Here is a 112,522-nt window from a genome sequence, read left to right on the forward strand (position 1 = left end):
GGCGAAATCCAGCCACAGCGCGCAGGTTAACTGGTTCCACGCCGCTGAAAACGGGGATGTGCACGCCTTTGCTGATGAGGTGAAAACGCTGGGTGCTATCCTGCCGCGTTTCACCGCGCACACCTGGTATCGTCTGCCAACGGATGCCGATCGTACAGCGGCCCGCTTTGACAGCGAAGGGTTGATGGATTTACGCCAGCATGAAGGTGCGTTCAGCGCGCCGGAGATGCAGTTCTACGTCTGCGGTCCGGTGGCGTTTATGCAGTATGCCGCGAAGCAGCTGGTTGAGCTGGGCGTCAATAAAGACAACATCCATTACGAATGTTTTGGTCCACATAAAGTGCTGTAATACAAAAAGCCCCTCGAACGAGGGGCTTTTTTTGCCGGATGGCGGCTGCGCCTGACCCGGTCTGCAAAACCGCTGGCAATGTTAAATCGCGGCGTCGTCTTCTTCGCCGGTACGGATACGGATGACGCGCGCCACGTCAAAGACGAAGATTTTACCGTCGCCAATTTTACCCGTTTGCGCCGTACGGATAATGGTATCCACACAGGTATCGACAATATCGTCGCTTACCACGATTTCAATTTTCACTTTCGGCAGAAAGTCCACCATGTACTCTGCACCACGGTAAAGCTCGGTGTGGCCCTTCTGACGACCAAAACCTTTCACTTCGGTCACGGTCATACCGGTGATGCCCACTTCCGCCAGTGCTTCACGTACATCATCCAGTTTGAAAGGTTTAATAATCGCATCAATCTTTTTCATGGTGGGTCCTTAAACTCTTGCCTGTAAGCTGCGTCGTAATCGATTGCTCACAGTATCATATTCATTCGAAGTTTGCGGTACTACTCTTTAAAATCGTTGGCTTCCAGCTCATGGCGTGACAGCAGCTTATAGAACTCGGTGCGGTTGCGTCCGGCCATGCGTGCCGCGTGGGTCACGTTACCTTTGGTGATCTGCAACAGCTTACGCAGATAGTTTAGCTCGAACTGGTTACGCGCTTCGGCAAACGTCGGCAGTGCCGTGTTCTCGCCTTCCAGCGCCTGCTCCACCAGCGCGTCACTGATGACAGGTGACGACGTCAGCGCCACGCACTGCTCTATCACGTTGACCAGCTGACGCACGTTTCCCGGCCAGCTTGCGGCCATCAGCCGCTTCATCGCATCGGTGGAAAACGCCCGCACAAACGGTTTGTGGCGATCCGCAGACTGGCGCAGCAGGTGATTCGCCAGCAAAGGGATATCTTCCGCACGTTCGGCCAGCGCCGGAATTTTCAGGTTCACGACGTTCAGGCGGTAGTAAAGATCTTCACGAAACTCATTGCGCGCCATTACCTTTGGTAAATCACGGTGCGTGGCGGAGATGATGCGCACGTTAATGTCGATATCGCGGTTGCTGCCCAACGGGCGCACTTTTCGCTCCTGCAGCACGCGCAGTAATTTGACCTGCAGCGGCGCAGGCATGTCGCCAATCTCGTCCAGGAAAAGCGTACCGCCTTCTGCCGCCTGGAATAAGCCTTCCCGGCTGCTGACTGCACCGGTGAACGCACCGCGGGCGTGGCCGAAGAGTTCAGATTCGAGCAGTTGTTCCGGCAGTGCGCCGCAGTTAATGGCAATAAAGGCGTTTTTGCTGCGCGGGCTGGCATTATGGATGGCCTGCGCCAGGATCTCTTTCCCGGTGCCGCTCTGCCCGTTAATCAGGACGCTGACGTCAGACTGCGCCACCATCCGGGCCTGTTCCAGCAGACGCAGCATGATGGGGCTACGCGTGACAATCGGCTCCCGCCACGCCTCATCGCTCGACGGGGCAGCATGTTCCAGCGCACTGTCGATGGCCTTATACAGCGCGTCTTTGTCCACCGGCTTGGTCAGGAAGCTGAAAACCCCCTGCTGTGTCGCCGCGACAGCATCCGGGATCGAGCCGTGCGCCGTCAGGATAATCACCGGCATGCCCGGCTGCTGCTTCTGGATCTCTGCGAACAACTGCAGGCCATCCATTTCATCCATCCGCAGGTCGCTTATCACCAGGTCAATTTTCTCCCGGGCGAGAATTTTGAGCCCCTCCAGCCCGCTTTCAGCCGTCACGACGCTGTAGCCTTCACTGACCAGACGCATTCCCAACAACTTGAGCAAACCGGGATCGTCATCCACCAGCAGGAGATGGGCAGGTTTACGGCTCGTCATGCTTCACATCCTCTTGTTTCGGTGTATCGCTGTCCGGTGCAGCAGATGAACTCCCAGGCTGGTATTTACGCGACGAGAGCTGTCTTTCGATATCGGTCAGGTTCTCCAGCTTACGGGTCGTGGTATCCAGTTGCGTACGCAAATGTTGTTGCTGTTGACGCAGGGTATCCAGCTCGCTGTCGGTTGACTGTTGCAGCTTGCTGTAACGGGAGCGCTCTTCAGACAGCTGAAGTTGTAATGTCTGCCCATCGCGCCAGAGCTGGTAAATCGGGCGTACCTGAGCGGGAAGCGTTGCGACAAAGGTGTCGAGCCGCGTGACGTTCGTGCGTCGTTCGACAGGGGTAATTTTGGCATCCCCAAGCAATATTCCGCGCTTGAAGGCGTCCTGCCAGGTATCGTCGTCCAGCATCGCCGCTTTTGAGCGGGCTTCAACCGGAGCCAGACGCTGCGCGCAGTCTATTCCGCGTAGCCAGAACAGAGGATTGGTTTCGACGTCATGCCCCGACAGGTTCCAGATGTCGTCGCAGCGGGTTGAGAGAAAATCTGCCAGCTGATTCTCTGGCCATTTATCTTCCTGTTTATCGCTAATGGCACTTTTTGGCACATGGGAAACACACCCCGCCAGCAATAAACAAGGCAGGCTCAGGCGCAACGTTTTACGGGAAAACACCGCGCGTATGGCGCGGAAAAAGACGTGTGACATACTCACCAGACATAGCTTCATTTTATTGGTTTTTCCGGCTCAGGGGCAGTTCGATACGGAAGCAAACATCGGAACGTTCATCCGTGACAATGTTTAGCTCCCCCTGCATGCGTCGTATACAGTCCCGGGCGATACTTAACCCCAGACCGCTTCCTTTAACCGCACCTTTTCGCTGATGACTTCCCTGGAAGAAGGGTTCAAATATCATCTCTCTTTCGTCATCGGGGATCGGGGTGCCGGTGTTGGCGACATCAATAAAGACCCGTGAACCATTCGTATAGCTTCGGATATAAATGTTACCGGATTCAGTACCATAGTGCACCGCATTGGAATAAAGATTATCCAGAACGCTCATCAATAACATCGGTTCAGCCAGGCAGGTTGGCTCATTCAGCGTCACCCCGGTATGCATCATTTTAGCTCTTGCAGGCAAGCTGTGGGCAGAGATCACCATATCCACCAGCGGCTCAATCTCGACATTTTCGAGGACGACCGCCCCATCCGCCAGCTTGCGGTTGTAATCGAGCAGTTGCTCAATTAATTTCTGCAGATTGCGGCTGCTGGCGTCGAGGATCTCAACAATCTCTTTCTGCTCCACCGTCAGCGGCCCCGCCACTTCGTCTGCCAGCAATTCCGTGCCTTCGCGCATGCTGGCCAGCGGCGTTTTAAGCTCGTGGGAAATATGACGTAAAAACTGATGACGCTGGGATTCCAGCCACGACAGGCGCTCCGAAAGCCAGATAATCCGCTGCCCCACGGAACGCAACTCGCGCGGGCCTTTAAAGACCACCGTATCGCCCAGTGATTTCCCCTCTCCCAGACGATTGATCATCCGCTGGATGCCCTTCACCGGGCCGATGATCATTCGGGTAAAAAGTAACACCAGCGCGAGGCTGACCAGGAACAGCACCAGCGCCTGCCAGCCAAAGAACTGACCGCGTTCGGCAATCTCCTGCTGTAGCTGCTGGCCGCGAGAGAAAATCACCGCACGGGTAGACTGCACCATCTCAGCATTGGCATTGGCAAAGGCTTCAAGGCGCGCGGCTGCGGCGGCATCAGGGCCACTGTTCTTACACTGCAGCTGGGCCAGATCGTTCAAATCCTGACGTAATGCCTGGTAGAGCTTATCGTCCGGCAACACGCCGGCATGCGCATCCAGCATCTCGCTATAGCGTTTACGCTGATTCTGGTAGACCTTTTCCAGCGTGCGATCGTCAAGCACGCAATACTGACGATAGCTACGCTCCATCTCCAGCGCGGCGTTGGTCATCGCTTCACTGCGTCTGGCGTCAATGAGCGTCGTGCGGTTAGTCAGTGCCGCCTGGGCACTGAGCGCGTTCAGGCTTTGCCACGCCTGCCAGGCCAGAATCAGTAAAGGCAGCAGGATCAGCAAAAAGGCCATCATTACGAGTTGACGCAGGGAACGGGGGAAAACGGGCCAGCGTTTCAACGCATTACTCTCTTTGAATGGGTTTGAGGAGAGCGTAACTGAGTCTGCCCTTCAGATACAACAAAGCCGGGTAAAAACCCGGCTTTGTCATGGAATGAGGCGGTGCCTAACTCGACGTTTCGCCCTGTCCTGATAAAGCAACGCTATGATCAGTAGTTGGACGGCAGGCACCTTTTTGTGCGTCATTCGAAGTTTATGTAGCACGTCCCGAAGGGGCTGACATAAGAAGGTGAATGAGCCACTGATTAATATTATGCAATAGATGTGCCAGAATGCAAATAAATATATTATCACATTGATATTTATATAATTTATGGGTTTCCACCGTTAATTGCTCGCTGAATGATTTCCAGGCTAAGTGTCGCTAATCAGCAACACCTTAACGGGAACCGCCCCTGCAATATATAAATCAATGAGTTAAATGTCTCCTTTTGGAGACAGTGGCATGACGGGTCTGTCGCGAAATTGCGACACACATAAAAAAGCCCGGTAGCGCTTTCGCGTACCGGGCTTTAAAGGGCAATACCGATTAACCCAGCTGTTTACGTGCGTTGCGGAAGATACGCATCCACGGGCTGTCCTCGCCCCAGTTTTCCGGGTGCCAGGAGTTGCTCACGGTGCGGAACACGCGCTCAGGGTGTGGCATCATGATGGTCGCACGGCCGCTTTCGCTGGTGACCGCCGTGATCCCGTTCACCGAGCCGTTCGGGTTAGCCGGATAGGTTTCCGTCACCTTGCCGAAGTTATCGACAAAGCGCAGCGCCACCAGTCCTTTGCTCTCAAGCTGAGCCAGATGGGCAGCATCACGCACTTCTACCTGACCTTCTCCGTGAGAAACGGCGATTGGCATCTGCGACCCTACCATTCCCTGCAGCAGCAGAGACGGGCTTTGAGTCACTTCGACCAGGCTGAAACGTGCTTCAAAGCGGTCGGACTGGTTACGCACAAAGCGTGGCCACGCTTCACTGCCCGGGATCAGCTCGCGCAGGTTAGACATCATCTGGCAGCCGTTACACACGCCAAGCGCCAGGGTTTGCGGACGATGGAAGAAGCTTTCGAACTCATCGCGCACGCGGCTGTTGAAGAGAATGGACTTCGCCCAGCCTTCACCGGCACCCAGCACGTCACCGTAGGAGAAACCGCCGCACGCCACCAGCGCATGGAAATCTTCCAGACCGGTGCGACCTGCCAGCAGGTCACTCATATGAACGTCGATGGCATCAAAGCCCGCACGGTGGAAGGCCGCGGCCATCTCAACGTGGGAGTTGACGCCCTGCTCACGCAGCACGGCGACTTTCGGACGCGCGCCGGTCGCAATGTACGGTGCAGCGATGTCTTCGTTGATGTCGAAGGAGAGCTTCACGTTCAGGCCAGGATCGTTGTCGTTGGCCTTGGCGTTGTGTTCCTGATCGGCACAGTCCGGGTTATCACGCAGGCGCTGCATCTGCCAGGTGGTTTCCGCCCACCACATACGCAGCGTGGTGCGGCTTTCGCTGAACACCGCATGGCCATCCGCTTCAATGACGAAACGGTCACCCTGAACGGCTTTACCCAGGTAGTGTACGCAGTCTGCCAGGCCGTGCTGAGCCAGCAGGGCTTCAACCGCGTCACGATCGGCCGCGCGCACCTGAATCACCGCGCCGAGTTCTTCGTTAAACAGTGCCGCCAGACGATCTTCTCCAAGCGTCGCGATGTTCGCTTCAACACCGCAATGTCCGGTGAAGGCCATCTCCGCCAGGGTCACCAGCAGGCCGCCGTCGGAACGGTCGTGGTAGGCCAGCAGTTTACGCTGCGCCACCAGTGCCTGAATGGCGTCGTAGAAGCCTTTTAACTGGGCCACATCACGCACGTCCGCCGGTTTATCACCCAGCTGACGGTAAACCTGTGCCAGCGCGGTGGCACCCAGCGCGTTGTGACCTTTACCCAGGTCAATCAGCAGCAGGGCGTTGTCTTCGGTCGAGAGCTGTGGGGTCACGGTATGGCGCACGTCTTCCACACGGGCAAACGCGGAGATGATCAGCGACAGCGGCGAAGTCATTTCGCGCTGCTCGTTGCCTTCCTGCCAACGGGTTTTCATCGACATGGAGTCTTTACCCACTGGAATGGTCAGGCCGAGCGCAGGACAGAGCTCTTCACCCACCGCTTTCACAGCTTCATACAGGCCCGCGTCTTCGCCCGGGTGACCGGCAGCGGCCATCCAGTTCGCGGACAGTTTGATACGTTTGATATCGCCAATCCGGGTCGCGGCGATGTTGGTCAGTGCTTCACCGACGGCCAGACGAGCAGAGGCCGCGAAGTCCAGCAGCGCTACCGGGGTACGTTCGCCCAGCGCCATCGCTTCACCGTAGTAGCTGTCGAGGCTCGCGGTGGTCACGGCGCAGTTCGCCACCGGGATCTGCCATGGCCCCACCATCTGATCGCGCGAGACCATACCGGTCACGGTACGGTCGCCGATGGTGACCAGGAAGGTTTTCTCCGCCACTGCAGGCAGGTGCAGCACGCGATTCACCGCGTCTGCTACGGTAATGCCCTGACGATCCAGCGCGTTGCCCGCCGCTTTGCGGGTCTGCACGTCGCGGGTCATCTTCGGCGTTTTGCCGAGCAGCACGTCCAGCGGCAGATCGATTGGCTGGTTGTCGAAATGGGTATCGCTCAGGGTCAGGTGTTTCTCTTCGGTCGCTTCACCAATTACCGCGTACGGCGCGCGCTCGCGGCGGCACAGCTCGTCAAACAGCGGCAGTTGATCGGCTGCGACGGCCAGCACATAACGCTCCTGAGATTCGTTACACCAGATCTCCAGCGGGCTCATGCCCGGCTCATCGCTCAGAATGTCGCGCAGGTTGAAACGGCCACCGCGACCACCGTCGCTCACCAGCTCCGGCATGGCGTTGGACAGGCCGCCCGCGCCAACGTCGTGAATAAAGAGGATTGGGTTTGCATCACCCAGTTGCCAGCAGCGGTCGATCACTTCCTGGCAACGACGCTCCATTTCCGGGTTGTCACGCTGAACGGAGGCAAAGTCGAGATCGGCGTCAGACTGACCGGATGTCATTGAAGAGGCCGCACCACCGCCCAGACCGATGTTCATCGCCGGTCCACCGAGGACGATCAGCTTCGCACCGACGACGATCTCACCTTTCTGCACGTGATCGGCGCGAATGTTACCGATCCCGCCCGCCAGCATGATCGGTTTGTGGTAGCCGCGCAGCTCTTCGCCGTTGTGGCTGTCCACTTTCTCTTCATAGGTACGGAAGTAACCGTTCAGTGCCGGACGACCAAATTCGTTGTTGAATGCCGCGCCGCCCAGTGGACCTTCGGTCATGATGTCCAGCGCGGTCACGATGCGCTCTGGCTTGCCGAAATCTTCTTCCCACGGCTGTTCAAAGCCCGGGATACGCAGGTTGGAAACAGAGAAACCGACCAGGCCCGCTTTTGGTTTCGCACCACGGCCCGTCGCCCCTTCGTCACGGATTTCACCGCCGGAACCGGTCGCCGCCCCCGGCCACGGAGAGATCGCCGTCGGGTGGTTGTGAGTTTCCACCTTCATCAGGATATGCGCTGGCTCCTGATGGAAGTCATAGCGCCCCGCTTCGCGATCGGCGAAGAAGCGGCCCACCTCGGAACCTTCCATCACCGCGGCGTTGTCTTTATAGGCAGACAGCACGTGATCAGGGGTTTTCTCCATGGTGTTTTTGATCATTTTGAACAGCGACTTCGGCTGCTGTTCACCGTCAATAATCCAGTCGGCATTGAAAATCTTGTGGCGGCAGTGCTCAGAGTTAGCCTGCGCGAACATATAGAGTTCGATGTCGTTCGGGTTGCGGTTCAGCTTAACAAACGCATCCTGCAGGTAGTCAATCTCGTCTTCTGCCAGTGCCAGGCCGAGACGCAGGTTAGCGTCAATCAGCGCCTGACGGCCCTGCCCCAGCAAATCCACGCTCTGTACTGGCGCAGGCTGATGGTGGGAGAAAAGTTTCTGCGCATCATCCAGAGAAGCAAATACGCTCTCCATCATGCGGTCATGCAGCTCTGCGGCCACCGCCTGCCACTGGGCGTCGCTCAGGGTGGAGGCTTCAACGTAATACGCCACGCCGCGTTCCAGACGGTTAATCTGGTTCAGACCACAGTTGTGAGCGATGTCAGTCGCTTTGGAAGACCAGGGGGAGATGGTGCCTGGACGAGGCGTCGCAAGGATCAGTTTACCGGTTGGGGTATGGCTGCTCAGACTTGGGCCATACTTGAGCAGGCGTTCCAGCTGTACGCGCTCCTCTGCATTCAGGGGGGCATTCAGGTCAGCAAAATGGACATACTCAGCGTAAATATTGCTTACCGGAAGGTCGGCTGCCTGAAAACGTGCCAGCAGTTTGTTAATACGGAAGGCAGACAGTGCAGGCGAACCACGCAGAATTTCCATCATAAGTCTCTCGTCTTCGAAGCGCCGGGGCGCTTACAGTGTGCGCAAGGGGGGAAAACGGGCGTCATTATAGAGAATCCTGAGCGTCGACGAAACCGTTTGCGTCGAAATAAAATCGACGGCATCGTTTAACAATAGATGTGACCTCTCTCTCTAATTTGTTGCCAAGTGGCGTAACTTTACGCAAAATGCCGCTCAATCAATGGCAAACCTTATTTTTAACATGGCTACAGCATACTAAGGCAACCGGCGTCGCAGAGAATTAACTAATTGAAAAAATTAAAGATTAATTATCTGCTCATCGGCATTGTAACGTTGCTGTTGGCAGTGGCCCTCTGGCCTTCCATCCCCTGGTTCGGCAAAGCCGAAAACCGTATCGCCGCCATTCAGGAGCGGGGGGAGCTGCGTGTCAGTACGCTTAACTCTCCGCTGATTTACAGCGACATCAACGGCAAAACCATCGGTCTGGATTATGAGCTGGCTCAGCAGTTTGCCGATTACCTTGGCGTGAAGCTCAAAATCACCGTGCGCCAGAACATCAGCCAGCTGTTTGATGACCTGGATAACAACGATGCCGATATCCTCGCCGCCGGGCTGGTGTACAACAGCGAGCGCAGCAAGAATTACCAGCCGGGCCCGACCTATTACTCCGTTTCACAGCAGCTGGTCTATCGCGTCGGTAGCCTGCGCCCGCGTACGCTGGCCTCGATCAACGCTCAACAGCTGACGATTGCCCCTGGCCATGTGGTGATTGACGATCTGCGTGAGCTGAAGGAGAAGAAATACCCTGACCTGAGCTGGACCGTCGACCCTAAACTCGGCACGACGGAGCTGCTGGACCAGGTCAAAGATCAGAAATTGCCTTACACCATCGCCGACTCCGTGGCGATCAGCCTGTTCCAGCGGGTGCATCCTGAAATCGCCGTGGCGCTGGACGTGACGGACGAACAGCCCGTGACCTGGTTTACCCATCTTGATGACGATCAGACCCTCTCTGCGGCCATGCTCGATTTTTATAACACCATTAATGAAGACGGCACCCTGGCACGCCTGGAAGAGAAGTACCTCGGCCATGGTGATGACTTTGACTACGTTGACACCCGCAGCTTCCTGCGCGCGGTAGACAGCGTCCTGCCTGACCTGCAGCCTCTGTTCGAAAAATATGCGCAGGAGATTGACTGGAAACTGCTGGCGGCTATCTCGTATCAGGAGTCCCACTGGGACACCCAGGCCACCTCCCCCACCGGCGTGCGCGGCCTGATGATGCTGACTAAAAATACCGCGCAGAGCCTCGGGCTGACCGACCGTACCGATGCGGAACAGAGCATCAGCGGCGGCGCGCGCTACCTGCAGGATATGATGGCCAAAGTGCCCGAGACAGTGCCGGAAGAGGAGCGTATCTGGTTCGCGCTGGCCGCCTACAACATGGGCTATGCCCACATGCTCGACGCCCGGGCCCTGACGGCAAAAACAAAAGGCAACCCCGACAGCTGGTCTGACGTAAAACAGCGTCTGCCGCTCCTGAGCCAGAAGCCGTGGTACAACAAGCTCACCTACGGCTATGCGCGCGGGCATGAGGCTTATGCCTACGTGGAAAATATTCGTAAATATCAGATTAGCCTGGTGGGGTATCTGCTGGAGAAGGAAAAAGAGGCGACAGAGGCGAAACAGCTGGCGCAAAGCTATCCGGTTGTGGCACCGGACGAAATTAATCGCCCGACGACTTCAATTCTGCCTTTTGTTGCTTTTTCTGCTGACGGCGCATTCGAAAGAAATCACTTAATAGCCCCGAACACTCTGGTGCAAGCACCCCACCGATAGTCTTCACCTGATGGTTCATTCCCGGGTGTCCAAGCACGTCCATCAGCGAGCCCGCAGCACCGGTTTTTTCATCCCGCGCGCCAAAGACCAGCGTACCGATACGGCTGTGCACCATCGCACCGGAACACATGACGCATGGCTCAAGCGTGACGTACAGCGTGGTATCGAGCAGACGGTAGTTTTGCAGTACCAGCCCACCCTGACGAAGCGCCATGATTTCTGCGTGAGCGGTAGGATCGTGGCGACCAATCGGGCGGTTCCACCCTTCTCCAATCACCTGGTTGTTATGGACAAGCACCGCACCCACGGGCACTTCTCCCTCGTCCCAGGCGCGCCGGGCAAGGGTGAGCGCATGGCGCATCCAGTATTCGTGTGAGAATTCAGGGTTGGACAACGGTTGATACTCCAGTCGAAAAGCGGGCGGCATTATACACACCCGCTATGGATAAAACTATTCGAGTTGCTGAAGTTCACCCGCAGGCGTGACGCGCCAGCGGTGCTGGCAAAAATAGAGCAGCGGGTTGTCCTGCTTACTGTCACTGTAACCGCTGTACAGGCGCAGCGGCGTGCCAATGCGCATCTCCAGCTGGGCCACCTTTTCATGCCCCAGACAGCGCATGCTCAACACCCACCCGCCGTAACCACGAGAGATCTGCGTGGCGATCAGATTCACTCTCGGCAACCACGGCGTATCAAAATAGACCTGCTCTACCAGCGACTGCGGCGAGCCGGTAATCAACCAGATATCGGCGTCGTTCGCATCGAGGTAGCTGGTCAGCCGTGCCTGCACAACCGGAAACGCCGTCACATGATCGCGAAACCAGTGCGCAAAGTCTTGCTCAAGCTGTTTGAGCCTGGTTTCACTGTGGCCAAAGGTACAGCCCCAGAGCAGCAGGCTCATTGGCCAGCGCGCTGCCCGGCCTTTCACCAGCAGCGCAAGGCCAATCACGGGTAACAAAGGTAAGACGAGCAGTGCGTTCAGGGGCTGACGCCGCAGCAGGTAGCGCATAAACGTACCGAACATATCCTGCTGATGCAGCGTTCCATCCAGGTCGAAAAAGACAACACGACGCTCGTGATTAGCCAAACCTTACTCCTCTGGGTCGTTGAATCCCGCCAGCCAGGTAAACAGGAACCCGGCGATCACCGCTACCAGATAGCCTAACAGATAGAGCATGACTTTTCCGGTCACGATGGTGAGCGCTAGCGGTAAACCGGAGAGTCCAAAGGTGATAACAGTGGCAACTTTCCAGTAGCTGATAAGCGCCCCGCCCACCGCCCCGCCCAGACAGGCCGCGAGGAAAGGCTTACCGAGCGGCAGCGTGACACCGAAAATCAGCGGCTCGCCAATGCCCAGCAATCCGACCGGTAGCGCCCCTTTAATCACTTTTTTCAGGCGCGCGTTACGGGTTTTCATCAGCACGGCAATCGCCGCACCAACCTGACCTACCCCCGCCATCGACAGAATGGGCAGCAGCGCGTTATAACCATGAGCCTGCACCAGCTCCACGTGGATCGGCACCAGCCCCTGATGCAGGCCGGTCAGCACCAGCGGCAGGAAGGTCCCTGACAGCACAGCACCTACTAATAACCCGCCGCGATCGATAGCCAGAGAAGCGCCGTGGGCAATCACCTCAGAGATCCAGCCGCCCAGCGGCTGCAGGGCCACAATCGCCACACAGCCGGTGATAAGCGTGGTCAGCAGCGGATTGAGGATCAGCTCAATGGAACCGGGCAGAGCGGCGCGCAGCTTTTTCTCAATCCAGCACATCAGGATGACCACCAGCAGCACCGCAATCACCCCGCCGCGCCCGGGCTGGAGAGCCTCGCCAAACAGGGTTATCTGCGCAAGCTGCGGGCTGGAGAGAATACCGGCCATCACCCCGCCCATCGCCATTGAGCCGCCAAACACTTTGGCGGTGTTAACCCCAACCAGAATGTTCATGATGGCGAAGACAGCGCTACCAAAGATCCCCAGAATGCCGAGCAGGTTCGGATAGTGCGTGGCAAAATCGCCGACAATATCCGGACGCTTGAGGATATTGATGATCCCGGTGATCAACCCGGAGGCAATAAACGCCGGAATAAGTGGAATAAAGACGTTTGCCAGCTGTCGCAGCGCATCGCTCATGGGGGCTTTGTATTTGGCCTTCGCCTGCGCTTTGGTGCGCTCGGCATCGTCAACCGGCACGGCCGCCCCTCCGCCCATCAATGCGCGCATGGCATCAACGACCTGCGCCGCTTTTCCCGGCCCGACGATCAGCTGATGCTGCTGCCCCTGCTTTACGTATCCGCTGACGCCAGGAAGCTGCTTAAGGTGCGCGATATCAAGCTGGTCGTCGTCATGCACCTCGACGCGCACACGCGTCATGCAGTTTTCCAGACGCTGAATGTTCTTCTCTCCGCCGATCCCCTGCAAAATATGGCTGGCGAGCGCTGCTGTTTTTTCCATACACGCCTCTGTGTTAGTTTTCTAATGCCGCCCGTAAGAATCCATTATGCTCGGCAAGCCTGGCTCGCGCGGCGGCGGCATCCAGCCCGCTCAGGATCATCAGAATGGCCGGTTTCACATCGTGATCGGTTTGTTTGAGTACGGCTTCCGCCTCTTCGCGGCTCGCACCGGTCGCTTCCATCACCATGCGACAGGCCCGATCCACCAGCTTGACGTTGGTGGCCTGCATATCCACCATCAGGTTCTGATACACCTTGCCGAACTTCACCATCGCGCCGGTGGAGATCATATTGAGCACCAGTTTTTGCGCGGTCCCGGATTTAAGGCGCGTGGAGCCAGTGAGCGCTTCAGGCCCGACGACCGGCGAAATAGCGATGTGGGCCACCTGCGCAATGGGCGAGCCTGGATTACAGGAGATAGCCACGGTAGTGCAGCCCGTCTGATTGGCATATTCCAGGCCACCAATGACGTAAGGTGTGCGCCCGGAAGCGGCCAGTCCGACCACCAGGTCGTTTGCGTTGAGGTTAAGCCCTTTCAGGTCGTCTTCACCGAGCTGTTTGTTGTCTTCCGCCCCTTCTACCGCCTTCAGCAGTGCGCCAGGCCCACCGGCAATGAGACCGACCACCAGCCCGTGCGGAACGCCGAACGTAGGCGGACATTCAGAGGCATCCAGCACACCGAGTCGTCCGCTGGTTCCGGCGCCCATATAAATAATGCGGCCCCCCGCCTTGAGCGCCTGTGCCGCAGCATCGACGGCCTTCGCCACCTCTGGTAATGTCTCTTTCACTGCCAGTGCGACCAGCGTATCCTGTTGATTAAAACGGTTAACCAGCTCCAGGGTGGAGAGAGCATCCAGATCCATGGTTTGCGGGTTGCGCGTTTCTGATACAAGTGAGCCAAGATTCATCTTTTTTACCTCTGGAATTTTTAATTCATAATAATCGCACTATAATGGAATATAAAATTCATTCAGGCGAGCAAAATTCGTATTTGCGCAGACAATCACATTTTCGCCAGGAGAACGTATGAACTGTTTAATTCGCATTCGCCAGCGTTATGCAGGCTTTGCTCAAAGCGACAAAAAGCTGGCGGATTTTTTGCTTTCTCAGCCCGACCATGCCCGCCATCTCAGCTCTCAGCAGCTGGCAAGCGAAGCGGGTGTGAGCCAGTCCAGCGTGGTGAAGTTTGCCCAGAAGATTGGCTTTAAGGGCTTCCCGGCCCTGAAACTGGCGATTAGCGAAGCCCTGGTGAGTAACCCCAATCCGCAATCCATGCCGGTGCATAATCAGATCCGTGGCGATGATCCCATGCGTCTGGTGGGCGAGAAGTTGATCAAAGAGAACGTCGCGGCCATGCACGCCACTCTCGATGTGAACACCGAAGAAAAATTACTGGAAAGCGTGGCAATGCTGCGTGCGGCACGACGGATCATTTTGACCGGTATCGGTGCATCCGGGCTGGTGGCGCGTAATTTTGGCTGGAAGCTGACGAAAATCGGGTATAACGCCATCGTCGAACAGGATATGCATGCCCTGCTGGCGACAGTGCAGGCCATGGATCCGGACGATCTGCTGCTGGCGATCTCCTATACCGGGGAACGCCGTGAAATCAACATGGCCACCGACGAGGCCCTGCGTGTGGGTGGTAAAATTCTGGCTATTACCGGTTTTACGCCCAATGCACTGCAGCAGCGGGCAACGCGCTGCTTGTATACCATTGCCGAGGAGCAGGCCACGCGCAGCGCGGCTATCTCGTCCACCAGCGCGCAAATGATGCTGACGGATCTGCTGTTTATGGCACTGGTGCAGCAGGATCTGGAGCATGCGCCTGAGCGGATTCGTCACAGCGAAGAGCTGGTAAAAAAACTGGTTTGAACAACGAATGAGCGTATAATGCCCGCCCTGTTTGTGTTGTTTCTGAGAATTTCCTGATGGCGCTGTTAATCACCAAAAAATGCATCAACTGCGATATGTGCGAACCGGAATGCCCTAACCAGGCCATTTCGATGGGCGACAGCATTTATGAGATTAACACTGACCGTTGCACCGAGTGCATTGGCCACTATGAAACGCCGACCTGCCAGAAGGTGTGCCCGATCCCCAATACTATCCTGAAGGATCCGGCACACGTCGAAAGCGAAGAGCAGCTGTGGGATAAGTTTGTCCTGATGCATCACGCGGACAAACTTTAACTCTCGATAATCACCGTTGCGCTGGCATAGTGCCGTTCATCCGCGATTGTCACGTGCATGTGCGCCACGCCGAGTTTCTCTGCCAGCTTCAAGGCCTCGCCCCATAAACGCAGGCGCGGCTTACCCAGCTCATCGTTAAACACTTCAAACTGGTTAAACGCCAGACCGTTACGAATACCGGTGCCAAAGGCTTTGGCCGCTGCCTCTTTAACGGCAAAGCGCTTGGCCAGGAAACGTACCGGCTGCTGATGCGCTTCCCAGATGGCCCATTCGTTATCGCTCAGCACGCGCCTTGCCAGACGATCGCCACTACGGGCGATCACCGCTTCAATGCGGGCTATCTCGACGATGTCGGTACCTAAGCCCAGAATAGCCATTACTGACGCGCTTCCAGCATCAGGCGTTTCATTTCTGAAACCGCCTCTTTCAGGCCACTCATCACCGCACGGCCAATAATGGCGTGGCCGATGTTCAGCTCATGCATTTCCGGCAGGGCGGCGATGGCTTTAACGTTGTGGTAGGTCAGCCCATGCCCTGCGTTAACCTTCAGACCCAGGCTCGCGGCGTAAGTAGCCGCTTTCGCGATACGCTCCAGCTCTTTAGCCTGCTCGGCATCGTTTTTGGCATCGGCGTAGCAGCCGGTGTGAATTTCAATATACGGTGCACCCACGTCAGCCGCCGCTTTGATCTGCTCCGCATCAGCGTCAATGAACAGAGAAACCAAGATACCCGCGTCCGCCAGACGTTTGCAGGCATCGCGCATTTTGTCACGCTGCCCCGCCACGTCCAGACCGCCTTCGGTGGTCACTTCCTGACGCTTTTCCGGTACCAGGCAGCAGAAATGCGGTTTGGTGTCACAGGCAATCGTCAGCATCTCTTCCGTGACCGCCATCTCCAGGTTCATACGGGTATCCAGCGTCTGACGCAGAATACGCACGTCACGGTCGGTGATGTGGCGGCGGTCTTCGCGCAGATGAACGGTAATGCCATCGGCGCCAGCCTGCTCAGCGATAAACGCCGCCTGAACCGGATCGGGATAAGCCGTACCGCGAGCATTACGCAGCGTGGCGATGTGATCGATGTTGACGCCTAACAGTAATTCAGCCATGACAATCCTCGGTATTTTGATTCATTTTCCTTCCCTCTCTCCCTCCGGAAGAGGGCTGGGGTGAGGGATAAAACGTTAACGTTTCGGCATAAACTGCCTGAACAATTCGCGGCTCTTCAGGGGTTTGCCCCCAAGATACGGCTTGAGCGCAATCCGGGTAAAGCGTTTTGCAGCACGAAGGGTATCCTGGTCCGGAAATTCGCGCTCATACAGCGCCCGGAGCTGGCGTCCGGTAAAGGTGTTGTTATCAATCACGACGCTGGCGATAAACCCTTTTTCCTCCCGATACCGGTAGGTCATCCCGTCTTCGACCTCGTCTCCACTCCCCGCACAATGCAGAAAATCGACGCCATATCCCAGGTGACCCAGCAGCGCCAGCTCGAAACGGCGCAGGGCGGGTTCAGGCGAACCGGTTGCGCCAGCAAGGGCCTGGATACAGTGCAGATAATCGAAGAAAAGTTCAGAGAAGCGAGTCTCATGTTCAAGAACGCGTGAAATGAGTTCATTGACGTACAGACCGCTGTAAAGCGTGATGCCAGAAAGGGGAAGCGCCAGAGAGACGGCTTCAGCGCTGCGCAGGGTTTTGACTTCCCCTCGCCCGCCAAAGCGGACCAGCAGCGGCGTAAAGGGCTGTAAGGCGCCTTTGAGGTTGGAACGTTTGGAACGTGCGCCTTTTGCAACAAGGCGCACGCGACCCGACTCTTCCGTGAAGACGTCCAGCATCAGGCTGGTTTCGCTCCAGGGACGACTATGCAGAACAAAAGCGCGCTGCCAGCCTTCCATTTGCGCGTCGTCTTGGTTTACTGATCTTCGCCGTAACCGAGGCTGCGCAGAGCACGCTCATCATCGGCCCAGCCAGATTTCACTTTCACCCACAGCTCCAGGTGAACCGGTGCTTCAAACATCTCCTGCATGTCTTTACGGGCTTCAATACCGATGGTTTTGATCTTGGCGCCTTTGTTGCCAATGACCATCTTCTTCTGCCCTTCACGCTCAACGAGGATCAGGCCATTGATGTCGTAACCGCCACGCTCGTTACTCTGGAAACGCTCAATCTCTACCGTCACGGAGTACGGCAGTTCTGCGCCAAGGAAACGCATCAGCTTTTCGCGGATGATTTCAGAAGCCATAAAGCGCTGAGAACGATCGGTGATGTAATCTTCCGGGAAGTGGTGAGTCGCTTCCGGCAGATGCTTACGCACGATACCGGCGATGGTATCCACGTTCAGACCGGTCTCTGCAGACAGCGGAACGATGTCGAGGAAGTTCATCTGGCTACCCAGCCACTGCAGGTGCGGCAGCAGATCGGCTTTTTCCTGTACGTTATCCACTTTGTTGACCGCGAGGATCACCGGCGTTTTACCGTCACGCAGCTTGTTCAGGACCATTTCGTCGTCCGGCGTCCAGCGGGTGCCTTCCACAACGAAAATAACCAGCTCCACGTCACCAATCGAGCTGCTCGCCGCTTTGTTCATCAGGCGGTTAATGGCACGCTTCTCTTCCATGTGCAGGCCTGGGGTATCGACGTAGATCGCCTGATACGCGCCTTCAGTATGGATACCGACAATGCGGTGACGCGTGGTCTGTGCCTTACGCGAGGTGATCGAAATCTTCTGCCCAAGCAGATTATTCAGCAGGGTGGATTTACCCACGTTCGGACGTCCGACGATGGCAATAAATCCGCAATAGGTTTTTTCTTCGCTCATTCCAGCTCCAGCATTTTTAACGCCTGTTCGGCGGCAGCCTGTTCAGCCTTACGACGGCTTGAACCTGTGCCCACCACCGGTTCACTCAGGCCACTGACCTGGCAATGGATGGTAAATTCCTGATCGTGCGCTTCACCACGCACCTGCACCACCAGATAAGATGGCAGCGGGAGGTGACGACCCTGCAAATATTCCTGCAAACGCGTTTTCGGATCTTTTTGTTTATCGCCCGGACTGATTTCATCCAGACGGGTCTGATACCAGTTCAGGATCAGTTTTTCTACGGTCTGGATATCGCTGTCCAGGAACACGCCACCGATTAATGCCTCAACCGTATCGGCAAGAATAGATTCACGACGGAAGCCGCCGCTTTTCAGTTCACCCGGCCCAAGACGCAGACATTCGCCCAGTTCAAATTCGCGTGCGATTTCCGCAAGGGTGTTACCCCTTACCAGCGTGGCGCGCATGCGGCTCATATCACCTTCATCCACACGCGGGAAACGATGATAAAGCGCATTAGCAATCACGAAACTCAAAATAGAGTCACCTAAAAATTCGAGGCGCTCATTGTGTTTGCTGCTGGCACTGCGATGGGTTAATGCCTGTTGCAACAGCTCCTGATGATGAAAAGTGTAGCCCAGCTTCCGTTGAAGCCGATTAATTACGATGGGGTTCATGCGATACCAATAAATGAATGCGTCAAAAATGCAGCACACGAAACCGACCTGAGAAAACCAACGCGGTTTCGTGTGCCGTGGCACCCTTGCAGGGCCAACCTTAAACTTCGGGGGAATATTCTATACACAACGACAGGGGATGTCGTTAGTTCGAAGAGATTTATCGCTGAAATAATTCACGTAGCCGCTAATTAAAGCGACTACGTGTTCAATTATTGAGAATTAATGGATCCCGCCAATACGATTCAGGCGTACCCCGGTCGGCCATTCGCCTTCCTGTTTCTCGAAACTCATCCAGATTGCGGTTGCTTTACCCACCAGATTCGCTTCCGGCACAAAGCCCCAGTAACGGCTGTCCGCGGAGTTATCGCGGTTATCACCCATCATGAAGTACTGTCCCGGCGGTACGATCCAGGTGGCCAGCTGCTGACCTGGCTGTTTGTAATACATCCCGACCTGATCCTGCGCAATTGGCACGGTCAGGATCCGGTGCGTCACATCACCCAGCGTCTCTTTACGTTCGACCAGACGAATACCGTTCTCTTTGGTTTCATCTTTCGGCACCTGGAAGAAACCGTTGGTCGCTTCACCGCCGTTACGACGGGCAAAGGTCTGCACAAAATCACTTGGCTCAACGTTTGAGTAGGTGATTGGCAGCGCGTTTTCACACGCGGTACCGGAGCTGCAGCCAGGCTGAACGGTCACTTCTTTGGCAACCGGATCGTAGGTGACTTTATCACCCGGCAGACCCACCGCGCGCTTGATGTAGTCAAGGCGTGGATCGTCCGGGTATTTAAACACCACAATGTCGCCACGTTTCGGATGGCCCGTTTCGATCAGCGTTTTCTGGTAGATCGGATCTTTAATGCCATAGGCAAACTTCTCGACCAGAATAAAATCACCAATCAGCAGCGTTGGCATCATGGAGCCTGACGGGATCTGGAACGGCTCGTAAATAAACGAACGCACCACCAGCACAATCGCCAGCACCGGGAATACCGATGCCCCGGTCTCCAGCCAGCCCGGTTTCGGGCCAACTTTCTTCAGGGTTTTCGCATCAAGCCCATCACCTGTGGCTGCCTGCGCGGCAGCCTGACGTTCACGGCGTTTTGGGGCGAAAATAAACTTATCCAGACACCACAACAGACCTGTCACCAGGGTAGCGATGACCAGGATCAGGGCAAACATGTTCGCCATGCCAACTCCTTAGGGTTATTTGCCGTCTTTACCAACATGCAGAATGGCAAGGAATGCTTCCTGCGGCAGTTCGACGTTACCGACCTGCTTCATACGCTTCTTACCTTCTTTCTGCTTCTGGAGCAGCTTTTTCTTACGGCTGACGTCACCGCCATAGCATTTCGCCAGAACGTTTTTACGCAGCTGTTTCACGGTAGAGCGGGCGATAATGTGGTTGCCGATGGCCGCCTGAATCGCGATATCAAACTGCTGACGCGGGATCAGATCTTTCATCTTCTCAACCAGCTCACGGCCACGGTACGGGGCATTGTCGTTGTGGGTGATCAGGGCCAGCGCATCAACACGTTCGCCGTTGATCAGCACATCCACACGTACCATGTTCGAAGCCTGGAAGCGTTTGAAGTTGTAATCCAGTGACGCATAGCCACGAGACGTAGACTTCAGACGGTCGAAGAAGTCGAGAACCACTTCCGCCATTGGGATTTCATAGGTGAGCGCAACCTGGTTACCGTGGTAAACCATGTTGGTCTGAACGCCACGTTTCTCCACGCACAGCGTGATAACGTTACCCAGATATTCCTGCGGCAGCAGCATATGACACTCTGCGATTGGCTCACGCAACTCATCGATGTTGTTCAGCGGCGGCAGCTTGGACGGGCTGTCGACGTAGACGATCTCTTTGTTGGTGGTCTGCACTTCGTACACTACGGTCGGCGCGGTGGTGATCAGATCCAGATCGTATTCACGTTCCAGACGTTCCTGAATGATCTCCATGTGCAGCAGACCAAGGAAGCCGCAGCGGAAGCCGAAGCCGAGCGCCGTGGAGCTTTCTGGCTCGTAGAACAGAGAGGCGTCGTTAAGGCTCAGCTTGCCGAGCGCATCACGGAAGTTCTCGTAGTCGTCGGAGCTGACCGGGAACAGGCCGGCATAAACCTGTGGTTTCACCTTTTTAAAGCCTGGCAGCGCTTTTTCTGCCGGGTTACGCGCGCCGGTCAGGGTATCGCCCACTGGCGCACCGAGAATGTCTTTAATGGCACAAACCAGCCAGCCCACCTCGCCGCATTTCAGCTCGGTACGGTCAACCTGTTTTGGTGTGAAGATCCCGAGACGGTCTGCGTTATAAACCTGGCCGGTACTCATCACCTTAATTTTGTCGCCTTTACGCATGGTGCCGTTTTTAATACGCACCAGCGAGACAACGCCCAGATAGTTATCGAACCAGGAGTCGATAATCAGCGCCTGCAGTGGGGCATCCGGGTCACCTTCTGGTGGCGGAATATCACGCACCAGACGTTCCAGCACATCGGTAACGCCCACGCCGGTTTTGGCCGAGCAACGCACGGCATCGGTCGCGTCAATTCCGACGATATCTTCAATCTCTTCCGCCACGCGCTCAGGGTCAGCGGCTGGCAGGTCGATCTTGTTCAGAACCGGCACCACCTCGAGATCCATTTCCATCGCCGTGTAGCAGTTTGCCAGGGTCTGAGCTTCTACGCCCTGCCCCGCATCCACCACCAGCAGCGCGCCTTCACAGGCTGCCAGCGAGCGAGAAACTTCATAGGAGAAGTCAACGTGGCCTGGGGTGTCGATAAAGTTCAGTTGGTAGGTTTCACCATCAGCCGCCTTGTAATCGAGCGTGACGCTCTGCGCTTTAATGGTGATACCACGTTCGCGTTCCAGGTCCATGGAGTCCAGAACCTGGGCTTCCATTTCACGATCAGACAGGCCACCGCAAATCTGGATAATACGGTCAGACAGCGTCGACTTACCGTGGTCAATGTGAGCAATGATCGAAAAGTTACGTATGTTCTTCATATAGTTAAATAATTATGCCTTACGAATTCCTGGAGGCCGCTGTTCTTAGCCTGACGTTTTTCAGTGCGAAAACGCAGCATTCTACACTACATCTCCGTTACCTGGAAATGCACTTAGCGCCAGGTATAGCGTGAAGAAATGGCGTTTTCTTTTTTAAGATGTAAATGATGATAAAGCCCGATGGATCACCGGGCCTCAGAGGAGAGCGTCTCAACACGAAGTTGGTCTGGTGCCAGCCCTACGCTGAGAATAACAGGCTGCCACGCTTCGCGGGCTGCGAGCCTTGGGGAGAAACCTTTGGCAAGCCAGAAACCACCCACACCTCCCAATGCAGCGCCGCACATAGCCGCCGCATCGGTACCAAACAGCATCTGAAACACGCCGCCCATCACAAAGAGCCCCACCAGCGGGGAGAGATAAACCAGCATTGCGGAACCCAGCAGGCTGCCTTCGGCAATGCCCAGTTCCACCTTCTGTCCTGCCACCAGCGGTTGCTCACTTGGCACGGAAAGCGTGTGCGAGGTTTGCGGCCCGAGCTTATTTAGCACGCGGCTGCCGCAACCCGCCCGGGATGCACAACTGTTACAGGAGGCCTTTACATCACAGCTTACCAGCGCAACACCGTCCTGCCATGATACAACCGTAGCCCACTCTTTAATCATTGTGCAGCCCTGAATTTGATGCTGTCAGAAATACGCTTCGCCGTTTGCGGGGGTAATTCGCCGACGATGGTGATCTCCGCGTTGTCGCGTACCGTGGTACTGACTGTTCGACGTCCGGTACGCAGCATTTGTTCGGCACTGTTTGCCGTCGCGCGATTGATGTTCACCGAGAAGCTGAACAAGCCATCGGAGTAGAGGCGCGATTCAACCGGCGTTTCAATGGTAGGCAGTTGTCGGCGGCTGCTTGATACTTCCGTAAAGCCTTGCGGGATCCAGGAAGGAACCCAGTTGAAATTCACGGAATCTCCCGCCGGAACGGAGAGCAGCGGCGGCAGGCTGGCTTTCGCCAGATTCTGCATGCTATTACCCACCTGATTATTGACGCTAAAGGAGATAACGCGGAACTGTTCCAGCGTTTCACCATCGCGATCAAGCAGGTCTACACGCATTGGAAGCTTGGTTTCGGCATCAATCCAGACAATGTAGCTGTAACGCGTCCCGTCGCGGGCGACAACGCGGATCACTTCACACAATCTGTCAGCGATGCGCGTACGCCCTACCGAAATAAAATCGTAGTAAGGGGCAAGGCGCTTGAAGTCGGTGTAGATGAGCGATGGCAGAGAATCAACGATATAGTCGCCATTGAGGGTAAAAGGCTCCAGGCCTGGCTCGAAATAGCTGATTTCGTTACCACGCTGAACCACTTCCCGACGCGGGCCATCCATCTGTAAAAGTTGCGCGAGCGGCTGATTATCAAGACGGGCATGGCGATAGCGTAACGACTCGACGCCCTGCTTATTGATGCTGATAAATGCCAACTCGTAATTGAGTGACTGGCTGGCCAGATTCATTTGCTGCAACAACGCCCCGGATGAAACATCAGCCGAGGCGTTGGCAGAGAAGAACAGGCTACCCGCCATCAGAGACATGGCGAACCAAAGTTGCTTCATTACTGCGATTGCGTTCCTAAAGTTTGGTTTCCTGGCACCTGCACAGCAGCCTGCTGGGTTTGTGCCTGCTCAAACTGAAGCTGTTCTGAGTGCAGACGACGCTGCAACTCATAATCCTGCAACATCGCATTAATGCGACGGCGCTGCTCCTGAACCTGCTGTTGCTGACCGCCACTGGCGGAGGCATCAGCCGGTACACCCAAACTTACCGGGCTGGCTTTGCCCATCATCGGCAGTGTATTGAACACTGGCGCTTCTGGCTGCTGATTAGTTTCAGACTGAGTATTATAGTGCTGGACGCCAACGATAACTGCAAGCGATACGCATGCCGCCACACCCATTTGAGTAAGTTGACTGGCCCACGGACGCACCTTCTGCCAGAACGGCATTTTCTGCCACTGGTGTGGTGCAGGTTGAGCTTCAGGAATCAGCGGAGTGGTCTGATGAACAGGCTCATTCTCAATAGCCGCCATCACGCGGGCTGAGATATCGAAATGGATAACCTCGCTGGTGTCACCACGAAGGGTGTCACGGATGAGATGGTAACTCTCCCAGGTCTCTTGCATTTCGGGAGAATGAGACAACTCATTGAGCAGCTCACTATCCAGCGTTTCACCATCCATTAAAGCGGAAAGTTTTTCTTTCTGCATGCCTAATACCTTTTCCAGTATCCCGCTATCGTCAACGCCTGATAAGCGGTTGAACTTTATTATCAATAGCTTCTCGCGCACGGAAAATTCGTGAACGTACCGTGCCGACCGGACAATCCATGATAGCGGCTATCTCTTCATAGCTCAGACCATCAAGCTCCCGTAACGTAATTGCCATGCGTAAATCTTCCGGGAGCGACTCGATCGTGCGAAAAACAATTTGTCTCAGTTCTTCTGACAACATTAAGTTCTCAGGGTTCGAAATTTCTTTCAGCGCACCGCCACTTTCGAAGTTTTCGGCGTCGATTGCGTCCACATCACTTGAAGGCGGACGACGGCCCTGAGCGACCAGATAATTCTTTGCCGTATTGACCGCAATACGGTACAGCCAGGTATAAAAAGCACTATCTCCCCGGAACGAGTCCAGCGCGCGATAGGCCTTAATAAAAGACTCTTGTACAACATCAGGCACATCACCTGACGGTACATAGCGGGAAACCAGACTCGCCACCTTATGCTGGTAGCGCACCACCAGTAGGTTAAAGGCTTTCTGATCTCCCTTCTGGACCCGTTCAACCAGGACCTGGTCCGTTAACTGCTCGCTCATCCGAGGTAATGTCTCCCCAAACCAAAATTCCACGCGTTATCGAAACGCCACTCTACAAATCCCGCACTTTTGAGCAAGCACCGAGTTGGAGTGTCTATTCTTCAATAAGTTCCGTAACGCCTTTGTTTTTGTTCATCGCGTCACAGACTGTTTATTTTCTCTCATTATAAGTCTGTTCACGATACATACCCACTTTCTGACTTCAAACATCTCTTATCCGGTCAGAAGAGTAACGCAACCCAGGCTTTATTTCACCACAAAATCTGAAGCTAACGACCTGCTTCGCAAAATATTTTCCTTCTTTTACATGCCGGAAATCCGCGCATGCGCGTTTAGTCATTGCAACTGAGAATAAAAAAAACGTGCGATATCTCGCACTGAGATGCTATTCTGCCCAAACACTGTTTAGTAAATTAAACAAAAATCATGAACACAACACCTGAACTACATTGTGATGTACTGATCATCGGTAGCGGCGCGGCAGGACTCTCGCTGGCGCTGCGTCTGGCTGAGCATCAGAGCGTAATTGTTCTGAGTAAAGGACCGATGAGCGAAGGCTCCACATTTTATGCCCAGGGCGGAATTGCCGCCGTGTTTGATGAAACAGACAGCATTGCGTCACACGTCGAAGATACGTTGATTGCCGGAGCCGGGATCGTCGATGAACATGCTGCGGAATTTGTCGCCAGCAATGCGCGTCACTGCGTCCAGTGGCTTATTGACCAGGGTGTACTCTTTGATACTCAGGTTCAGCCAAACGGCGAAGAGAGTTACCACCTTACCCGCGAAGGCGGACACAGCCACCGCCGGATCCTGCACGCTGCAGATGCCACCGGTAAAGCGGTGGAAACCACCCTGGTCAGCAAGGCGCTCAGCCATCCTAATATTCGGGTGCTTGAGCGCAGTAATGCCGTTGACCTGATTATTTCTGACAAAATCGGCCTGCCGGGCACGCGCCGGGTGGTGGGGGCCTGGGTCTGGAATCGTAACAAAGAAAAGGTCGAAACCTGTCAGGCGAAAGCCGTGGTGCTGGCAACAGGTGGCGCCTCCAAAGTATATCAATACACCACCAACCCGGACATTGCCTCTGGTGATGGTATCGCCATGGCCTGGCGCGCCGGGTGTCGTGTTGCCAATCTTGAGTTCAACCAGTTTCACCCAACCGCACTGTTTCATCCGCAGGCGCGCAATTTCCTGCTGACGGAAGCCCTGCGCGGTGAAGGCGCGTATCTGAAGCGCCCGGACGGCTCACGTTTTATGCCGGACTTTGACCCGCGGGGCGAGCTCGCGCCGCGTGATATCGTCGCCCGCGCTATCGATCACGAGATGAAACGTCTTGGCGTGGATTGCATGTATCTGGATATCAGCCACAAACCGGCTGAGTTTGTCCGTCAGCATTTCCCGATGATTTATGAAAAGCTGCTCAGCCTTGGGATTGATCTGACGCGTGACCCGGTACCGATTGTGCCAGCCGCTCACTATACCTGTGGTGGCGTCATGGTTGACGATCATGGCCGTACGGACGTGGATGGTCTGTATGCCATCGGCGAGGTGAGCTATACCGGGCTGCATGGCGCGAACCGCATGGCATCCAACTCGTTGCTGGAGTGTCTGGTTTACGGCTGGTCCGCGGCGGTGGATATAACCAAACGCATGCCGTATGCCCGCCACGCTGAGCACTTACCGGCCTGGGATGAGAGCCGCGTGGAAAACCCGGATGAGCTGGTTGTGATCCAGCATAACTGGCATGAGCTTCGGCTATTTATGTGGGACTACGTTGGCATTGTACGCACGACGAAGCGTCTTGAGCGAGCCTTACGCCGTATCACCATGCTGCAGCAGGAAATTGATGAGTATTATGCCAATTTCCGCGTTTCCAACAATCTGCTGGAGCTGCGTAACCTGGTGCAGGTTGCCGAGTTGATTGTTCGCTGCGCGATGATGCGTAAAGAGAGTCGGGGTTTACATTACACCCTGGACTATCCCGACACGCTGCCTGAATCCGGCCCGTCGGTTCTCTCCCCGCAGCGTCACATAAACAGATAAAATGCCTGGGTCAGCGCAGTGTAATCTTCGGAGTAACGCTGGTCTGGCCCACGGATAACCATCCTGTCGTTAAAACATTCACCCTCTTTTGGTGAAAGCGCCAGCAAGACCCGGTGTGGTAACCGCCCTTCCGTATCCGAGATATCGGTTCGCAGCCGTAAGTTCCAGCCCATCTCACGTGCGATCTCAATAAAGGTATTACCGGTACTTTCGGGAAGAACCACGCAGAAGAACCCTTCTTCGGAAATTAAATTCGCCGCGCTGGTTAACAGGGCTTTATGATTGAGCGAACCGGTATAGCGAGCCTGTTCGCGCTCAGGCGTACCGCACTCCACGCCGGGCGCGTAGTAGGGAGGGTTACTGACAATCAAATCATAACGCGCCGTTTGCTCTGGTGCCCAGGCCAGTACGTCCGCGCATTCAACTTTTATTCGGGTTGCCCAGGGGGATTCGAGCGCATTTTCACTCGCCTGCCCTGCTGCCTGTGCATCCAGTTCAACCGCATCAATGGTGACATGTTCATCCGTGCGCTGAGCCAGCATTAATGCCAGCAGACCACTGCCGGTGCCAATATCCAGAATGCGCTTAACCCCTGCGACAGGCGCCCACGCTCCCAGTAGAATACCGTCTGTACCGACTTTCATGGCACAGCGATCGTGAGCAACAAAAAATTGTTTAAACGTAAAACCATCGCGGCGCAATTGCGCTTTGAGTTGAGACATGTCAGAGCAACCTTCTAAGTGAAACTGGAGTAGCATAGGGGAAAGCGAAGTGGCCGAAAAGCGATATCCATACAAACAGATGAAGATTACAGCCGTAACGTCTATAATCAGCGCCCCACACAGAGGTAGAACATGACTGTAACGACTTTTTCCGAACTTGAACTCGATGAAAGCCTGCTCAATGCACTTGAGAGCAAAGGCTTTACACGCCCGACCGCCATTCAGGCAGCGGCCATTCCGCCTGCGCTTGAGGGCCGCGATGTGCTCGGTTCTGCGCCAACCGGCACGGGGAAAACAGCAGCCTACTTGCTGCCTGTGTTGCAGCACCTGCTCGATTTTCCTCGTAAAAAATCAGGCCCGCCGCGTATTTTGATCCTGACGCCTACCCGTGAACTGGCTATGCAGGTTGCCGATCACGCACGCGAGCTGGCAGCGAATACCCATCTGGATATCGCAACAATCACCGGCGGCGTTGCGTATATGAACCACGCCGAAGTGTTCAGCGAAAACCAGGATATCGTCGTTGCGACGACAGGCCGTCTGCTGCAATACATTAAAGAAGAGAACTTTGACTGCCGCGCGGTAGAAACCCTGATTCTGGACGAAGCCGACCGTATGCTGGACATGGGCTTCGCGCAGGATATCGAACACATCGCCGGTGAAACGCGCTGGCGCAACCAGACAATGCTCTTCTCTGCCACCCTCGAAGGGGACGCGATCAAAGACTTCGCAGAGCGCCTGCTGGAAGATCCGGTGGAAGTGTCGGCAACGCCTTCTACCCGTGAACGCAAGAAGATCCACCAGTGGTACTATCGCGCGGACAACCTTGAGCACAAGGTTGAATTGCTCAAGCACCTGCTGAAGCAGGAAGAGGCCACCCGCACTATCGTCTTTGTGCGTAAGCGCGAGCGTGTGCATGAGCTGGCTGAAATGCTGCGTAATGCCGGGATTAACAACTGCTACCTCGAAGGCGAGATGGCACAGATCAAACGTACCGAAGGCATTAAGCGTCTGACCGATGGCCGCGTTAACGTGCTGGTGGCAACAGATGTTGCTGCTCGCGGGATTGACATTCCGGACGTCAGCCACGTGATCAACTTCGATATGCCGCGCAGCGGTGATACCTATCTGCACCGCATCGGCCGTACCGGCCGCGCCGGGCGTAAAGGTACAGCGATCTCCCTGGTTGAAGCGCACGACCATCTGCTGCTGCAGAAAATTGGTCGCTATATCGACGAGCCGCTGAAATCCCGCGTTGTCGATGGCCTGCGCCCAAGCACGCGTGCACCGAGTGAAAAAATGACGGGCAAACCGTCTAAAAAAGCACTGGCGAAACGTGCGGAGAGAAAAGAGAAAGAAAAAGAGAAGCCGCGCGTGAAGCAGCGTCATCGCGATACCAAGAATATTGGTAAACGCCGTAAGCCAAGCGGTACTGCGTCAGAAGCGAAAACTGAAGAGTAAAAAAAAGCCGGGAAATATCCCGGCTTTTTGTTCCACCCCCGTGGCTAAAAACCTTACAGGCTTTCAGTAAAGGTACGCGCGATAACGTCGCGCTGCTGTTCCGGGGTCAAGGAGTTGAAACGCACCGCGTAGCCAGACACACGAATAGTCAGCTGTGGGTATTTTTCAGGATGCTTAACCGCATCTTCCAGCGTTTCGCGACGCAGTACGTTCACGTTCAGATGCTGACCACCTTCAACACGCACTTCTGGTTTCACTTCCATTGGGATTTCGCGGTATTCAATTTCGCCCAGCTTATTAACTGGAACGATTTCATCTTCCGCAAAACCCGCTTTTGCTACCACACAGCGTGCTTCGTTTTTCTCGCTGTCCAGCAGCCAGAAAGAGTTGAGCAGATCGTCGTTTGCAGCTTTAGTAATCTGGATACCTGTAATCATGTGTTGCCTCCCTTAGGCTACATTAACTGGTGTCGGCCTTTCGCGGCCAATTGGTAAAACCATTGTTTCTTGTGTGTATATATATCATTCACACCCCAGTGATTTATTGATTTAAATCAACAAAATCACCAACCACACAAAGAGTGTGGTCTGGTTTTATTGTTTCAGATCAATTTCCCAGCCTTACCAATTCAAATCAATCTGTAATTTTTCAACCATAATTTAAGGAGTTAGGGCTAATTTCCGCATGGAATTTTGCACCGCAGGATTTAGCGGTTAAGCTAGGCGCAGAATGAGATTCGCAGGAGAGCGAGATGACGACACCGCTGACATGGCACGATGTGCTGGCAGAAGAGAAACAGCAGCCCTATTTTATCAACACTCTCAGTACCGTTGCGGCAGAGCGGCAGTCTGGCCAGACGATTTATCCGCCCCAGAAAGACGTATTTAACGCGTTTCGCTATACCGAACTGAGCGATGTCAAAGTCGTGATCCTGGGTCAGGATCCTTACCACGGCCCTGGTCAGGCTCATGGGCTGGCCTTCTCCGTGCGCCCGGGCGTGGCTATCCCCCCTTCTCTGCTGAACATGTATAAAGAGCTTGAAGGAACGATCCCCGGTTTTACCCGGCCCAATCATGGTTATCTGGAAAGCTGGGCGCGCCAGGGCGTGCTGTTACTGAATACTGTCTTAACCGTACGAGCAGGTCAGGCGCACTCTCACGCCAGCCTTGGGTGGGAAACCTTTACGGATAAAGTCATCAGCCTTATCAATGAACATCGTGAGGGGGTAGTGTTTTTACTCTGGGGATCGCATGCGCAGAAGAAAGGGGCGATTATTGACCGTCAGCGTCATCACGTGTTGAAAGCACCACACCCGTCTCCGCTGTCAGCCCATCGTGGTTTCTTTGGCTGTAATCATTTTGTTCTGGCGAATGAGTGGCTGGAAAAACGTGGCGAAACGCCGATTGACTGGATGCCCGTGTTACCGGCAGAAAGCGAGTAAGAAATGAATGTGCCGGGCTGGCCCGGCACATAAAGAGCTTATGCTTTGTTCTGACGCCACCACTCCGCCAGCAGTACGCCGGTCGCGACGGAAACGTTCAGACTTTCCACATTGCCCGTCCCGTCAATAGAGACGCTCAGATCCGCACTTGAGAGTGCCGCGTCTGACAGACCATCACGTTCCTGACCTAACACCAGCACCATCTTGCGCGGCAGCGTCGCTTTAAACAGCGGCGTACCGGCATGGCTGGAGGTCGTCACAATGGAATAGCCAGCTTTACGGAACTGCTCGATGGCATCCAGAACGCTGTCGCCGGTGATCGGCTGAACGTGCTCGGCACCGCCTTCCGCAGTACGGATCGCAGCACCGGATTCCAGCAGCGCAGCATCCTGCAGCAGTACTCCTTTAACGCCGAAGTGCGCGCAGCTGCGCATCATCGCACCCAGGTTGTGCGGGTTACCCACATCTTCCAGCGCCAGCACGCAGTCATCGGCACCGGCCTGGCTGACCCACTGTTGCACCGTTGTGCCGTTGCGTTTTTTGATCAGGAAGCAGACACCACCGTGGTGTTCGGTGCCTGACGCTTTCGTCAACTCAGCATCATCAACCACATGGTAGGCTTTACGGTTTGCCGCCATCCAGCGCAGGGCTTCTTTGAAGCGAGGGGTGACGCTCTGGATAAACCATGCACGAACGATACACTCAGGGCGGCTCTGGAACAGAGCCTGACAGGCGTTTTCGCCATACACGCGTGTCTCTTCCGCACGCTGACGGCGCAGCACTTCCGGATCGATAAAACTTTTACCGCTGATGCCGCCATGATCGGCTTTTTCAGGCGTCTCATCGCCAGGCGCGCGGGACACGGTACGCCATGGTGACGAACCCTCACGTGCAAAATCATCGCGTTTGCGATCGTCACGCTTGCGGTCATCACGTTTGCGGTCATCGCCGCGGTTGTTTCTGTCATCGCGGGCGGGGCGACGGCCACCGTCTGCACGAGAGGACGCCGGACGCCCGCCACCTTTTCCGGTACGCGGATTTTGGGTGCGTTTATCAGAGTCATCATCACTGCGGACATACATCACTTTGACCTTGCCGCTTTTATTTTTCATTTCGTCGTTCATGCTTTTCTCCACCAGCGCTGCGCGAAGCGCGCAGATTACCCGATGTGCAAGCGCATAGCCATAATTTCGTACAAAAGCCTGTGACTATTGTTCTCATTGAATAAAACGCATTGTCGTTTCAAACAGGCTCATTGATAATATGTAACATATTAGAAACATTATCGGCATACTGCCGCTGTCCCATGGTTCTATCAGAGGTTAGTTATGAATACCGTATGTGCCAACTGTCAGGCTCTTAACCGCATTCCGGACGCTCGGATCGAGGATGGTGCGAAATGCGGGCGTTGTGGCCATGAGTTGTTTGATGGCGATGTGATTAACGCTACAGGTGCTACGCTGGACAAACTCCTCAAGGACGATCTCCCGGTGGTTGTCGATTTCTGGGCACCATGGTGTGGCCCGTGCCGTAACTTCGCGCCAATCTTCGAAGATGTCGCCGAAGAGCGCAGCGGGAAGATGCGTTTTGTGAAGGTGAATACGGAGGCAGAACGCGAGCTCAGCGCCCGTTTTCGTATTCGTAGCATTCCGACCATCATGATTTTCAAAAATGGTGAAGTCATCGACATGCTCAACGGCGCAGTACCCAAAGCGCCTTTCGAGAGCTGGTTGAACGAGTCGCTGTAACATTCACGGGGCACATCTTGTGCCCCGTTCCCGCCTCTGCGAAAATGGGGTTTTTCCTGCCCTTTCGCCCATGACTGATAACGCTGTACTTCAATTACGCGCCGAACGCCTTGCCCGCGCGACTCGCCCTTTTCTCGCTCGTGGCAACCGCATCCGTCGCTGCCAGCGCTGCCTGCTGCCGTTAAAAGTGTGCCTGTGCGACACGCTGGAACCGGCCACGGCGGAAAGCCGTTTTTGCCTGGTCATGTTTGATACCGAACCGATGAAACCCAGCAATACGGGCCGTCTGATCGCCGATATTCTGCCTGATACGGCCGCGTTTCAGTGGTCGCGAACGGAGCCTCCTCAGGCCCTGCTCGACTTAGTGGCAAGCCCGGACTATCAGCCGATGGTCGTTTTCCCCGCCTCCTATGCAGGCGCCGACCGTCAGGTACTGTCAGCCCCACCATCCGGAAAACCACCGCTGTTTATTATGCTGGATGGCACCTGGACAGAAGCGCGGAAAATGTTCCGTAAAAGTCCTTACCTTGACGCGCTGCCGATCATTTCTGTCGACCTCTCTCGCGTATCGGCCTACCGCTTACGTGAAGCCCATGCCGAGGGACAATACTGCACCGCCGAAGTGGCGATCGCACTGCTGGATTTAGCGGGTGATACCGAGGCGGCTGCCGCGCTGGGCAGCCATTTCTCCCGTTTTCGCGAACGCTATCTGGCGGGAAAAACCGTTCATAAGGGCAGTGTCACAGCAACCGGGACAGAAAACGTTTAAAATCATCAGGTCGCTTGCATTCACAGGAGGCCTGCATGAGCCAGCGAGGGTTAGAAGCGCTACTACGTCCTAAATCCATAGCCGTTATCGGCGCATCAATGAAACCGGATCGCGCTGGCTATCTGATGATGCGCAACCTGCTGGCTGGCGGATTTAATGGCCCCGTTATGCCCGTTACACCGGCCTATAAGGCCGTTCAGGGGGTGCTTGCGTGGCCTGATGTGCAGAGCCTGCCTTTCGTACCCGATTTGGCCGTACTTTGTACAAATGCGAAACGTAACCCGGAACTGCTGGAATCGCTCGGCAAGAAAGGGTGTAAGACCTGCATTATCCTCTCATCTCCTCCTGAACAGCAGCCCGAGCTTCTGGCGTGCGCCAGCCGCTATCAAATGCGTATTCTCGGGCCGAACAGTCTGGGGCTGCTCGCCCCCTGGCAAGGACTGAATGCCAGCTTTTCTCCAGTGCCGATCCGTAAAGGCAAACTTGCTTTTATTTCGCAGTCGGCTGCGGTATCGAACACAATCCTTGACTGGGCGCAGCAGCGTGAGATGGGGTTCTCCTACTTCATCGCCCTGGGTGACAGCCTGGATATCGACGTGGATGAACTGCTGGATTTTCTGGCGCGTGACAGCAAAACCAGTGCGATCCTGCTTTATCTTGAACACCTCAGCGACGCCCGTCGTTTTGTGTCGGCATCGCGCAGCGCGTCACGTAATAAACCCATCCTGGTCATCAAGAGCGGACGCAGCCCTGCAGCACAGAGCCTGCTGCATTCCCACTCCGGGATGGATCCCGCCTGGGATGCGGCTATCCAGCGCGCGGGTTTACTGCGGGTACAGGACACGCACGAACTTTTTTCCGCCGTCGAGACGTTGAGTCATATGCGTCCGTTGCGCGGAGAGAAATTAATGATCGTCAGTAACGGCGCAGCTCCGGCGGCGCTGGCGCTGGACGAACTGTGGTTACGTAATGGCAAGCTGGCCACGCTCGGTGAAGAGACGCTTCAGCGCCTGAGAGAGGCTTTACCCATCAGCGTTGCCCCCGGGAACCCCCTTGATTTACGCGATGATGCCAGTAGCGAACGCTATATCAAAGCCATCTCTATTTTGCTGGATAGTCAGGATTTCGATGCGCTGATGATTATCCACTCCCCCAGCGCGGTCGCTCCTGGCAGTGAGAGCGCGCGAGCCCTCATTGAAGCAGTACGTAACCATCCGCGCGGTAAATACGTCACCCTGCTCACCAACTGGTGCGGTGAGTTCTCCTCTCAGGAGGCACGGCGACTGTTCAGCGAAGCGGGGTTGCCAACGTACCGCACCCCGGAAGGGACTATTACCGCCTTTATGCATATGGTGGAGTACCGTCGTAACCAGAAACAGTTACGTGAAACTCCAGCATTGCCCGGCAATCTGACGGCAAATTCCGTCGACGTTCACCGGCTGTTGCAACAGGCTATGGATGAAGGTGCGACATCGCTGGACACTCACGAAGTGCAACCCATTCTTGGTAGCTATGGGATGCAGACGCTGCCCACCTGGATCGCCAGCGACAGCGCGGAAGCGGTACATATTGCCGAACAGATAGGCTATCCAGTCGCCCTTAAGCTTCGCTCACCGGATATTCCCCACAAGTCCGATGTGCAGGGGGTAATGCTGTATCTTCGAACCGCGGCTGAAGTTCAGCAAGCGGCAGATGCTATTTTCGACCGCGTAAAAATGGCCTGGCCTCAGGCCAGAATCCACGGACTGCTGGTGCAAAGCATGGCGAACCGCGCGGGCGCACAGGAATTGCGGGTGGTTGTTGAGCACGATCCGGTTTTTGGCCCGCTCATCATGCTGGGAGAAGGTGGCGTGGAATGGCGCCCTGAAGAACAAGCCGTGGTGGCCTTACCGCCGCTGAACATGAACCTTGCTCGCTATCTGATTATTCAGGCCATCAAAAGCAAAAAAATCCGTGGCCGGAGCGCCCTGCGTCCGCTCGACATTGCGGGGTTAAGCCAGTTCCTGGTGCAGGTCTCTAACCTGATAGTCGATTGCGCGGAGATCCAGCGGCTGGACATTCATCCTCTGCTCGCCTCCGGCAATGAGTTCACGGCGCTGGACGTCACCCTGGATATCGCGCCATTCGAAGGCGACAGAGAGAGCCGTCTGGCGATCCGTCCTTATCCTCTGCAACTGGAAGAGTGGGTGGAGATGAAGAACGGTGAGCGTTCGCTGTTTCGCCCCATTTTGCCGGAAGACGAACCGCAACTGCGGACGTTTATCTCTCAGGTCACGAAAGAGGATCTTTACTATCGCTACTTCAGCGAAATCAACGAATTTACCCACGATGATTTAGCCAATATGACCCAGATCGACTACGATCGAGAAATGGCCTTTGTCGCCGTTCGTCGTTCCGAAAACGGTGATGAGATCCTTGGCGTGACGCGTGCTATTTCAGATCCGGATAACGTCGATGCGGAGTTTGCCGTACTGGTGCGCTCCGATCTTAAAGGCCTGGGCCTTGGGCGGCGGCTACTGGAAAAACTCATCAGTTATACGCGCGATCACGGATTGTTACGCCTGAATGGCATTACTATGCCAAACAATCGCGGTATGGTGACCCTGGCGCGAAAACTCGGTTTTGACGTTGATATTCAGCTGGACGAGGGGATTGTTGCCCTCTCCCTCACTCTGAAATCGCCGGATAAACCCGAGTAAGCTACTGGAAATGTTACCCACTTTGGACGGGACTGGTGGTATCATTGTCCGCTTATGTTGTTTGCATGGTACAGACAACCCTTCAATGAACAGAGAAGAAACGCACTGTGATGTTGTCAAAATTTAAGCGTAATAAACATCAACAACACCTTGCTCAACTACCGAAGATTTCTCAGTCAGTTGATGATGTAGAGTTCTTTTACGCTCCCGCTCATTTTCGGGAGACGCTTCTGGAAAAGATTGCCAGCGCCACGCGACGCATTTGCATTGTGGCACTCTATCTTGAACAAGATGAAGGTGGCCGCGCGATCCTGAATGCGCTCTACGAAGCCAAGCGTCAGCGTCCTGAACTGGATGTTCGCGTGCTGGTTGACTGGCACCGCGCTCAGCGTGGCCGTATTGGCGCTGCTGCTTCAAATACAAATGCAGACTGGTATTGCCGCACGGCGCAGGAAAATCCTGGCGTTGATGTCCCTGTTTACGGGGTGCCAGTGAATACCCGTGAAGCGCTTGGCGTACTCCATTTCAAAGGGTTCATCATCGATGACAGCGTGCTTTATAGTGGCGCGAGTCTGAATGATGTTTACCTTCATCAGCTCGATAAGTATCGCTACGACCGCTACCATCTGATCCGTAATTCGCAGATGGCCGACATCATGTTTAACTGGGTGGATAAGCATCTGGTACATGGCCGTGGTGTGAATCGCCTTGACGATCCTCATCGCCCGAAAAGCCCGGAAATCAAAAACGACGTTCGCGCGTTCCGCCAGGAGCTGCGCGATGCGGTTTATCATTTCCAGGGCGATGCAAACAACGAGGAGTTGTCCGTTACACCTCTGGTGGGCTTAGGCAAATCCAGCCTGCTGAACAAAACGATTTTCCATCTGATGCCGTGCGCGGAGCAGAAGCTCACTATCTGTACGCCGTACTTTAACCTTCCCGCCGTGCTGGTGCGCAATATCATTCAGCTGCTGCGCGACGGTAAAAAAGTGGAAATCATTGTCGGTGATAAAACGGCAAATGACTTTTTCATTCCTGAAGATCAACCCTTCAAAATCATCGGCGCCCTGCCCTACCTTTATGAGATTAACCTGCGTCGTTTCCTCAGTCGCTTACAGTATTACGTAAACACCGACCAGCTGGTGGTGCGTCTCTGGAAAGATGAAGATAACAGCTATCATCTCAAAGGAATGTGGGTTGATGATGAATGGATGCTGCTGACCGGCAACAACCTGAACCCTCGTGCCTGGCGTCTGGATCTGGAAAACGCGATTCTGATCCACGATCCACAACATGAGCTGGCCGCGCAGCGTGAACGTGAACTGGAACTTATTCGTACACATACGACGGTTGTTCGTCATTACCGCGAGCTACAGAGCATTGCCGATTATCCGGTGAAGGTTCGTAAGCTTATTCGCCGTTTGCGTCGCATCCGTATCGATCGTCTTATCAGCCGTATTCTGTAATATCCAGGCCCTGCCACCCGCAGGGCTTTTTTATGGAGCTGTTGATGCGTCTTCTTCTGTTAGTCATGACCCTCTGTTTAACCGGCTGTAGCCATATGGCGAACGATAGTTGGTCCGGCCAGGATAAAGCGCAACACTTCCTCGCATCCGCGATGTTGTCCGCTGCCGGTAATGAGTACGCCCAGCACCAGGGGTATAGCCGGGATCGTAGTGCGGCAATCGGCCTGATGTTCTCAGTCAGTCTTGGGGCATCTAAAGAATTATGGGATAGCCGCCCCTCAGGGAGCGGCTGGAGCTGGAAAGATTTTGCCTGGGATGTTGCCGGTGCCACGACCGGCTATGCCGTGTGGCAGATGGCGCATTATTAAAGACGAATACCTTTCCCTTTGCGATGCAGCATCAGGGATACGATAAAGGCCAGCGCCCCCATGATCGTCACATACCAGAAGAATGTCGTTTCGCTTCCCCATGATTTCAGGGACAGCGCAACGTACTCCGCCGAACCACCAAACAGGGCATTGGCGACCGCATAAGAAAGCCCTACTCCCAAAGCACGCACCTGTGCCGGGAACATCTCGGCCTTGAGTATTCCGCTGATCGAGGTGTAGAAACTCACAATCACCATCGCCAGCATCACCAGAGCAAATGCGGCATAAGGTGATGAGACGTGCTGAAGCGCGGTTAAAATGGGGACGGTACATAAGGCGGACATACCACCAAAAATCAACATCGATGTGCGACGGCCGATCTTATCTGAGAGCGCACCGATTAGCGGCTGTATCAGCATAAAGACGAACAGCGCGGCGGTCATGATGACGCTGGCGACGTTGGCGTGCATTCCCGTAGTATTCACCAGATACTTTTGCATGTAGGTGGTAAAAGTATAAAAACTGAGTGAACCACCGGCGGTGAAACCGAGAACCATCAGGAAAGCTTTGCGGTTTCGCCACAGTCCTTTAAACGATCCCGCTTCCTTCAGCGCCCTGACCTCTTTTTGCGAGGTTTCGTCTAACTGACGGCGCAGCCAAAGCGCCACGATCGCCAGTGCAGCTCCCATCGCGAAAGGAATTCGCCATCCCCATTCATGAAGCTGGCTGTCGGTGAGGATCTGCTGCAGGATCACGACAACCAGAATGGCCAGCAGTTGACCGCCGATGAGCGTGACATACTGGAAAGAGGCGTAAAAACCCTTCCGACCTTCAAGTGCAATTTCACTCATGTACGTGGCGCTGGTGCCGTACTCTCCCCCAACGGAGAGTCCCTGGAATAAACGAGCCAGCAATAAAAGGGCGGGCGCCCAGGTTCCAATAGCGTCATACCCCGGCAGACAGGCGATGATAAGGGAACCAAAACACATCATGCAGACCGAGATCAGCATGGAGGTTTTACGCCCACGACGGTCTGCGATACGGCCAAATAACCAGCCACCAATCGGTCGCATTAAGAATCCTGCTGCAAATACACCTGCCGTTTGCAGTAGCTGCGTTGTGGTGTTTCCTGACGGGAAGAAAATATGTGCGAAGTAAAGTGAACAGAATGAGTAGACGTAAAAGTCGAACCATTCAACCAGGTTACCGGATGAGGCACTAACAATTGCCCATACCCTTCTTCGGGTATCACTGGCAACCAGCGTCCCGTTCGATGTAATGCTTTCGGTCATTATGATTATACTCCTGCCATAAACAACGGCATGTTGAGCTCTGAAGGAACTCAATACCTTGTAAATTAAATGTTATTATTTTGTTATAAATAACATTGCGAGAGAGATCACAAATTTCGTTAGCAAGGTAAGTTCCGGAGAAAGCCCAGGAGGGGAATGGTGCGGTCTGGTGCCCTCTCCCGCAGGGTGAGGGAGAAAACAAAAGCAAAAAACCCCGCACCTTACGGTACGGGGTTCTTCTTATTTGATGCCTGGCAGTTCCCTACTCTCACATGGGGAGACCCCACACTACCATCGGCGCTACGGCGTTTCACTTCTGAGTTCGGCATGGGGTCAGGTGGGACCACCGCGCTAAAGCCGCCAGGCAAATTCTGTTAATCTGTATCAGGCTGAAAATCGTCTCTTCGCCAAAACATCTTCGGCGTTGTAAGGTTAAGCCTCACGGTTCATTAGTATCGGTTAGCTCAACGCATCGCTGCGCTTACACACCCGACCTATCAACGTCGTCGTCTTCAACGTTCCTTCAGGAGACTTTAAGTCTCAGGGAGAACTCATCTCGGGGCAAGTTTCGTGCTTAGATGCTTTCAGCACTTATCTCTTCCGCATTTAGCTACCGGGCAGTGCCATTGGCATGACAACCCGAACACCAGTGATGCGTCCACTCCGGTCCTCTCGTACTAGGAGCAGCCCCCCTCAATTCTCCAGCGCCCACGGCAGATAGGGACCGAACTGTCTCACGACGTTCTAAACCCAGCTCGCGTACCACTTTAAATGGCGAACAGCCATACCCTTGGGACCTACTTCAGCCCCAGGATGTGATGAGCCGACATCGAGGTGCCAAACACCGCCGTCGATATGAACTCTTGGGCGGTATCAGCCTGTTATCCCCGGAGTACCTTTTATCCGTTGAGCGATGGCCCTTCCATTCAGAACCACCGGATCACTATGACCTGCTTTCGCACCTGCTCGAGCCGTCACTCTCGCAGTCAAGCTAGCTTATGCCATTGCACTAACCTCCTGATGTCCGACCAGGATTAGCTAACCTTCGTGCTCCTCCGTTACTCTTTGGGAGGAGACCGCCCCAGTCAAACTACCCACCAGACACTGTCCGCAACCCGGATTACGGGTCTACGTTAGAACACCAGCCATTAAAGGGTGGTATTTCAAGGACGGCTCCACGCAGACTGGCGTCCACGCTTCAAAGCCTCCCACCTATCCTACACATCAAGGACCAGTGTTCAGTGTCAAGCTATAGTAAAGGTTCACGGGGTCTTTCCGTCTTGCCGCGGGTACACTGCATCTTCACAGCGAGTTCAATTTCACTGAGTCTCGGGTGGAGACAGCCTGGCCATCATTACGCCATTCGTGCAGGTCGGAACTTACCCGACAAGGAATTTCGCTACCTTAGGACCGTTATAGTTACGGCCGCCGTTTACCGGGGCTTCGATCAAGAGCTTCGCGTTACCGCTAACCCCATCAATTAACCTTCCGGCACCGGGCAGGCGTCACACCGTATACGTCCACTTTCGTGTTTGCACAGTGCTGTGTTTTTAATAAACAGTTGCAGCCAGCTGGTATCTTCGACTGATTTCAGCTCCACCCGCAGGGGCTTCACCTACATATCAGCGTGCCTTCTCCCGAAGTTACGGCACCATTTTGCCTAGTTCCTTCACCCGAGTTCTCTCAAGCGCCTTGGTATTCTCTACCTGACCACCTGTGTCGGTTTGGGGTACGATTTCGTGTTACCTGATGCTTAGAGGCTTTTCCTGGAAGCAGGGCATTTGTTACTTCAGCACCGTAGTGCCTCGTCATCACACCTCAGCGTTAAAAGGTACCGGATTTACCTGGAACCTCCGCCTACATGCTTAAACCGGGACAACCGTCGCCCGGCTAACATAGCCTTCTCCGTCCCCCCTTCGCAGTAACACCAAGTACAGGAATATTAACCTGTTTCCCATCGACTACGCCTTTCGGCCTCGCCTTAGGGGTCGACTCACCCTGCCCCGATTAACGTTGGACAGGAACCCTTGGTCTTCCGGCGAGCGGGCTTTTCACCCGCTTTATCGTTACTTATGTCAGCATTCGCACTTCTGATACCTCCAGCAACCCTCACAGGCCACCTTCAACGGCTTACAGAACGCTCCCCTACCCAACAACGCATAAGCGTCGCTGCCGCAGCTTCGGTGCATGGTTTAGCCCCGTTACATCTTCCGCGCAGGCCGACTCGACCAGTGAGCTATTACGCTTTCTTTAAATGATGGCTGCTTCTAAGCCAACATCCTGGCTGTCTGGGCCTTCCCACATCGTTTCCCACTTAACCATGACTTTGGGACCTTAGCTGGCGGTCTGGGTTGTTTCCCTCTTCACGACGGACGTTAGCACCCGCCGTGTGTCTCCCGTGATAACATTCTTCGGTATTCGTAGTTTGCATCGGGTTGGTAAGCCGGGATGGCCCCCTAGCCGAAACAGTGCTCTACCCCCGAAGATGAGTTCACGAGGCGCTACCTAAATAGCTTTCGGGGAGAACCAGCTATCTCCCGGTTTGATTGGCCTTTCACCCCCAGCCACAGGTCATCCGCTAATTTTTCAACATTAGTCGGTTCGGTCCTCCAGTTAGTGTTACCCAACCTTCAACCTGCCCATGGCTAGATCACCGGGTTTCGGGTCTATACCCTGCAACTTAACGCCCAGTTAAGACTCGGTTTCCCTTCGGCTCCCCTATACGGTTAACCTTGCTACAGAATATAAGTCGCTGACCCATTATACAAAAGGTACGCAGTCACACCCGAAGGTGCTCCCACTGCTTGTACGTACACGGTTTCAGGTTCTTTTTCACTCCCCTCGCCGGGGTTCTTTTCGCCTTTCCCTCACGGTACTGGTTCACTATCGGTCAGTCAGGAGTATTTAGCCTTGGAGGATGGTCCCCCCATATTCAGACAGGATACCACGTGTCCCGCCCTACTCTTCGAGTTCACAGCCTGTGCATTTTCGTGTACGGGACTTTCACCCTGTACCGTGCGACTTTCCAGACGCTTCCACTAACACACAAGCTGATTCAGACTCTGGGCTGCTCCCCGTTCGCTCGCCGCTACTGGGGGAATCTCGGTTGATTTCTTTTCCTCGGGGTACTTAGATGTTTCAGTTCCCCCGGTTCGCCTCGTTAACCTATGTATTCAGTTAACGATAGTGTGACGAATCACACTGGGTTTCCCCATTCGGACATCGCCGGGTCAAGGGTTCATATCACCTCGCCGGCGCTTTTCGCAGATTAGCACGTCCTTCATCGCCTCTGACTGCCAGGGCATCCACCGTGTACGCTTAGTCGCTTAACCTCACAACCCGAAGATGTTTCACTTCTGATTGCGAAAATTTGAGAGACTCGAACACACATAACATGTGTGTCGTTTCAATTTTCAGCTTGATCCAGATTTTTAAAGAGCAAATATCTCAAACATGACTCGCAAGTCAGTTTTGAGATATGACGGCAGGTGACTTTCACTCACGAACCAGCAAGTGGCGTCCCCTAGGGGATTCGAACCCCTGTTACCGCCGTGAAAGGGCGGTGTCCTGGGCCTCTAGACGAAGGGGACGTACAGTCTCAATCGCAAGACGCCTTGCTATTTACTTTTCATCAGACAATCTGTGTGAGCACTGCAAAGGCAGGTTCTTTAAGGTAAGGAGGTGATCCAACCGCAGGTTCCCCTACGGTTACCTTGTTACGACTTCACCCCAGTCATGAATCACAAAGTGGTAAGCGCCCTCCCGAAGGTTAAGCTACCTACTTCTTTTGCAACCCACTCCCATGGTGTGACGGGCGGTGTGTACAAGGCCCGGGAACGTATTCACCGTAGCATTCTGATCTACGATTACTAGCGATTCCGACTTCATGGAGTCGAGTTGCAGACTCCAATCCGGACTACGACGCACTTTATGAGGTCCGCTTGCTCTCGCGAGGTCGCTTCTCTTTGTATGCGCCATTGTAGCACGTGTGTAGCCCTGGTCGTAAGGGCCATGATGACTTGACGTCATCCCCACCTTCCTCCAGTTTATCACTGGCAGTCTCCTTTGAGTTCCCGGCCTAACCGCTGGCAACAAAGGATAAGGGTTGCGCTCGTTGCGGGACTTAACCCAACATTTCACAACACGAGCTGACGACAGCCATGCAGCACCTGTCTCACAGTTCCCGAAGGCACCAATCCATCTCTGGAAAGTTCTGTGGATGTCAAGACCAGGTAAGGTTCTTCGCGTTGCATCGAATTAAACCACATGCTCCACCGCTTGTGCGGGCCCCCGTCAATTCATTTGAGTTTTAACCTTGCGGCCGTACTCCCCAGGCGGTCGATTTAACGCGTTAGCTCCGGAAGCCACGCCTCAAGGGCACAACCTCCAAATCGACATCGTTTACGGCGTGGACTACCAGGGTATCTAATCCTGTTTGCTCCCCACGCTTTCGCACCTGAGCGTCAGTCTTTGTCCAGGGGGCCGCCTTCGCCACCGGTATTCCTCCAGATCTCTACGCATTTCACCGCTACACCTGGAATTCTACCCCCCTCTACAAGACTCCAGCCTGCCAGTTTCGAATGCAGTTCCCAGGTTGAGCCCGGGGATTTCACATCCGACTTGACAGACCGCCTGCGTGCGCTTTACGCCCAGTAATTCCGATTAACGCTTGCACCCTCCGTATTACCGCGGCTGCTGGCACGGAGTTAGCCGGTGCTTCTTCTGCGGGTAACGTCAATTGCTGCGGTTATTAACCACAACACCTTCCTCCCCGCTGAAAGTACTTTACAACCCGAAGGCCTTCTTCATACACGCGGCATGGCTGCATCAGGCTTGCGCCCATTGTGCAATATTCCCCACTGCTGCCTCCCGTAGGAGTCTGGACCGTGTCTCAGTTCCAGTGTGGCTGGTCATCCTCTCAGACCAGCTAGGGATCGTCGCCTAGGTGAGCCGTTACCCCACCTACTAGCTAATCCCATCTGGGCACATCTGATGGCAAGAGGCCCGAAGGTCCCCCTCTTTGGTCTTGCGACGTTATGCGGTATTAGCTACCGTTTCCAGTAGTTATCCCCCTCCATCAGGCAGTTTCCCAGACATTACTCACCCGTCCGCCACTCGTCACCCGAGAGCAAGCTCTCTGTGCTACCGTTCGACTTGCATGTGTTAGGCCTGCCGCCAGCGTTCAATCTGAGCCATGATCAAACTCTTCAATTTAAAAGTTTGATGCTCAATGAATTAAACTTCGTAATGAATTACGTGTTCACTCGTTGAGACTTGGTATTCATTTTTCGTCCGAGGACGTTAAGAATCCATGTCACTTTGAGTGCCCACACAGATTGTCTGATAAATTGTTAAAGAGCAGTGCCGCTTCGTTTTCGCTGCGGCGCGGGGTGTGCATATTACGCTTTCCCGCTTCAGAGTCAAGCGTTTAATTTGCTTTTCTCTGCTGACCCGGCGGCGTGTGTGCCGTTATTCCGTGTCAGTGGAGGCGCATTATAGGGAGTAATTCTGAAGCTGCAAGGATAAAGTGAAAATTATTTACTGACTGCTCACTTTCCAGGCAAATTACATCCCAGACCTCAATTCTGGACTGGTTTTTAAACAAAAACGAGCCGCAAGCGGCTCGTTTTTGCGTTTTGTGACTTACTGCACTGCCACAATTCGGTCGTCGTTGGCTTCCAGACGGATAACTTTGCCCGGAACCAGTTCGCCTGACAGTATCTGCTGCGCCAGCGGGTTTTCGATCTGCTGCTGGATAGCACGTTTCAACGGACGCGCCCCGTAAACCGGATCGTAACCATTTTCGCTCAGCAGTTTCAGCGCATCGTCAGAGATGTGAATTTCATATCCACGCTCTTCCAGACGTTTGTACAGACGCTGCAGCTGGATCTGTGCAATCGAAGCAATGTGTTTCTCACCCAGAGGATGGAATACCACCACTTCATCGATACGGTTGATGAACTCCGGACGGAAGTTATGGCTAACCACACCCAGAACCAGATCCTTCATATGGCTGTAATCCAGTTCACCGAAACGTTCCTGAATCAAATCGGAACCCAGGTTCGATGTCATGATCACGACCGTATTACGGAAATCCACCGTTCTCCCCTGCCCGTCGGTCAGACGACCATCATCCAGGACCTGAAGAAGAATATTGAACACATCCGGGTGCGCTTTTTCCACTTCGTCCAGCAGGATGACGGAATAAGGGCGACGGCGTACCGCTTCTGTCAGGTAACCTCCCTCTTCATAACCGACATATCCCGGAGGCGCACCCACCAGACGTGAAACGGAGTGTTTCTCCATAAACTCGGACATGTCGATACGCACCATCGCATCGTCGCTGTCGAACATAAAGTTAGCCAGCGCCTTACACAGCTCGGTTTTACCCACCCCGGTAGGGCCCAGGAACAGGAACGAACCAATCGGACGATTAGGATCAGACAATCCGGCGCGGCTACGACGGATGGCGTTGGAAACCGCTTCAACCGCCTCGTCCTGGCCAATCACGCGCTGATGCAGATCCTGCTCCATGCGCAGCAGTTTATCGCGTTCGCTTTCCATCATGCGTGCTACCGGAATACCGGTCCAGCGCGCCAGCACCTCTGCAATTTCCGCATCCGTTACTTTGTTACGTAACAGACGCATCGTTTTGCCTTCAGACTGCGTCGCAATCTCAAGCTGTTTCTCCAGCTCAGGGATTTTGCCGTACTGCAGCTCAGACATTCGCGCCAGGTCACCCACTCGACGCGCCTGCTCAATGGCAATTTTTGCCTGTTCAAGTTCAGCCTTAATGGTCTGAGTGCCAGAGAGTGACGCTTTCTCTGCCTTCCACTCTTCTTCTAACTCAGAATACTGGCGCTCTTTATCGTCCAGTTCCTCATTGAGCATATCGAGGCGTTTTTTACTGGCTTCATCAGACTCTTTCTTGAGTGCCTGCTGTTCCAGTTTGAGCTGAATAATACGACGGTCGAGTCTGTCCAACTCTTCCGGTTTCGAGTCTATCTGCATACGAATGCTGGATGCGGCCTCATCGATAAGGTCGATCGCTTTATCCGGTAACTGACGGTCGGCGATATAACGATGCGAAAGCGTCGCTGCCGCAACAATCGCCGGGTCAGTGATCTGCACATGGTGGTGCAGCTCATAACGTTCTTTCAGACCACGCAGGATCGCGATGGTATCTTCCACGCTTGGTTCCGCGACAAACACCTTCTGGAAACGACGTTCAAGTGCAGCATCTTTTTCGATGTACTGACGGTACTCGTCCAGCGTCGTGGCACCCACACAGTGAAGTTCACCGCGTGCCAGTGCAGGTTTCAGCATGTTCCCGGCATCCATCGCGCCGTCTGCTTTACCGGCACCGACCATGGTGTGCAACTCATCGATAAACAGAATGACATTGCCTTCTTGTTTTGCCAGATCGTTAAGCACCCCTTTCAGGCGCTCTTCGAATTCACCGCGATACTTCGCCCCGGCCACCAGCGCCCCCATATCCAGCGCCAGTACACGGCGGCCTTTCAGCCCTTCCGGTACTTCACCGTTTACAATACGCTGCGCCAGTCCTTCAACGATGGCGGTTTTACCAACACCCGGTTCACCAATCAGCACCGGGTTGTTTTTGGTACGGCGCTGCAGAACCTGAATAGTACGGCGAATTTCTTCATCACGGCCGATCACCGGGTCAAGTTTACCCTGCTCAGCACGCTCGGTCAGATCGACCGTAAATTTTTTCAAAGCCTGACGTTGGTCTTCGGCTCCCTGATCGTTCACGCTTTCACCCCCACGCATTTTCTCAATCGCCTGAGTCACATTGGCCGTGGTTGCGCCGGCAGTTTTCAGCAGGTCGGTCAAGGTACCGCGTGATTCAAGCGCCGCCAGAACAAACAGTTCCGACGAAATAAAGTTGTCCCCACGTTTTTGCGCCAGCTTGTCGCAAAGGTTCAGCACCCGCACCAGATCCTGGGACGGCTGAACGTCACCGCCGGTACCTTCTACCTGCGGTAAACGGCTCAGCGCCTGATCGATGGCAGTGCGTAACTGGCCAGCATTAATGCCAGCAGACGTTAATAATGGACGTACCGATCCCCCTTCCTGATTTAGCAAGGCGCTCATTAAATGAAGAGGTTCGATGAATTGGTTGTCGTGCCCCAGTGCAAGGGACTGGGCATCGGCGAGAGCAAGCTGGAATTTATTAGTAAGACGATCCAGACGCATAACTCCTCCCATAACAGGTCAAATTTGCTACTGGAGATTAAATGAGGTCATCCCTCAATTATTCAAGGTTAATGACCTGAATTATGTGAAAAGAAAACGGCACGTGCCGGATCGTCTTGATTCTTTAGGTTATATCAGCCAAATAAAACTTGCCATACGCCCCGTCGTCTTGTCGCGGCGATAAGAGAAGAAATCACCCTTTTCGGTGAACGTACAGCGGTCACCGCCGAAGATCTGCGTCACCTTGACATTATTCAGACGCTGACGTGCAAGCTGATAAATATCGGCCAGATATTTTTCCCCCACGGGTTCGAAAGCGTTAACGGCTTGCGGAGCTTTTGCCATAAACGCTTCACGAACCTCTGGGCCCACCTCGAATGCCTGAGGACCAATTGCCGGGCCAAGCCAGGCAATGATATTTGCAGGATCGTCTTTGAAGCAGGCGACGGTCTCTTCCAGCACGCCTTCACACAGACCACGCCAGCCCGCATGAGCAGCCGCAACCTCGGTACCCGCACGGTTACAAAACAGCACCGGCAGACAATCGGCTGTCATCACCGCGCATACTGCTCCCGGCGTATCGCTGTAGGAGGCATCGGCACGTTTAGACGCGTAGGGTTCTCCCGTCAACTTCAGCACGGCTTTACCGTGAACCTGCTCAAGCCACACCGGTTTAGACGGTAAGTTGCCCGCAGCAAACAGCCGCGAGCGGTTTTCTTCAACGTGTTCCAGGTTGTCGCCGCAGTGTGCGCCAAGGTTCAAAGACGCCCACGCCCCCTGGCTTACCCCGCCAATGCGGGTTGAACTGCAGGCAGCCACACCTTCAGGCAGTGGCCACTCCGGAACAATCAGTTTGGTCATAACCAGTCCACTTGATCTTTGTGTTCTTCAAAATCCGCGCGCATGGCGTCAATAAGCTCCACCATATCCTGCGGGATCGGCGCATGCCATTCCATTTGAATCCCTGAAATAGGGTGATAAAGGCGCAGCATGGTGGCGTGCAGCGCCTGACGATCAAACTTGCGCAGTACGCTGATGAACTCGTCCGATGCCCCTTTTGGCGGACGCGGACGACCACCGTAAACCTGATCCCCCACCAGCGGATGGGTGATGTGCGCCATATGCACGCGGATCTGGTGGGTACGACCGGTCTCCAGACGCAGACGCAGACGCGTATGAATGCGGAAATGTTCCATAATGCGATAGTGCGTTACCGCCGGTTTACCCATCGGATGCACCGACATATGAGTACGTTTGGTAGGGTGACGGCTGATCGGCTCATCAACCGTACCGCCAGCAGTCATATGGCCAATAGCCACGGCTTCATATTCGCGGGTGATCTCACGCAGCTGCAGTGATTCCACCAGGCGAGTCTGGGCAGGTACGGTCTTTGCCACCACCATCAGACCGGTGGTGTCTTTATCCAGACGATGCACGATACCGGCACGCGGTACATCAGCAATCGGCGGATAATAATGGAGAAGTGCGTTAAGTACCGTACCGTCAGGATTCCCCGCTCCCGGATGAACAACCAGGTCGCGCGGCTTGTTAATCACCAGAATGTCATCATCTTCATAGACGATGTCCAGTGGGATATCCTGTGGCTCGAAGCGGATTTCCTCTTCGATTTCAGCATTGATGGCGACAGCTTCCCCACCTAACACTTTCTCTTTCGGTTTGTCCCAGACTTTACCGTTTACCAGCACGCGCTGGTCAAGAATCCATTCTTTTATGCGTGAACGCGAATAATCAGGGAACAATTCGGCCAAAGCTTGATCTAAGCGTTGACCGAGCTGATTTTCGGAGACTGTTGCGGTGAGTTCTACTCGTTGTGCCATAAACTGCTTCTTCGTTTAACGTTGGGTTTTACGGCTTTGCCGTTTAATATAGTGTGCTATTGTAGCTGGTCTTAATCGGGAGCAGGAACAGAGTTTCTCCCGGACAAACATTTGAGGAAAGTCAAAACGTCATGACGCGCATGAAATATCTGGTGGCAGCGGCCACGTTGAGCCTGGCTTTGGTGGGCTGCTCCGGTTCAAATGAACAGGTCCCTGACAATCCGCCGAATGAAATCTATGCGACTGCACAACAAAAGTTGCAGGACGGTAACTGGAAACAGGCGATAACGCAACTGGAAGCGTTGGATAATCGCTATCCATTTGGTCCGTATTCGCAGCAGGTACAGTTAGATCTCATCTACGCATACTATAAAAATGCCGATCTGCCGCTGGCTCAGGCAACCATCGATCGTTTCATGCGTCTGAACCCGACTCATCCTAACATCGACTATGTAATGTACATGCGCGGTCTTACCAACATGGCGCTGGATGACAGTGCCCTGCAGGGCTTCTTCGGTGTGGATCGCTCCGACCGTGACCCGCAGCATGCGCGTGATGCGTTCAACGACTTTTCCAAACTGGTGCGCGGCTATCCGAACAGCCAGTACGTAACCGACGCCACCAAACGTCTGGTGTTCCTGAAAGACCGTCTGGCGAAATACGAATACTCGGTTGCTGAATACTACACCCGCCGTGGCGCATGGGTTGCCGTGGTTAACCGTGTAGAAGGAATGCTGCGTGATTATCCGGATACGCAGGCGACCCGCGACGGCCTGAAGCTGATGGAGAATGCTTACCGCCAGATGCAGATGACCGCACAGGCAGACAAGGTAGCAAAAATCATCGCCGCGAACAGCAGCAACACCTGATAGCGACGTCAAAGCAAAACGGCAGCCCGCGGGCTGCCGTTTTTTTATTCATTTCAGACAAAGCTGAAGCGGTTTAGCTTCAACACATCCTATCAACTATGACCGCAATTTTTGCCTTCGACAAGGTAAATCTCACCTCTTCCTGCCCTGCCTCACAAAAAAGATTCCCTGACAAAAACCGACAAAATAACGTGATCTAAATCACACATTTTGACATTAGGACAGGTATGCTGGAATCACCAAGACGGAAAGACAAGAGGTAAAATTTATGACAATGAACATTACCAGCAAACAAATGGAAATTACCCCGGCAATTCGCCAGCACGTCGCAGACCGTCTCGCCAAACTGGATAAATGGCAAACACACTTGATTAATCCACATATCATCCTGTCTAAGGAGCCGCAGGGTTTCATCGCTGACGCAACTATCAATACTCCAAACGGCCATCTGGTCGCCAGCGCAAAACACGAGGATATGTACACCGCTATTAACGATTTGATCAACAAGCTGGAACGGCAGCTCAATAAAGTGCAGCACAAAGGTGAAGCCCGTCGCGCCACGACCTCGGTGAAAGACGCCAGCTTCGCGGAAGAAGTTGAAGAAGAGTAATCCTTTAAATTGAGTTTACCGCCAACGCGCCTTCGGGCGCGTTTTTTATTGACAGGGTGAAAACAGTACGGGTACTTTAACGTTATCAACCACAGGATGATTTCATGAAACTGACGCCGTTTTTCTTCGCATTCTTTTTTACCTTCCCCTGAACGGGAGGCGTTTCGTCGTGTGATAAAGAATGCGAAGACGAACAACAAGGCCTCCCACACCGGGAGGCCTTTTTTATTGATAACGATAAAACGAGACAGACAACACTATGACACCGGAAAACCCGTTACTGGATCTGCGAGTAAAAATCAGCGCGCTGGATGAAAAATTACTGGCACTTCTGGCTGAACGCCGCGCGCTCGCCATCGAAGTGGGTAAAGCCAAACTGGACTCCCACCGTCCGGTACGTGATATCGACCGCGAACGCGACCTGCTGGAACGTCTGATTCAACTCGGCAAAGCCCATGACCTTGACGCACATTACATCACCCGTTTGTTCCAGCTCATCATCGAAGACTCTGTTCTGACCCAGCAAGCGCTGTTGCAGCAGCATCTGAATAAAACCAACCCGCACTCTGCCCGCATCGCGTTTCTTGGCCCTAAGGGCTCCTACTCCCATCTGGCTGCCCGCCAGTACGCTGCACGTCATTTTGAAGAGTTCATTGAGAGCGGCTGCGCAAAGTTCGCCGATATTTTCAATCAGGTGGAAACCGGCCAGGCGGATTACGCCGTCGTGCCGATTGAGAACACCAGTTCCGGTGCCATCAACGACGTGTACGATCTGCTGCAACACACCAGCCTGTCGCTGGTTGGGGAGCTGACAATCCCTATCGATCACTGCGTGCTGGTCTCTGGCTCAACCGATTTGAGCACCATCGAGACGGTCTATAGCCATCCGCAGCCGTTCCAGCAGTGCAGTCAGTTCCTCAACCGTTATCCGAACTGGAAAATTGAGTACACCGAAAGCACCTCCGCGGCGATGGAAAAAGTCGCCCAGGCAAACTCCCCCACCGTCGCGGCGCTGGGCAGCGAGGCGGGCGGTGCGCTGTATGGTCTCCAGGTTCTGGAACGTAACCTGGCAAACCAGACGCAAAACATTACCCGCTTCATCGTGCTGGCACGCAAAGCCATTAATGTCTCTGATCAGGTGCCCGCCAAAACTACCCTGTTGATGGCAACCGGGCAGCAGGCAGGCGCACTGGTTGAAGCGCTGCTGGTACTGCGTAACCACAATCTGATCATGACCCGGCTCGAATCGCGCCCGATTCACGGCAATCCGTGGGAAGAGATGTTCTATCTCGACATTCAGGCCAACCTGGAATCACCGTCCATGCAGAAAGCCCTGCGTGAACTGAGCGAAATCACCCGTTCAATGAAGGTGCTGGGCTGTTATCCGAGCGAAAACGTGGTACCGGTTGACCCAAGCTAACGTTCGATAAACCGGCTTTTCTTCATCCCTGCCACACTGACCGGCAGGGTGAAGATAGCGCCGGAGAGGGGATATTGTGCCACCTCCTGCGCATCCATATTTTCCCGTGTGGTCGTGATAAACAGCGTTTTCATATCGTCACCGCCAAAGCAGACCATCGTTGGGCAACGGACCGGCATTCGGTACTCTTCCAGTTGCTCTCCCTGAGGTGAAAAGCGCGCGATGCGCCAGCCATCAAACAGCGCACTCCAGTAACAGCCTTCCACGTCCATCGCGGCACCGTCAGGTATCCCTTCGCCGTCGTTGAACCGGCGGAATACATCCCTTTTACCGGGTTCCCCCTGCTCATCCAGTGGGGTACGGTAGATAACGCCGTTTGGCGTATCAGAAGTAAACATCCACCGCTGGTCGGGGCTGAATGCCAGACCATTATGGCCATGAATGTCGCACTGGATAACTTTTGGCGTCAGATCGTTATCAATGCGCATCAGCAGCGCCCCGTTGTAATCACCCGGTGCCCAGAAGGTCCCGGCGTAGAACTGGCCCCGGTGATCGGTTCCCCCATCATTGAAACGCGCAAGCTGCGGATTCGACGGGTTATCACAGACTTTGCGCTGCAGCAGGCCGTGTTTATCGGAAAGCCAGATGCCGCTTCGCATCGCGACGATAAAGCCGCCACGTTCGCGCAGGGCGAAACACCCCACCTCTTCGTGGAAAGAGAGCACGGTGTGTTCCGCCGTGGGTAAATGATAACGGTGGATCTCACCTTCAAGAATATCCGCCCAGTAAAGCGCATTTTCCTCTGCACTCCACGTCGGGCATTCGGGCAGATGCCCGGTGTAGTTCAACAGCAGCTGCGGTTCGGCCATGACAGTTCCCCAAAATGAAAAAAGCCAGCAATGCTGGCTTTCAGTATATACATCATCGCATTACTGGCGACTGTCATTTGCCTGACGCAACAGCGTGCGGCTCTCGCTCTGGAAACGTTGCGCGTAATCGCCAAACCAGTGTTCGACCTTACGGAAGCTGTCGATAAACGCCTGCTTGTCGCCGTGCTCCAGCAGCGTAATGGCTTCGCCAAATCGCTGGTAGTAACGCTTAATCAGTGCCAGGTTGTTCTCAGACGACATAATAATGTCGGCGTAAAGCTGGGGATCCTGAGCAAACAGACGCCCCACCATCGCCAGCTCCAGACGATAGATAGGCGAAGAGAGTGCCAATAACTGCTCAAGCTGCACATTCTCTTCCGCCAGATGCAGCCCATAGGCAAAGGTCGCAAAGTGGCGCAGCGCCTGGATGAACGCCATGTTCTGATCGTGTTCAACCGCGCTAATGCGGTGCAGCCGCGCGCCCCAAACCTGAATCTGTTCCAGGAACCACTGGTAGGCTTCCGGCTGACGACCATCGCAGTAGACCACCACCTGTTTCGCCAGGCTGCCACTGTCCGGGCCAAACATAGGATGCAGCCCCAGGACCGGCCCCGTATGCGCAGCAAGCATTGCCTGCAGCGGACCATTTTTCACGGATGCCAAGTCCACCAGGATGCAATCTGCCGGCAGCGGAGGAAGCTTAGCAATGATCTGCTCCGTCACGTGAATCGGCACGCTGACAATGACCATTCCGGCATCTTTCATCAGCTCCGGCGCTTTTGCCCAGTCCTCTTTTTCCAGGATACGCACCTGATAGCCAGACAGGGTCAGCATTTTTTCAAACAGCCGCCCCATCTGACCCGCCCCGCCCACAATAACGACCGGGCGCAGGGACGGGCAAAGGGTTTTGAAGCCTTTATCGTTTTCGCTGGAGTAGGACTCCCGCATCACACGACGCAAAACATCTTCAATCAAATCCGGCGAGACGCCCAGCGCCTGGGCCTCTTTACGACGGGAAGCCAGCATGGAGGCCTCGCGCTCCGGAACGTAAATCGGCAGGCCATATTTGCTTTTGACCTCACCCACCTCGGCAACCAGCGCCATACGGCGTGCTAACAGATCCAGCAGCGCCTTATCCACTTCATCAATTTGATCGCGTAATGCGGTCAATTCAGCAACCATACCTAACCTCTTAAGCCAGACGCGTCGCCAGCTGGCCGTTTATATCTTTGTGGATCTCACGCAGCAGCGCATCGGTGGTTTCCCAGCTGATGCAGGCATCCGTCACGGACACACCGTACTTCATTGCGCTGCGCGGTTGTTCAGATGATTGATTGCCTTCATGAATATTGCTCTCAATCATCAGACCGATAATAGAACGGTTGCCGTCTTTGATTTGTGCGACCACCGATTCCGCCACCGCAGGCTGACGACGGTAATCTTTGTTCGAATTACCATGACTGCAATCTACCATCAGTGCCGGGCGCAGTCCCGCCTGCTCCATCTCTTTTTCACACTGTGCCACATCTGCCGGGCTGTAGTTTGGCGCTTTACCGCCACGCAGGATCACATGACCGTCCGGATTACCCTGCGTCTGCAGGAGACAAACCTGGCCCGCCTGGTTAATACCTACAAAGCGATGCGGCATGGCCGCGGCGCGCATGGCGTTGATCGCCGTGGCAAGGCTACCGTCGGTCCCGTTTTTAAAACCAACCGGCATCGACAGACCAGACGCCATTTCACGGTGGGTTTGTGATTCCGTAGTACGCGCACCAATCGCAGACCAGCTAAACAGATCGCCCAGGTACTGCGGGCTGTTCGGATCCAGCGCTTCGGTTGCCAGTGGCAGCCCCATGCTGACCAGCTCAACCAGCAGGCGACGCGCAATCTTCAGACCGGCTTCCACATCAAACGAGCCATCCATGTGCGGATCGTTAATCAACCCTTTCCAGCCAACGGTGGTACGTGGCTTCTCAAAATAGACGCGCATCACCAGGTAGAGGCTATCGCTGACCTCCTCCGCTAATGCTTTAAATCGACGAGCGTACTCAATGGCGGTTTCAGGATCGTGAATGGAACAAGGACCACATACCACCAGCAGACGCGGATCGCGGCCAGCGATAATGTCAGAAATGGTCTGGCGCGAGTGCTCAATTTGAGCCTCCTGCGCGGCGCTCAGCGGGAACTCCGCTTTCAGTTGATCCGGTGTAATCAAAACCTGTTCGTCAGTGATATGTACGTTGTTCAGCGCGTCTTTTTGCATGATGGCGATCCTGTAAAGCTCGTTTGCGATAGGTGTTTTCCTCGAAGAGGTGAAACAACGATACCACAACAAGTAAAGATTTCAATCCAAAATACGTACACTTTACTTTACAAAAGCCATTTTACTGCAAAAATCAGCCGACAAGATCGTAAACATAAAATTACACCCCCACTTTCTTTTGCCAGGCTATGCTGAAGAAAAAAGGAGAATGGCTATGCGTTCAATCGCTCTGATGCTGTTGTCGCTGTTTTTATCGGGCTGTGAGATCAACCCTTATACCTTCCAGCCCGACTGGACTAGTCCCAGCTGGTTTGATGCGGGTAAAGAAGACGCCATGAATGGTCTGCCGGTTAAAGATAATCAGACGCTGGCCGATAGTTTTAACGACCCGCAGGTTGATCGTAGTGAATATCTTCGTGGCTACGCCGACGGACAGAAAAAAGTGTGTGAGGAAGGTTTTATTCACGCCTGGGGGGTAGCAGGTAAATCTTTCCCGGCCAGTTGTGATACTGTTGAAAACGCAGCAAAACTGCATGAATCATGGCAACAAGGAATGGATGAAAGTATGCGTTCCAGCAGACTTAATTAAGCCGTTTTTTATACGCCGGAATATATACAACTGTAGGATTTAGCTTAGGTCGTACTCAGTACATTTCTGACATAATGACGGCTTTGATAAACAATGGTATTCTGCCGACAACTCGTAAGGACATCTATTTTCCAGAGCGGTATGGCGGATTCTGGTGAGAAATTCATTCTTGATCTCTTTGTTCCGACTCACTCTGGTGCTAATGCTGTTCTTTATGGTGGGCCCAGCACCGGCAGCCACGTTCACGGAAACCGATAAATCGGTACGTTCGATTGTATCGGGTATTGTGAGCTATACCCGATGGCCGTCACTTTCCGGGCAACCTAAACTCTGCGTTTATGCCTCATCTCACTACACGCAAGCACTGAGCAGCGAAGAGGGGCAAAGCGAGTTACCTTATACTCCCGTCATTGTACGTAACGATCAGGAAGCCCTGTCCGCGACGTGTGATGCTATTTATTTCGGGGCTGAATCGCCTGCAAAACAACTTGAATTAATAAGTCAATATCAGGGCAGAGCATTGCTATTAATCTCAGAGCAGAATCCGGAATGTGTTATTGGCAGTGCATTCTGCCTGATAATCGATCATAACCAGGTCAGATTTTCCGTTAATCTGGATGCATTGACGCGCAGTGGCGTACGCGTCAATCCGGATGTATTAATGCTGGCACGGAATAAGCAGCATGGATAAAGAAATCACTTCAACGCCACGTCCAACGTTTAAAAGCACGTTGAGACGAATCAGCATGATAAGCGTCATCATCACCATGACGTTAATTTGGCTCCTGCTCTGTTTTGCTTCCGTGGTGACATTAAAGCAATACGCCCAAAAAAATCTCGAATTAACCGGCGCAACAATGAGCCACAGCCTTGAAGCCTCACTGGTGTTTAATGATTCGCTGGCGGCTAACGAAACGCTCACCACCCTGGGTAAACAGGGCCAGTTTGCCGTGGCTGAGGTTATTAACGCGCATAAAAAGCGGTTTGCTTACTGGTCCTGGAACCCGGAAGAGAATAACGACACGCTGGGTGCATTGGTTAGCCGCTGGCTGTTCCCCGACCCGGTCGCACAGCCCATCATGCATAACGGTAATGCGATCGGCGAAATTCGCCTGACCGCACGCGATAATCTCATCAGCCATTTCATCTGGTTGTCGTTTGCCGTTCTTACCGGCTGTATTCTTTTTGCCACCGCCGTCGCGCTTACGATTACACAATCTCTGCATCATGGCATGGTCACGGCGCTGCAAAACATCACCGATGTCGTGCATGACGTACGCACCAACCGCAACTTTTCCCGGCGGGTGAAGGATGGTCGCATCGAAGAATTCCACCAGTTTGGCGAAGACTTCAACAGTCTGCTGGATGAAATGGAAGAGTGGCAGCTTAAGCTGCAGGCGAAAAACGCTCAGCTACTGCGTACCGCCATGCACGATCCTCTCACCGGCCTCGCCAATCGGGCGGCGTTTCGTAGCAGCATCGCGGCATTAATGCACGACGCCTCCGCAAAAACCAACACTGCCCTGCTCTTCCTCGACGGTGATAATTTCAAGTTTATTAACGATACCTGGGGACATGCTGCGGGCGATTGCGTCCTGATTGAAGTCGCCCGCCGGATGGTTGAGTTTGGCGATAAGCGTCATCAGTCATACCGCCTTGGCGGTGACGAGTTTGCGATGGTGCTGTACGGCGTGCAGTCTGCCGCGGAGGTTCAACAGATTTGTGCTGCGTTGTCGCAGCAGTTTATGCGCCCGTTCGATCTGCATAACGGGCAGACAGCAACGATGTCACTTAGCATTGGCTTTGCTCTGGCGTGGGAAAGTGCCTCTGTGGAAGCATTACTGGAGCAAGCCGACCGCAACATGTACCAGGATAAAAACCAGCGTACAAAAGCAATAACTTAGAAAGGATACGATATGTTAAAGCGATACTTCGCGCCGTTATTTCTCGCTTCGATGGTACTGACGGGTTGTCAGTCACCGCCTGAAGGTAAATTCTCCCCTGAGCAAATTGCGGCGATGAAGTCATACGGTTTTAACGAACTGAATGGCGACTGGTCTTTGGGCCTGTCAGATACGATCCTGTTTGATAAAAATGACGCCAGACTGCGCCCGGAAAGTGAAGCGCAGATCCGCACCATGGCCTCTCGCCTGGCGGCTACCGGCCTGAAACACGCCCGTATGGATGGCCACACCGATAATTACGGTGAAGAGAGCTACAATGAAGCGCTGTCGTTAAAACGTGCCAATGCAGTGGCTGACGTCTGGGCCAAAGGCGCCAATATCCCGCGCAGCAACCTCACCACGCAGGGATTAGGTAAAAAATATCCGGTTTCCAGCAACAGTACGGCGCAAGGGCGTGCTGAAAACCGTCGGGTCGCGGTGGTCATCAGCACGCCATAGCCTTATTTAATGGATGATTGTGCGAGCGACACGCCAGTTGCCGCTCGCCAGCGTAGCCAGTCAATCAGCATAAACAGCGCCAGGCTCACGCCCATCACCGGCAATGCCAGCCCCAGCAATACGCTGACCACCACCGTGACGGCTTTTCCCCATCCCGGGAGCGCCAGCCAGCACTGACAAAGCGTCTGAAGCGGATCCGCCGTTGATTGGGCCGGACGACGCATCCACCACATCCGGTATCCCCAGACAATCAGCACACACAGCGCCAGGCCAAATGCGACGAGCAGTAACTGGTTAACCAGCCCGAATAAGATCCCCATATGGAAATCCACCCCCCAGCGGGTCAGCTTTGCCATTAACGGGAAATCCTCAAAGCGGGTTCTGTCCAGAATTTGCATGGAATTTGGATCCACCGCAACGGCATCCACCTGGGTCGGCCAGCTGCGGTCAATTTCCGTCACGGTCCACGCCTGGTCAGCGCTTTTCGCCGGGCGGATTTCGAGTTTATTCGCATCAATCCCGGCCTGGCGGGCAGCGTGCAATACGCCATCGAACTGGGTCAGATCCATCGTCATGTCGGGCATCATCATGCCAGCATGATGCCCATGGTGTTCAGCGTGCTCATCCATCGTGACGGGCGCACCCGAAAGCGTGGTGTTCACCTGCGGCGTGAGCCAGTTCATCTGCGCGCGCAGTTTATCCACGTTGCCACCCGCCCACTGGGACCACGTCAGGCCGGTCGCAGAAAACAGCAACATTCCCCCCAGCAGCACCCAGCCCAGCGTGACATGCAGGCGACGCCGGTTCTGAAAACGATTGTTGAGCCGACGTTTTGGCCGGGTATAAAACCACAGCGCAATCCCGCCCAGCGCAGCGACCCACATCCACGAGGCGGCCAGCTCGCTATAGAGCCGACCAACGTTACCCAGCATCAGGGACGTATGCAGATAATCAATGGTCTGGCGTAGCGGTAAAATCCCGCTGGTGCCATACACGGTCATATCGCCACGCACCGCAAGAGTAACGGGATCGATAAAAATAGCGCGGGTCTCCGATGGGCCAAGCGACGGGTCGGCAAACATCACCCGGGTGGTTTCACCCGCAGCCAGGCCAGGACGAACGGCGTATAAACGCAGCTCGGTGCCGATGTTTTTTTCCGCCACGGCGATCTGTTCCGCCAGCGGTTGGAGTTCCCCCACGGAATCCGTATGGAGCGCGTGCCGGTACAGAATATTTTCCAGCTGCGGTGTCGCCACGTACAGCGTACCGGTCAGCGCGGCGAAGAAGATAAACGGGCCGACAAACAGCCCGACATAGAAATGGAGTCGACGCAGCAGGTTTCCCCATGCCGCGCGCGGAGTGCAGGTAGTCATACTTTTCCTATTTAAGGCAAAAAGTTATCGATATTTTTTAAAGGGAAAAAGCAGACTGCCGCGGCGGCGCGCGGGTATCAGGATAAAGCCAGGGGAAAAAGTGCCAGTGGCTGACCGCCTGACGCGGCATCCTGACACGCAGCCTTTGCAGCACGATACTGAGCAGCACAATCAGCGCGAGTATCATGCCCGGCACGTGGGCTAATAGCACGCAGTAGCCACAGGCTCCCGCATGGTCAACCGGCATGCTGTGCTGCATATCGCCGTGGTACTCATCCATCGACATCATGCTCATGTCATGATGCATCCCCGGCATGGCACTCATGGGATCTTTTTGCAGCGAGACGGAGATCAGCGGTGCGATCACGATCAGCAGGATCGCAAACAGCGCGGTCAATGCCGCTGCGCGTTTCCAGTTATGCTGATGCAGTACGTTAATCACTTACCCTCCACGGAAGAGGCCAGCATTGTAAATGATTTATGACGAAAGGGTTAACACGAGAGATGCGATGGGATAAAAAAAGGGCCAGCCTTTCGGCCAGCCCTTTCTAACAGGATGTCGCTTAAGCGAATCTTAGTTCAGACGCTCTTTAATACGAGCAGACTTACCAGTACGCTCACGCAGGTAGTACAGTTTAGCTTTACGTACAGCACCACGACGTTTAACAGCAATGCTGTCAACTACCGGAGAGTGAGTCTGGAAGACACGCTCAACGCCTTCGCCGTTGGAAATTTTACGAACAGTGAATGCAGAGTGCAGACCGCGGTTACGAATAGCGATAACCACGCCCTCGAATGCCTGCAGACGTTTTTTGGAACCTTCAACAACCCATACTTTCACTTCCACGGTGTCACCTGGACGGAAGGAAGGTACGTCCTGCTTCATCTGCTCTTGTTCAAGTTGCTTAATAATGTTGCTCATAATTTAATCTCTTATCCTGGGTAAACTGATATTCGGGAGCGTATTACGCATTCCCATCATGTTCATGCTGCTGTTGCGCGTGTTCAGTTTTGAACTCGGCCAGCAACTTTGCTTGCTCTTCAGTCAGAGCCAGGTTTTCCAGAAGTTCAGGTCTTCTAAGCCAGGTTCGGCCCAGCGACTGCTTCAAACGCCAGCGACGTATCTCAGCATGGTCTCCTGACAGTAACACTGCCGGGACTTCCATCCCTTCTAACACTTCAGGACGGGTATAGTGTGGACAGTCCAGCAACCCATCGGCAAAGGAATCTTCCGTTGCCGAAGCTTCATGGCCCAGTACTCCCGGAATGAACCGGGCGACGGAGTCAATCAGCGTCATTGCGGGTAACTCACCACCGCTGAGAACGTAATCGCCGATAGACCATTCTTCGTCAATCTCGGTTTGAATTACGCGCTCATCTATCCCTTCGTAGCGACCACAGACCAGAATCAGTTTTTGATTCGTCGCCAGTTCGCTGACGCCCGCTTGATCAAGCTTGCGTCCCTGAGGTGACAGATAAATCACCTTTGCGCCTTCACCTGCCGCGGCTTTTGCTGTGTGAATGGCGTCCCGTAAGGGTTGCACCATCATTAACATCCCCGGTCCGCCGCCGTAAGGACGATCGTCCACGGTACGGTGCCGGTCATGCGTGAAGTCACGAGGACTCCAGCTCTGGATGCTCAGCAGGCCATTCTTTACTGCCCGGCCAGTTACCCCGTAATCGGTAATCGCGCGGAACATTTCAGGAAACAGGCTAATTATGCCAATCCACATAGCGCCGTCTTTTACCGTTTATCCGGAGAATTTAAAAACCAGGATCCCAATCTACTTCAATCGTTTGAGTAGCGAGATCGACTTTCTTGATAACCTGTCCATCGAGGAACGGAACCAACCGCTCCTTGATGCCAAATGCATCTTTCAGGTTTGCCTTAATGACGAGAACGTCATTAGACCCGGTTTCCATCATGTCGATGACTTTCCCCAGGCTGTAGCCTTCAGTAGTGACTACCTGGCAACCCATAAGGTCTTTCCAGTAATAGTCGCCTTCTTCAAGCTCCGGCAACTGCGACGAATCCACGACAATTTCACAATTAGTCAGTGCATTCGCGGCATCACGATCGTCAACGCCTTTCAGCTTGATGATGATGTCCTGATTGTGGTGACGCCAGCTTTCCAGCTCGACCTCTTCCCACTTACCGCCTTTCTGAATAAACCAGGGCTGGTAATTAAAAATGCTATCAGCGTCTTCAGTGGAGGAAAACACTCTGAGCCAACCACGGATACCGTAGCAAGAACCCATTTTGCCCAATACAATCGGTTCAACAGGTGCTTTATTGCTCATCATGACCACCGTGACAGATTAAGCTGCTTTGTTTGCTGCTTTGATCAGCGTAGCAACGCGATCGGAAACAGTCGCGCCCTGGCCAACCCAGTGAGCGATACGATCCAGATCCAGACGAGTTTCTTCTTCTGCGCCAGCGGCCAGTGGGTTGAAGAAACCAACGCGCTCGATGAAGCGACCGTTGCGTGCATTACGGCTGTCAGTCACAACAACCTGGTAGAACGGACGCTTTTTAGCGCCGTGACGTGCTAAACGAATAGTTACCATAACATCCTCTTGTGTGAATAAAACAACCGGGCCCCATCGAGGAACGGAGCCCGGGTGTCATATTAAAAGCCCGAAAATTTTACTCATTTTCGGGCAAAAAGCAATCTCAAAAGCGATTATCGCCCAGGAAAACCGGGTGGCATCATGCCTTTCATGCCACGCATCATTTTCGCCATGCCGCCTTTCTTCATTTTCTTCATCATGCGCTGCATGTCGTCGAACTGTTTCAGAAGGCGGTTAACGTCCTGCACCTGCATGCCGCAACCGGCTGCGATACGGCGCTTACGGGAACCTTTGATGATATCCGGGTTAGCACGCTCTTTGAGGGTCATTGAGTTGATGATCGCCTCCATACGCACCAGCACCTTGTCATCCATCTGCGCTTTTACGTTGTCTGGGATCTGGCCCATGCCCGGCAGTTTGCCCATCAGGCTTGCCATGCCGCCCATGTTTTTCATCTGACGCAGCTGCTCAAGGAAGTCGGTCAGATCGAAACCGTCACCTTTTTTCAGCTTGCTGGCCAGCTTCTCGGCCTGCGCACGGTCAACTTTGCTCTCGATATCTTCAATCAGCGACAGTACGTCGCCCATGCCGAGGATACGGGAGGCAATACGGTCCGGGTGGAACGGCTCCAGCGCTTCGGTTTTTTCGCCCACACCGAGGAATTTGATCGGCTTACCGGTGATATGACGAATAGAAAGCGCCGCACCGCCGCGGGCGTCACCGTCCACTTTGGTCAGCACCACGCCGGTTAACGGCAGCGCTTCGTTGAACGCTTTCGCGGTGTTCGCCGCATCCTGGCCGGTCATGGCGTCAACCACAAACAGGGTCTCTACCGGGTTGATAGAAGCATGCACCTGTTTGATTTCGTCCATCATCGCTTCGTCGACGTGCAGACGACCGGCGGTATCCACCAGCAGCACGTCGTAGAACTTCAGCTTCGCCTCTTTCAGCGCTGCGTTCACGATGTCGACTGGCTTCTGGGCCACGTCAGACGGGAAGAAATCGACCCCAACCTGCTGCGCCAGGGTCTCCAGCTGTTTGATCGCCGCCGGGCGATAAACGTCCGCAGAAACCACCAGAACTTTTTTCTTGTGCTTCTCGCGCAGGAATTTACCCAGCTTACCGACGCTGGTGGTTTTACCCGCACCCTGCAGACCCGCCATCAACACGACGGCCGGAGGCTGAGCCGCCAGGTTTAGAACCTGGTTCTCTTCGCCCATCGCCGAAACCAGTTCGTTACGAACGATTTTGACGAACTCCTGACCCGGGGTCAGGCTCTTGTTAACTTCATGACCAACCGCCTTCTCTTTAACGCGGTTGATAAAATCACGAACAACCGGCAACGCGACGTCTGCTTCCAGCAGCGCCATGCGCACTTCGCGCAGCGTTTCCTTGATGTTGTCTTCGGTAAGGCGTCCGCGGCCGCTGATGTTGCGCAGCGTGCGCGACAAACGATCGGTTAAATTATCAAACATTGTCTCTCGCCTGAGTAGAAACGTTGGGCCGCCATGAGCGACACATACACAGAATTTTGCCGGAGTATAACATGAAGGCGCCTTTGTTGTTATGCAACGGTTGGAGCAGGCGTCACGTAACGTTATACTGCTTCTCTTTCTTATTAAGACAACTGTCGATGCCTATATGCCTGTTTTCGCACTGATCGCCCTTGTTGCCTACTCTGTCAGCCTTGCGCTGATCATTCCCGGACTGCTGCAAAAAAACAGCGGCTGGCGGCGCATGGCTATTCTGTCGGCGGTGATCGCACTGATTAGTCACGCTTTTGCGCTGGAATCGCGCATCATTCCCGGTGACGGCAGCGTGCAAAACCTGAGCGTGCTGAACGTCGGTTCGCTGGTCAGCCTGATGATCTGTACGGTGATGACCATTGTCGCCTCTAAGAATCGTGGCTGGCTGTTGCTGCCCATTGTTTATGCCTTCGCGCTGATCAATCTGGCCTTAGCTACCTTTATGCCCAATGAGTTCATTACGCATCTGGAAGCCACGCCGGGCATGCTGGTGCACATCGGCCTGTCGCTGTTCTCTTACGCAACGCTGATCATTGCCGCGCTCTATGCCATGCAGCTCGCCTGGATTGACTACCAGTTGAAAAACAAAAAGCTGGCGTTTAACCATGAGATGCCGCCGCTGATGGTCATTGAGCGTAAGATGTTCCACATCACCCAGGTCGGCGTAGTATTATTGACCTTAACGCTCTGCACTGGCCTGTTTTATATGAAAAACCTGTTCAGCGTGGAGAATATCGACAAAGCGGTGCTCTCCATCATCGCGTGGTTTGTCTATATTGTGCTGTTATGGGGCCATTATCATGAGGGCTGGCGCGGTCGTCGCGTGGTCTGGTTCAATGTCGCGGGTGCGGGCATACTCACCCTTGCCTATTTCGGAAGTCGCTTCATACAGCAATTTGCTGGCTAAGTAACAAAGGAGTTCCCCCTGGAACACATCTCTACCACCACGCTGATCGTTACGCTGATCGTCATGGTGGTCATCTCCGCCTATTTCTCTGGTTCGGAAACCGGCATGATGACCTTAAACCGCTACCGGTTACGTCATCGTGCTAAACAGGGTAACCGTGCCGCACGTCGCGTTGAAAAGCTGCTCCGTAAACCGGATCGCCTGATAAGCCTGGTGCTTATCGGTAACAACCTCGTCAATATCCTCGCCTCTGCGCTGGGCACCATTGTCGGGATGCGCCTGTACGGCAACGCCGGGGTCGCGATTGCTACCGGCGTACTGACGTTTGTGGTGCTGGTGTTTGCGGAAGTGCTGCCCAAAACCATCGCTGCGCTTTACCCGGAAAAAGTGGCTTACCCGAGCAGCTTCCTGCTGGCACCGCTGCTGATCCTGATGATGCCGCTGGTCTGGCTGTTGAATATGGTCACCCGTATCCTGATGCGCATGGTCGGCATCAAAGCCGACGTCGCCATCAGCAGTGCACTCAGCAAAGACGAGCTGCGCACCATCGTGAACGAATCCCGCTCGCAGATTTCACGCCGCAATCAGGACATGCTCCTGTCGGTGCTGGATCTGGAAAAGGTCAGCGTTAACGACATTATGGTGCCGCGTAACGAAATCGTCGGGATTGATATTAACGACGACTGGAAGGCCATCGTCCGCCAGCTGACCCACTCCCCGCACGGACGCATTGTGCTGTATCGCGACTCCCTGGACGACGCCATCAGTATGCTGCGCGTGCGGGAAGCCTATCGCCTGATGACCGAGAAAAAAGAGTTCACTAAAGAGGTGATGCTGCGCGCCGCCGACGAGATTTACTACGTGCCGGAAGGAACGCCGCTCAGCACGCAGCTGGTAAAATTCCAGCGTAACAAGAAGAAAGTCGGTCTGGTGGTCGATGAGTATGGCGATATTCAGGGGCTGGTGACGGTCGAAGATATTCTGGAAGAGATTGTTGGAGACTTTACCACCTCCATGTCCCCTTCTCTTGCGGAAGAGGTCACGCCGCAAAACGACGGTTCGGTGCTGATTGACGGCAGCGCGAACATCCGCGAACTCAATAAAGCCTTTAACTGGCATCTGCCGGAAGATGAGGCTCGCACCATGAACGGGATGATTCTGGAAGCACTGGAAGAGATCCCGGCGGCGGGCACGCGGGTGCGCATTGAACAGTATGATATTGATATCCTGGACGTGCAGGACAATATGATTAAGCAGGTGAAGGTCCTGCCTGTTAAACCACTGCGCGAAAGTATCGCGGAATAAAGTTGTAGGCCGGGCAAGGCGAAGCCGCCGCCCGGCACTACGGGACGGCAAATTACGCTTTCGCTTTCGCCACGGTTACCATCGCAGCACGGATGGTACGGCCGTTCAGGGTATACCCTTTCTGCATCACGCCCAGCACTTTACCGGCTTCAACGTCTTCCGATTCCACCATCGCAATTGCCTGGTGTACGTTAGGATCCAGCGGGACGTCGGTATCGGCAATCACTTCCACACCAAACTTACGCACCACGTCCAGCATGGATTTCAGCGTCAGTTCGATACCTTCGATCATCGCCGCGTTGTCCGGATTCGCTTTATCAGCCACTTCCAGCGCGCGATCGAGGCTGTCGATTACCGGCAGCAGTTCGTTGACGAATTTCTCCAGCGCAAACTTATGCGCCTTCTCAACGTCCTGTTCGGTACGACGACGCAGGTTTTCCATTTCCGCCTTGATGCGCAGAACACTGTCGCGTTCGCGATTCTGTGCTTCTACCAGTTGGGCTTCCAGATTCGCAATTTTTTCATCGCGCGGGTCCACCTGCTCAGCAGATGCGTCTGGCTCTACAGCCTCAACTTCATCGTGCTGTTCCGTGATAATTTCTTCAGGGGCTTGCCCCTCAGGCGTTTTCTGTTCTTTACTACTCATGAATTTCTCCGCGTTTTTCTGCATTCATCTCGCTAACTTCGCTTATTATGGGGATCAGTTTCCTGGATTCAAGGGAACAAGAGAGATTGTCATCATTCATCAGGCACAAGGACCTCCAGAAAATGAATAATCATTTCAGGTGTATTGGGATCGTCGGGCACCCGCGTCACCCTACGGCATTGACGACACATGAAATGTTGTATCGCTGGCTGTGTAGCAAAGGCTATGAAGTGATGGTTGAGCAGCAGATCGCTCAGGAGCTGCAGCTTAAGAGCGTCAAAACCGGCACGCTGGCAGAGATTGGACAGCAGGCGGATCTTGCCGTGGTGGTCGGCGGCGACGGCAACATGCTTGGCGCGGCTCGCACGCTGGCCCGCTACGACATAAAAGTCATCGGCATCAACCGTGGCAATCTCGGTTTTCTGACCGACCTCGACCCGGACAACGCGCAGCAGCAGCTGGCCGATGTGCTGGAAGGACATTACATCAGCGAAAAACGTTTTTTACTGGAAGCGCAGGTGTGTCAGCAGGACTGCCAGAAACGCATCAGCACCGCCATTAACGAGGTGGTACTTCACCCCGGCAAAGTGGCGCATATGATTGAGTTCGAAGTGTATATCGATGAAATCTTCGCGTTCTCCCAGCGCTCTGACGGGCTGATTATCTCCACGCCGACGGGCTCGACCGCCTATTCGCTTTCCGCGGGAGGACCAATCCTGACGCCTTCGCTGGATGCCATTACGCTGGTGCCGATGTTCCCGCACACCCTTTCTGCCCGCCCGCTGGTGATTAACGGCAGCAGCACCATCCGCCTGCGTTTCTCGCACCGCCGTAATGACCTGGAGATCAGCTGCGACAGCCAGATCGCACTGCCTATTCAGGAAGGTGAAGATGTACTGATTCGTCGGTGTGATTATCACCTGAATCTTATTCACCCGAAAGATTACAGCTATTTCAACACATTAAGCTCGAAGCTTGGCTGGTCAAAAAAATTGTTCTGATTTTTCATCCAGTGCTTTACTGTATAAAAAACCAGTTTATACTGTATGAAAACACAGTCATGGTTTTTCATACAGGAAAACAATTATGCTGGCACAACTGACCATCAGCAACTTTGCCATTGTTCGTGAGCTTGAGATCGATTTCCACAGCGGCATGACGGCGATCACCGGGGAAACCGGTGCGGGTAAATCCATTGCCATTGATGCCCTCGGCTTGTGCCTTGGCGGGCGTGCTGAGGGTGACATGGTGCGCATGGGCGCCAACCGTGCTGACCTCTGCGCTCGCTTCTCCCTGAAAGACACCCCTGCAGCCCTGCGCTGGCTCGAAGAAAACCAGCTTGAAGATGGACGTGAGTGTTTACTTCGTCGCGTTATCAGCAGCGACGGTCGTTCACGCGGTTTTATCAACGGCACGGCGGTACCGCTTTCTCAGCTTCGCGAGCTGGGCCAGTTGCTAATTCAAATCCATGGTCAGCACGCGCATCAGCAGCTGGTTAAGCCGGAGCAGCAAAAATCGCTACTCGATGGCTATGCAGGTGAGTATGCACTTACTCAGTTGATGGCAGAACACTATCGCCAGTGGCACCAGAGCTGTCGCGAGCTGGCTCAGCACCAGCAGCAAAGCCAGGAGCGTGCCGCACGCGCCGAGCTGCTGGAGTATCAGCTCAAAGAACTGAACGAGTTTAATCCGCAGGCGGGTGAGTTCGAACTCATTGACGAAGAGTACAAGCGTCTGGCCAACAGTGGCCATCTGCTCTCTACCAGCCAGAACGCCCTCACCTTACTGGCAGATGGCGAAGACGTTAATCTGCAAAGCCAGCTGTATAACGTGCGTCAGCTTGTTACCGAGCTGGCGGGCATGGACAGCAAACTGTCCGGCGTGCTGGATATGCTGGAAGAGGCGGCAATTCAAATCTCTGAAGCCGGTGATGAACTGCGCCACTACTGTGAACGTCTGGATCTCGATCCCAATCGCCTGTTTGAGCTGGAACAGCGCATTTCCCGTCAGATTTCGCTGGCGCGCAAGCACCACGTCACGCCGGAAGAGTTGCCTGCTTTCTATCAGTCTCTCCTTGATGAACAGCAGCAACTTGACGATCAGGCTGATTCACTGGAAACCCTGACTCTGGCGGTAAACCAGCACCATCAGCAGGCGCTGACCACGGCGAAACAGCTGCATGATGTTCGTCAGCATTATGCTCAGGAACTCAGCCAGCACATCACCGACAGCATGCATACGCTGGCGATGCCACACGGCGTATTCACAATTGATGTTCGCTTCGAAGAGAACTCCCTGACGGCGGAAGGCGCGGATCGCATCGAATTCCGTGTCACCACCAACCCAGGCCAGCCGTTACAGCCTATTTCCAAAGTGGCATCCGGCGGTGAGCTCTCCCGTATTGCTCTGGCGATCCAGGTTATCACCGCCCGTAAAATGGAAACCCCGGCCCTGATTTTCGATGAAGTGGATGTGGGGATCAGCGGTCCGACGGCGGCGGTAGTGGGTAAACTGCTGCGCCAGCTCGGTGAATCGACCCAAGTGATGTGCGTCACCCACCTGCCGCAGGTGGCGGGCTGTGGTCATCATCACTTTATCGTCAGCAAAGAAACGGACGGTGAAATGACCGAAACGCACATGAAACCGCTGGATAAACGCTCGCGCCTGCAGGAGCTGGCTCGTCTGCTGGGAGGCAGCGAAGTCACCCGCAATACGCTCGCGAATGCGAAAGAACTGCTGGCGGCATAAACTTTTTCGGGATCTCAGGGTCATACAGAACAACAAAAACGCCGCCAGACCGGTTTCAAAGTGGGGCAAGGTCTATTATCATCGGCATATTACATATGAGCCGCGTACTGCTCGGGCCCGAAAAGGAATCAAATCACTATGCGCTGTAAAACGCTGACCGCTGCCGCTGCGGTTCTTCTGATGTTGACCGCAGGCTGTTCCACTCTGGAGAAAGTGGTTTACCGTCCTGACATCAACCAGGGGAACTACCTTACCCCTAACGATGTGTCTAAAATCCGTGTAGGGATGACACAACAGCAGGTCGCTTATGCACTGGGAACCCCGATGATGTCCGATCCGTTCGGCACCAACACCTGGTTCTATGTATTCCGTCAGCAGCCAGGCCACGAAGATGTGACCCAGCAGACCCTGACGCTGACCTTCAGCAGCGCTGGTGTGTTGACCAACATCGACAACAAGCCTGCCCTGACCAAATAATCCGGCGTCAGAAATGCAAAAAGGTGCTCAATGAGCACCTTTTTTGTATCGACATTTCGCACTGGATCGTAGTCCCGGTAAGCGCAGCGCCACTGATGGAGAAAAGCACTACTTACCAGATTTCTCCGCACGCTGGCGACGCAGCTCTTTCGGGTCGGCAATCAGCGGGCGATAAATCTCCACCCGGTCGCCCTCTTTCAGCACATCACCCAGCTTCACCGGGCGGCTGTAAATGCCGACTTTATTTTTTGCCAGATCGATATCGCGACGAAGCTCCAGAATGCCAGAAGCTCGGATAGCCGCCTCAACGGTTGCGCCCTCTTCCAGCGTCACGCGCTGCAGATACTGCTTCTCAGGCAACGCGTAGACCACTTCCACAGCTATCTTATGCGACACTGTAGACCTCTTTGGCGCGGGTCGTGAACGCCTGAACCATATTGGACGCCAGCTCTTTGAAGATGCGGCCAAACGCCAGCTCAATCAGCTTATTGGTAAACTCAAAGTCCAGATGGAACTCGATGCGGCAGGCATCAGCGCTCAGCGGCGTAAACTTCCAGCCTCCCATCAGGGTCTTGAATGGACCATCCACCAGATGCATCAAAATACTCTGATTGTTCGTCAGCGTATTGCGGGTGGTGAACGTCTTGCTGATCCCCGCTTTGGAGACATCCACCGCCGCCGTCATCTGCGTCGGGCCAGACTCCAGAACGCGGCTCCCGGTACACCCAGGGATAAATTCTGGATAAGACTGAACATCGTTCACTAACTGATACATTTGTTCCGCGCTGTAAGGTACAAGCGCAGTACGGCTAATCTGAGGCATAGCATTTCCCATGGTCACACAACGGACAAATAATAACATTTATCACCTGTTAAAAAAACGCTAAGCCTCATCTCGTGCTAAGATAGCGCGTTAGACCTCACAGGACGCAATGAGGTGACTTTTTGAAATCAGATTACCGACGGCTTTACGACACTTATGACGAAGAAAAAAGCACATAAACCAGGCTCGGCGACCATTGCGCTCAACAAGCGTGCTCGCCATGAGTATTTCATTGAAGAAGAATTTGAAGCTGGCCTTGCCCTGCAGGGCTGGGAAGTAAAATCGCTGCGCGCCGGGAAAGCCAACATCGGCGATAGCTACGTCATCCTGAAAGATGGTGAAGCCTTCCTGTTCGGTGCCAACTTTACGCCGCTGACCGTCGCCTCTTCGCACTACGTGTGTGACCCAACGCGTACCCGTAAGCTGCTGCTGAACAAGCGTGAACTGGAATCCCTCTACGGGCGCATTAACCGAGAGGGCTTTACCGTGGTCGCGCTGTCGCTGTACTGGAAAAACGCCTGGTGCAAAGTAAAAGTTGGCGTTGCCAAAGGTAAAAAACAGCACGACAAACGTACTGACCTGAAAGAGCGCGAATGGCAGCTCGACAAAGCGCGCATTATGAAAAACGCAGGACGTTGATTCTGCACACTTATTGTACTATTCAATAAGTTAGCGTTCCGGGCTGGTATCCAGGAAGTGAAATCTGGTATACTGAGTTCAACACTATTGGGGCTGATTCTGGATTCGACGGGATTTGCGAAACCCAAGGTGCATGCCGAGGGGCGGTTTGCCTCGTTAAAAGCCGCAAAAAAATAGTCGCAAACGACGAAAACTACGCTTTAGCAGCTTAATAACCTGCTCTGAGCCCTCTCTCCCTAGCTTCCGCTCTTAAGACGGGGATCAAAGAGAGGTCAAACCCAAAAGAGATCGCGTGGAAGCCCTGCCTGGGGTTGAAGCGTTAAAACTAATCAGGCTAGTTCGTTAGTGGCGTGTCTGTCCGCAGCTGGCGTGCGAATGTAAAGACAAACTAAGCATGTAGTACCGAGGATGTAGAAATTTCGGACGCGGGTTCAACTCCCGCCAGCTCCACCAAATAAAACAAGGGGTTACGTGAAAGCGTAGCCCCTTTTTCTTTGGCAATGGCGACAAAATGGCGACAGATGTCAGGCAGTCAGGCAGGCAGGCAGTCAGGCAGTCAGGCAGTCAGGCAGTCATGCAGTCAGGCAGTCAGGCAGTTGTTCTAATTTAGGCCTAGCCATCTAAGAAACCATAGGTTACATTTTGTTTCCATTGTTAAATCATGTGTCAGCAACTCGGTATTTCTATGAATATAAAAAAATTGCATTCAATAAATAAATTGTTCCTAGTAACAACATTTGCATTTTTATTATTTGCTGCGATGGAATTCATCTATATATTTCTCCGTTCATTTAAACTCACCCCAAACTACACAGGCACTGTAAGCGATATATTAATTGCAACAGCCAACGTCATTTTGGCAATATTCGCCATATTAGCTTACAAAAATTTATCCAGTTTATTTAAGGAAAAAATATCCAGCAACGCTATAGATAAAATTGACACTGTCTTAATATCACTAGATGAATGCATTGATAAGCTATCAAGTTTATTTTTAAATTACACACTCATAAAAATCTTCAAAGAAGCAAAAGACTACAAAGAACCAAATTATGTAAAACTATTCGATGAAGCGTCAAAAAATACAACAGAAGCAATGGAATACGCCTACAAGGCGAAGTCGGTACTGAGCGCTTTAAAACGATGGAACATAAGTTTAGATACAGAACTTGGTCAGAGGCAACAAAAATTAGTAGATGATTCCTTTGAGCTTTGCATCGCCTCAACTAATATTATAATCGCATTAACTAATGAAATGAACCCAAAATCAAAATTCTCCAAAGGGGAGTCTTTTGATAACTTATTTGATTCATTCAATACAGAAAGAGAGCGCCTTCAGAAAGAAAATGATGAACTAAAAAACTTTTCCATACATGATATATTTAAAATTCAATGATCACATCCTTTCACTAAATTAGATAGTGAAAGGATGTTAAAAATAACAATCACATATTTAAAGATAAGGATTGTTGCTTGCTATTCGTATGCGCAGGTGCAGGATTGATTTTCTGAGGACGGCATATAGATCGCACAAAAGTCTCATGGGTTACGAAAGTGTGCCCGCACTCAATGTTGGTGCACTGGTTGTAGCGTTCCTTGGTTTCACTGGAGACCTGGAAGCTACTTCGTGTATGCGCAGAGAGTCCGCACAATGGACAATTCATCATTTTCATTAACCTCCGCTCACCTTTGTCAATATCGCAACAATGATACACCATTATCCAATAATGAGAACCTATTATTCCATTTCGAGATCATCTATTTTCACTTCAAGCTCAAGACTGGTAACAAAGCCGTTATCCGGGCCGATAGTGTGGATCAGCGTGGTTATGGTCCATTCCGCATCATCTATCGGCTGTTTAAAGCCACTTACCTTCACCGGCATTTCGGTATACAGATCAGCCCTTCCCTCTGCGAGCTGCAGGGAGAAGCTTGCAACCCCGCGCTGCAGACGTTCCCACTGCATCTTTGCCGCTCGCTCTGCATTGCTGCGGTTAGCATAAGTTCTGTTGAGTACCAGCACGTTTTCATCCGTCCCAACCAGGTAATCTCCCTGTTTTGCTTCCGGCTCCTTTGCCGTGGCGGTTTTCTTTCGACGGCGCTTAACCTTTGCTGCCTCTTTTTTCTTTGGCTCACGGGTATGGAGCCAGCTAGCAATCACCCCCGTATAGGCATCGCGATCGGCCAGGGTAAAACGATGATCGTCACCGGCCTGGCGGGTTATGGTGATAACCGGCAGCGGCTTACCGCTTGCCGTTCTGCCCTGCCCCTGGCGGATAAACAACAAATTGCCGTCCTTAACTGAGGCTATCGCTCCATACTGCCGCGCCAGCTTCATCAGGAAACTCGCATCGCTCTCGTTGGTCTGGTCAAGATGATCCACAGGCTTGTCCATCAGGTTCTGGCCCAGCGCCATCTTTAATTTATGCCTGGCGGCGATTTCCTTCACGACTTCGCCCACCGTTGTCTGGTGCCAGGACTTTTCACGCCGCGTGTTAAGGGTTTCACGGAAATCTGCGCTACGCGCGCGAATTGTAAGACGGTCAGGCGCGCCGCTGTGCTCAATCTCATCGACAGTAAAGGCCCCTTTCGGAAAAAGTGGCTGACCTTTCCACCCCAGCGCAAACTGAATCATGGCCCCCCGACGTGGCAAAACGATTTGCCCGTCCGAGTCGTCCAGCTCCAGATCAAGCTGGTCCGCTTCGAATCCCCGGTTATCCGTCAGCGTCAGACTCATCAGTCGCGCATCCAGCACGGTAGTCACATCTTTACCTTCAATAATGATGCTGAAACCGGGGGCTTTGCTGTTCAGGTTCAGGAGATCAGAGCTGAAATTCACTGCAGCAACCCTCCAACCGTATTTTTCATACTGCCTATCGCAGAGGTGGCGGAGTCCTGCAAATTACTGAGCTGATCGCTGAGGCTGCCAAACATATCAGACAGCGATTCATCCACCCGCTTGAGGCTCAGCGAAAATTCGATTCTCCGGGGCATACCGCTCTCAAAAAATTCTGTTTTTGTCTGGCTCAGACTCTCGATCACAAACATGCCGTAAATCGTCCCGCTCCCCTCAATCAAAGGCCAGGCTTTCCCCAGCTCCGCCATCTGCTCCAGCGCCAGCAAAGACAGCCTGCCGCCGGTAATCTCCGGCAGCAGGACGCCGGACAGAGTAAGCGAATCGTTATCCGGCCCAAGAAACTGCATTGTCGGGCGCCGGTTAACCCGGCTGTTGGCAGCGTGCCGCCAGCTGCGCTGATACTGCAGCTCCTGATAGGGCACGGTGCGCAGCATGAATACGTACAACCCCAGCACCATCATCATTATTCGTAACCCCCTCGATCACTGAAATTACTGCGTGTTTTTGCCCAGGCCCTGCGCTCACGCTCATCAAGCTGCCGGGCCACCTCGCGGGCGATATCCTGCGCGCTTTGCTCTGGCTGGGCGACAATATGAATTGGCGCGCTTATCTCGTACTTAATTACCTGGGGCTGTCTTTCTTCCTTCGCCGACGGCGCCGGTTGCGTCCTGACAGGTACACTGTACGGATGAATTGGCGCGGCTTCTGCCGGGGCAGCCGCCAGGCCCATTACGCCAGCGACCACGGAAGCGAACACCTTCTGGCGCATAGCCATCGGGTCAGCCCTGTTATCCGTGATTTCCGTAATGGCCGGTGCTGGCATGACAGCCGCAGCGATATCAACCAGCTCCGCAGCACGATCCCGACCAGGACGATTTACCGGGGCGTTAACAATCTCAGGAGGCAGTATTAACCTGCTTTCAGGCCGCTGCTCCGGGCTGGCTGTTACATCACGAACGGGGCTTACTGTTGCCGCCAGTTTCACCAGTTCAGTAGTGCGATTGATTACCGGAAGATTTGCCGGACCATTCACACTATCAGGCGGCAGAACTATCCCGCGTTCAGGGCGTTGTTTAGCGCTGGCCGGTTCCGTCCGCGAAGGATTGAGCGTTGCCGCCACCCTTGCCAGATCAGCAGTCCGTTTCCTGCCGGTGACATTGGCGGGCCCGTTAACAATCTCAGGGCCATTCTCACCCACGATGCCGAACTGGCCGCGCGGAATGGTACCGCCGCTGTCGTACATGCCAGCAAAACCCACCGGCGGAAATCCGCCAGGCGGCAGCACCACTTTACCGTCTGTGTTTACCGTGGCTGGCCGCTGCCGCGTGACCTGCTCAGGAAGCTTCGCTTTGGCCGCCTCCTTGCTGACGATGCCGAGTTTTTCAAGCAGCCAGGACACGCCCGATTTAAGCGAATCCAGCGGGTGCATGACCATGTTCAGCCCTGCCGCCAGCGCTTCGCCAAACTGCCGCCCCATCGACGCCGCGCTTTGCAGTTCTGCAGAGGTGGATTTAACAGGCGTCAGCAGATCAGTAAACCAGCCCCACAACGCCTGGACCTTGTCACCTATCCACTGGAAAACAGGCTGCAGTGGCTCAAACGCCGCACTGATAGGCGCAGCTGCAGCTTTGAATCCTTCAACCACTCCGCCTAAAAATGCGCTTATCGGCTGCCAGTATTTCCAGACAACCAGCGCCACGCCAGCCAGCGCCGCCACGACCAGACCTATCGGACTAAGCAGGGCGCCCAGCAATCCAGAAATCCCGTACAGCGCAACGCGAAGGAGGGCCAGCGGGCCGGACGCCAGAAAACGCAGCACGCCACCGGCTGCGGATAATCCCCCGCGCAACGCGGCCAGCGGATTCATTACCATGCCGATAATGTTGCGAATACCAGACATTCCGCTGCGAAGAACAGCAAGCGGTGCACCGGCCAGCGCTTTCAGCGCATTGCCAGCCAGCCCGGCAGAACGTCGCAGGGAGTTAAGGGGAGTCGTCAGCAATCCGGTGCTGCTGTCGGATGCCGCCATGCCACGGCGCAACAGGGAAAGCGGCGCATTTGCCAGCCAGGACAGCGCACCGCCGGTGCGGGTCACTGCAGACATAACGGAGGGGAGTGTTTTTACACCCAGCACGGACAGGCCTAAACGGATCACCGCCAGTGGCCCCAGCACGGCAGCCACGGCCACCGCCAGTGTGCCGAGTACAACGGTGATCGCAGCAATGGCAGCCGCCACTTTCATCAGTGTGCCCGCCAGCTGCGGGTTAGCCTCAACCCATCGACGCAGTGCCCCGGTAACGCTTTTGACGTACCCCATGATATCCATCAGCGGCTGGCGCAGGGTTTCACCCAGGCTACTGAAAGCGTTCTGCGTGCCCGTTTTAACAAGCAACCACTGCGCGGAAAGTGAATCCTTATTGATATCGGATTCTTTCTGCATGGAGCCGTTAGCCTCAGTGCCTGAGGTGAGTTTCAGCTGTCGCTGCAGCTCCGGCAGGTTGTTTGCAAGCTTCGCCGCATCATCGCCAAACTCCTTGCCAAATATCATCGTCATGGCGGACAGGCGTTTATCCTGCGGCAGCTTGTTGACCTTCTCCAGCACGCGCTGAATGGTCCCCATTGCGTCCTTTGTCATTTGCTTTTCAATCTCTTCTGGATTGAGTTTCAGCAGATCCATACCTTCCATGAACCGCTTGCTCTGCATGGTCGCAATAGACAGTTCGCGCACCATCGCATTTGATGCGCTGGCGGCAATTTCAGGCGCGGCGCCCAGAGACAGGAAGGTGGAACCCAGCGCGGCCGCCTTGCGGAAATCAAGCCGGTCAGCCACGCCGCCCATGCGCTGCAGCACATTGATGATATCGCCGCCCTTAGACATGGCGTTATCGTCCAGGTAGTTCAGGGCATCGCCAAGCTGTTCAATATTTCGGGTCGGCACTTTATACAGCTGCGCGATTTTCCCCAGCCCCTCCGCCAGCTCATCAGCGGGCAGCTCGAATGCCGTTGCGGCCTTTGCTGCAGTGGATGCAAAGGCCAGCAGGTCACGCTTTTGGTCTTCGTAAGAATCGTTCTGGTTTGTCACGCCCATGCGGGCGCCACCTTCAACCAGCGCGGCATAGTCAATAGCGCCATTCTCCATCGGCAGCTGTTCACTGGCTGCCTTAATGGCATCCTGCATGTCGTAAAACTGTTTTGTGCGGTTGCCGTTGTCGTCCCGCAGCCCGTTAACCTGCTTTGCAACGCCTTTCATCGCATCTTCCATGCTGGCATAGCTTTTAACGGCTGCCATCACCGGCGCGCCCATCGCCAGCCCGGCGGCAGTAGTCGTTGCTCCCGCGCCCGCGATACGATCCCGCACCTCAAGGCGCCGCGAATACTGATCGCGGACGGCGTTCATACGGGCCTGCTGCTCGCCCAGGCGCTTAAGGGATTTCTGCTGTCGGTCCAGCGCCTGCCGGGTTTCGTCGGCATTCTGCCGCAGCTCCCGCTGCGCACTGCTCAGCTTTTTGGTGTCCAGCCCGGCCTCATTGAGCGCAAGACGCTGACGCTGCACCGACTGACGCAGGCCGTAGTATTTGCTTTGCAGCTCGTTAACGCGGTTTTTTGCCTGCTCCAGCAGACGCGCCTGCGCCGCCGTCGGGCGGTTAGTGGCCGAGAACTGCGTGGCAAGCTTCGCCGCTTCTTCGCGTGCGGCTTTAAGACTGTTGCCGGTGACGGCCAGCTGCGCGCTTGCCTTGCGGAAACCGTCAATACGGCCCGCCTGGGCGTCCAATTCTTTTAATCTTGCGCGGCTTTGCTGAATGGCGGTAGCCAGCTCTTTGGAGCTGGCCTGCGCTGATCGGAATGGGCGGGTGAGCTTATCAACCGCATTTAGAATTACCTGCAAACGCAGGTTAGTGTCACTCATCGCTGGCCCCGCTTCTCTGAATCGCTTTATGCCGCCACTCCAGCACTTCGGTCAGCGGCATAACGTCAGTGACGGACGGCGGCCAGTGAAAAATGGTGGCGATATCAGCCACCAGGTCTTCTACCGTTAGGCTGTCGGCAAACCGGCAAGCACCGATTTCTTCAACAAAAAAGTGACCACCTCAACCGACAGCGCGGTGAGATCGGCTGGGTCCATTTCAGCCATTTCCTGAGCGGTCAGCGCGGGCGTGGAGATGCGGGGAATAATCGTCATCATCGCGCCGACGTCCATATCCATGATCGCCTGCAGACGGGTGCCACGCAGCGCGCCGGACTGCGGCTTGCGCAGCACAATTTCGGCAATTTCGGTTTTACCGCGTTTGATTGGGGTGTCCAGCTGTACGGTTTTTTCAGTCTGTTGTTCGCTCATTGTCATTTCCTGTTAATAAGGTACTGGCGCGGCTGCCCGCGCCTTTAAAGTAGATCAGAGGCCCAGGGCGTTGCGGTGTTCTTCCATCAGGTCCACGCCATCAACGATTTCAATCATGTTGATCACATCAACCTCATAGAGCACCTCGCCGTTAATGGTCAGCTTCGCGTAGCTGTTGGTGCTGCTGACTTTTGTGGTGTTGCTTTCCCCGGTTTTCCATTCGCCGGAATCGACTTCTTTATGTCGCCCGCGCACAACCAGCTCAACGGCCTGCACTTCGCCGGTATCGTCACGCTGAATGGAGCCGGTGAAACGCAGCTGGATACCGTCAACGGTGGCTTTACCCATCTGTTTGAATAACAGCAGTTCGGTGCCACCGATTGAAAATTCCGTGTCCAGCGCGCCATCATCCAGCCCCAGATCAACATCAGCCGAACCGGGCATACCGCCGCCGCGATACTTTTCAAACTTGCGGCCGAATTTAGGCAGGGTCAGGGACTCAACGATCCCCTGATAGTTATTCCCGTCGTTAAACAGGTTCAGGTGTTTTAACTTGCGTGGTAAAGCCATATTGTCCCCTTACGCGCTGACCTGGCTGGAGAAATCCAGCAGATACTGATCGGTGATGCGCTGGCGCAGCATCAGGTTTTCCAGAGGCGGTACCGGCGTATAGTCGTAATCGATAGTGAGCTTCCCGGCTTTCAGGGAATCTTTATCGTTTACGGACTCATCCAGCCAGCAGTCGGCGCCGATGATGTAGCCCTGCGTTTTCAGGTTGCGCAGTTTGGCGCGAATACCTTCGATAATGTCGCGGGCCAGCGACGGGTTAAGCACGCCATCCACCGCCCACATGTGCGCTTCTGCGATGGTGTCAGCCAGTACCTGCGCGGTGCGGGTGTAGTTTTCAAAGGCAAACAGAGGATCGTCACTGAGGCAGCGGGAGCCCCAGAAGCGGAAACCGTCTTTGCGGATCAGCGTGGTGACATCGTTCTGGTTCAGCAGCCCCGCATCGGTTGCCGGGTCCTGCAAATCCCAGAACACATCGGCAGAAATACCGGTGACGCCGTTCACGCCCACGTTGGACAGGGTCTTATGCCAGCCGGTCTGCTCGTCAATTTTGGCACGCAGACCAAGCGCACGGGCCGAGGCGTAAGCCGTTGCGTCAGCATTCAGCACGGTGTCAAAACTGATGAAATCAGGCCAGATCAGCATCCCCTCGCGCTGGCTGAAATTAGCGCGGTAGGCAATGGCTTCCTCTACCGTTTTGCATCCATAGGCAGACAGATAAGCAAACCCGCGCAGACTCTGCGCCACGCTCAGCAGCTCAGTGGCAACCGCCTGCGTGTCGTGCCCCGGCACGCCCAGAATGCGCGGCTTAACGCCGAGCTGGGACTGCGCAGATAACAGCGCTTTCATGCCCGTTTTTTTACCGTCAGTTGTCACGCCGCCGATAATGTTAGAGGTTGTCTCCGCTTCGGTTTCACCCTGTGCAACGCGCACAACGACGGTCACGGGTTTAGCCTGGTCGGCAATTGCATCCAGCGAGCGGGCCAGCGTGCCGGACTCGCCTGCTTTACCGCTGGCGGTCAGCACGTCGGTAAGCAGGACCGGTTTATTGAGGGGGAACACGGACGCATCTGCATCATCGCCGGTACAGACCATACCGACAATTGCCGTGCTTACTGTTGAAATGGGGCGGGTGCCATCGTTGACCTCAACGACGCGCACACCGTGGTGATAATCCTGAGCCATACGGCGAACCCTCCGGTGTTTAGGTTTCGCCCTATGGTGAATTGAATGGGCCGCGCAGACAGCTACGCGGCATTGTTCCCTTAATCACACAATACGCCCGCGCGGATAAACTCAGCGCGAAGGTCTGGCAGTTTGAGGGCAGGATAAGCAAGCGCAAGTTTCGGATATTGGGAAGCCGTGAACGCTGCTCCGTTGCATTTGAGCCACCCTGCCGGTGGAGTTGCTGATGGCCATGGAACTGGTACACCAACTGGAAGCGCAGAGCCTTCCCCTAAACCGGGGTTTTGTATCAATCAGATGGCGTCAACTTCACCCTTTTCTGTCATTTCATTTTTAATTTCTAACAGAACGGGTTCGCCTTGGTCATTTACATCAAGGCGCATCCCTTTCGGTATTTCTGAAGTTCTGAAAAACCAGTTATCAGCAGGCAGTTCAATCGCCCCTGCAGTATCGTGAAAGCCGGGGATAACCTCTGTCATAGTGTTCGGATTAAACAGGCGCATAATAAACCCTCCATGAAAAACCATTACTTGATGGATTGCCCGTAGCAGACATTATGCAGCGAGCCTTGAAACCAGCTTTTGTTGTCAATGAATCAATAACCATAGATGAGTGGGTGACGTTGGCCCCAACACCTGGATCAGCGGAAATACGTTCGGCAATACTGATCAAGCGACTTAAATCAGGCAACTCGATTGGGTAATTCACTGTTGCCAGACCATTATCAATAGTTACTCCATACCCCATAAGCTCAATGGCGCCATCAGACCAAATGACCCATGATCCGTTAGCATTTCTGCCCCGGCTTATTACGAATTTGGAACTTCCTAAACCGAGGTATTCGAGAAGGGCCGCAACAGATTTTCTTGACAAGGCGGTCAGCATGTTATCCAGAGGCTGCTTATTCGCCAGGGCATTAGTCATAGTGGCCGCAAAGTTAGGATCGTTACCTAACGCCGCCGCCAGTTCGTTCAATGTATCAAGCGCTGCAGGTGAGGAACCAACAAGCCCTGCAATAGCGGCCTGCACAAAAGCAGTATTGGCGAGCTGAGTGGAATTGTTACCTGCTGCCGCCGTCGGGGCTTTTGGGGTGCCGGTAAACGTCGGGCTGGCTTTTGGTGCATATTGCGTATGCGGATCAGCGGCCGCAAGATGTGCCGCCATCAGCTCATCCACATACACCTTAAGCTCCAGTACCTTATCATCCACGTATTTACGTGTAGCGAGCACCACGGAAGGATCAATTTTCAGCGTAATATTATCGGTACTGCTGGTAATTAACACCATGCGCACTGTCTGCGTGCGCCCGCTGCCCTCTGCCAGCTGTGGCTTATAGCTCTCCGGGCAGTTACCGACAGCAATCAGCGCGCCGGTTTCATCAAACAGCCCAACTTCACGAATCCACCAACCGCCCTCTGTTTCAGGTATCACCTGCTCAGCTATCACCTGGCTGCTGTTCTGCGGATCGATATACAGCATATTCAGAGCTGCACGGCGTTTTTCACCGACCAGCTTTGTCTGTTGTGCGCTTGGCGTTGGCAGCACGCCGCCGCCATCACCCACCGCCATCTGTGTAATTTTCAGCGGAACACCGAGCGCGGCGGCATTTGCCAGTTTCGCCGCGCCGATATCCGTCAGCAGGGTATAAAATTTTGCACTCATGGGTTTACTCTCATTGTGTCAATAACATGGACGGCGCCGCCCTCGTAGGCATTTCCACCGGAAATGATGGTTTCGTTGATATACGGGTAAATCGTGATTTCTTCGCCGGTGTAAGTGGCAGCACTCACAAAATATGGCCCGCTCGTCTGCAGATTTATGGACATGCCTATCAGATGCCGGCTGCAGGGTTTGGCGTCACCGATCAGGCGCTCCAGCTCCAGATAGGTTTCCTCTGTTATGCCCTGGTCCTGCACCCCAATATCCAGGCGAAACGTGCCCGGTGCCTCACCGGTCTGCCACCATTCAATGATGCGGATCAGAAAGCCGAACGGCTCCACCACACGCCGCACAGCGCTGGTTGTGCCCTTGTGCTGATGGATATAGAACGCATCCTGCACCACGCGGCGCTTCACGCTCTCCGCCCATCCTTCATCCCAGCGATCAACCGAAAAGGCCCACGCCAGATACGGCAGAAACTTGACCGGGCATGTTGCCGGGTTCCATAAATAGCGCAGCGGCACCTGCAGATCGGAAATACCGCTGCAGGTCTGCGCCAGGCGGCGCTCAAGCGACGATGAACCCGGAGGAAGCAGACTATTCATCTGTTCCCCCGTTGGTTACGCTCCATTCCGTACATGAAGCGGCTTGTGTCTTATCCAGCACCACATCAGCGAGCGGCGAGGCCAGCTCAACACGCTGCACACCTTCAACATGCAGCGCGGCATAAACAGCACTGCGGCGAATATCGCGCCCCAGCCTCGTCTGGCTGGCGATATATTTCTGCAGGCTGGCCTTTGCCGCCTCCATCACCGGCTCAGCTTCTGGCCCCGGGTAAAGAAAGATCGTTGCATCTACGCTGTACGGAATAATATCAGCGCTGCGCACCGTCAGACGGTCGGCAACCGGCCTCACGTTCTCACTGTTAAGCGCTTGTTCAACCACCGCCAGCAGGTCCGCCGCTGCCGTTCCGTCGCCCTCACGGCTCAGTACGGTAAGCACCACCTCCGCCGGTGCCGGGCTGGTTGCGCTGGCGTCAGCTACTCGCCCGTCCGTGCTTTTAGCGTGAAACTCATAAGCCGCCGTTGGTCCCGCAACGGACAGCCCCTCAAATGCAGCAGGAACACGCAGGCGCAACGCCTCGTCACTTTCCATTACCGCTGCGACCGGCGGCACCGCGTCGTTATCTGCAGGTGTAACCGTCAGCCGCTTCACGTTGTAGTTGGCCGCCATCTGATCGAGATCGCCACCCATGGCATAAGCCACCATGACCGCCTGCGCCGCCTCGTTGATTCGCTGGCGCAGCAGGATTTCCCGGTACGTGTTTTCCTGCAGTTGTTTGGTGATGGGTTCAGATTCCAGCTCAAGCGTGCGCCGCACCGCGTCCTGTTCATCTGCCGGATACAGGGCCACAAAGGAGGCCTTACGCTCAGCCAGCAGGGATTCAAAGTCCGGCACGTCAACGATTTGCGGCGCGGGGAGCTGGGAAAGGTCAATGACTGCCATTGTCTGCTCCTGTTGATACCGAAAGAGAAACAGGCGCGCCGTTATTGCGCTTCCCGGTTAGCTCAACCACCATGGAGCCGTCAAAGCTGCTGTTGATGGTGATGGAATCCAGCGTAAGCCGTGGCTCCCAGCGACTCAGCGATACGTAAACAGCCGCCATAATCTGCAGGCGCAGCGCAGGGTTCTGGGGCTGGTCAATCAATGCTGACAGCAGGGAACCATATTCCCGGCGGGCTATACGGCTTCCCTGGGGAGTCAGCAGAATATCCCTGACCGACTGCCGCAAATGGTCCGCATCAGAAATGGCTTTGCCATTGTCCTGATTCATACCGATATACAGCGTCATACAGGACCTCCCGATGTATCGCCGCCGGACTTAACGCCGGTATGACCGTGTTTATCGACTACGATCCCGTTAGAACTCATGGCGCCGCCGCCCTGGGTGACGCCACCATTGATCACCACCTCGCTGTTTATGCGCGTGTTACTTGCTTCCACCACAAACTCCCCCGTTTTCAGGGTTATGTTATCTGCCGCCTCGATCACCATGGATTTGATACCCCGCACATGCCAGCGGCCGGTCGCGGGTTCATATCCAAACCATCCACCGTCCGGATATTCCGTTACGCAGCCGTCCACTGAGTCCGACGGCGGCGCGAACTGGTTGGAATAGATCGCAGGTAAGGCAAAAGCGGTTTCCAGATTGCCGCCCATACTCAACACCACCACCTGCTCATCCGGCGATGGGCACCACCATGTACGGGCACCGCCAGCGCGCAGTGTCAGCCAGTTAATCCAGTTGGTTTCAAGCTCACCCACTTTCACCCGGCACAGCCAGTTTTCCCGGTCCACTTCGGTTACGGTGCCGGTGCGGATCAGGTTGGTGATAAGGCGCATGATTTCGGTTAATTGTGCGTTCATTGGTTCAAAATAAGGATGAAAGTATGCTTAATCGACTAGATACAAATGTTTGGTTCATGGCACAATGAAGAGACTTTTGTTAAGGATTAATCATGAAAGAAAACCTAAATCTTTTATTTAATAAATTGATTCACAAAGCCTTCCCGGAATTTAGCAACAAGGTAACTTGGACGTTAATTACTTTTGGTGTAGGCGTACTTGCATTACCGGCACCTACATATTTGATATTTATTAATTTAATTATTGATTTTTACAATAAGCAAACAAATTCAAACATCTCACTAATTAATATTAATAGCATTACCCCGAGTGGCAGCATTGGTCTCACGCTAATCATCCTCGGCCTAATGTACCACCTTATAATAAAAGGTTTCCAGGTGTTCCACGAAATAGCACAAGAAAAACAGATTAATATAACAAATGAAATCAAAAGAAAATCAGACATTAAACTTTACGAGAAATTCTTAAGTATTTTACCAACAACATCTCACTCTATCACTTTATTAAAAGAGCATGATTTTGGAAATCCATTTCATGATAACTCAATCAAAGACATAGAAAAAATGAGTTATGAGTGGGGGCATGCGGATCAACACTTTCATGATACAGAAATTGAGAGTAAAGCAACGAAATTGAGTAACGACATTCAAAATTTCAATAATTTCTTAGCGTTGCGCTCACATTACATACACTCTGGCCCTACATTAACTATGCTTACTGAACGAGATAGAGCCAATGATTTTGAATGGTTACCACAAACAGAAGAAAATGTTCGAGAAGCAAATGAGCGTAGTGCCAATATTTATAAAGATTATTGTGATTTCATTTCAACTTGTAAGAATAAATTGTTGATATAAAAGTAATCATGTCTTTTATCCTGATAACCATTGCAACAGCGTGTCACGGGTGATGGTTTCCACCTCATCATTCACGCCCAAAAGACGGCGTGACGGGTACCGGGCCTCCGGGCCGTTGCGTCTAACTCGATCACGCAGGCCATAATGGTGAACACGGGCGATGCGCTGGACTTTCCCATCAAACTGCACTCTGGCAGAGTCCGCAGTGGCTGCGGTTTTCATGTATTTAGTGGTGCGCAATTTGGCGAACATCTGGCGCTTGATGCGCCCCTTTTTACTTCTGGCCGTCACCCCGCGCGGCTCAAAGGCGGTGCCGTCTGGATTGCGCTGCAACCTGATATTTTGCTGTTGCGACCGGCGCAGCTCCTGCGCCAGTTGTCGCATCATACGGTTGCGGGTTGCCGGTTCCAGATTCGCCAGCAGGGCCGCCAGCCAGTCATCCACCCTCTGCAGGTCATCCACGTTTCACCGTCCACATTTCTTCGGGTACGTCGGGTTCCGGCACCGCTTCAACGCTCGATACGGTGCCATCTATACTGACAATCACGCGCTCCGTGAGCTGCAGATTGAGGCTGAGATCACACAGATCGTTGCTCAGGATATCGACATCAAAGGTAAAAAGTTTTTCGCGCAGTTCCGGGTTGTTGATGGCGTCCGGTTGATTGGTCATTAACCAGAGCAGCACGGGTGCCATCACTAAATTCTGGTTGCCGCTAAAATCTTCAATCACCACGTTCAGGGTGTAGCGGTATTCCCATGACATTGAACAGGCGCCGGTTGCAACCAGCGAACCGTTATCAACAAAAAGGTGCAGTTTGTCCGGGTTATCACGGACATACGCCACCGATTTATTCAGGGCGTTGCGTAAGGACTGCGGCTTGTTCACTTTCTCGCTCCTGACACGCTATGATCGTGTCCACTTTGTCGGCACATACTGCCCAGGCGGCCTCAGTCTCATCCAGCACCTGGTTCAGATCCCGATTACTGCGCGGCGCTGACCTGTCCAGGCGGCATTGCGTCACTTTTGGACAACCACTCACGGTAAGCTGCACCTCCGGCGAGGGGTGGGCGGTCCCGCAGCCGGATAATGTCAGCAGGCAAAGGAGTGTCAGCCCAGCGGCGTAAATCCTCGTTTTCACGTTTTAGCTCCTCGATCCGGCGCTGACGATTCCGCAACAGCGCGGAAGTCTCCTCCGCTGCAGCATAAAGTTGCGTCTGCGCCCGGCTGTTGGTTTCGGTAAGAATGGACAGGCTGATAAGCTGGCTGCTTTTCTTCGCCAGCTCCTGCTTGTTATTTTTAAGCGCCTCAGCCTGCGTCGCGATGGTGTGACCGGCATTGTTGAGCCGCCATGACTGCCAGCCCAGCAACGCCAGCACCAGAGCCAGGATCACCGCCAGCGCGCGCGTCATGCCCCCGCCCCTTTAAGGCACCAGGCAAGCTCACGGGCGCGCCTGTTTTCCAGCCCATTACTCCTTTGACCATTTACATAAATCCAGCGGGGGAGCTGGTTGCATGCCTGCCACCATTGCTGGCGATTGATGTAAGAAACCATTGTTGACCGGCAGATTGCCCCCGTTCCGACATTAAAGCCGATACTGATCAGGGCATCGTAAACATGCTGAGGTGGCTTAACCTGCAGGCAGGCTTCAATCCTTTTTTCCGTCAGCAACACGTTATTAATCAGCCCCTGCGCGGCCTGTCGCTCCGTTATGGTTTTTCCCGGCACTACCCCGGACGTATTGCCGATCCCGTCAGTCCAGACCCCGGCGCTGCACTGGTATGGCTGCAGGCGGCACCCTTCGAAATCAGCAATCAGTTTCAGCCCCTCGACGGAGGTATGAAGCGACTGAAAACCCGGCAGCGTGGCGGCAATCGCCAGCACCGCGCCGACCAGGCAACGCTTAACGATTGAAGGACTCATATTCCCCCCTGGATATTCTGCCGTCCCGCAGCAGCTGGTAGGCTTTCCAGCGTAAATAACACGTCACCGCTGCAGTAATAATGCCCAGCGCAAGACCGGTGATGGTCGATACATCTTTAAGAGACAAATCGCCGAGCCATGCCAGAAGCAGGGCAACGCAGTAAGTGATAAAGGCGCTGATTCGCTCAAGCGTCATAATTCAGTCCCATAGCTGGAGGGTCTGCACCGTGGTTGTCGCCGGAATATCCGGCAGCTCCACCTGCAGTCCGTGCGGTAAAAAAGGGCCATACTCAGCCAGCCCCGGATTTGCCTGCAGAACCTGCTCGGTAACACCCTGCGTACGCCCGTAATGACGCCAGCAAAGCGCGTCCACCGTGTCATACTGGTGCGCACGCACTTTCATCAGATAAGCTCCACCGTGCAGTGCGGTGCATCCTGCACCCGGCTGATAGCCCAGCGGGCATCACGCCACAGATCGCCGCTAACCTCCGCCAGTTCCTCCCCTCGCTTTACCCCCAACGCCGTGGCGTCATAATCCTGGTAACGCTCATTGAGCACGGCGCGCGCCCAGCAATACACGGCGTTGAGGTAGTGCTGAATGCGCTCGCTTTTGCCATCCAGCATTTCCGCCGGCACGTCAGCCAGATCCCGGTAGCCCAGCATCTGCTGGCGGTTGCGGAAGTCGTACAGCTCAGCGTTAACTTCGGAAATGGCTGTCAGCGCAACCTGCCTCAGACGGGGCTGCGTCACCGTGCCATCAGTGCGCATCACACTGCGAAATTTCGACAGGTCCACATCAGGCCAGAACGGCGTATTTTTAATAACGTCCGCCTGTTCCGGTACCTGTTCTGGCGCAACAAACTGCATGCGGCTTTCTCCTGAAATAGTGGGCGGTGGACGGGATTTTGATGTAGCAGTGCCTTTCGCCACCCCGTGCCGCCCGTGCGCGGGGCACGTTCGTTAGCGGCTGTCACTGCGCAATCTGCGCTCCAGCTGCTGCTTTTCTTTTTTCACGCCGCAGCGGGGATCGAGCTGCAGCGCATGGGTAAGGTGATTTAGGGCAGAAGCCGGGTTGCTTTCGGTCAGTACCGCGCCGATGGCTTTGTGCAGGCGTGCCCGGGACTGGTCCGGCATATCCAGATCGGTAGTCAGCTCCAGCGTCTGCAGGAGCAGATCGGCATCAAAACCGGCGGCGGCCAGCAGGGCGCTTTGTGCGGCGTCAGCCATTTCTTCCGCCAGAACGGTCTGCACGTTGCGGTTGCCCAGCGGCATCACCCAGCCATGGCGCAGCGCATGACGCCCGATTTCCAGCGCACCGGCATAATCACCGGCATCGATACGCCACAGCATCACGTACATCAGCACGTCATCCTGCTGCGCACCTCCGGCAGCCAGCACGCCCTCCGCCCAGGCGGCATACTTCGGCAGAAGCTCCACCTTGATTGCCGCCTTTTTCACGGTGGACTGGATACCCTTAAGGCGGCGGCGGTCTTCTGCCAGCTGCAGCAACATCAGGTCATAGCCGGACGCATGGCGAACACTGCCGCCCTCCCGGGCGGCCTGTTCGGCCTGAATGCGCAGGCGGTGCTGCCGTGCGGGACTCAGGCTCATGCGTTACTCCCCACCTTCCGGCGCAGCTGGCGCGGAGAAGTCACCGATAGTGATATTTTCGACTATGGCCGCGCAGCGGTAGTCTTCAATCACATACGCTTCGTTGACGGATTCGAAGTTCTCAATCCGGTCACGTTTTGGGTTGTCGATAACAGAACGGCGGCGGGTGTCCTCCTGCCAGTAAATGGACAGGTTATCCAGACGGGTGATCAGCAGGGCATTCGCCGGGAAGAACGGCGCACGCACCGCCTGCAGCCCCCCCATACGTTTCTGGCTGATAATCAGATCGGCGGCGATTTTCTCGCTGTTTTCCTGCTCTTTGTTAACCAGCGGGAAATACTTGTCAGACAGCAGCTCGCGGCCGCAGATAACAACCAGCTCGTCATCGTCCTGATAAACCACGTCGATCAGCTCGTTGACCGCATCCATCACTACGGCGTCCAGGTTGGCATAGTCGCCGCCCTTGCCCACCTTCAACGCGCCAGCGGTGGTGGTGCCGTCCTGGGTGGTGCTGCCCATAACGTGGTCCGGCGCATCTTCGCGGATTTTCTGCAGCCAGCCCTTATTCACGTCCTGCAGCAGCGGGTTTTCAGCGCGGTTGGAGGTTTTGGCGCGCTTCACGCCGTTGAAGCCGATCATGATGCGGTCCAGAGCCTGGCGCTTGATGATGGCGTTACGGATACGCACCTGGAAATCTTGGAATTTCGCCCACAGATCCAGCTTTGCGTAGGTCAGCACCGTGTCAAAGTTGGTCTGCTCGCATTTATATTCCACGTCCTCCATCAGCATCGGATCGGTGGGTTCGCGCTCTTTGGTGGTGGTATCGGTGGTTCCGGCAATGGTGGAGCCAACTCCCAGGCCAAGCAGCTGGCCGGACTGCTCCGCAACCGGCGTGATGTTAATCAACGTCAGAAAAGCGGCGGACTGCTGGATCTGGTCTTCCAGCGTCTGCTGCACGGACGGGTCCACGGTGAACTTGCTGGAAAGTTCTTCCACTTCCACGTTGTTCAGGCGCGCCAGCTGCTGCAGGTAGGCGTTAAAGGCAAAGCGGGTATTCTTTTTCATCGGGTTTATGCTCCATCAGCAATTGGTCAGGGTGCCAGCCGGTGCGTCACCGCCCGGCGCGCGCTGGCGGTAATCTTTACGGCTGTCTTCACGGCTCAGCTGCTGCTGAAGCTCGGCAAAGGCGGCCTGCTGCTCCTGCAGCGAGGATTCAAGCTCAGAAATGCGCGCGTCCTGGTCGGACAGAGATTTATTTGTACGCTCGCTCAGGTTCTGCTGTTCGGTGACAACCAGCTCGACGGCTTTGTGCACGTCTGAAAAACGCGCATCGTCGGTCTGCTCTTTTTTGGTAAACAGCGCGGAAACGCGGGCAAAGAGGGACGGCTTTTCGTCCTGGTTTTCTTCCAGTTCGATTAGCGTTTCTTCGGCGGCGGTAAACAGGTTTTCAGGACTCTGTTTGCGGTTAGCCAGCGGGTTCTGTTTGGCGGTGGCACTGAAAGCCAGCATCTCGGTGCCCAGGCTAGCCGGATCGTCAGTGGCGGCCAGGCCGACGAGGTAGGCTTTGCCGGTGTCGGCAAATTTCGGGCTGACTTCCATAGAGGTGAATTGCTTTTGCCACTGCTTAATCAGACTAATCAGATCGGGCGATGGGTTAATCTCGGCGTACAGCCCCATTTTCCCTTTTAATGGCCCTTCCGTGATTTCTTCGGCAGTTAAGCCGGTGACATGCCCATAACGCTTAAACGTGCTATCTGGCGAATAGCCTTTAATGTGCTCAAGGTTAATTTGTGCCGTATACACCTCAGGGTTGTAGCTGGCAGCCATTTGTACCAGCCATTCACGCTGGATTTCGCGCCCGTCGGTGGTGGCACCTTCCACCCCGATACGGAAGCGCTTTGCTTTCACTGTCATGAGCCGTGCTCCGTTAGAAAAAACTTACTGGAGTCTTATGGTTGCGGTGATGGGGGGAGTGAAACAACGTGCGGCGCTTGTACGGTCAGCCACACAAACCGCAGCCGGGGAAAGCCGCCGGGCAAGGCCGTATGTTTGGGCCATGAACACGACAATGACCCCCGCAGACCTCGATCCCCGTCGGCAGGCTATGCTGCTGTACTTTCAGGGATACCGCATAGCCCGCATTGCTGAAATGTTGGGCGAGAAAGTTGCAACCGTTCACAGCTGGAAGAAGCGCGACAAGTGGGGCGAGCATGGGCCGCTGGATCAGATGCAGCTCACCACTGCCGCGCGCTACTGCCAGCTCATTATGAAGGAGCAGAAAGAAGGGAGGGACTTCAAGGAAATTGACCTGCTGGCGCGCCAGTCAGAGCGCCACGCCCGGATCGGTAAATTTAACGATGGCGGCAACGAGGTAGATTTAAATCCGAAGATTGCCAACCGCAACAAAGGCCCGCGCCGCCAGCCCGAAAAGAACGTTTTCACCGACGAACAGATCGAGAAGCTGCAGGTGGTTTTCCACGGCTCGATGTTCTCCTACCAGCGCCACTGGTATGAGGCAGGCAACCGTCACCGTATCCGCAACCTGCTCAAATCGCGCCAGATCGGGGCAACCTTCTTTTTTGCCCGGGAGGCACTGATTGACGCCATCACCACCGGCCGTAACCAGATTTTTCTCTCAGCGAGCAAGGCACAGGCGCACGTCTTCAAACAGTACATCATCGACTTTGCAAAAGAGGTGGATGTAGAGCTGAAAGGCGATCCGATGACGCTGAGCAACGGCGCTTGCCTGTACTTTCTGGGAACCAACGCCCGCACGGCGCAGAGCTACCACGGTAACCTGTACCTAGATGAATATTTCTGGATACCGAAATTCCAGGAGCTGCGTAAGGTGGCTTCCGGTATGGCCATCCATAAAAAATGGCGGCAGACCTACTTTTCAACCCCGTCCAGCCTGACCCACAGCGCCTATCCATTCTGGTCCGGCGCACTGTTCAACCGGGGGCGCGCCAAAGCGGACAAGGTAGATATTGACCTGACCCACGGCAATCTGGCCCCGGGCCTGCTCTGTCCGGACGGGCAGTATCGCCAGATTGTCACCGTGGAAGATGCGGTGAGTGGTGGGTGTAACCTGTTCGACCTCGACCAGTTGCGCATGGAGTACAGCCCGGACGAATACCAGAACCTGCTGATGTGCGAATTTATTGACGATCTGGCGTCAGTATTCCCACTCAGCGAGCTGCAGGCGTGCATGGTGGATAGCTGGGAAGTCTGGACCGATTTTCACGCCCTTGCGCTGCGCCCGTTTGGCTGGCGCGAAGTCTGGATCGGTTATGACCCGGCGAAAGGCACACAGAACGGTGACAGCGCAGGCTGCGTGGTTATGGCTCCGCCTACCGTGCCGGGCGGCAAGTTCCGCATTCTTGAGCGTCATCAGTGGCGCGGCATGGACTTTCGCGCCCAGGCTGACGCCATTAAAAAACTGACGCAGCAGTACAACGTGACCTATATCGGCATCGACTCGACCGGCGTCGGGCACGGTGTTTATGAGAACGTGAAAGCGTTCTTTCCTGCCGTCCGGGAGTTTGTCTACAACCCCAACGTCAAAAACGCCTTGGTGCTCAAGGCCTACGATATTATCAGCCACCGCCGTCTGGAGTTTGACGCCGGGCATACCGACATTGCGCAGTCCTTTATGGCTATCCGCCGCGCAACCACAGCCAGCGGTAACCGCCCCACCTATGAAGCCAGCCGTAGCGAAGAAGCCAGCCACGCCGATTTGGCATGGGCAACGATGCACGCACTGTTTAACGAACCGCTGCAGGGCGAGTCCGCCAATACCAGCAATATTGTGGAGATTTTTTGATGGGTAAGAGTAAGAAAAACCGCACTGAAGTTAAGCACCAGAGCGGCGCAACTGCAGAGGCATTCAGCTTTGGCGATCCCATTCCGGTACTGGACCGCCGCGAACTGCTGGATTATGTGGAGTGCGTACAGATGGACCGCTGGTATGAGCCGCCAGTGAGCTTCGACGGTCTGGCCCGCACTTATCGCGCCGCCGTGCATCACAGCTCACCGATTGCGGTGAAGCGCAACATTCTAACCAGCACCTTTATCCCTCACCCGTTGCTAAGCCAGCAGGCATTCAGCCGCTTTGTTCAGGACTATCTGGTGTTTGGTAACGCCTATCTGGAGAAACGCACCAACCGCCTCGGCGGTATCCTTTCACTAGAACCATCACTGGCGAAATATACTCGCCGTGGTCTGGATCTTAATACCTACTGGTTTGTGCAATACGGTATAACCACGCAGCCGTATGAATTCACCAGAGGCAGCATTTTTCACCTGATGGAGCCGGATTTAAACCAGGAGATTTACGGCCTGCCGGAATACCTGTCCGCCATCCCTTCAGCCCTGTTGAACGAGTCCGCCACGTTGTTCCGCCGCAAGTATTACATCAACGGCAGCCATGCAGGGTTCATCATGTACATGACAGATGCCGCACAGAACCAGGAGGACGTAAACAACATCCGCCAGGCAATGAAAAGCGCCAAAGGGCCGGGCAACTTCCGCAACCTGTTTATGTACTCGCCCAACGGCAAAAAGGACGGTATACAGATCATCCCGTTGTCAGAGGTAGCGGCAAAAGATGAGTTTTTGAATATCAAGAATGTAAGCCGGGATGACATGATGGCAGCGCACCGCGTTCCGCCTCAGATGATGGGGATTATGCCGAGTAATGTTGGGGGATTTGGTGATGTGGAAAAAGCCGCGCGTGTTTTTGTACGTAATGAATTGCAGCCATTGCAGAAACGTATGTGCGAACTGAACGAATGGATTGGGGAAAAAGTAATAAACTTTGAGGCGTATCAGCTCTCAGTTGAGCAATGACATTCAAAGCAGACTAGCCAGCAAAACTAACCTATAGATCCGGATCTATAGGTTTATGATGTAGTGATACTGGATAATGCACGACTTGATAATCAAGTTTACTTACAGTATGAAGATGCTGGCTATAAAAAACCAATGGATTTTTTTGGCAATCAATAATATTGACAGATTTACAAACATGAATTCTGGGAGCATTCTTTGATAAAAATGTTTTCCATGAATCCATCATATCAGAACAGGAAACATTTTTCGTATAAATAATCAGACCGCCCGAAGAACTATTAATGGTCCCAGTACTATACCGCTCGGTAAGTTGCGCATAACCTTTAAAAAGATATAAATATGAAGAATGTTTTTTTGCTTCCCCATGCCAGATATAATCAGCAAGTGTAATAGATATATCACAATGCCCTCTCTGATTCTTCTCGTGACTGGCTTCAAGACCCAGATATCTATTTTCAACATACGAAAGCAAATATAGAGTTAACTGATCTTCAGAGAGATCAAATGTAATTTTATTGCCATTTTGCTCTAATTTACTTACAGCATAATCGAGTTCCTTTCGGACAAGACTGTTGAAATTAGAATAGGACTCCAACGCAAATTGAATCCTTTCAATGGCAAAATGAACCTTCTGCAAATGAAAGTTTTTCTCCAAATCATCCAGACTTGTAAGCATTAGCACGCCCCTTCTCTTGTGAAACTAATAACTGTAAAGAAAGGAAATACATACTTTTTGTAATCTGGCACTATCTCACCAGTATATGGATGTTCTAAACCTTGATTATCTTCAGCATCAATAACATCAGCAATACTTATATTAACTGGTGCGAAGCCATCGTCTATAAATTGATAGTTTAACTTCAGAAAATTAACTTTTGGATTACACAAAACCTGGATAGCTAAATAAATGTCATGCTCATCCACATAAGCCTCACCCTTATTCGAAAGCGCTATATCAAATAAAAGGTTATAACTAATAAATATATTAGGGGAGCGGGATGCTAACTGAGCAAGTTTCTCATGAAACATGCACGCCAAAACACCCACTTCTGGGCGTTCGGAGCATATGTCTTGTATGGTCTTTGCCAAGTTAACATCCTTCATATGTGTCTCCAGCTATAGTATCAGCTTCGTAAGTGTTTCGAAATCATCACGAGAGATACATTTACTAAGTATAGCAAAATTCACTGGTGAGCCTGAGCTTCCACCAAGGTACCGTCTTAGCGTTCCTGGTATCGTAAGTTCTACATTGTCGGCTAACTGTAGTAAAGGATTTGTTCGTTCAACCCTAATGCCTATCCTATAAAGTCCGATATTACCTACAGCTTTAATACCTTCCTGATTGAAGATATCTTGTCTCAAATCTTTAGTAGAGTCAGTTTTTCTTTCCTTATGTGTTGTCCCTTCAGGAGTAAGGAATGAAAGCTCAAAAACTTTATAATTGAGAGTCGAATATGGTTTTTGATCTTGTTTAAAGATTGGATCAATCAAATGGAAGAAATCTCTTTCCTTTGACGCAAACTCTGCTCCTAAAAAATTATAAAGTTCTCTTACTACAGTACTCTTTGCAAACAAGACGCTCTCGCCTATTGTATTAGCACCTGCATCTATCAAAATAGAAATAGTAGAGTTGGCTTTATCAAATATACATACATCAAAACATTGATGCTTTTCTTTTTTAGTGGCAATAATTTCTTCGTAGCCACTATACTGCGGTAAACTTTTAGGCGAAATCCTCTCTCTAATCTTTTGTTCTCTAACAGAACTAAAAAGAGCTAACGCCTGATTACCGCTCTCAGAATAATGAACCAAATTTAGTTTATTCTTTCCAGACGCATTAATTTCCTGCTCAGAAAGAATTACATCCGAGGCGACAGAAGGCTGTGCAGATAAATCCCATTCTAATTTCATAGCTTTCGTTAGCGATGGAATTATTTGATTATCAACTGCCATACTAAAAAAAGCTTTATCGCCGTATACCAATTGCCCGAATATTAAATTATTTACAGACTGAATGATGTCATTGAATTTCTTTAAATTCTTTTCTTTTAGTTCTGTTAATTCTTCCAGTATTTTTTCATGAGTTGCATCTCTACCTTTACCACGAGCTAACCCAAGAGCTGAAATAACAGGTTTTGCCACGTTCCATGGAAATCTCGTGATTAGTGTCAAAATGGACTTCATTTCTGCTTCACTAAGTACTACTGGGACATTTCCTGTCATCTTAATTACCTGTTGAAATTGCAACACAAGGTCGTCTTCGGGAGATCAATGAGAGTATTCCAATAACTTAACCAGGTATAGGAGCGCTTTCAAGTCTAGGCCTATCTTATGTCTAGCAGCGCACGTTTTCATCTGAGCGCGCGCTCGTAGCCCCGCCACGCCTGCCCGCTTTATGTGACGGTTTTCATGCAGGTGCATGACATAAGCAAAAGCCCGCCAATTCTGGTAGGCTCCAGCGAAAACGATCCATAAACAATCATGCGATCTCATGCATCATAGGCATGCATTGCAATTATCATTGCTACACTCATGACTTATCCCTTTCGCTAGGGTCATGATTCTTAATCAACCTAGCTATCGTCACACTATGATCAATCTGCGGACGATAGATTCGTAGTAGGAAATCATCCAGCATAATACAAGCCCCCTCAATATCTTCTGATGATACGGGCCTCAAATTATGACTCCCAGTGTTACCCAGCCACTTCATCGCCCTGAATCCAGCCTCAACATATTTGAAGGGCTCTGGTATGCGCGAAATCCTGCGATCCAAGGACAGGTAACGACCATTTTCGTTACGAGGAATTTTAAAGCTATCAAGAACTATTTCCAGGGTAGTGCGAAGTGCATTGATTGCTGCTTGAGGATGTCCCGGTAACTGAGCCGAAAGCTCCCGCAACTGGATGTTGATCTGCTCCGGGTATGCCTCGCAACATGTAAACAGATTTAGTGGTGGATAAAAATAGCGTGGACGATAAACAGCCTCATATCTTAGGTCGTAAGAATTTGAAGTTTGGCTCCAGTCTTGTTCATAGTACCCATCGCCCGATACAGCTACCGGCTGTAGACAATTTTTTTGATTACACCTCAACTGACAACTGAAAACCGTTTCATCTTCATCTGGGCCAAAGCCTTGTCTTTTGGCATGTTCAGTGATGGCTCTAGCCGTTCTTTGTATTTTGAAACTTTCAGGTATGAGCTCTAGTGTAGCCCTGGCACAAGCGGGACAAGGCCAATCTGGTATAGAACTCTTTGTAAAAAAATCGAATTTGAATGGGCCAGGCATAGATTATCTCGTTTCAGATAGTATTTAACTTATTCTAATGCTGGCTAAAGATTAAAAGCATCCCCTATATATTATAAACCATTTAAAAATCTGCCCTAGATAGATGATCTAGTGGCTACTATCTTTATCCACTTATGGCTAACCCCTAGCTGTACTCGTTATTCAACCTTGCTGACGTCAGAAGCAAGTACTAACGCCAGCAACAATCCCGCAGCTAACTAGGAAGATCCATCGAACGGTTATATTCATGAGCTCGAATTTTCGCCATCAATTCATCAGTCAGCTCTGACACCCATTGGATAGCCAGCTTCTTTTCTTCATCATCACACTCACTAGCCGCTACAAGCTTGATAAAAAAATCAATGCGCTGAAGTTTCAATGACTCCAAAAGATAGTCCTGCATCTTCCCTCCTATCATTACACGGACACACAAAAGCTGTATTTACATATACTGGTTATACATACAGTACTGTAGAGAAAAAAAAATGTAAAACTGTTTTTTGTCAGTTAATTGGACGAACTGATGTAAGTCAATAAAGCACGAAATGTTAACAGAAGTCTTAGCACCACTGACGCCATTTGTCATCTTCCTGCAGGCGATGGTTGCAGTAAAAAATACGCAACCCGGCACCAGACGGAATACTGCCGCCGCGTAGAAGCAGGTCAAGCTCTGACTCGCCACCATCTAACCCTCTGGAACTCAGCTCGGCCTCAAGCTGCAGGCGCTGATGATCCGAAATATTCTGTTTGTATGCTTTTTTCCGCTTAGGTTTTACCAGCCTTAACCGGGCTTTCAGCTCACGCCGTTCCTTCTGGCTCATGCTGTGGAGATATTCCTGCAGCGCCTTTTCATCCATGGACGTAATATCCGGTACTTCCCCCCCTGTCTGGTTCAAATTTTCAACAGGGGGACAGTTATTGCCACGAGTCCAAGGGGCGCAAGCGCCCTGGTCGGCTGTCGCCTCCTGAAGGTCAACGGCTTTACGAACCATTTTCCACTTCACTGCATGAGTGCAGATCCGGCCCTCAATGATCGGGGACCAGATGCCATAAATACGAACACCGTGATCACCGTAGGCGCTCGGCTCGTCGTTCAGCTCATAGGCAGTTCTGACCAGGTGATGCTTGCGGGAAACAAGAACGCCGCCCTGCTTCATGATGTAGGTGGCAAAACATCCAGCATCAGCTGCAGCCAGCACAGCATCCAGACGCGGGTTTTCCAGTACCGGTGCGCCTGCCTTCTTGTCACCCTGCCCCCTGGCAGCCTGACCGGCCAGCAGGCGCAGCTCACGGTACGCCTGGCGGCCAGGAATACCAAAGAAGCGGAATTGCTGGACACGGTGCAGCGAAGCCCAGGCGTTTACGTTCTCAGCGTTATCGCGCAGTGATCTGCCCGTTTCTTTACTGATTTCCTGCGCCAGCCCGCGTCCGTCGATGTTTTTACTGATGTATTTGGCGATATAGCTGGTCGGGGTGCCCTTGCGCGGGTTGATAAGCTCAGACTTGAAGCGAGGCCCGGTATTGGTGCCCAGCTCCTCCCGGTCCTCACGAATGGCGAATTTACGCAGCAGCGCGGTGATGGATTTGCGGTCTTTTTTGCGCATGAAACAAAGCAGGTGCCAGTGCACGGTGCCGTCATGGTGCGGCTCAGCAACGCGGACGCCATACCAGCGCAGCCCGGCTTTATGCATCGCCTTACGGAAAGCGGCAAACATATTCACCAGGTAATCGCTGCTCTGGCGGACCGTGGCACTGGTCCATTTCGGGTTTGGCCTGCCGTTATTAAGCGTCGCGTGAAAACGTGACGGGCAGGTGATGGTATAGAACACGGCGCATTCACCACGCATTTCTGCGATCAGCTCCAGCCCCTTAACGCAGGCCATCATTTCGTTGCGCCGGTGTGCCGGATTGCTGCTGCTGGCGTTTACCACTTCTTCCATATCCAGCGTGTCGCCTTCGGCGTTAACCAGCTCATGCGAGCGGAAAAACTCCAGTGATTTGCGGCGCTGTTCGCGTTTGTGGATCACGGCCTCATAGCTGACATACGGGGACGCCTTTTTGTTAACCAGGCAGACAGCGCGCAGCTGTTCTTCCCGCCATTCACACCGCATCTGCCACAGCTTGCGATACCACCAGTCCGCGCAAAGCATACGGGCAAGCGAGCCCGGAATAAGCTCGTAGGGGACCGGGTTACGGCGGTGCTTTTTACGACGCAGTTGCTCGAAAGCTGGCGGGATAACATCAAGGCGCATAGCCTCAGCGGCCACCCTTTCCCATGACCGGCGGATCTCTTCCGGCGTAACGTCTTCATCCGTAAACAGCTCACCGCAGGCAGCATCCAGACACATGCTCATGTGTGCCGCCACTAGGGTAGATAACCGCTTGACCTGCTCCTGACTCATTTCGGGCAGAACCAGCAAACCCTCCAGCCCGTCGTGGCTCGCCATAAAACGGAATGACGCAGAAACCTGGCTGGTACGCACGCGCTCCAGGCGTTCAAGGCACGGCCTGATGGTTTCACGCAGATAGCGGGAATATGCCTTCGGTTTGCCCAGGCCCTCGAAATATTTAATCCGTTCAAGCAGCGGCTTACTGATATGCGCTGGCTGGGCGCTCACGTCAGCAACGATTATCAGATCGGGGTTGAATTGTTGCTGTTCACGGGCCATTTTGGCGCGGCTTATCAGGTGGTCCTGCTCCATTTCTCGCTGAACAGGATCACGGGATTCATTGTAGAAATAGCATTCCCAGACCTCATTACTCAGGGCCTCGCGGCGCAGCTGTTCCTGCTCGTTGTCCGCAGCATAGAGAGTAATGAGGTTTGAAAGCGCTGACTCCGGCGCTTCTTCCGCCGGTTCCAGATAGGGGTTAATTGCCTTTTTAGGCGCGGTCCAGGGATACGCCCCGGTAGCTTTACCTCCACTACCGGGGAGTTCTGATACAAGAGGCGCGACGGGACGGCCTGAGCTGATATCCGTCACTCGCAAACTCCTGCGTAAACACTGCTGCAAACCGCGCTGTCATTTGCACTCGCCAGCAAATCAAACTGCGCGCCGCCTCGTGTCGTCAGTGCCCAGTCGCGATAGGTCTCAATGCCATAAGCATCAACAGTGATGACCTCAATACGCTTTTCAGCCCGGCGTGGATCATGCGTGGAGGGAAAGAAAGTTGAATTACCGCGGCGCGAACAGTCCGCAACCATTCTTTCCCATTCAGCAACCCGGCGAACCTCTTCTGGCCAGCGCTGGAAAATTTCAGCAAGTTCAGATTTACGGGCGTGAATGCAGGGCATACAACCGACACGGCTGCAGCCCTGCAGATATAACGGGTTAGGCTTAATGCCATGGCGCTTTGCAATTGCAAAGACATCCTCATGCAGCCAGTTAAGGATCGGACGATAAACGTGCAGGCCCGGTGTATTATCTGCATCTTCCTCCCAGTCCGGCAGCAATGCGCGTGCAGGTGATTCCTGAGCCCTGACCCCCTGCCAGCTGATAACCTCGTCATACTCTTCCAGGGCAGGAACGACAACCTGAGTCCTGATAGGCTCATGCTTGAGGTCGAAGGTGCAGAAACGGGCTTTTGTGGAAGGGAACCGGCCTTTCCACATGCACAGGCCCAGAAAAGGAATGCCGGTGGGCTTCAATATTTCCAGAGCACGGTGCACACGTTCTGCCGCCTCATCGGCAGACATACCGCATTCCTGAACCAGAGAAACGGGCCATTTCTCTGCAATGAATTTCCGTTTGCCTTCGATCTGGCGAGTGAAATCAGCTTTAACACGGATAACTTTGCCCAGCTTTGATTCCAGATAGTCCAGATATTCCATCGTCTGGGGGTGTTCATGGCCCGTATCAGCGAAGACAGAAATATGAGGAACATCGTTTTCAATGGCCCGCAGCCATTGGGCAAGACTATCCTTGCCGCCTGAAATACTGGTTATGTTGATGGTGCTGGCAGCAAAGCAGCGCGGATCGATGGGATTCATACGCGCACCTCACGCACAACCGAGTAATCAGGGCAGCCAGCCAGATCAACGCCAGTCCAAACTTTTGGTTTCAGTACAGCAATAAGTTCGCCTGCGGTTTTCCCTTCTCCTGCAGCAACTCCTATGCTGCGTTTTGTGCTGATACGGTGAAGGGTGAAATTTCGGTAAAACGAACGAATCAGGCGGGTGTCGCTATTTGACACGACGATCGGGTGCCCCTCTGATGACCGGCGCACCAGAATAGATGCCAAATCATACTGGTCATCATCAGAGAACCCGGCTGTGTGATAACCGCTAAAAGTACCGTCATAAGGCGGATCGCAGTAAACAACATCACCCGCCGTCAGCATTGCCAGCGTTTCGTCATAGCTGGCGCAGATGAACGTGGCACGCACTGCCTTTTCAGCAAAGGTCAGGATTTCTGCATGAGGGAAATATGGATTTTTATAATGACCGTAGGGAACATTAAATTTCCCACGTTGGTTATAACGACACAACCCACGATAACAATGACGATTTAAATACAGGAATAATGCGGCGCGCTCCAGCGTGGTCAGGGATGTATCTTCGTTAAAACGCAGACGATTTTCATAATACTTTTCAGCACTGTTATCTTTGCTGAATAATACCCATGCAACCTGTATTAATTCCTCAGGATGGTAGGCCGCTTTCTTATACAAATTAATAAGGTCAGCGTTAATATCCGCGACAAGATAATGAGGATAGTCTTTTGCCATCATCACAGCGCAGGAACCTGCGAAAGGTTCAACCAGTCGAGGGCCATCTGGGAGGTGCTTTTTGAGTTCGGACATGATGGCGGTTTTGTTTCCCGCCCATTTCAGGATAGTGCTCATACAACACCTCCGTTATAGTGCTTGCCCTTAAGCTCTGCGATTTCCTGACATGTCACACAGCACTGCACGCCCGGAATAGCGCGGCGGCGAGCTGGAGGGATCGGCGCATCGCATTCGATGCAAAGCACACGGGAAACGCCCGGCGCTCTGTTGCGGGCAGTGTGGATGTGGCGCTGGCGTTCTTCTTCAACGCGCTGTTGTACGAGGTCCATAGAGTCAGCCATTAGTGGAGCTCCTGAGATTCGTTTTCGTAGCGGGTTGCTTCGCAGCGCAGTAGTTCAGCTGCTTCAACACCGTTTAACCCTTTGTTGGTGATATGGGTTGCCAGCGCCTCAAGGCGGATTGAAACTGCGAGCGCGCGGCCTTTGCGCTCCTCACGTTTGGCAATATCGATCACCGCCATAAGCGAATCGGTTTCGGCTACAAACATTTTTCGTAATTCTTTCTGCATTGTTCTCTCTCCTGAATTTGGGCAAAAGAATGCCCGGCGGGTTTACGCCATTAATTTCTGTTGTGGGTTAATTCGGCATGGTTAGCCGTTTGGGAAATAAGCTCACCACTGCACGAAAATGATTCATTGCTTTAACCAGTTCCCGCTTTTCGTCAGTAGTCAGATCACTAATATTGACGCCGTGACGTTCTGCCGGAATTTTTGCCATAAAGAATATGGCAGCCAGTGCGCGCTCATTTTGTTTATGGTTTATATCGCGACGGTCGCGCATATCTTTAATGAACCTTTCAAGCTCTGGCTCAATATTCAGACCAAACACACTCGCCCTTAATTCAGCTATATGGTTCAGTCCTTCAAGCCGTTGACCCGGGCTTAGTGGAACAGTCGCAGAAGTACCTTCAATAGCCATGGTTTCACCTGTTTGGTAGTGGTCAGCCCTGCCAGTAGTTCTTCCTGAGAGCGGGACGGGTGCCAGCGCTTGCCATCTTTCCCGATAATCCAGCCATGGCCGCAGTGCATACCCTGGCTTTGTTTAACCAAAAGCGATGCGAATGAGGGTTCTTTATTAAGCATGAGCACCTCAGATCAGACCAAAAGACGCGCTGAGGCCCGTCACTGTATCAACAGCACTTGCCATTGCCGGGTTGTACTGCAGGCGCGCATGCATGGAAACAGCTGTAAGTGCCATTAAGCGAGTGACAGAATTGATGCTTTCGATAACCTGCCGACGTTCGGTTGTTGTCTGGTGTTCGCCAGAAACAGCACTTGCTGCAACACGACCAATCTCTGCTGTAGCATTCAAAACGTAATGAGGCATTTTCTCGCTGGCTACTTCGTTCAGCGGCACACATGGCAGGCAATGGATTTGAGCCAGGAACCCATCAACAAGCGTTGAGTCCTCTGTGATATCCGTCAGCAGCCAAATATCCGGCGCGGTAAGTTGATGCGGTTGTTCCGGGTTCAGTTTGTTGCGCAGTGTCTGGACATTCATGCCTGCTCGATCTGCAAGCTTCGCCATGTTGTGCCGCAGTGCGAAAGCGCGACAGGCATCATCAAAGTGTGGATGTTTGGAAATCTTATAATCAAACATGTGAGCCCCTCAAAAAGTTCTCATAATCGAACTTACTGACCAACAATGACGCGGAAGTTGGAATGACCAAGGGACTCACGAACCTGATCGGTTTTGTACATCAAGTAGCGAAGACATACGCGACCCTTGTTTTTATCCTTTTTAACCATGTATTTAGCCAACTGACCATGGTGAATTTTTTGATAAACAGAACCGCGGGAAACGCCTTCCCATTCCGCGAACTCTGCAGGTGTAGCCATCTCTTTTGGTACACGAATTGAAATATCGGTGCTCATAGTGCAGTATCTCTCAGTTAAGGTTTGGTTTATGTCGTTTTATCTTGTTTTATGCGATTCAATACTTGAACAATTGAGATACTACGATCCAATATTTGATACTTCAATAGGATTAAAAAATGATACAGGTGAAAGCTGGCGAGAATACAGGGGGTAGAGAGGCTATCCATAGGTTAATGGCTGCCTATGATTTTAAGTCCAGACAGCAGCTATGCGATCACCTAGGTGCATCTAAAAGCACTATGGCTAACAGGTACTTAAGAGACAGTTTCCCTGCAGAATGGGTGATTCAATGTGCTCTTGAAACGGGCGTTTCTTTACTCTGGCTTACCACAGGTCAAGGTGAACCCGGAACAAAAATTGATGATAAAAAAAGTATCAATTTCGTGAACTCTGGCAAGGTAAAACCTCTTTCTGAACTTGTATCGCCCGAGATCGACAAGGTTAATCTCATGGGAGGTTCGCTAGTTGAAGCCGGGAAGGCCATCATTGATAGCAGCCTGCTTCCCCCTGACTCAAGCGAGCTGCTTCTCGTAAATACCAAAGGCGATTCATATTTAGTTGACCGTAACCAGACACCACCTGTGAATGGGATGTGGTTGGTCGATATCGACGGAATAAAAAGCATTGTTAAGCTAACTCGCCTGCCGGGAAACAGATTAGTTGTGCATCAAGATGATTCTTCGTTTGAGTGCAGCCTGGATGATATTGAGGTTGTTGGCCGCGCATTGAAAATCATCAAGAGCCTTTGATATGACCATCAGAAAACAGCCGAACGGAAAATGGTTGTGCGAGTGTTACCCGAACGGGCGTAACGGCAAGCGCGTGCGCAAGCAATTTGCGACAAAGGGGGAGGCTGTAGCATTCGAAAACTTCACCATGGATGAAGTGAACAAAAAGCCGTGGCTGGGTGAAAAGGAAGATCGGCGGCGTTTGTCGGAATTGATTGAGCAGTGGCACTCCCTTTACGGCCAAACGCTCGCAGACCCCAAGCGCCTAATGGCGAAACTGAATATTATCTGCAATGGCCTGGGCGATCCCGTCGCCTCTGAGTTAACCGCCGGTGACTTTACAAAATATCGCGAAGCACGATTAAAAGGTGAAGTACGTAACGAAGACGGCGCGCTGATGTCGCCAGTTAAGCCCCGCACGGTAAACCTGGAACAGCGTAACTTATCATCCGTTTTTGGCACCCTGAAAAAGCTGGGCCACTGGTCAGCGCCTAACCCGCTCGCCGGGTTACCAACATTCAAAATTGCAGAGGGGAAACTGGCGTTCCTGGCCCAAGACGAAATCAAACGCCTGCTTGATGCCTGCGCTGATTCTCAAAGCCCCAGCCTGTTGATGATCGCAAAAGTATGCCTCGCCACCGGCGCGCGGTGGAGTGAAGCCGAAAACCTGCAGGGCCATCAGTTATCTAAATACCGGATCACCTATACCAAAACTAAAGGCAAGAAAAACCGAACCGTACCGATATCAAAGGATCTGTATGACGAACTCCCCAAAAACAGAGGGAAGCTATTCACGCCATGCAGAAAAGCCTTTGAGCGTGCAGTAAAAAGAGCGGGGATCGACTTGCCTGAAGGCCAGTGCACGCATGTGCTACGCCATACATTCGCCAGTCACTTTATGATGAACGGCGGAAACATACTTGTGCTTAAAGAAATTTTAGGTCATGCCGATATAAAGATGACAATGATTTATGCGCACTTTTCTCCAGATCATCTGGAGGATGCGGTAACTAAAAACCCTCTGGCTAATTTGGATGGAGAAAAATAGAAAGTGCTTTTAAATGATTATACCCAACAGTACCCATGGATACCGTACTTCCTTATCTCTCTGTACTTATTGTATTTAGGCATCGAATTATATATATGCATTTCAAAAAAATGCTTTGATATGAATGAAAGGCCATTAACAAGACAATATCTATTTAAGCAATCGATCAGAATCCCATTGTTTTCATCATTATATTTTGGTATATTTTCCTGGCTAGGACACTCTCCCCAGTTCGATAGCGATGGATTTAATAATTTCATTGCCATTAGCAAACTCCCCATCGCGTTACTTTCCTTGTCCATACCATTTGTTGCAGTAGTGGCAAACATACATCGCACAGTTCAAACAAATAAGCAGATTGAGGAATCAAAACAAAAAAATCTATCTGATAGTCATTATAGCCATTTAAAATTCGTGACCGATTATTTTACTAACCTACCCGGTAAAACTGTAAATCGCAAACGAAATTATGGCATTAAAGAAGTCAGCTATAAAATCAACTACCCAATACATTTATATAGATATATTTTCAAAAATAGCACACCGGAGAGTGGGAGACCACAAAACTCAAATAAAGAATACATGCAAAAAGTCAGCGATCATTGGGTTGAAATAGTAAAGAGCTTAGAGATTTTAAATTCTCCATTAGATGAATCCGAGATTAGAGAGATTATAATTCGCCAAATGAAATCATTATCTTTAATTGAGGGCCATTTATTAAAACTTAGCAGATTACTTTGTTTAACTCCAGCAGAGTTGAATGAACATGCCACCTTCGCATCTCAAGGATATGAGATATCTACAAATATCTTATCTGGGTATGAACTTGGCGAGACAATTGAAGCCTATTTTAAGTTTACAATTGATATTTTCGATATTTCTGACAATTTCTTTTCATTTAAAGATGATGCTACATCTGGCCAAATAATTTCACAAGCAAGACTTCTGGAACATAAAGAACCTAAACTGTTTGAGCTAATCATAACAAACAAAGGAAAGAAAGAGCCAGAACTAACCTATAATGGCGACAAATTGGCGGCAAAGCATTAAAACCGCATGAAATTTATAAAAACACCTTAAAATCAACATACTGATTTAAAAGATAAATGTATGATTTTGTCATGATATAAATGGTATGTAGAAATTTCGGACGCGGGTTCAACTCCCGCCAGCTCCACCAAACATTCATTCGTGATGTATCATGAACTTTAAAAAATCCTGCAACTTTAACGAGTTGCAGGATTTTTTTTGTTGCGTGTATGGTCATGATATCTGAATGGATCTTGAGCATTCTGTATCTTGTTTTGCACCGCGTTGCCAGAACGCTAAAAAATTAAAATTCCCAACAAACTCAACCAATTCATCCAGCAATTACACCGTCTTCAACCATTAAGATCATGTCTGGGCTCGTTAGTACCAGCCCTTTTCCTCTCGAACAAAGTACACCCACCCGCCTTAATCTCGCCATGACGTTTGTTTAGCCATGATTCATATGCAGGTACCTACAAGCGAGCGAACAATGGTTCAATCGCCTGAGGCAAGAAATTAAAACGAACACCACCTTTGCATAATCGCGAGAGGGCTACAGGATTAATAATTATTTATTCATATTTTACAATGAGTTATGTAAAATATTAAAATTAACAATAAAAAAACATTTGTTCACTTATTTAGCTTAATGTACTTTTATTCCGAACAGGAGGGTATTGTATGAGAATCATTGATTCACAGGCACATGATGCGCTAACTCAGATTGAGCTTTTTTGGGCAGTATCCTGGAAATTCCCACAAAGGGTTGCGGTTAAAGATCTCGATCATGAGATCAGCTATGGCGAGCTCAGAGACTGGATGCTCAGGATTATTCAGACACTGAAGGATGAAGGTGTTCACGCAGGTGACAAGGTTGCAATAGAGCTGCCACCAGGTGCTGAGTTAATCGCCTCTATTCTGGCGATTCAGTTCATTGGTGCTGCTTATGTACCGATAGACCGTAATGCACCAGTAGCGCGTAATAGTCTGATATTGAATGATTCTCAGCCTCGCATGATTATCAATGAGAGCGGTCATTCAAACTTTGCCGGCTTTCAGGCAAAAAGCATATACCAGATGTTGTCTGTCTCTGTTATGGCGGATTCATTACTGAATATGGCCGTTCCGGAAGGATTGGCATATATTATTTATACTTCGGGCACGACAGGTAACCCAAAAGGTGTTCCGATCACCCATGCTAATTTGCGTGCTCTCTTTCGTGCAACGGAACCTGTGTTTAAGTTTAACGAAGATGATTCCACTGTGCTTTTTCATTCCTATGCTTTTGATTTTTCAGTATGGGAAATGTGGTCAGTTTTAGCTTATGGTGGGAAGCTTGTTATTCCAGATAATGAAACACGTTTAACCCCTAGTAAACTTGCACAACTCGTTCACGATCAAAAAATTACTTTACTTAATCAAACTCCTGGTGCTTTTTCCGTTAATGCCTCTTGGCTCTGTCAATTCCCGAAGGGATCATTGGCTTTACGGTTTATTATTTTTGGTGGCGAAAGGCTTAATTTTCAGATGCTCAAACAATGGCAGCAGCATTTTGGGCTGATGTCTCCTTTACTGGTTAATATGTACGGCATTACCGAAACGACTGTTCATTCAAGTTGGCATATTATCAGTAATGATGATCTGGAGCACACAGAGTCTATAATAGGTGAATTATTGCCTGGATTCGATTACATCATTCGGCCCCTTGATGAAAGTGATCTGCGTTCAGGCTATGGCGAATTGCTTCTCTGTGGTTCGCAAGTCACGCCGGGTTATCTGAACCAGAATAATGAGACCAATGGTAAATTTATTTTGGCTGAAAAAAACAATATTACCAAGCGGTATTATTGCACAGGAGATCTTGTTCAATATAATTCCGCAGGGAAGTTGGTTTATATGGGGCGTTGCGATCAACAGGTAAAAATAAATGGTTATCGAATCGAAATTGGCGAGATTGAATCTGTGCTTGCAAGGCTTGAATCTATTATCGACATTTCCGTCATAACGTCTCATTCAGAAACACTTGGTCATCATCTGGTTTGTTGTTTTGCATCAAATGACAATAAAGCAGATGTTATTGAACAGTTACATAAATTGGCAAAGGAGTTATTGCCATTTTATATGCGCCCTATTCGCTATCGTGGTTTTGATGCTATACCAAAAACCATTAATGGAAAAATCGATAAACAACACCTGAAACTTTCTGTGGAGTAAATTATGAACGCAGTTGATTTAGATGATGTCAATAAAGAACAGGTAAAAGTACTTGCATTACAACAGTATATAGTTTGGCTGCAAGATGTTTTAGAAAAATCAGTCAGCGCGGAAGATAACTTCCTTGATATTGGTGGGCATTCAATGATTGCCATTGCACTGAATGAACGAGTACGAAATGAATTCAATCTAACGCTATCTATGGAACGTCTATATAACAGCACGCTTAGCGAAACATTTTACAGTATTAAATAAAACCAATCATTCACTGGAGATTACCATGTCAAATAATATTCATTTGTCTGAAGAAGAACTTGCCAACTTCCATAAAAATGGTTATATCGGCCCAATTACCATTTATTCTCCGGAAGAAATGGCGGAAATTTGGAGTACCGTTCGTCGGCAATTACCAGATCGTTCGAATGCTGCTTACCCTTCAGACTCGTACGGTGCGGCAACGAATATATCGAATTACGATCGCCATCTTGATATCAATAAACTTAGCCAACATGTCACTAATCCCAAAATTGTGGCACCGGTATCTGATATTCTTGGCGATGATGTTTTATGCTGGCGTACGGAGTTCTTTCCTAAATACCCCGGTGATGAAGGTACTGACTGGCATCAGGCTGATACATTTGCTAACGCCAGTGGAAAACCGCAAATTCTTTGGCCTGGAGAAACTGAAGATCAGTTTGGAAAAGGGACTTTAACGGTCTGGACAGCCTTTACTGATTCAACCATTGAGAATGGTTGTCTGGAAATTATGCCAGGCACCCATCATAAAATGAATTATGATGAAAATAAATCAATGCAATATCAAAGCGACATTATTAATAACATTGAAAAGGAGGGTAAGAGTCGTGGATTCTTTGGATATGATTACCGCGACCTGCAAATAGATCCTGACTGGCATCCGGATGAAAAACAGGCCGTCCCGTTGGAGATGAAAGCCGGTCAATGTGTCATCTTTTGGTCAACGTTAATGCATGCTTCCTATCCTAATATATCTGATAAGATATATCGCATGGGCTTTGCTACCCGCTACGCCCCCAGCTTTGTTGATATTTATCCCAATACCGATCATGTGCATGAGTATGGTGGCAATATCCCATTGGATAAATTTGGCTGCGTGATTGTTGCTGGCCAAAGTCGTAATACTAATAATCGTATAGCAACCCATAATTTGCTCGGAAATCCATTTACTCCCCTTTCCATATAAAATAAGGATTATCGCTATGCAACAAAATCAGTGTTATCTGGAGGATACTTATCGCTTTAATATATTAAGCGATGTCATTGCTACCGGTGCTGATGAAGGAGGGCAATGGATTGCCCTGCAGGATAATATTTTTCATCCGCAGGGAGGCGGGCAACCTGCAGATCTCGGGTGGGTAAATGACATACCGGTGGTGGTAAAAAAACAGGAATCAGGATTAGTGGTTCTTTATCCGCAGTCTCCTTTTTCGCCGCCGGTTGAAACAAAAGTATCATCAGTTGTATCAGCAGATGCCCGCGCTTACCATGCAGCACTGCATACTGCCGGACATTTACTGAACTGGGAAATGCGCCAGTTCGGGTGGATGGCTGTCCGGGGGCATCATTTCCCCGGTGAGTCGCGTGTGGAATTTAGCGCCATTGATGCTTCAGCTATTCCAGCTGATCGCCTGGAGGCGGCTGAAATTGAACGAATTATTTGCCAGCGTCTGCAGAAGGGAGCGGAAATCCGCAGTTGGTTCGAGGGCACCACCCGGCTATGCCAGATTAACCAATCAGAGGCTATGCCTTGTGCCGGGACACACACTGATGATTTGGCAAAAATTAGCTCATTTAACATTAAGGCGATAAAGTTTAAAAAGGGCACTCTACGGATCAGCTATGATGCCGGGCATGTCCCGCTAAAGGAATGTCATGTCTAATTATTCTATTCTGGCTCCACGCAGCCGACTTTGGATAATTGATCTGGGATTATTGACCGTTGCCCTCTCATGGGGGGCAAGTTATTCCTTGATGCAGCTTATTATCCAGGCAGGGGTCACTGTTCCCCTGTTTTTAATGCTGAGATTCGCACTGGCTGTTCCCTTCATGTTTGTTGGCACTCGTGTCAGATTAAACAGCTTCACTCGTGGTGAAGTGATTAATGGGATCGTATTTGGTGTGCTTCTTTATGCGATCCTAACATTCGAAACGTTTGGTGTTAAACACACCTCAGCTGCAAATGCAGGTTTCTTGATTGCATTATCGGTGGTATTAGTTCCCTTTTTTGAACGTTTTATCGGCAAGAGAAAACAAAGCAAATTCATTTATTTCACCTGTTTTATGTCCCTTGCAGGTGGCGGCATGTTGAGCTTTACGGCCAATGGAAATATTGAGTTCAATCAAGGCGATATTCTTATCTTATCGGCTGCATTGATTCGCGGTTTTCAGATATTTATGTTTGGTCGGCAGACTGCTGGTAAGGATTACTCGCTAATCAATATCACATTGATTGAATTACTGGTTGTCGCGGCCCTCGGCTTGGTTACTATTGTGCTGACCGAACCCACTGCGTTGCAATATATACTTGAAATATCTATTTCGACATGGGGCTTGATTCTCTTTCTGAGTCTGCTGGCAACGGCATTTGCATTCCTGATGCAATTATATGCCGCTAAAATAACCAGTCCGACGCGCGTCGGGTTGATCTTGTCTCTCGAACCGGCCTTTGCAGCTATGTTTGCCATCACCATTATGGGCGAAACCCTTGGTGTGCTGCAAGCAATAGGGGGCGGGATCATTATATGTGCAGCCCTGTTGGGGCGCATTGCTGAAGGGAAGCGTTATGAATGAGCAGCCACATATTGCTATGTTTCATCATGCCGGAGGGAACGCTGCCGCTCTTGATGTACTGGAAAAGCATTTTTCAAACTTCAATGTGAGTAAGTTTGAAATGCCTGGCCGCGGACGCCGCCGTCAGGAAGCGTTACTAACAGATATCAATAAGGTGATTAAGGATTTTTTTCCACAATTGCCACGCCATTGTCCGATAATTTTTATGGGGCATAGTCTCGGCGCCTATGTCGCATATGTAATGGCAAAAAAATACCGTTTCAATGATGCTCGACAAAAAAGTATGCTCGTGGTGATTGGTAATGAACCAATCCATTGCCGTCAGTTTTTTGATTTAACTGAATCCAGTGAAATTGCAAAACATTCATTACTTAATTTTGCGAATCATTTCAGGCAATTACCTGACTGGCTGCAGAAAGAACCCGTTTTGCTGAAGCAATTTTTGCAGGTGCTATCTGCTGATTTGCAGGTTGCTAATTCTATCAGTGAAGAAGATAGCGCTGCGCTTGACGATATTCCAGTATTAGCATTTTACGGAAAAGAGGACCCCTTATTTCTTTTTCCCCCGGAACGATGGCAAGAATGTACCCTCCAGCCATTCAGGCTGGAGGGGATCTCAGGGGGGCATTTTATTTCAGATACACAAGCTCGTGAGATTAGTGAACTAACAATGGATTTTATACGGAACAACAAGGTCTTTAATATATAAATAGCGCAGGCAGGTGAGGGGTAACACAGTAATGCCGCAAACCTGCTGAATTAACCTTGTGTACTGTAAGACATTATTACCGTCGCACTTACCGCATCATCTGCACAAATATAGGCATGTTTAACATCACCTGAGAAGGCATAAAAATCTCCAGGTTGAAGAATAATACTTTCACTGTCAGATATTTTCAGAAGTAATGTGCCAAGGTGAACGATGATATGTTCATGCGTCCCTGAAACATGAGCCGGACTGTTTATTACCACACCTGGTTTCATTTGTAAATGCCATATTTCTGTGATATTGCCCTGGCCGATGCGGAACTTCATTACCTGGGAATAATCACCTTTGTAGTCAGAATTTTTTTCGATATAGGGATAGCGTTCATTATTATTACCGAGCAAATCGCCTAATGTAAGTCTTAGTGCGCTGGCGATGGAATCCAGTGTATCAACGCGAGGATTAGAACCGCCCGATTCGAGCGTGGACAGCGTAGCTTTGGAGACGCCGGAAAGTTTTGCCAGTTCATTAAGTGAAAGATTTCGAGCTATTCGTAACTTTTTTACGTTATTACCAATGTTGGTGTACGTTCTTTTTAAGCGATCGCTCTGTTGTGCATTACTCATCTTTTAATCTTCACTGTCAGGATAAAATTTGTAGCATATTAACATTTTAGGAAGAAAATATCTTCAAAAGTGACACATGAATTCAAACGCGGGCTATCAGTCTGATTTTTCTCATTTGTTAATGTATCAGAGGTTGAAATGTTACTGAATGACTGCATTAAAATTATGGGTTCTGGCATGTTGTTGCTTGTAATGCCTGGCCCAACCAATACTCTTCTCCTTTTCTCAGGGTACGCCAGTGGTATCAGGCCAAGTATAAAAATGATTATTGCCGAATGGGGGGGATACTTTTGTGCAATCACCTTTTGGGGAGTTATTGTGAGTGTCTTAGCTCAACATGGCACGTTTTTACTCGGTATTATTAAATTATTATCAGCATTCTATGTCGCCTGGCTGGCTGTTAAAGTCTGGGGGTTTTCATTACAG

The 112,522-nt window shown here is 52.6% G+C and carries 120 protein-coding genes, 1 tRNA gene, 3 rRNA genes, 1 other RNA gene, 2 pseudogenes and 1 other annotated feature (2 of these 128 only partly in view); of the genes and pseudogenes, 41 read left to right on the forward strand and 86 right to left on the reverse strand.

All coding sequences use genetic code 11. The annotated features are described in order from the left end of the window. Positions 1-349: the end of an NO-inducible flavohemoprotein gene (gene hmpA, locus ACQG22_RS17410; protein ID WP_058682278.1), read on the forward strand. 842 nt of this gene lie to the left of the window's left edge; only the last 349 of its 1,191 coding nucleotides appear in the window; its start codon lies beyond the left edge, outside the window; it ends in the stop codon at positions 347-349. A gap of 81 nt (positions 350-430) precedes the next feature. Here the strand turns inward: hmpA and glnB are convergent, their stop codons facing one another. The 5 genes from glnB to purL form a co-directional block, all read right to left on the reverse strand. Continuing rightward, positions 431-769: a nitrogen regulatory protein P-II gene (gene glnB / locus ACQG22_RS17415; protein WP_003860685.1), complete on the reverse strand. Its 339-nt coding sequence runs from the start codon at positions 767-769 to the stop codon at positions 431-433. A gap of 80 nt (positions 770-849) precedes the next feature. Further along, the gene (gene glrR / locus ACQG22_RS17420; RefSeq protein ID WP_013098304.1) at positions 850-2,187 is read right to left on the reverse strand and encodes a two-component system response regulator GlrR; all 1,338 of its coding nucleotides are present in this window, start codon (positions 2,185-2,187) and stop codon (positions 850-852) included. Next, positions 2,174-2,911: a two-component system QseEF-associated lipoprotein QseG gene (qseG, locus tag ACQG22_RS17425; RefSeq protein ID WP_013098305.1), complete on the reverse strand. Its 738-nt coding sequence runs from the start codon at positions 2,909-2,911 to the stop codon at positions 2,174-2,176. The genes glrR and qseG overlap by 14 nt, the downstream gene beginning before the upstream one ends. Before the next feature lies 1 nt (position 2,912). Beyond that, entirely contained in the window at positions 2,913-4,340 is a 1,428-nt protein-coding gene (gene qseE / locus ACQG22_RS17430) for a two component system sensor histidine kinase QseE/GlrK (protein ID WP_176472731.1), read from the reverse strand. A 529-nt stretch (positions 4,341-4,869) separates the two neighbouring features. Then, a complete protein-coding gene (gene purL / locus ACQG22_RS17435) occupies positions 4,870-8,757 on the reverse strand; it encodes a phosphoribosylformylglycinamidine synthase (protein WP_369706697.1) in 3,888 nt (1,295 codons plus the stop codon). Between the two features lie 267 nt (positions 8,758-9,024). On the opposite strand from purL, the gene mltF reads away from it, so the two are divergent. Continuing rightward, positions 9,025-10,575, forward strand: coding sequence for a membrane-bound lytic murein transglycosylase MltF (mltF, locus tag ACQG22_RS17440; RefSeq protein ID WP_013098308.1), 1,551 nt, complete (start codon positions 9,025-9,027; stop codon positions 10,573-10,575). Here the strand turns inward: mltF and tadA are convergent. Genes tadA through murQ form a run of 4 tightly spaced genes read right to left on the reverse strand, consistent with a single transcriptional unit; the run spans position 10,463 to position 13,934 of the window. Continuing rightward, complete coding sequence (gene tadA / locus ACQG22_RS17445; protein ID WP_038420406.1) at positions 10,463-11,002, reverse strand: tRNA adenosine(34) deaminase TadA; 540 nt, start codon at positions 11,000-11,002, stop codon at positions 10,463-10,465. The genes mltF and tadA overlap by 113 nt on opposite strands. 24 nt (positions 11,003-11,026) lie before the next feature. After that, on the reverse strand, positions 11,027-11,662 hold the full coding sequence (yfhb, locus tag ACQG22_RS17450) for a phosphatidylglycerophosphatase C (protein ID WP_248725819.1): 636 nt from the start codon (positions 11,660-11,662) through the stop codon (positions 11,027-11,029). Positions 11,663-11,665: 3 nt separating this feature from the next. After that, the gene (locus tag ACQG22_RS17455; RefSeq protein WP_020690049.1) at positions 11,666-13,027 is read right to left on the reverse strand and encodes a PTS transporter subunit EIIC; all 1,362 of its coding nucleotides are present in this window, start codon (positions 13,025-13,027) and stop codon (positions 11,666-11,668) included. 13 nt (positions 13,028-13,040) lie between these two features. Then, entirely contained in the window at positions 13,041-13,934 is an 894-nt protein-coding gene (gene murQ / locus ACQG22_RS17460; RefSeq protein ID WP_013098312.1) for an N-acetylmuramic acid 6-phosphate etherase, read from the reverse strand. A gap of 118 nt (positions 13,935-14,052) precedes the next feature. Here murQ and ACQG22_RS17465 point away from each other — a divergent pair, with 118 nt between their 5' ends. Next, complete coding sequence (locus tag ACQG22_RS17465; RefSeq protein WP_013098313.1) at positions 14,053-14,901, forward strand: MurR/RpiR family transcriptional regulator; 849 nt, start codon at positions 14,053-14,055, stop codon at positions 14,899-14,901. Positions 14,902-14,957: 56 nt separating this feature from the next. After that, positions 14,958-15,218: a YfhL family 4Fe-4S dicluster ferredoxin gene (locus tag ACQG22_RS17470; RefSeq protein ID WP_020690052.1), complete on the forward strand. Its 261-nt coding sequence runs from the start codon at positions 14,958-14,960 to the stop codon at positions 15,216-15,218. Here the strand turns inward: ACQG22_RS17470 and acpS are convergent. From acpS to rseD, 12 genes are all read right to left on the reverse strand, one after another. After that, positions 15,215-15,595 carry a holo-ACP synthase gene (gene acpS / locus ACQG22_RS17475; protein ID WP_013098314.1) on the reverse strand — a complete coding sequence of 127 codons (381 nt, stop codon included), beginning with the start codon at positions 15,593-15,595 and terminating at the stop codon, positions 15,215-15,217. The two genes, ACQG22_RS17470 and acpS, sit on opposite strands and share 4 nt — an antisense overlap. Beyond that, the gene (gene pdxJ / locus ACQG22_RS17480; protein ID WP_013098315.1) at positions 15,595-16,326 is read right to left on the reverse strand and encodes a pyridoxine 5'-phosphate synthase; all 732 of its coding nucleotides are present in this window, start codon (positions 16,324-16,326) and stop codon (positions 15,595-15,597) included. The genes acpS and pdxJ overlap by 1 nt, the downstream gene beginning before the upstream one ends. 75 nt (positions 16,327-16,401) lie before the next feature. After that, complete coding sequence (gene recO, locus ACQG22_RS17485) at positions 16,402-17,109, reverse strand: DNA repair protein RecO (protein WP_013098316.1); 708 nt, start codon at positions 17,107-17,109, stop codon at positions 16,402-16,404. 17 nt (positions 17,110-17,126) lie between these two features. Then, positions 17,127-18,032 (reverse strand): GTPase Era, encoded by a 906-nt coding sequence (gene era, locus ACQG22_RS17490; protein WP_013098317.1) that lies wholly within the window; start codon positions 18,030-18,032, stop codon positions 17,127-17,129. Further along, a complete protein-coding gene (gene rnc / locus ACQG22_RS17495; RefSeq protein WP_003860711.1) occupies positions 18,029-18,709 on the reverse strand; it encodes a ribonuclease III in 681 nt (226 codons plus the stop codon). The genes era and rnc overlap by 4 nt, the downstream gene beginning before the upstream one ends. Positions 18,710-18,931: 222 nt before the next feature. Beyond that, positions 18,932-19,906 (reverse strand): signal peptidase I, encoded by a 975-nt coding sequence (gene lepB, locus ACQG22_RS17500; RefSeq protein WP_013098319.1) that lies wholly within the window; start codon positions 19,904-19,906, stop codon positions 18,932-18,934. Positions 19,907-19,921: 15 nt separating this feature from the next. Then, the gene (lepA, locus tag ACQG22_RS17505) at positions 19,922-21,721 is read right to left on the reverse strand and encodes a translation elongation factor 4 (protein ID WP_013098320.1); all 1,800 of its coding nucleotides are present in this window, start codon (positions 21,719-21,721) and stop codon (positions 19,922-19,924) included. Between the two features lie 185 nt (positions 21,722-21,906). Beyond that, entirely contained in the window at positions 21,907-22,383 is a 477-nt protein-coding gene (rseC, locus tag ACQG22_RS17510) for a SoxR-reducing system protein RseC (protein WP_038420411.1), read from the reverse strand. Further along, complete coding sequence (rseB, locus tag ACQG22_RS17515) at positions 22,380-23,333, reverse strand: sigma-E factor regulatory protein RseB (protein WP_013098322.1); 954 nt, start codon at positions 23,331-23,333, stop codon at positions 22,380-22,382. The genes rseC and rseB overlap by 4 nt, the downstream gene beginning before the upstream one ends. After that, on the reverse strand, positions 23,333-23,983 hold the full coding sequence (gene rseA / locus ACQG22_RS17520; RefSeq protein ID WP_023620106.1) for an anti-sigma-E factor RseA: 651 nt from the start codon (positions 23,981-23,983) through the stop codon (positions 23,333-23,335). The genes rseB and rseA overlap by 1 nt, the downstream gene beginning before the upstream one ends. A gap of 31 nt (positions 23,984-24,014) precedes the next feature. Then, a complete protein-coding gene (gene rpoE / locus ACQG22_RS17525; protein WP_006176728.1) occupies positions 24,015-24,590 on the reverse strand; it encodes an RNA polymerase sigma factor RpoE in 576 nt (191 codons plus the stop codon). After that, positions 24,587-24,667, reverse strand: a complete 81-nt coding sequence (gene rseD, locus ACQG22_RS17530) for a rpoE leader peptide RseD (RefSeq protein ID WP_225368419.1) — start codon at positions 24,665-24,667, stop codon at positions 24,587-24,589. Before rseD ends, rpoE begins: the two co-directional genes overlap by 4 nt. 349 nt (positions 24,668-25,016) lie before the next feature. Here rseD and nadB point away from each other — a divergent pair, with 349 nt between their 5' ends. Further along, positions 25,017-26,636, forward strand: coding sequence for an L-aspartate oxidase (gene nadB / locus ACQG22_RS17535; RefSeq protein WP_013098324.1), 1,620 nt, complete (start codon positions 25,017-25,019; stop codon positions 26,634-26,636). Here the strand turns inward: nadB and trmN are convergent. Further along, on the reverse strand, positions 26,621-27,358 hold the full coding sequence (trmN, locus tag ACQG22_RS17540) for a tRNA(1)(Val) (adenine(37)-N(6))-methyltransferase TrmN (RefSeq protein WP_058678280.1): 738 nt from the start codon (positions 27,356-27,358) through the stop codon (positions 26,621-26,623). The two genes, nadB and trmN, sit on opposite strands and share 16 nt — an antisense overlap. Before the next feature lie 132 nt (positions 27,359-27,490). Between trmN and srmB the strand changes: the two genes are divergently transcribed. Beyond that, a complete protein-coding gene (gene srmB, locus ACQG22_RS17545; protein WP_058678281.1) occupies positions 27,491-28,819 on the forward strand; it encodes an ATP-dependent RNA helicase SrmB in 1,329 nt (442 codons plus the stop codon). Positions 28,820-28,872: 53 nt separating this feature from the next. Here srmB and grcA read toward each other — a convergent pair whose 3' ends face one another. Next, positions 28,873-29,256, reverse strand: a complete 384-nt coding sequence (gene grcA / locus ACQG22_RS17550) for an autonomous glycyl radical cofactor GrcA (RefSeq protein ID WP_013098327.1) — start codon at positions 29,254-29,256, stop codon at positions 28,873-28,875. 314 nt (positions 29,257-29,570) lie between these two features. Here grcA and ung point away from each other — a divergent pair, with 314 nt between their 5' ends. Continuing rightward, positions 29,571-30,260 (forward strand): uracil-DNA glycosylase, encoded by a 690-nt coding sequence (gene ung, locus ACQG22_RS17555; RefSeq protein ID WP_029882221.1) that lies wholly within the window; start codon positions 29,571-29,573, stop codon positions 30,258-30,260. A 38-nt stretch (positions 30,261-30,298) separates the two neighbouring features. Here ung and ACQG22_RS17560 read toward each other — a convergent pair whose 3' ends face one another. Continuing rightward, positions 30,299-31,384, reverse strand: a complete 1,086-nt coding sequence (locus tag ACQG22_RS17560; protein ID WP_023620103.1) for a tRNA/rRNA methyltransferase — start codon at positions 31,382-31,384, stop codon at positions 30,299-30,301. Positions 31,385-31,588: 204 nt separating this feature from the next. Here ACQG22_RS17560 and trxC point away from each other — a divergent pair, with 204 nt between their 5' ends. The 5 genes from trxC (at position 31,589) to ACQG22_RS17585 (ending at position 37,310) form a co-directional block, all read left to right on the forward strand. After that, on the forward strand, positions 31,589-32,008 hold the full coding sequence (gene trxC / locus ACQG22_RS17565; protein ID WP_058678282.1) for a thioredoxin TrxC: 420 nt from the start codon (positions 31,589-31,591) through the stop codon (positions 32,006-32,008). Positions 32,009-32,078: 70 nt separating this feature from the next. Continuing rightward, positions 32,079-32,777 (forward strand): tRNA-uridine aminocarboxypropyltransferase, encoded by a 699-nt coding sequence (gene tapT, locus ACQG22_RS17570; RefSeq protein WP_058678283.1) that lies wholly within the window; start codon positions 32,079-32,081, stop codon positions 32,775-32,777. A 35-nt stretch (positions 32,778-32,812) separates the two neighbouring features. Continuing rightward, positions 32,813-35,476, forward strand: a complete 2,664-nt coding sequence (locus tag ACQG22_RS17575; RefSeq protein ID WP_102752286.1) for a bifunctional acetate--CoA ligase family protein/GNAT family N-acetyltransferase — start codon at positions 32,813-32,815, stop codon at positions 35,474-35,476. Positions 35,477-35,586: 110 nt separating this feature from the next. Beyond that, positions 35,587-36,942, forward strand: coding sequence for a CDP-diacylglycerol--serine O-phosphatidyltransferase (gene pssA, locus ACQG22_RS17580; protein WP_029882218.1), 1,356 nt, complete (start codon positions 35,587-35,589; stop codon positions 36,940-36,942). 44 nt (positions 36,943-36,986) lie between these two features. Further along, a complete protein-coding gene (locus ACQG22_RS17585; protein WP_020685902.1) occupies positions 36,987-37,310 on the forward strand; it encodes a YfiM family lipoprotein in 324 nt (107 codons plus the stop codon). On the opposite strand, the gene ACQG22_RS17590 is transcribed toward ACQG22_RS17585, so the two are convergent. The 8 genes from ACQG22_RS17590 to rluD all read right to left on the reverse strand — a co-directional run bounded on the left by ACQG22_RS17590 (position 37,307) and on the right by rluD (position 48,657). Next, positions 37,307-38,602, reverse strand: a complete 1,296-nt coding sequence (locus ACQG22_RS17590) for an MFS transporter (protein ID WP_013098335.1) — start codon at positions 38,600-38,602, stop codon at positions 37,307-37,309. The two genes, ACQG22_RS17585 and ACQG22_RS17590, sit on opposite strands and share 4 nt — an antisense overlap. A gap of 249 nt (positions 38,603-38,851) precedes the next feature. Continuing rightward, positions 38,852-38,967 (reverse strand): 5S ribosomal RNA (rrf, locus tag ACQG22_RS17595). Between the two features lie 63 nt (positions 38,968-39,030). Further along, positions 39,031-41,934, reverse strand: a 23S ribosomal RNA gene (locus tag ACQG22_RS17600). Between the two features lie 182 nt (positions 41,935-42,116). Next, positions 42,117-42,192, reverse strand: a tRNA-Glu gene (locus tag ACQG22_RS17605). A gap of 84 nt (positions 42,193-42,276) precedes the next feature. Then, a 16S ribosomal RNA gene (locus ACQG22_RS17610) occupies positions 42,277-43,816 on the reverse strand. Together the 16S, 23S and 5S rRNA genes with 1 tRNA gene alongside form the textbook arrangement of a ribosomal RNA operon. A 429-nt stretch (positions 43,817-44,245) precedes the next feature. Next, entirely contained in the window at positions 44,246-46,819 is a 2,574-nt protein-coding gene (gene clpB / locus ACQG22_RS17615) for an ATP-dependent chaperone ClpB (protein WP_013098336.1), read from the reverse strand. Positions 46,820-46,948: 129 nt separating this feature from the next. After that, a complete protein-coding gene (gene yfiH, locus ACQG22_RS17620) occupies positions 46,949-47,680 on the reverse strand; it encodes a purine nucleoside phosphorylase YfiH (RefSeq protein WP_102752721.1) in 732 nt (243 codons plus the stop codon). Beyond that, a complete protein-coding gene (gene rluD, locus ACQG22_RS17625) occupies positions 47,677-48,657 on the reverse strand; it encodes a 23S rRNA pseudouridine(1911/1915/1917) synthase RluD (RefSeq protein WP_029882082.1) in 981 nt (326 codons plus the stop codon). Before rluD ends, yfiH begins: the two co-directional genes overlap by 4 nt. A gap of 131 nt (positions 48,658-48,788) precedes the next feature. Here rluD and bamD point away from each other — a divergent pair, with 131 nt between their 5' ends. From bamD to pheA, 4 genes are all read left to right on the forward strand, one after another. After that, positions 48,789-49,526: an outer membrane protein assembly factor BamD gene (gene bamD / locus ACQG22_RS17630; RefSeq protein WP_013098339.1), complete on the forward strand. Its 738-nt coding sequence runs from the start codon at positions 48,789-48,791 to the stop codon at positions 49,524-49,526. Between the two features lie 268 nt (positions 49,527-49,794). After that, the gene (raiA, locus tag ACQG22_RS17635; RefSeq protein WP_008502470.1) at positions 49,795-50,136 is read left to right on the forward strand and encodes a ribosome-associated translation inhibitor RaiA; all 342 of its coding nucleotides are present in this window, start codon (positions 49,795-49,797) and stop codon (positions 50,134-50,136) included. 103 nt (positions 50,137-50,239) lie between these two features. Next, positions 50,240-50,365, forward strand: a sequence feature (Phe leader region). Continuing rightward, positions 50,241-50,288: a pheA operon leader peptide PheL gene (gene pheL / locus ACQG22_RS17640; protein ID WP_100249759.1), complete on the forward strand. Its 48-nt coding sequence runs from the start codon at positions 50,241-50,243 to the stop codon at positions 50,286-50,288. Its footprint overlaps the feature before it by 48 nt. Before the next feature lie 30 nt (positions 50,366-50,395). Next, the gene (gene pheA, locus ACQG22_RS17645) at positions 50,396-51,556 is read left to right on the forward strand and encodes a bifunctional chorismate mutase/prephenate dehydratase (protein ID WP_369706996.1); all 1,161 of its coding nucleotides are present in this window, start codon (positions 50,396-50,398) and stop codon (positions 51,554-51,556) included. Here pheA and ACQG22_RS17650 read toward each other — a convergent pair. The 3 genes from ACQG22_RS17650 to aroF are packed head-to-tail and all read right to left on the reverse strand — an operon-like array spanning position 51,553 to position 54,688. Then, positions 51,553-52,425 (reverse strand): SMP-30/gluconolactonase/LRE family protein, encoded by an 873-nt coding sequence (locus ACQG22_RS17650; RefSeq protein WP_335276969.1) that lies wholly within the window; start codon positions 52,423-52,425, stop codon positions 51,553-51,555. The two genes, pheA and ACQG22_RS17650, sit on opposite strands and share 4 nt — an antisense overlap. A gap of 60 nt (positions 52,426-52,485) precedes the next feature. Continuing rightward, positions 52,486-53,607: a bifunctional chorismate mutase/prephenate dehydrogenase gene (gene tyrA, locus ACQG22_RS17655; protein ID WP_013098342.1), complete on the reverse strand. Its 1,122-nt coding sequence runs from the start codon at positions 53,605-53,607 to the stop codon at positions 52,486-52,488. 10 nt (positions 53,608-53,617) lie between these two features. Next, positions 53,618-54,688: a 3-deoxy-7-phosphoheptulonate synthase AroF gene (gene aroF, locus ACQG22_RS17660; protein WP_013098343.1), complete on the reverse strand. Its 1,071-nt coding sequence runs from the start codon at positions 54,686-54,688 to the stop codon at positions 53,618-53,620. A gap of 214 nt (positions 54,689-54,902) precedes the next feature. Here aroF and ACQG22_RS17665 point away from each other — a divergent pair, with 214 nt between their 5' ends. The 4 genes from ACQG22_RS17665 (at position 54,903) to ACQG22_RS17680 (ending at position 57,679) form a co-directional block, all read left to right on the forward strand. Beyond that, positions 54,903-55,277, forward strand: coding sequence for a DUF2799 domain-containing protein (locus ACQG22_RS17665; RefSeq protein WP_020690780.1), 375 nt, complete (start codon positions 54,903-54,905; stop codon positions 55,275-55,277). A gap of 154 nt (positions 55,278-55,431) precedes the next feature. Beyond that, positions 55,432-55,968 (forward strand): YfiR family protein, encoded by a 537-nt coding sequence (locus ACQG22_RS17670; RefSeq protein WP_028028085.1) that lies wholly within the window; start codon positions 55,432-55,434, stop codon positions 55,966-55,968. Further along, entirely contained in the window at positions 55,961-57,181 is a 1,221-nt protein-coding gene (dgcN, locus tag ACQG22_RS17675) for a diguanylate cyclase DgcN (RefSeq protein ID WP_369706995.1), read from the forward strand. Before ACQG22_RS17670 ends, dgcN begins: the two co-directional genes overlap by 8 nt. 12 nt (positions 57,182-57,193) lie before the next feature. Then, entirely contained in the window at positions 57,194-57,679 is a 486-nt protein-coding gene (locus ACQG22_RS17680) for an OmpA family protein (RefSeq protein ID WP_013098347.1), read from the forward strand. Positions 57,680-57,681: 2 nt separating this feature from the next. Here ACQG22_RS17680 and ACQG22_RS17685 read toward each other — a convergent pair whose 3' ends face one another. From ACQG22_RS17685 to ffh, 7 genes are all read right to left on the reverse strand, one after another. After that, positions 57,682-59,052 (reverse strand): PepSY-associated TM helix domain-containing protein, encoded by a 1,371-nt coding sequence (locus ACQG22_RS17685; protein WP_369706994.1) that lies wholly within the window; start codon positions 59,050-59,052, stop codon positions 57,682-57,684. Between the two features lie 37 nt (positions 59,053-59,089). Further along, on the reverse strand, positions 59,090-59,494 hold the full coding sequence (locus ACQG22_RS17690) for a DUF2946 domain-containing protein (protein WP_369706993.1): 405 nt from the start codon (positions 59,492-59,494) through the stop codon (positions 59,090-59,092). Between the two features lie 132 nt (positions 59,495-59,626). Continuing rightward, positions 59,627-59,974 carry a 50S ribosomal protein L19 gene (gene rplS / locus ACQG22_RS17695; protein WP_002914145.1) on the reverse strand — a complete coding sequence of 116 codons (348 nt, stop codon included), beginning with the start codon at positions 59,972-59,974 and terminating at the stop codon, positions 59,627-59,629. A 43-nt stretch (positions 59,975-60,017) separates the two neighbouring features. Then, positions 60,018-60,785: a tRNA (guanosine(37)-N1)-methyltransferase TrmD gene (trmD, locus tag ACQG22_RS17700; RefSeq protein WP_369706992.1), complete on the reverse strand. Its 768-nt coding sequence runs from the start codon at positions 60,783-60,785 to the stop codon at positions 60,018-60,020. A gap of 31 nt (positions 60,786-60,816) precedes the next feature. Then, entirely contained in the window at positions 60,817-61,356 is a 540-nt protein-coding gene (gene rimM / locus ACQG22_RS17705) for a ribosome maturation factor RimM (RefSeq protein ID WP_013098350.1), read from the reverse strand. 15 nt (positions 61,357-61,371) lie between these two features. Next, positions 61,372-61,620, reverse strand: a complete 249-nt coding sequence (gene rpsP, locus ACQG22_RS17710; protein WP_003863133.1) for a 30S ribosomal protein S16 — start codon at positions 61,618-61,620, stop codon at positions 61,372-61,374. A gap of 116 nt (positions 61,621-61,736) precedes the next feature. Then, entirely contained in the window at positions 61,737-63,098 is a 1,362-nt protein-coding gene (gene ffh, locus ACQG22_RS17715; protein ID WP_013098351.1) for a signal recognition particle protein, read from the reverse strand. A gap of 166 nt (positions 63,099-63,264) precedes the next feature. Between ffh and ACQG22_RS17720 the strand changes: the two genes are divergently transcribed. Further along, positions 63,265-64,056, forward strand: coding sequence for a cytochrome C assembly family protein (locus ACQG22_RS17720; RefSeq protein WP_014832951.1), 792 nt, complete (start codon positions 63,265-63,267; stop codon positions 64,054-64,056). An 18-nt stretch (positions 64,057-64,074) separates the two neighbouring features. Then, positions 64,075-65,361 (forward strand): HlyC/CorC family transporter, encoded by a 1,287-nt coding sequence (locus ACQG22_RS17725; RefSeq protein WP_028028086.1) that lies wholly within the window; start codon positions 64,075-64,077, stop codon positions 65,359-65,361. A 52-nt stretch (positions 65,362-65,413) separates the two neighbouring features. On the opposite strand, the gene grpE is transcribed toward ACQG22_RS17725, so the two are convergent. Beyond that, positions 65,414-66,007: a nucleotide exchange factor GrpE gene (gene grpE, locus ACQG22_RS17730; protein WP_013098354.1), complete on the reverse strand. Its 594-nt coding sequence runs from the start codon at positions 66,005-66,007 to the stop codon at positions 65,414-65,416. A gap of 122 nt (positions 66,008-66,129) precedes the next feature. Between grpE and nadK the strand changes: the two genes are divergently transcribed. The 3 genes from nadK to bamE all read left to right on the forward strand — a co-directional run bounded on the left by nadK (position 66,130) and on the right by bamE (position 69,232). Beyond that, the gene (nadK, locus tag ACQG22_RS17735) at positions 66,130-67,008 is read left to right on the forward strand and encodes an NAD(+) kinase (protein ID WP_013098356.1); all 879 of its coding nucleotides are present in this window, start codon (positions 66,130-66,132) and stop codon (positions 67,006-67,008) included. An 85-nt stretch (positions 67,009-67,093) separates the two neighbouring features. Next, positions 67,094-68,755: a DNA repair protein RecN gene (gene recN / locus ACQG22_RS17740; RefSeq protein ID WP_014832954.1), complete on the forward strand. Its 1,662-nt coding sequence runs from the start codon at positions 67,094-67,096 to the stop codon at positions 68,753-68,755. Positions 68,756-68,893: 138 nt separating this feature from the next. Continuing rightward, entirely contained in the window at positions 68,894-69,232 is a 339-nt protein-coding gene (bamE, locus tag ACQG22_RS17745; protein ID WP_003863121.1) for an outer membrane protein assembly factor BamE, read from the forward strand. 108 nt (positions 69,233-69,340) lie between these two features. On the opposite strand, the gene ACQG22_RS17750 is transcribed toward bamE, so the two are convergent. Beyond that, a complete protein-coding gene (locus ACQG22_RS17750) occupies positions 69,341-69,628 on the reverse strand; it encodes an RnfH family protein (RefSeq protein ID WP_003863119.1) in 288 nt (95 codons plus the stop codon). Next, the gene (locus tag ACQG22_RS17755; RefSeq protein WP_008502504.1) at positions 69,618-70,055 is read right to left on the reverse strand and encodes a type II toxin-antitoxin system RatA family toxin; all 438 of its coding nucleotides are present in this window, start codon (positions 70,053-70,055) and stop codon (positions 69,618-69,620) included. The genes ACQG22_RS17750 and ACQG22_RS17755 overlap by 11 nt, the downstream gene beginning before the upstream one ends. Positions 70,056-70,211: 156 nt before the next feature. Between ACQG22_RS17755 and smpB the strand changes: the two genes are divergently transcribed. The 3 genes from smpB to ACQG22_RS17770 all read left to right on the forward strand — a co-directional run bounded on the left by smpB (position 70,212) and on the right by ACQG22_RS17770 (position 72,090). Then, positions 70,212-70,694: an SsrA-binding protein SmpB gene (smpB, locus tag ACQG22_RS17760; RefSeq protein ID WP_008502505.1), complete on the forward strand. Its 483-nt coding sequence runs from the start codon at positions 70,212-70,214 to the stop codon at positions 70,692-70,694. 89 nt (positions 70,695-70,783) lie between these two features. Further along, positions 70,784-71,147: a transfer-messenger RNA gene (gene ssrA, locus ACQG22_RS17765) on the forward strand. Positions 71,148-71,355: 208 nt separating this feature from the next. Then, complete coding sequence (locus ACQG22_RS17770) at positions 71,356-72,090, forward strand: hypothetical protein (protein WP_369706991.1); 735 nt, start codon at positions 71,356-71,358, stop codon at positions 72,088-72,090. Positions 72,091-72,139: 49 nt separating this feature from the next. Here ACQG22_RS17770 and ACQG22_RS17775 read toward each other — a convergent pair whose 3' ends face one another. The 15 genes and pseudogenes from ACQG22_RS17775 to ACQG22_RS17845 form a co-directional block, all read right to left on the reverse strand. Beyond that, on the reverse strand, positions 72,140-72,361 hold the full coding sequence (locus tag ACQG22_RS17775; protein ID WP_248190399.1) for an ogr/Delta-like zinc finger family protein: 222 nt from the start codon (positions 72,359-72,361) through the stop codon (positions 72,140-72,142). Between the two features lie 71 nt (positions 72,362-72,432). Beyond that, a complete protein-coding gene (locus ACQG22_RS17780; RefSeq protein WP_369706990.1) occupies positions 72,433-73,533 on the reverse strand; it encodes a phage late control D family protein in 1,101 nt (366 codons plus the stop codon). Further along, positions 73,530-74,015: a phage tail protein gene (locus ACQG22_RS17785; RefSeq protein ID WP_369706989.1), complete on the reverse strand. Its 486-nt coding sequence runs from the start codon at positions 74,013-74,015 to the stop codon at positions 73,530-73,532. The genes ACQG22_RS17780 and ACQG22_RS17785 overlap by 4 nt, the downstream gene beginning before the upstream one ends. After that, positions 74,015-77,458 carry a phage tail tape measure protein gene (locus tag ACQG22_RS17790; RefSeq protein WP_426711577.1) on the reverse strand — a complete coding sequence of 1,148 codons (3,444 nt, stop codon included), beginning with the start codon at positions 77,456-77,458 and terminating at the stop codon, positions 74,015-74,017. The genes ACQG22_RS17785 and ACQG22_RS17790 overlap by 1 nt, the downstream gene beginning before the upstream one ends. Further along, positions 77,451-77,570: a GpE family phage tail protein gene (locus tag ACQG22_RS17795; RefSeq protein ID WP_007848878.1), complete on the reverse strand. Its 120-nt coding sequence runs from the start codon at positions 77,568-77,570 to the stop codon at positions 77,451-77,453. The genes ACQG22_RS17790 and ACQG22_RS17795 overlap by 8 nt, the downstream gene beginning before the upstream one ends. 14 nt (positions 77,571-77,584) lie before the next feature. Next, positions 77,585-77,887 carry a phage tail assembly protein gene (locus ACQG22_RS17800; protein ID WP_014884889.1) on the reverse strand — a complete coding sequence of 101 codons (303 nt, stop codon included), beginning with the start codon at positions 77,885-77,887 and terminating at the stop codon, positions 77,585-77,587. A 54-nt stretch (positions 77,888-77,941) separates the two neighbouring features. Then, positions 77,942-78,457, reverse strand: a complete 516-nt coding sequence (locus tag ACQG22_RS17805; RefSeq protein WP_007848874.1) for a phage major tail tube protein — start codon at positions 78,455-78,457, stop codon at positions 77,942-77,944. Positions 78,458-78,466: 9 nt separating this feature from the next. Further along, positions 78,467-79,639, reverse strand: a complete 1,173-nt coding sequence (locus ACQG22_RS17810) for a phage tail sheath protein (protein ID WP_369706988.1) — start codon at positions 79,637-79,639, stop codon at positions 78,467-78,469. Positions 79,640-79,740: 101 nt separating this feature from the next. Further along, a pseudogene (locus ACQG22_RS17815) lies at positions 79,741-79,932 on the reverse strand (phage tail protein); the annotation flags it as partial. Next, positions 79,933-80,142: a hypothetical protein gene (locus ACQG22_RS17820; protein WP_369706987.1), complete on the reverse strand. Its 210-nt coding sequence runs from the start codon at positions 80,140-80,142 to the stop codon at positions 79,933-79,935. Positions 80,143-80,458: 316 nt separating this feature from the next. Further along, a pseudogene (locus tag ACQG22_RS17825) lies at positions 80,459-81,301 on the reverse strand (phage tail protein); the annotation flags it as partial. After that, complete coding sequence (locus ACQG22_RS17830; RefSeq protein ID WP_369706986.1) at positions 81,298-81,903, reverse strand: phage tail protein I; 606 nt, start codon at positions 81,901-81,903, stop codon at positions 81,298-81,300. The gene ACQG22_RS17830 and the pseudogene ACQG22_RS17825, both read right to left, overlap by 4 nt. Then, complete coding sequence (locus ACQG22_RS17835; protein WP_369706985.1) at positions 81,896-82,804, reverse strand: baseplate assembly protein; 909 nt, start codon at positions 82,802-82,804, stop codon at positions 81,896-81,898. Before ACQG22_RS17835 ends, ACQG22_RS17830 begins: the two co-directional genes overlap by 8 nt. Next, positions 82,791-83,150, reverse strand: coding sequence for a GPW/gp25 family protein (locus ACQG22_RS17840; protein WP_029741006.1), 360 nt, complete (start codon positions 83,148-83,150; stop codon positions 82,791-82,793). The genes ACQG22_RS17835 and ACQG22_RS17840 overlap by 14 nt, the downstream gene beginning before the upstream one ends. After that, positions 83,147-83,725: a phage baseplate assembly protein V gene (locus ACQG22_RS17845; RefSeq protein ID WP_369706984.1), complete on the reverse strand. Its 579-nt coding sequence runs from the start codon at positions 83,723-83,725 to the stop codon at positions 83,147-83,149. The genes ACQG22_RS17840 and ACQG22_RS17845 overlap by 4 nt, the downstream gene beginning before the upstream one ends. A 92-nt stretch (positions 83,726-83,817) precedes the next feature. On the opposite strand from ACQG22_RS17845, the gene ACQG22_RS17850 reads away from it, so the two are divergent. Next, positions 83,818-84,582 (forward strand): hypothetical protein, encoded by a 765-nt coding sequence (locus ACQG22_RS17850; RefSeq protein ID WP_426711578.1) that lies wholly within the window; start codon positions 83,818-83,820, stop codon positions 84,580-84,582. 15 nt (positions 84,583-84,597) lie between these two features. Here ACQG22_RS17850 and ACQG22_RS17855 read toward each other — a convergent pair whose 3' ends face one another. The 11 genes from ACQG22_RS17855 to ACQG22_RS17905 form a co-directional block, all read right to left on the reverse strand. Then, positions 84,598-85,044: a phage virion morphogenesis protein gene (locus ACQG22_RS17855; protein ID WP_369707004.1), complete on the reverse strand. Its 447-nt coding sequence runs from the start codon at positions 85,042-85,044 to the stop codon at positions 84,598-84,600. Then, positions 85,037-85,468: a phage tail protein gene (locus ACQG22_RS17860; RefSeq protein WP_369707005.1), complete on the reverse strand. Its 432-nt coding sequence runs from the start codon at positions 85,466-85,468 to the stop codon at positions 85,037-85,039. Before ACQG22_RS17860 ends, ACQG22_RS17855 begins: the two co-directional genes overlap by 8 nt. Continuing rightward, on the reverse strand, positions 85,431-85,679 hold the full coding sequence (gene lysC / locus ACQG22_RS17865) for an Rz1-like lysis system protein LysC (RefSeq protein ID WP_369707017.1): 249 nt from the start codon (positions 85,677-85,679) through the stop codon (positions 85,431-85,433). The genes ACQG22_RS17860 and lysC overlap by 38 nt, the downstream gene beginning before the upstream one ends. Beyond that, complete coding sequence (gene lysB / locus ACQG22_RS17870) at positions 85,564-85,992, reverse strand: Rz-like lysis system protein LysB (RefSeq protein ID WP_369707006.1); 429 nt, start codon at positions 85,990-85,992, stop codon at positions 85,564-85,566. Before lysB ends, lysC begins: the two co-directional genes overlap by 116 nt. Next, positions 85,989-86,504 (reverse strand): lysozyme, encoded by a 516-nt coding sequence (locus ACQG22_RS17875; protein ID WP_214539072.1) that lies wholly within the window; start codon positions 86,502-86,504, stop codon positions 85,989-85,991. Before ACQG22_RS17875 ends, lysB begins: the two co-directional genes overlap by 4 nt. After that, positions 86,485-86,700 (reverse strand): hypothetical protein, encoded by a 216-nt coding sequence (locus ACQG22_RS17880; RefSeq protein ID WP_014884902.1) that lies wholly within the window; start codon positions 86,698-86,700, stop codon positions 86,485-86,487. Before ACQG22_RS17880 ends, ACQG22_RS17875 begins: the two co-directional genes overlap by 20 nt. A gap of 3 nt (positions 86,701-86,703) precedes the next feature. Next, positions 86,704-86,907, reverse strand: coding sequence for a tail protein X (locus tag ACQG22_RS17885; protein ID WP_369707007.1), 204 nt, complete (start codon positions 86,905-86,907; stop codon positions 86,704-86,706). Beyond that, positions 86,907-87,371, reverse strand: coding sequence for a head completion/stabilization protein (locus ACQG22_RS17890; protein WP_369707008.1), 465 nt, complete (start codon positions 87,369-87,371; stop codon positions 86,907-86,909). The genes ACQG22_RS17885 and ACQG22_RS17890 overlap by 1 nt, the downstream gene beginning before the upstream one ends. 93 nt (positions 87,372-87,464) lie before the next feature. Beyond that, positions 87,465-88,115 carry a phage terminase small subunit gene (gene gpM / locus ACQG22_RS17895; protein WP_029740065.1) on the reverse strand — a complete coding sequence of 217 codons (651 nt, stop codon included), beginning with the start codon at positions 88,113-88,115 and terminating at the stop codon, positions 87,465-87,467. 3 nt (positions 88,116-88,118) lie between these two features. Beyond that, on the reverse strand, positions 88,119-89,180 hold the full coding sequence (locus ACQG22_RS17900; protein ID WP_369707009.1) for a phage major capsid protein, P2 family: 1,062 nt from the start codon (positions 89,178-89,180) through the stop codon (positions 88,119-88,121). Between the two features lie 15 nt (positions 89,181-89,195). After that, complete coding sequence (locus ACQG22_RS17905) at positions 89,196-90,029, reverse strand: GPO family capsid scaffolding protein (RefSeq protein ID WP_369707010.1); 834 nt, start codon at positions 90,027-90,029, stop codon at positions 89,196-89,198. Positions 90,030-90,171: 142 nt separating this feature from the next. Here ACQG22_RS17905 and ACQG22_RS17910 point away from each other — a divergent pair, with 142 nt between their 5' ends. Together ACQG22_RS17910 and ACQG22_RS17915 are read left to right on the forward strand one after the other, a co-directional pair. Continuing rightward, positions 90,172-91,938, forward strand: coding sequence for a terminase ATPase subunit family protein (locus ACQG22_RS17910; protein ID WP_369707011.1), 1,767 nt, complete (start codon positions 90,172-90,174; stop codon positions 91,936-91,938). Continuing rightward, positions 91,938-92,963 carry a phage portal protein gene (locus ACQG22_RS17915; protein WP_369707012.1) on the forward strand — a complete coding sequence of 342 codons (1,026 nt, stop codon included), beginning with the start codon at positions 91,938-91,940 and terminating at the stop codon, positions 92,961-92,963. The genes ACQG22_RS17910 and ACQG22_RS17915 overlap by 1 nt, the downstream gene beginning before the upstream one ends. Positions 92,964-92,994: 31 nt before the next feature. On the opposite strand, the gene ACQG22_RS17920 is transcribed toward ACQG22_RS17915, so the two are convergent. The 14 genes from ACQG22_RS17920 to ACQG22_RS17985 all read right to left on the reverse strand — a co-directional run bounded on the left by ACQG22_RS17920 (position 92,995) and on the right by ACQG22_RS17985 (position 102,913). Beyond that, a complete protein-coding gene (locus ACQG22_RS17920; RefSeq protein WP_369707013.1) occupies positions 92,995-93,642 on the reverse strand; it encodes a hypothetical protein in 648 nt (215 codons plus the stop codon). Beyond that, complete coding sequence (locus tag ACQG22_RS17925) at positions 93,642-94,070, reverse strand: hypothetical protein (protein WP_369707014.1); 429 nt, start codon at positions 94,068-94,070, stop codon at positions 93,642-93,644. Before ACQG22_RS17925 ends, ACQG22_RS17920 begins: the two co-directional genes overlap by 1 nt. Before the next feature lie 12 nt (positions 94,071-94,082). Next, complete coding sequence (locus tag ACQG22_RS17930) at positions 94,083-95,189, reverse strand: hypothetical protein (protein WP_369707015.1); 1,107 nt, start codon at positions 95,187-95,189, stop codon at positions 94,083-94,085. Positions 95,190-95,496: 307 nt separating this feature from the next. After that, positions 95,497-96,255 carry a DUF4145 domain-containing protein gene (locus tag ACQG22_RS17935; RefSeq protein WP_369707016.1) on the reverse strand — a complete coding sequence of 253 codons (759 nt, stop codon included), beginning with the start codon at positions 96,253-96,255 and terminating at the stop codon, positions 95,497-95,499. Positions 96,256-96,469: 214 nt separating this feature from the next. Then, complete coding sequence (locus ACQG22_RS17940; protein ID WP_369706696.1) at positions 96,470-96,658, reverse strand: hypothetical protein; 189 nt, start codon at positions 96,656-96,658, stop codon at positions 96,470-96,472. Between the two features lie 157 nt (positions 96,659-96,815). Next, positions 96,816-99,236 carry a replication endonuclease gene (locus tag ACQG22_RS17945; protein ID WP_369706695.1) on the reverse strand — a complete coding sequence of 807 codons (2,421 nt, stop codon included), beginning with the start codon at positions 99,234-99,236 and terminating at the stop codon, positions 96,816-96,818. Then, positions 99,233-100,243 (reverse strand): phosphoadenosine phosphosulfate reductase family protein, encoded by a 1,011-nt coding sequence (locus tag ACQG22_RS17950; RefSeq protein WP_369706694.1) that lies wholly within the window; start codon positions 100,241-100,243, stop codon positions 99,233-99,235. The genes ACQG22_RS17945 and ACQG22_RS17950 overlap by 4 nt, the downstream gene beginning before the upstream one ends. Further along, a complete protein-coding gene (locus ACQG22_RS17955) occupies positions 100,240-101,097 on the reverse strand; it encodes a DNA adenine methylase (RefSeq protein ID WP_369706693.1) in 858 nt (285 codons plus the stop codon). The genes ACQG22_RS17950 and ACQG22_RS17955 overlap by 4 nt, the downstream gene beginning before the upstream one ends. Continuing rightward, on the reverse strand, positions 101,094-101,321 hold the full coding sequence (locus ACQG22_RS17960; RefSeq protein WP_048987514.1) for a TraR/DksA family transcriptional regulator: 228 nt from the start codon (positions 101,319-101,321) through the stop codon (positions 101,094-101,096). The genes ACQG22_RS17955 and ACQG22_RS17960 overlap by 4 nt, the downstream gene beginning before the upstream one ends. Then, the gene (locus ACQG22_RS17965) at positions 101,321-101,548 is read right to left on the reverse strand and encodes a DUF2732 family protein (RefSeq protein WP_039025453.1); all 228 of its coding nucleotides are present in this window, start codon (positions 101,546-101,548) and stop codon (positions 101,321-101,323) included. Before ACQG22_RS17965 ends, ACQG22_RS17960 begins: the two co-directional genes overlap by 1 nt. Positions 101,549-101,615: 67 nt before the next feature. Beyond that, the gene (locus ACQG22_RS17970) at positions 101,616-101,957 is read right to left on the reverse strand and encodes a DUF5347 domain-containing protein (RefSeq protein WP_032707289.1); all 342 of its coding nucleotides are present in this window, start codon (positions 101,955-101,957) and stop codon (positions 101,616-101,618) included. Next, the gene (locus ACQG22_RS17975; protein WP_048987517.1) at positions 101,921-102,121 is read right to left on the reverse strand and encodes a phage filamentation protein Fil family protein; all 201 of its coding nucleotides are present in this window, start codon (positions 102,119-102,121) and stop codon (positions 101,921-101,923) included. The genes ACQG22_RS17970 and ACQG22_RS17975 overlap by 37 nt, the downstream gene beginning before the upstream one ends. Positions 102,122-102,128: 7 nt before the next feature. Continuing rightward, complete coding sequence (locus ACQG22_RS17980; protein WP_180836927.1) at positions 102,129-102,638, reverse strand: phage regulatory CII family protein; 510 nt, start codon at positions 102,636-102,638, stop codon at positions 102,129-102,131. Positions 102,639-102,670: 32 nt separating this feature from the next. Beyond that, positions 102,671-102,913 (reverse strand): Rha family transcriptional regulator, encoded by a 243-nt coding sequence (locus ACQG22_RS17985; protein ID WP_369706692.1) that lies wholly within the window; start codon positions 102,911-102,913, stop codon positions 102,671-102,673. A 119-nt stretch (positions 102,914-103,032) separates the two neighbouring features. On the opposite strand from ACQG22_RS17985, the gene ACQG22_RS17990 reads away from it, so the two are divergent. The 9 genes from ACQG22_RS17990 to ACQG22_RS18030 all read left to right on the forward strand — a co-directional run bounded on the left by ACQG22_RS17990 (position 103,033) and on the right by ACQG22_RS18030 (position 111,473). Further along, positions 103,033-103,665, forward strand: a complete 633-nt coding sequence (locus tag ACQG22_RS17990) for a phage repressor protein CI (RefSeq protein WP_369706691.1) — start codon at positions 103,033-103,035, stop codon at positions 103,663-103,665. Position 103,666: 1 nt separating this feature from the next. Next, complete coding sequence (locus ACQG22_RS17995; protein WP_369706690.1) at positions 103,667-104,692, forward strand: site-specific integrase; 1,026 nt, start codon at positions 103,667-103,669, stop codon at positions 104,690-104,692. Between the two features lie 120 nt (positions 104,693-104,812). Next, entirely contained in the window at positions 104,813-105,742 is a 930-nt protein-coding gene (locus ACQG22_RS18000; RefSeq protein ID WP_369706689.1) for a hypothetical protein, read from the forward strand. A 660-nt stretch (positions 105,743-106,402) separates the two neighbouring features. Then, the gene (locus ACQG22_RS18005) at positions 106,403-107,935 is read left to right on the forward strand and encodes an amino acid adenylation domain-containing protein (protein WP_148791306.1); all 1,533 of its coding nucleotides are present in this window, start codon (positions 106,403-106,405) and stop codon (positions 107,933-107,935) included. A 3-nt stretch (positions 107,936-107,938) separates the two neighbouring features. After that, on the forward strand, positions 107,939-108,190 hold the full coding sequence (locus tag ACQG22_RS18010) for a phosphopantetheine-binding protein (protein ID WP_052123646.1): 252 nt from the start codon (positions 107,939-107,941) through the stop codon (positions 108,188-108,190). A 25-nt stretch (positions 108,191-108,215) separates the two neighbouring features. Then, on the forward strand, positions 108,216-109,157 hold the full coding sequence (locus ACQG22_RS18015) for a chlorinating enzyme (protein WP_047351915.1): 942 nt from the start codon (positions 108,216-108,218) through the stop codon (positions 109,155-109,157). A gap of 16 nt (positions 109,158-109,173) precedes the next feature. Continuing rightward, the gene (locus ACQG22_RS18020) at positions 109,174-109,854 is read left to right on the forward strand and encodes an alanyl-tRNA synthetase (RefSeq protein WP_013098363.1); all 681 of its coding nucleotides are present in this window, start codon (positions 109,174-109,176) and stop codon (positions 109,852-109,854) included. Further along, positions 109,847-110,764 (forward strand): DMT family transporter, encoded by a 918-nt coding sequence (locus ACQG22_RS18025; protein ID WP_369706688.1) that lies wholly within the window; start codon positions 109,847-109,849, stop codon positions 110,762-110,764. Before ACQG22_RS18020 ends, ACQG22_RS18025 begins: the two co-directional genes overlap by 8 nt. Further along, entirely contained in the window at positions 110,757-111,473 is a 717-nt protein-coding gene (locus tag ACQG22_RS18030; RefSeq protein WP_095428041.1) for a thioesterase II family protein, read from the forward strand. Before ACQG22_RS18025 ends, ACQG22_RS18030 begins: the two co-directional genes overlap by 8 nt. Before the next feature lie 50 nt (positions 111,474-111,523). On the opposite strand, the gene ACQG22_RS18035 is transcribed toward ACQG22_RS18030, so the two are convergent. Then, complete coding sequence (locus ACQG22_RS18035) at positions 111,524-112,096, reverse strand: helix-turn-helix domain-containing protein (protein WP_013098365.1); 573 nt, start codon at positions 112,094-112,096, stop codon at positions 111,524-111,526. A gap of 138 nt (positions 112,097-112,234) precedes the next feature. Here ACQG22_RS18035 and ACQG22_RS18040 point away from each other — a divergent pair, with 138 nt between their 5' ends. Then, positions 112,235-112,522, forward strand: the 5' end (the start) of a protein-coding gene (locus ACQG22_RS18040; RefSeq protein WP_038420437.1) for a LysE family translocator. It continues 309 nt past the right edge of the window; the window shows 288 of its 597 coding nt (coding positions 1-288); it begins with the start codon at positions 112,235-112,237; the stop codon falls past the right edge of the window.

It is taken from the genome of Enterobacter cloacae complex sp. 309I3 (assembly GCF_050031595.1).
Taxonomy (GTDB): domain Bacteria; phylum Pseudomonadota; class Gammaproteobacteria; order Enterobacterales; family Enterobacteriaceae; genus Enterobacter; species Enterobacter cloacae.

Coding starts and splice junctions, on each gene's coding strand:
- rseC (WP_038420411.1), bottom strand. CDS start 22,383: ATGATTAAAGAGTGGGCTACGGTTGTATCATGGCAGGACGGTGTTGCG.
- pdxJ (WP_013098315.1), bottom strand. CDS start 16,326: ATGGCTGAATTACTGTTAGGCGTCAACATCGATCACATCGCCACGCTG.
- ACQG22_RS17680 (WP_013098347.1), top strand. CDS start 57,194: ATGTTAAAGCGATACTTCGCGCCGTTATTTCTCGCTTCGATGGTACTG.
- ACQG22_RS17980 (WP_180836927.1), bottom strand. CDS start 102,638: ATGTTTGATTATAAGATTTCCAAACATCCACACTTTGATGATGCCTGT.
- ACQG22_RS17885 (WP_369707007.1), bottom strand. CDS start 86,907: ATGAAAGTGCGTGCGCACCAGTATGACACGGTGGACGCGCTTTGCTGG.
- ACQG22_RS17560 (WP_023620103.1), bottom strand. CDS start 31,384: ATGAACGACGAAATGAAAAATAAAAGCGGCAAGGTCAAAGTGATGTAT.
- ACQG22_RS17830 (WP_369706986.1), bottom strand. CDS start 81,903: ATGAATAGTCTGCTTCCTCCGGGTTCATCGTCGCTTGAGCGCCGCCTG.
- recO (WP_013098316.1), bottom strand. CDS start 17,109: ATGGAAGGCTGGCAGCGCGCTTTTGTTCTGCATAGTCGTCCCTGGAGC.
- ACQG22_RS18000 (WP_369706689.1), top strand. CDS start 104,813: ATGAATGAAAGGCCATTAACAAGACAATATCTATTTAAGCAATCGATC.
- glrR (WP_013098304.1), bottom strand. CDS start 2,187: ATGACGAGCCGTAAACCTGCCCATCTCCTGCTGGTGGATGACGATCCC.
- lysB (WP_369707006.1), bottom strand. CDS start 85,992: ATGACGCGCGCGCTGGCGGTGATCCTGGCTCTGGTGCTGGCGTTGCTG.
- ACQG22_RS17935 (WP_369707016.1), bottom strand. CDS start 96,255: ATGCCTGGCCCATTCAAATTCGATTTTTTTACAAAGAGTTCTATACCA.
- dgcN (WP_369706995.1), top strand. CDS start 55,961: ATGGATAAAGAAATCACTTCAACGCCACGTCCAACGTTTAAAAGCACG.
- ACQG22_RS17775 (WP_248190399.1), bottom strand. CDS start 72,361: ATGATGAATTGTCCATTGTGCGGACTCTCTGCGCATACACGAAGTAGC.
- bamD (WP_013098339.1), top strand. CDS start 48,789: ATGACGCGCATGAAATATCTGGTGGCAGCGGCCACGTTGAGCCTGGCT.
- ACQG22_RS17785 (WP_369706989.1), bottom strand. CDS start 74,015: ATGATGATGGTGCTGGGGTTGTACGTATTCATGCTGCGCACCGTGCCC.
- ACQG22_RS17930 (WP_369707015.1), bottom strand. CDS start 95,189: ATGACAGGAAATGTCCCAGTAGTACTTAGTGAAGCAGAAATGAAGTCC.
- aroF (WP_013098343.1), bottom strand. CDS start 54,688: ATGCAAAAAGACGCGCTGAACAACGTACATATCACTGACGAACAGGTT.
- ACQG22_RS17590 (WP_013098335.1), bottom strand. CDS start 38,602: ATGACCGAAAGCATTACATCGAACGGGACGCTGGTTGCCAGTGATACC.
- srmB (WP_058678281.1), top strand. CDS start 27,491: ATGACTGTAACGACTTTTTCCGAACTTGAACTCGATGAAAGCCTGCTC.
- ACQG22_RS17585 (WP_020685902.1), top strand. CDS start 36,987: ATGCGTCTTCTTCTGTTAGTCATGACCCTCTGTTTAACCGGCTGTAGC.
- raiA (WP_008502470.1), top strand. CDS start 49,795: ATGACAATGAACATTACCAGCAAACAAATGGAAATTACCCCGGCAATT.
- tadA (WP_038420406.1), bottom strand. CDS start 11,002: ATGCCGCCCGCTTTTCGACTGGAGTATCAACCGTTGTCCAACCCTGAA.
- ACQG22_RS17925 (WP_369707014.1), bottom strand. CDS start 94,070: ATGAAGGATGTTAACTTGGCAAAGACCATACAAGACATATGCTCCGAA.
- grpE (WP_013098354.1), bottom strand. CDS start 66,007: ATGAGTAGTAAAGAACAGAAAACGCCTGAGGGGCAAGCCCCTGAAGAA.
- tyrA (WP_013098342.1), bottom strand. CDS start 53,607: ATGGTTGCTGAATTGACCGCATTACGCGATCAAATTGATGAAGTGGAT.
- ACQG22_RS18035 (WP_013098365.1), bottom strand. CDS start 112,096: ATGAGTAATGCACAACAGAGCGATCGCTTAAAAAGAACGTACACCAAC.
- grcA (WP_013098327.1), bottom strand. CDS start 29,256: ATGATTACAGGTATCCAGATTACTAAAGCTGCAAACGACGATCTGCTC.
- rplS (WP_002914145.1), bottom strand. CDS start 59,974: ATGAGCAACATTATTAAGCAACTTGAACAAGAGCAGATGAAGCAGGAC.
- ACQG22_RS17955 (WP_369706693.1), bottom strand. CDS start 101,097: ATGAGCACTATCCTGAAATGGGCGGGAAACAAAACCGCCATCATGTCC.
- ACQG22_RS17970 (WP_032707289.1), bottom strand. CDS start 101,957: ATGGCTATTGAAGGTACTTCTGCGACTGTTCCACTAAGCCCGGGTCAA.
- nadB (WP_013098324.1), top strand. CDS start 25,017: ATGAACACAACACCTGAACTACATTGTGATGTACTGATCATCGGTAGC.
- ACQG22_RS17990 (WP_369706691.1), top strand. CDS start 103,033: ATGATACAGGTGAAAGCTGGCGAGAATACAGGGGGTAGAGAGGCTATC.
- qseG (WP_013098305.1), bottom strand. CDS start 2,911: ATGAAGCTATGTCTGGTGAGTATGTCACACGTCTTTTTCCGCGCCATA.
- ACQG22_RS17835 (WP_369706985.1), bottom strand. CDS start 82,804: ATGGCAGTCATTGACCTTTCCCAGCTCCCCGCGCCGCAAATCGTTGAC.
- lepA (WP_013098320.1), bottom strand. CDS start 21,721: ATGAAGAACATACGTAACTTTTCGATCATTGCTCACATTGACCACGGT.
- ACQG22_RS17800 (WP_014884889.1), bottom strand. CDS start 77,887: ATGAGCGAACAACAGACTGAAAAAACCGTACAGCTGGACACCCCAATC.
- ACQG22_RS17650 (WP_335276969.1), bottom strand. CDS start 52,425: ATGGCCGAACCGCAGCTGCTGTTGAACTACACCGGGCATCTGCCCGAA.
- ACQG22_RS17920 (WP_369707013.1), bottom strand. CDS start 93,642: ATGCTTACAAGTCTGGATGATTTGGAGAAAAACTTTCATTTGCAGAAG.
- pheA (WP_369706996.1), top strand. CDS start 50,396: ATGACACCGGAAAACCCGTTACTGGATCTGCGAGTAAAAATCAGCGCG.
- ACQG22_RS17985 (WP_369706692.1), bottom strand. CDS start 102,913: ATGAGCACCGATATTTCAATTCGTGTACCAAAAGAGATGGCTACACCT.
- ACQG22_RS17755 (WP_008502504.1), bottom strand. CDS start 70,055: ATGCCTCAGATTAGCCGTACTGCGCTTGTACCTTACAGCGCGGAACAA.
- rluD (WP_029882082.1), bottom strand. CDS start 48,657: ATGGCACAACGAGTAGAACTCACCGCAACAGTCTCCGAAAATCAGCTC.
- ACQG22_RS17790 (WP_426711577.1), bottom strand. CDS start 77,458: ATGAGTGACACTAACCTGCGTTTGCAGGTAATTCTAAATGCGGTTGAT.
- ACQG22_RS17900 (WP_369707009.1), bottom strand. CDS start 89,180: ATGAAAAAGAATACCCGCTTTGCCTTTAACGCCTACCTGCAGCAGCTG.
- ACQG22_RS17770 (WP_369706991.1), top strand. CDS start 71,356: ATGTGTCAGCAACTCGGTATTTCTATGAATATAAAAAAATTGCATTCA.
- ACQG22_RS17465 (WP_013098313.1), top strand. CDS start 14,053: ATGAACTGTTTAATTCGCATTCGCCAGCGTTATGCAGGCTTTGCTCAA.
- ACQG22_RS17720 (WP_014832951.1), top strand. CDS start 63,265: ATGCCTGTTTTCGCACTGATCGCCCTTGTTGCCTACTCTGTCAGCCTT.
- ACQG22_RS17840 (WP_029741006.1), bottom strand. CDS start 83,150: ATGACGCTGTATATCGGTATGAATCAGGACAATGGCAAAGCCATTTCT.
- ACQG22_RS17910 (WP_369707011.1), top strand. CDS start 90,172: ATGAACACGACAATGACCCCCGCAGACCTCGATCCCCGTCGGCAGGCT.
- rseB (WP_013098322.1), bottom strand. CDS start 23,333: ATGAAGCAACTTTGGTTCGCCATGTCTCTGATGGCGGGTAGCCTGTTC.
- ACQG22_RS18030 (WP_095428041.1), top strand. CDS start 110,757: ATGAATGAGCAGCCACATATTGCTATGTTTCATCATGCCGGAGGGAAC.
- ACQG22_RS17470 (WP_020690052.1), top strand. CDS start 14,958: ATGGCGCTGTTAATCACCAAAAAATGCATCAACTGCGATATGTGCGAA.
- ACQG22_RS17880 (WP_014884902.1), bottom strand. CDS start 86,700: ATGACGCTTGAGCGAATCAGCGCCTTTATCACTTACTGCGTTGCCCTG.
- ACQG22_RS17975 (WP_048987517.1), bottom strand. CDS start 102,121: ATGCTTAATAAAGAACCCTCATTCGCATCGCTTTTGGTTAAACAAAGC.
- glnB (WP_003860685.1), bottom strand. CDS start 769: ATGAAAAAGATTGATGCGATTATTAAACCTTTCAAACTGGATGATGTA.
- purL (WP_369706697.1), bottom strand. CDS start 8,757: ATGATGGAAATTCTGCGTGGTTCGCCTGCACTGTCTGCCTTCCGTATT.
- ACQG22_RS17905 (WP_369707010.1), bottom strand. CDS start 90,029: ATGACAGTGAAAGCAAAGCGCTTCCGTATCGGGGTGGAAGGTGCCACC.
- ACQG22_RS18020 (WP_013098363.1), top strand. CDS start 109,174: ATGCAACAAAATCAGTGTTATCTGGAGGATACTTATCGCTTTAATATA.
- ACQG22_RS18025 (WP_369706688.1), top strand. CDS start 109,847: ATGTCTAATTATTCTATTCTGGCTCCACGCAGCCGACTTTGGATAATT.
- gpM (WP_029740065.1), bottom strand. CDS start 88,115: ATGAGCCTGAGTCCCGCACGGCAGCACCGCCTGCGCATTCAGGCCGAA.
- ACQG22_RS17960 (WP_048987514.1), bottom strand. CDS start 101,321: ATGGCTGACTCTATGGACCTCGTACAACAGCGCGTTGAAGAAGAACGC.
- ACQG22_RS17820 (WP_369706987.1), bottom strand. CDS start 80,142: ATGCGCCTGTTTAATCCGAACACTATGACAGAGGTTATCCCCGGCTTT.
- yfiH (WP_102752721.1), bottom strand. CDS start 47,680: ATGACCAAACTGATTGTTCCGGAGTGGCCACTGCCTGAAGGTGTGGCT.
- ACQG22_RS17575 (WP_102752286.1), top strand. CDS start 32,813: ATGAGCCAGCGAGGGTTAGAAGCGCTACTACGTCCTAAATCCATAGCC.
- ACQG22_RS17685 (WP_369706994.1), bottom strand. CDS start 59,052: ATGACTACCTGCACTCCGCGCGCGGCATGGGGAAACCTGCTGCGTCGA.
- ung (WP_029882221.1), top strand. CDS start 29,571: ATGACGACACCGCTGACATGGCACGATGTGCTGGCAGAAGAGAAACAG.
- era (WP_013098317.1), bottom strand. CDS start 18,032: ATGAGCGAAGAAAAAACCTATTGCGGATTTATTGCCATCGTCGGACGT.
- ACQG22_RS17665 (WP_020690780.1), top strand. CDS start 54,903: ATGCGTTCAATCGCTCTGATGCTGTTGTCGCTGTTTTTATCGGGCTGT.
- ACQG22_RS17950 (WP_369706694.1), bottom strand. CDS start 100,243: ATGAATCCCATCGATCCGCGCTGCTTTGCTGCCAGCACCATCAACATA.
- ACQG22_RS18015 (WP_047351915.1), top strand. CDS start 108,216: ATGTCAAATAATATTCATTTGTCTGAAGAAGAACTTGCCAACTTCCAT.
- ACQG22_RS17890 (WP_369707008.1), bottom strand. CDS start 87,371: ATGCAGTTTGTTGCGCCAGAACAGGTACCGGAACAGGCGGACGTTATT.
- ACQG22_RS17875 (WP_214539072.1), bottom strand. CDS start 86,504: ATGAGTCCTTCAATCGTTAAGCGTTGCCTGGTCGGCGCGGTGCTGGCG.
- ACQG22_RS17915 (WP_369707012.1), top strand. CDS start 91,938: ATGGGTAAGAGTAAGAAAAACCGCACTGAAGTTAAGCACCAGAGCGGC.
- clpB (WP_013098336.1), bottom strand. CDS start 46,819: ATGCGTCTGGATCGTCTTACTAATAAATTCCAGCTTGCTCTCGCCGAT.
- rnc (WP_003860711.1), bottom strand. CDS start 18,709: ATGAACCCCATCGTAATTAATCGGCTTCAACGGAAGCTGGGCTACACT.
- lepB (WP_013098319.1), bottom strand. CDS start 19,906: ATGGCGAACATGTTTGCCCTGATCCTGGTCATCGCTACCCTGGTGACA.
- rpsP (WP_003863133.1), bottom strand. CDS start 61,620: ATGGTAACTATTCGTTTAGCACGTCACGGCGCTAAAAAGCGTCCGTTC.
- tapT (WP_058678283.1), top strand. CDS start 32,079: ATGACTGATAACGCTGTACTTCAATTACGCGCCGAACGCCTTGCCCGC.
- ffh (WP_013098351.1), bottom strand. CDS start 63,098: ATGTTTGATAATTTAACCGATCGTTTGTCGCGCACGCTGCGCAACATC.
- ACQG22_RS18005 (WP_148791306.1), top strand. CDS start 106,403: ATGAGAATCATTGATTCACAGGCACATGATGCGCTAACTCAGATTGAG.
- recN (WP_014832954.1), top strand. CDS start 67,094: ATGCTGGCACAACTGACCATCAGCAACTTTGCCATTGTTCGTGAGCTT.
- trmD (WP_369706992.1), bottom strand. CDS start 60,785: ATGTGGATTGGCATAATTAGCCTGTTTCCTGAAATGTTCCGCGCGATT.
- ACQG22_RS18010 (WP_052123646.1), top strand. CDS start 107,939: ATGAACGCAGTTGATTTAGATGATGTCAATAAAGAACAGGTAAAAGTA.
- rimM (WP_013098350.1), bottom strand. CDS start 61,356: ATGATGAGCAATAAAGCACCTGTTGAACCGATTGTATTGGGCAAAATG.
- ACQG22_RS17455 (WP_020690049.1), bottom strand. CDS start 13,027: ATGGAAAAAACAGCAGCGCTCGCCAGCCATATTTTGCAGGGGATCGGC.
- ACQG22_RS17940 (WP_369706696.1), bottom strand. CDS start 96,658: ATGCAGGACTATCTTTTGGAGTCATTGAAACTTCAGCGCATTGATTTT.
- ACQG22_RS17995 (WP_369706690.1), top strand. CDS start 103,667: ATGACCATCAGAAAACAGCCGAACGGAAAATGGTTGTGCGAGTGTTAC.
- bamE (WP_003863121.1), top strand. CDS start 68,894: ATGCGCTGTAAAACGCTGACCGCTGCCGCTGCGGTTCTTCTGATGTTG.
- rpoE (WP_006176728.1), bottom strand. CDS start 24,590: ATGAGCGAGCAGTTAACGGACCAGGTCCTGGTTGAACGGGTCCAGAAG.
- pssA (WP_029882218.1), top strand. CDS start 35,587: ATGTTGTCAAAATTTAAGCGTAATAAACATCAACAACACCTTGCTCAA.
- acpS (WP_013098314.1), bottom strand. CDS start 15,595: ATGGCTATTCTGGGCTTAGGTACCGACATCGTCGAGATAGCCCGCATT.
- ACQG22_RS17850 (WP_426711578.1), top strand. CDS start 83,818: ATGAAAGAAAACCTAAATCTTTTATTTAATAAATTGATTCACAAAGCC.
- murQ (WP_013098312.1), bottom strand. CDS start 13,934: ATGAATCTTGGCTCACTTGTATCAGAAACGCGCAACCCGCAAACCATG.
- ACQG22_RS17965 (WP_039025453.1), bottom strand. CDS start 101,548: ATGCAGAAAGAATTACGAAAAATGTTTGTAGCCGAAACCGATTCGCTT.
- smpB (WP_008502505.1), top strand. CDS start 70,212: ATGACGAAGAAAAAAGCACATAAACCAGGCTCGGCGACCATTGCGCTC.
- ACQG22_RS17845 (WP_369706984.1), bottom strand. CDS start 83,725: ATGAACGCACAATTAACCGAAATCATGCGCCTTATCACCAACCTGATC.
- trxC (WP_058678282.1), top strand. CDS start 31,589: ATGAATACCGTATGTGCCAACTGTCAGGCTCTTAACCGCATTCCGGAC.
- ACQG22_RS17810 (WP_369706988.1), bottom strand. CDS start 79,639: ATGGCTCAGGATTATCACCACGGTGTGCGCGTCGTTGAGGTCAACGAT.
- rseA (WP_023620106.1), bottom strand. CDS start 23,983: ATGCAGAAAGAAAAACTTTCCGCTTTAATGGATGGTGAAACGCTGGAT.
- nadK (WP_013098356.1), top strand. CDS start 66,130: ATGAATAATCATTTCAGGTGTATTGGGATCGTCGGGCACCCGCGTCAC.
- ACQG22_RS17805 (WP_007848874.1), bottom strand. CDS start 78,457: ATGGCTTTACCACGCAAGTTAAAACACCTGAACCTGTTTAACGACGGG.
- trmN (WP_058678280.1), bottom strand. CDS start 27,358: ATGTCTCAACTCAAAGCGCAATTGCGCCGCGATGGTTTTACGTTTAAA.